Source organism: Candidatus Gorgyraea atricola, from assembly GCA_030765235.1.
Lineage (GTDB): Bacteria > Omnitrophota > Gorgyraeia > Gorgyraeales > Gorgyraeaceae > Gorgyraea > Gorgyraea atricola.
The window spans coordinates 1-92,511 of record JAVCCW010000006.1; the positions used below are offsets into that span (position 1 = coordinate 1).

The 92,511-nt window shown below is 41.2% G+C and carries 98 protein-coding genes and 1 riboswitch; of the genes, 12 read left to right on the plus strand and 86 right to left on the minus strand.

Features of this window, described 5'->3' with window-relative positions:
• Positions 1-621: 621 nt before the first annotated feature.
• The 66 genes from P9L93_01130 to pyk form a co-directional block, all read right to left on the minus strand.
• Positions 622-1,329, minus strand: coding sequence for a sulfite exporter TauE/SafE family protein (locus tag P9L93_01130; GenBank protein ID MDP8229687.1), 708 nt, complete (start codon positions 1,327-1,329; stop codon positions 622-624).
• Positions 1,322-4,567 (minus strand): cellobiose phosphorylase, encoded by a 3,246-nt coding sequence (locus P9L93_01135; protein ID MDP8229688.1) that lies wholly within the window; start codon positions 4,565-4,567, stop codon positions 1,322-1,324. Before P9L93_01135 ends, P9L93_01130 begins: the two co-directional genes overlap by 8 nt.
• 183 nt (positions 4,568-4,750) lie before the next feature.
• Complete coding sequence (locus tag P9L93_01140) at positions 4,751-5,362, minus strand: N-glycosylase/DNA lyase (GenBank protein ID MDP8229689.1); 612 nt, start codon at positions 5,360-5,362, stop codon at positions 4,751-4,753.
• A complete protein-coding gene (locus P9L93_01145; protein MDP8229690.1) occupies positions 5,359-5,595 on the minus strand; it encodes a glutaredoxin domain-containing protein in 237 nt (78 codons plus the stop codon). Before P9L93_01145 ends, P9L93_01140 begins: the two co-directional genes overlap by 4 nt.
• Positions 5,588-6,067, minus strand: a complete 480-nt coding sequence (locus tag P9L93_01150) for a ferritin family protein (protein MDP8229691.1) — start codon at positions 6,065-6,067, stop codon at positions 5,588-5,590. The genes P9L93_01145 and P9L93_01150 overlap by 8 nt, the downstream gene beginning before the upstream one ends.
• Positions 6,068-6,085: 18 nt before the next feature.
• The gene (locus P9L93_01155) at positions 6,086-6,649 is read right to left on the minus strand and encodes a flavodoxin family protein (GenBank protein ID MDP8229692.1); all 564 of its coding nucleotides are present in this window, start codon (positions 6,647-6,649) and stop codon (positions 6,086-6,088) included.
• Complete coding sequence (locus P9L93_01160; GenBank protein ID MDP8229693.1) at positions 6,649-7,221, minus strand: rubrerythrin family protein; 573 nt, start codon at positions 7,219-7,221, stop codon at positions 6,649-6,651. Before P9L93_01160 ends, P9L93_01155 begins: the two co-directional genes overlap by 1 nt.
• The gene (locus P9L93_01165; protein MDP8229694.1) at positions 7,218-8,378 is read right to left on the minus strand and encodes an FprA family A-type flavoprotein; all 1,161 of its coding nucleotides are present in this window, start codon (positions 8,376-8,378) and stop codon (positions 7,218-7,220) included. The genes P9L93_01160 and P9L93_01165 overlap by 4 nt, the downstream gene beginning before the upstream one ends.
• Positions 8,375-9,067 carry a rubredoxin gene (locus P9L93_01170; GenBank protein ID MDP8229695.1) on the minus strand — a complete coding sequence of 231 codons (693 nt, stop codon included), beginning with the start codon at positions 9,065-9,067 and terminating at the stop codon, positions 8,375-8,377. Before P9L93_01170 ends, P9L93_01165 begins: the two co-directional genes overlap by 4 nt.
• Positions 9,045-10,358, minus strand: a complete 1,314-nt coding sequence (gene hcp / locus P9L93_01175) for a hydroxylamine reductase (protein ID MDP8229696.1) — start codon at positions 10,356-10,358, stop codon at positions 9,045-9,047. The genes P9L93_01170 and hcp overlap by 23 nt, the downstream gene beginning before the upstream one ends.
• 1 nt (position 10,359) lies before the next feature.
• Positions 10,360-10,608 carry a phosphohydrolase gene (locus P9L93_01180; protein ID MDP8229697.1) on the minus strand — a complete coding sequence of 83 codons (249 nt, stop codon included), beginning with the start codon at positions 10,606-10,608 and terminating at the stop codon, positions 10,360-10,362.
• A 1-nt stretch (position 10,609) separates the two neighbouring features.
• On the minus strand, positions 10,610-11,368 hold the full coding sequence (locus P9L93_01185; protein ID MDP8229698.1) for a 4Fe-4S binding protein: 759 nt from the start codon (positions 11,366-11,368) through the stop codon (positions 10,610-10,612).
• Positions 11,369-11,372: 4 nt separating this feature from the next.
• Positions 11,373-11,777 (minus strand): Rrf2 family transcriptional regulator, encoded by a 405-nt coding sequence (locus tag P9L93_01190; GenBank protein MDP8229699.1) that lies wholly within the window; start codon positions 11,775-11,777, stop codon positions 11,373-11,375.
• Positions 11,778-11,811: 34 nt separating this feature from the next.
• Positions 11,812-12,513, minus strand: coding sequence for a twin-arginine translocase subunit TatC (gene tatC, locus P9L93_01195; GenBank protein MDP8229700.1), 702 nt, complete (start codon positions 12,511-12,513; stop codon positions 11,812-11,814).
• 26 nt (positions 12,514-12,539) lie between these two features.
• Positions 12,540-13,217 carry an aromatic aminobenezylarsenical efflux permease ArsG family transporter gene (locus tag P9L93_01200; GenBank protein ID MDP8229701.1) on the minus strand — a complete coding sequence of 226 codons (678 nt, stop codon included), beginning with the start codon at positions 13,215-13,217 and terminating at the stop codon, positions 12,540-12,542.
• Positions 13,218-13,228: 11 nt separating this feature from the next.
• Entirely contained in the window at positions 13,229-13,669 is a 441-nt protein-coding gene (locus P9L93_01205; GenBank protein MDP8229702.1) for a nitrophenyl compound nitroreductase subunit ArsF family protein, read from the minus strand.
• Positions 13,657-13,887: a thioredoxin family protein gene (locus P9L93_01210; GenBank protein MDP8229703.1), complete on the minus strand. Its 231-nt coding sequence runs from the start codon at positions 13,885-13,887 to the stop codon at positions 13,657-13,659. The genes P9L93_01205 and P9L93_01210 overlap by 13 nt, the downstream gene beginning before the upstream one ends.
• A 164-nt stretch (positions 13,888-14,051) precedes the next feature.
• A complete protein-coding gene (locus P9L93_01215) occupies positions 14,052-14,516 on the minus strand; it encodes a Spy/CpxP family protein refolding chaperone (protein MDP8229704.1) in 465 nt (154 codons plus the stop codon).
• Between the two features lie 138 nt (positions 14,517-14,654).
• Entirely contained in the window at positions 14,655-15,464 is an 810-nt protein-coding gene (locus P9L93_01220; GenBank protein ID MDP8229705.1) for a sulfide-dependent adenosine diphosphate thiazole synthase, read from the minus strand.
• Between the two features lie 13 nt (positions 15,465-15,477).
• Positions 15,478-16,086 (minus strand): thiamine phosphate synthase, encoded by a 609-nt coding sequence (thiE, locus tag P9L93_01225; protein MDP8229706.1) that lies wholly within the window; start codon positions 16,084-16,086, stop codon positions 15,478-15,480.
• Positions 16,083-16,862 (minus strand): hydroxyethylthiazole kinase, encoded by a 780-nt coding sequence (gene thiM / locus P9L93_01230; GenBank protein MDP8229707.1) that lies wholly within the window; start codon positions 16,860-16,862, stop codon positions 16,083-16,085. The genes thiE and thiM overlap by 4 nt, the downstream gene beginning before the upstream one ends.
• A 49-nt stretch (positions 16,863-16,911) precedes the next feature.
• Positions 16,912-17,123, minus strand: a riboswitch (TPP riboswitch).
• Between the two features lie 32 nt (positions 17,124-17,155).
• Positions 17,156-17,521, minus strand: a complete 366-nt coding sequence (locus P9L93_01235) for a YHS domain-containing protein (GenBank protein MDP8229708.1) — start codon at positions 17,519-17,521, stop codon at positions 17,156-17,158.
• The gene (locus tag P9L93_01240; protein MDP8229709.1) at positions 17,518-20,670 is read right to left on the minus strand and encodes a CusA/CzcA family heavy metal efflux RND transporter; all 3,153 of its coding nucleotides are present in this window, start codon (positions 20,668-20,670) and stop codon (positions 17,518-17,520) included. Before P9L93_01240 ends, P9L93_01235 begins: the two co-directional genes overlap by 4 nt.
• Before the next feature lie 69 nt (positions 20,671-20,739).
• Positions 20,740-22,071: an efflux RND transporter periplasmic adaptor subunit gene (locus P9L93_01245; protein ID MDP8229710.1), complete on the minus strand. Its 1,332-nt coding sequence runs from the start codon at positions 22,069-22,071 to the stop codon at positions 20,740-20,742.
• Positions 22,071-23,318: a TolC family protein gene (locus P9L93_01250; GenBank protein ID MDP8229711.1), complete on the minus strand. Its 1,248-nt coding sequence runs from the start codon at positions 23,316-23,318 to the stop codon at positions 22,071-22,073. The genes P9L93_01245 and P9L93_01250 overlap by 1 nt, the downstream gene beginning before the upstream one ends.
• 186 nt (positions 23,319-23,504) lie before the next feature.
• Complete coding sequence (locus tag P9L93_01255) at positions 23,505-23,789, minus strand: metal-sensitive transcriptional regulator (GenBank protein ID MDP8229712.1); 285 nt, start codon at positions 23,787-23,789, stop codon at positions 23,505-23,507.
• 110 nt (positions 23,790-23,899) lie between these two features.
• Positions 23,900-24,268 carry a response regulator gene (locus P9L93_01260; GenBank protein MDP8229713.1) on the minus strand — a complete coding sequence of 123 codons (369 nt, stop codon included), beginning with the start codon at positions 24,266-24,268 and terminating at the stop codon, positions 23,900-23,902.
• Positions 24,269-24,277: 9 nt separating this feature from the next.
• On the minus strand, positions 24,278-26,254 hold the full coding sequence (locus P9L93_01265) for an ATP-binding protein (protein MDP8229714.1): 1,977 nt from the start codon (positions 26,252-26,254) through the stop codon (positions 24,278-24,280).
• Between the two features lie 87 nt (positions 26,255-26,341).
• The gene (locus P9L93_01270; protein ID MDP8229715.1) at positions 26,342-26,959 is read right to left on the minus strand and encodes a DUF4126 domain-containing protein; all 618 of its coding nucleotides are present in this window, start codon (positions 26,957-26,959) and stop codon (positions 26,342-26,344) included.
• Positions 26,960-27,019: 60 nt separating this feature from the next.
• Positions 27,020-27,715, minus strand: a complete 696-nt coding sequence (locus tag P9L93_01275) for a hypothetical protein (GenBank protein MDP8229716.1) — start codon at positions 27,713-27,715, stop codon at positions 27,020-27,022.
• Positions 27,712-28,845, minus strand: coding sequence for an aminotransferase class III-fold pyridoxal phosphate-dependent enzyme (locus P9L93_01280; protein MDP8229717.1), 1,134 nt, complete (start codon positions 28,843-28,845; stop codon positions 27,712-27,714). The genes P9L93_01275 and P9L93_01280 overlap by 4 nt, the downstream gene beginning before the upstream one ends.
• A 2-nt stretch (positions 28,846-28,847) precedes the next feature.
• The gene (gene hemB / locus P9L93_01285) at positions 28,848-29,762 is read right to left on the minus strand and encodes a porphobilinogen synthase (GenBank protein ID MDP8229718.1); all 915 of its coding nucleotides are present in this window, start codon (positions 29,760-29,762) and stop codon (positions 28,848-28,850) included.
• Positions 29,743-30,468 carry a uroporphyrinogen-III C-methyltransferase gene (gene cobA, locus P9L93_01290; GenBank protein ID MDP8229719.1) on the minus strand — a complete coding sequence of 242 codons (726 nt, stop codon included), beginning with the start codon at positions 30,466-30,468 and terminating at the stop codon, positions 29,743-29,745. Before cobA ends, hemB begins: the two co-directional genes overlap by 20 nt.
• Complete coding sequence (gene hemC, locus P9L93_01295; protein ID MDP8229720.1) at positions 30,419-31,111, minus strand: hydroxymethylbilane synthase; 693 nt, start codon at positions 31,109-31,111, stop codon at positions 30,419-30,421. The genes cobA and hemC overlap by 50 nt, the downstream gene beginning before the upstream one ends.
• Positions 31,053-32,048: a hypothetical protein gene (locus tag P9L93_01300; protein ID MDP8229721.1), complete on the minus strand. Its 996-nt coding sequence runs from the start codon at positions 32,046-32,048 to the stop codon at positions 31,053-31,055. Before P9L93_01300 ends, hemC begins: the two co-directional genes overlap by 59 nt.
• Positions 32,017-32,490: a bifunctional precorrin-2 dehydrogenase/sirohydrochlorin ferrochelatase gene (locus P9L93_01305; protein MDP8229722.1), complete on the minus strand. Its 474-nt coding sequence runs from the start codon at positions 32,488-32,490 to the stop codon at positions 32,017-32,019. Before P9L93_01305 ends, P9L93_01300 begins: the two co-directional genes overlap by 32 nt.
• Entirely contained in the window at positions 32,487-33,197 is a 711-nt protein-coding gene (locus tag P9L93_01310; GenBank protein ID MDP8229723.1) for a phosphoadenylyl-sulfate reductase, read from the minus strand. Before P9L93_01310 ends, P9L93_01305 begins: the two co-directional genes overlap by 4 nt.
• Before the next feature lie 17 nt (positions 33,198-33,214).
• Entirely contained in the window at positions 33,215-33,436 is a 222-nt protein-coding gene (locus P9L93_01315; GenBank protein ID MDP8229724.1) for a DUF2061 domain-containing protein, read from the minus strand.
• Between the two features lie 623 nt (positions 33,437-34,059).
• Positions 34,060-34,239, minus strand: a complete 180-nt coding sequence (locus P9L93_01320) for a hypothetical protein (protein MDP8229725.1) — start codon at positions 34,237-34,239, stop codon at positions 34,060-34,062.
• A gap of 467 nt (positions 34,240-34,706) precedes the next feature.
• A complete protein-coding gene (locus P9L93_01325) occupies positions 34,707-36,416 on the minus strand; it encodes a ferrous iron transporter B (protein ID MDP8229726.1) in 1,710 nt (569 codons plus the stop codon).
• Positions 36,413-36,649 (minus strand): FeoA family protein, encoded by a 237-nt coding sequence (locus P9L93_01330; GenBank protein MDP8229727.1) that lies wholly within the window; start codon positions 36,647-36,649, stop codon positions 36,413-36,415. The genes P9L93_01325 and P9L93_01330 overlap by 4 nt, the downstream gene beginning before the upstream one ends.
• 2 nt (positions 36,650-36,651) lie before the next feature.
• Positions 36,652-37,545: a TIGR01212 family radical SAM protein gene (locus P9L93_01335; protein ID MDP8229728.1), complete on the minus strand. Its 894-nt coding sequence runs from the start codon at positions 37,543-37,545 to the stop codon at positions 36,652-36,654.
• Positions 37,535-38,398 carry an AmmeMemoRadiSam system radical SAM enzyme gene (amrS, locus tag P9L93_01340; GenBank protein ID MDP8229729.1) on the minus strand — a complete coding sequence of 288 codons (864 nt, stop codon included), beginning with the start codon at positions 38,396-38,398 and terminating at the stop codon, positions 37,535-37,537. Before amrS ends, P9L93_01335 begins: the two co-directional genes overlap by 11 nt.
• The gene (gene nth, locus P9L93_01345) at positions 38,395-39,033 is read right to left on the minus strand and encodes an endonuclease III (GenBank protein ID MDP8229730.1); all 639 of its coding nucleotides are present in this window, start codon (positions 39,031-39,033) and stop codon (positions 38,395-38,397) included. The genes amrS and nth overlap by 4 nt, the downstream gene beginning before the upstream one ends.
• Positions 39,034-39,040: 7 nt before the next feature.
• Positions 39,041-39,772 (minus strand): RnfABCDGE type electron transport complex subunit D, encoded by a 732-nt coding sequence (locus tag P9L93_01350; protein MDP8229731.1) that lies wholly within the window; start codon positions 39,770-39,772, stop codon positions 39,041-39,043.
• A gap of 18 nt (positions 39,773-39,790) precedes the next feature.
• Positions 39,791-40,681, minus strand: a complete 891-nt coding sequence (locus P9L93_01355; GenBank protein ID MDP8229732.1) for an FAD-dependent oxidoreductase — start codon at positions 40,679-40,681, stop codon at positions 39,791-39,793.
• On the minus strand, positions 40,682-41,155 hold the full coding sequence (locus P9L93_01360; GenBank protein ID MDP8229733.1) for a pyridoxamine 5'-phosphate oxidase family protein: 474 nt from the start codon (positions 41,153-41,155) through the stop codon (positions 40,682-40,684).
• A complete protein-coding gene (locus P9L93_01365; protein MDP8229734.1) occupies positions 41,152-41,529 on the minus strand; it encodes a class II SORL domain-containing protein in 378 nt (125 codons plus the stop codon). Before P9L93_01365 ends, P9L93_01360 begins: the two co-directional genes overlap by 4 nt.
• An 8-nt stretch (positions 41,530-41,537) precedes the next feature.
• The gene (locus tag P9L93_01370) at positions 41,538-41,963 is read right to left on the minus strand and encodes a hypothetical protein (protein MDP8229735.1); all 426 of its coding nucleotides are present in this window, start codon (positions 41,961-41,963) and stop codon (positions 41,538-41,540) included.
• Between the two features lie 128 nt (positions 41,964-42,091).
• Positions 42,092-42,388 (minus strand): hypothetical protein, encoded by a 297-nt coding sequence (locus P9L93_01375; protein ID MDP8229736.1) that lies wholly within the window; start codon positions 42,386-42,388, stop codon positions 42,092-42,094.
• Positions 42,389-42,643, minus strand: coding sequence for an AbrB/MazE/SpoVT family DNA-binding domain-containing protein (locus P9L93_01380; GenBank protein ID MDP8229737.1), 255 nt, complete (start codon positions 42,641-42,643; stop codon positions 42,389-42,391).
• A 257-nt stretch (positions 42,644-42,900) separates the two neighbouring features.
• A complete protein-coding gene (locus tag P9L93_01385) occupies positions 42,901-45,981 on the minus strand; it encodes a methyltransferase domain-containing protein (GenBank protein MDP8229738.1) in 3,081 nt (1,026 codons plus the stop codon).
• 126 nt (positions 45,982-46,107) lie between these two features.
• Entirely contained in the window at positions 46,108-47,100 is a 993-nt protein-coding gene (locus tag P9L93_01390; protein ID MDP8229739.1) for a permease, read from the minus strand.
• 78 nt (positions 47,101-47,178) lie between these two features.
• Positions 47,179-48,096, minus strand: a complete 918-nt coding sequence (gene trxB / locus P9L93_01395) for a thioredoxin-disulfide reductase (GenBank protein ID MDP8229740.1) — start codon at positions 48,094-48,096, stop codon at positions 47,179-47,181.
• Positions 48,097-48,100: 4 nt separating this feature from the next.
• On the minus strand, positions 48,101-48,730 hold the full coding sequence (locus P9L93_01400; GenBank protein MDP8229741.1) for a YggS family pyridoxal phosphate-dependent enzyme: 630 nt from the start codon (positions 48,728-48,730) through the stop codon (positions 48,101-48,103).
• Positions 48,723-49,436 (minus strand): radical SAM protein, encoded by a 714-nt coding sequence (locus P9L93_01405; protein MDP8229742.1) that lies wholly within the window; start codon positions 49,434-49,436, stop codon positions 48,723-48,725. Before P9L93_01405 ends, P9L93_01400 begins: the two co-directional genes overlap by 8 nt.
• Positions 49,437-49,466: 30 nt before the next feature.
• Complete coding sequence (locus P9L93_01410) at positions 49,467-50,060, minus strand: hypothetical protein (protein ID MDP8229743.1); 594 nt, start codon at positions 50,058-50,060, stop codon at positions 49,467-49,469.
• Positions 50,061-50,075: 15 nt separating this feature from the next.
• Positions 50,076-50,570, minus strand: coding sequence for a DUF456 family protein (locus P9L93_01415; GenBank protein ID MDP8229744.1), 495 nt, complete (start codon positions 50,568-50,570; stop codon positions 50,076-50,078).
• Between the two features lie 73 nt (positions 50,571-50,643).
• The gene (locus P9L93_01420) at positions 50,644-51,621 is read right to left on the minus strand and encodes a CNNM domain-containing protein (GenBank protein ID MDP8229745.1); all 978 of its coding nucleotides are present in this window, start codon (positions 51,619-51,621) and stop codon (positions 50,644-50,646) included.
• The gene (locus tag P9L93_01425; GenBank protein ID MDP8229746.1) at positions 51,615-52,187 is read right to left on the minus strand and encodes a nucleoside triphosphate pyrophosphatase; all 573 of its coding nucleotides are present in this window, start codon (positions 52,185-52,187) and stop codon (positions 51,615-51,617) included. The genes P9L93_01420 and P9L93_01425 overlap by 7 nt, the downstream gene beginning before the upstream one ends.
• Positions 52,188-52,191: 4 nt before the next feature.
• Entirely contained in the window at positions 52,192-52,947 is a 756-nt protein-coding gene (locus P9L93_01430; GenBank protein ID MDP8229747.1) for an agmatinase family protein, read from the minus strand.
• 2 nt (positions 52,948-52,949) lie between these two features.
• Complete coding sequence (locus tag P9L93_01435) at positions 52,950-53,918, minus strand: deoxyhypusine synthase family protein (protein MDP8229748.1); 969 nt, start codon at positions 53,916-53,918, stop codon at positions 52,950-52,952.
• A gap of 7 nt (positions 53,919-53,925) precedes the next feature.
• The gene (locus tag P9L93_01440) at positions 53,926-55,572 is read right to left on the minus strand and encodes a radical SAM protein (protein ID MDP8229749.1); all 1,647 of its coding nucleotides are present in this window, start codon (positions 55,570-55,572) and stop codon (positions 53,926-53,928) included.
• 5 nt (positions 55,573-55,577) lie between these two features.
• Positions 55,578-55,835: a hypothetical protein gene (locus tag P9L93_01445; GenBank protein ID MDP8229750.1), complete on the minus strand. Its 258-nt coding sequence runs from the start codon at positions 55,833-55,835 to the stop codon at positions 55,578-55,580.
• Entirely contained in the window at positions 55,835-56,809 is a 975-nt protein-coding gene (locus tag P9L93_01450; GenBank protein ID MDP8229751.1) for a class II fructose-bisphosphate aldolase, read from the minus strand. Before P9L93_01450 ends, P9L93_01445 begins: the two co-directional genes overlap by 1 nt.
• Positions 56,810-56,854: 45 nt before the next feature.
• Positions 56,855-57,871, minus strand: coding sequence for a pyruvate kinase (pyk, locus tag P9L93_01455; protein MDP8229752.1), 1,017 nt, complete (start codon positions 57,869-57,871; stop codon positions 56,855-56,857).
• Positions 57,872-57,917: 46 nt separating this feature from the next.
• Between pyk and P9L93_01460 the strand changes: the two genes are divergently transcribed.
• The 4 genes from P9L93_01460 to P9L93_01475 are packed head-to-tail and all read left to right on the plus strand — an operon-like array spanning position 57,918 to position 62,002.
• Positions 57,918-58,961: an HD domain-containing phosphohydrolase gene (locus tag P9L93_01460; protein ID MDP8229753.1), complete on the plus strand. Its 1,044-nt coding sequence runs from the start codon at positions 57,918-57,920 to the stop codon at positions 58,959-58,961.
• Positions 58,962-58,974: 13 nt separating this feature from the next.
• Positions 58,975-60,015: a DUF362 domain-containing protein gene (locus tag P9L93_01465; GenBank protein ID MDP8229754.1), complete on the plus strand. Its 1,041-nt coding sequence runs from the start codon at positions 58,975-58,977 to the stop codon at positions 60,013-60,015.
• A complete protein-coding gene (locus P9L93_01470) occupies positions 60,012-60,713 on the plus strand; it encodes a hypothetical protein (protein ID MDP8229755.1) in 702 nt (233 codons plus the stop codon). The genes P9L93_01465 and P9L93_01470 overlap by 4 nt, the downstream gene beginning before the upstream one ends.
• The gene (locus P9L93_01475; protein MDP8229756.1) at positions 60,680-62,002 is read left to right on the plus strand and encodes a radical SAM protein; all 1,323 of its coding nucleotides are present in this window, start codon (positions 60,680-60,682) and stop codon (positions 62,000-62,002) included. Before P9L93_01470 ends, P9L93_01475 begins: the two co-directional genes overlap by 34 nt.
• Here P9L93_01475 and P9L93_01480 read toward each other — a convergent pair.
• From P9L93_01480 to P9L93_01490, 3 genes are read right to left on the minus strand one after another with little or no spacing between them, the layout of a single operon-like run.
• Positions 61,968-63,383 carry a 4Fe-4S binding protein gene (locus P9L93_01480; protein ID MDP8229757.1) on the minus strand — a complete coding sequence of 472 codons (1,416 nt, stop codon included), beginning with the start codon at positions 63,381-63,383 and terminating at the stop codon, positions 61,968-61,970. The genes P9L93_01475 and P9L93_01480 overlap by 35 nt on opposite strands.
• Positions 63,380-64,339, minus strand: a complete 960-nt coding sequence (locus P9L93_01485) for a DUF362 domain-containing protein (protein MDP8229758.1) — start codon at positions 64,337-64,339, stop codon at positions 63,380-63,382. Before P9L93_01485 ends, P9L93_01480 begins: the two co-directional genes overlap by 4 nt.
• A gap of 1 nt (position 64,340) precedes the next feature.
• Positions 64,341-65,054 carry a retropepsin-like aspartic protease gene (locus P9L93_01490; protein MDP8229759.1) on the minus strand — a complete coding sequence of 238 codons (714 nt, stop codon included), beginning with the start codon at positions 65,052-65,054 and terminating at the stop codon, positions 64,341-64,343.
• Between the two features lie 97 nt (positions 65,055-65,151).
• On the opposite strand from P9L93_01490, the gene P9L93_01495 reads away from it, so the two are divergent.
• Positions 65,152-65,646 carry a nitroreductase family protein gene (locus tag P9L93_01495; protein MDP8229760.1) on the plus strand — a complete coding sequence of 165 codons (495 nt, stop codon included), beginning with the start codon at positions 65,152-65,154 and terminating at the stop codon, positions 65,644-65,646.
• A gap of 1 nt (position 65,647) precedes the next feature.
• Positions 65,648-68,065, plus strand: coding sequence for a cellobiose phosphorylase (locus P9L93_01500; protein ID MDP8229761.1), 2,418 nt, complete (start codon positions 65,648-65,650; stop codon positions 68,063-68,065).
• On the opposite strand, the gene P9L93_01505 is transcribed toward P9L93_01500, so the two are convergent.
• From P9L93_01505 to P9L93_01540, 8 genes are read right to left on the minus strand one after another with little or no spacing between them, the layout of a single operon-like run.
• Positions 68,046-68,597, minus strand: a complete 552-nt coding sequence (locus P9L93_01505; protein ID MDP8229762.1) for a nitroreductase family protein — start codon at positions 68,595-68,597, stop codon at positions 68,046-68,048. The genes P9L93_01500 and P9L93_01505 overlap by 20 nt on opposite strands.
• Positions 68,598-68,614: 17 nt before the next feature.
• Positions 68,615-69,799 carry a glycosyltransferase family 4 protein gene (locus P9L93_01510; GenBank protein ID MDP8229763.1) on the minus strand — a complete coding sequence of 395 codons (1,185 nt, stop codon included), beginning with the start codon at positions 69,797-69,799 and terminating at the stop codon, positions 68,615-68,617.
• A complete protein-coding gene (locus tag P9L93_01515) occupies positions 69,789-72,086 on the minus strand; it encodes a glycosyl hydrolase family 65 protein (protein ID MDP8229764.1) in 2,298 nt (765 codons plus the stop codon). The genes P9L93_01510 and P9L93_01515 overlap by 11 nt, the downstream gene beginning before the upstream one ends.
• Complete coding sequence (locus P9L93_01520; GenBank protein ID MDP8229765.1) at positions 72,083-72,724, minus strand: beta-phosphoglucomutase family hydrolase; 642 nt, start codon at positions 72,722-72,724, stop codon at positions 72,083-72,085. Before P9L93_01520 ends, P9L93_01515 begins: the two co-directional genes overlap by 4 nt.
• A 2-nt stretch (positions 72,725-72,726) precedes the next feature.
• Positions 72,727-73,173 (minus strand): large-conductance mechanosensitive channel protein MscL, encoded by a 447-nt coding sequence (gene mscL, locus P9L93_01525; protein MDP8229766.1) that lies wholly within the window; start codon positions 73,171-73,173, stop codon positions 72,727-72,729.
• 7 nt (positions 73,174-73,180) lie between these two features.
• Positions 73,181-74,131 (minus strand): hypothetical protein, encoded by a 951-nt coding sequence (locus P9L93_01530; GenBank protein ID MDP8229767.1) that lies wholly within the window; start codon positions 74,129-74,131, stop codon positions 73,181-73,183.
• Positions 74,132-74,134: 3 nt separating this feature from the next.
• Entirely contained in the window at positions 74,135-75,178 is a 1,044-nt protein-coding gene (locus P9L93_01535; protein ID MDP8229768.1) for a KamA family radical SAM protein, read from the minus strand.
• Positions 75,179-75,201: 23 nt separating this feature from the next.
• A complete protein-coding gene (locus P9L93_01540) occupies positions 75,202-76,032 on the minus strand; it encodes a hypothetical protein (GenBank protein MDP8229769.1) in 831 nt (276 codons plus the stop codon).
• Positions 76,033-76,132: 100 nt separating this feature from the next.
• Here P9L93_01540 and P9L93_01545 point away from each other — a divergent pair, with 100 nt between their 5' ends.
• Positions 76,133-78,058, plus strand: a complete 1,926-nt coding sequence (locus P9L93_01545) for a DEAD/DEAH box helicase (GenBank protein ID MDP8229770.1) — start codon at positions 76,133-76,135, stop codon at positions 78,056-78,058.
• A 42-nt stretch (positions 78,059-78,100) separates the two neighbouring features.
• Here P9L93_01545 and P9L93_01550 read toward each other — a convergent pair whose 3' ends face one another.
• On the minus strand, positions 78,101-79,948 hold the full coding sequence (locus P9L93_01550) for an amino acid permease (GenBank protein MDP8229771.1): 1,848 nt from the start codon (positions 79,946-79,948) through the stop codon (positions 78,101-78,103).
• A 13-nt stretch (positions 79,949-79,961) separates the two neighbouring features.
• Between P9L93_01550 and P9L93_01555 the strand changes: the two genes are divergently transcribed.
• From P9L93_01555 to P9L93_01565, 3 genes are read left to right on the plus strand one after another with little or no spacing between them, the layout of a single operon-like run.
• A complete protein-coding gene (locus P9L93_01555; GenBank protein MDP8229772.1) occupies positions 79,962-81,137 on the plus strand; it encodes a Na/Pi symporter in 1,176 nt (391 codons plus the stop codon).
• Positions 81,138-81,148: 11 nt separating this feature from the next.
• Complete coding sequence (locus P9L93_01560) at positions 81,149-81,826, plus strand: PhoU domain-containing protein (GenBank protein ID MDP8229773.1); 678 nt, start codon at positions 81,149-81,151, stop codon at positions 81,824-81,826.
• Positions 81,823-82,629, plus strand: coding sequence for a formate/nitrite transporter family protein (locus P9L93_01565; GenBank protein ID MDP8229774.1), 807 nt, complete (start codon positions 81,823-81,825; stop codon positions 82,627-82,629). The genes P9L93_01560 and P9L93_01565 overlap by 4 nt, the downstream gene beginning before the upstream one ends.
• 2 nt (positions 82,630-82,631) lie before the next feature.
• Here the strand turns inward: P9L93_01565 and P9L93_01570 are convergent, their stop codons facing one another.
• From P9L93_01570 to hflK, 5 genes are read right to left on the minus strand one after another with little or no spacing between them, the layout of a single operon-like run.
• Positions 82,632-82,865 carry a hypothetical protein gene (locus P9L93_01570; protein MDP8229775.1) on the minus strand — a complete coding sequence of 78 codons (234 nt, stop codon included), beginning with the start codon at positions 82,863-82,865 and terminating at the stop codon, positions 82,632-82,634.
• 11 nt (positions 82,866-82,876) lie between these two features.
• The gene (locus tag P9L93_01575; protein ID MDP8229776.1) at positions 82,877-83,290 is read right to left on the minus strand and encodes a hypothetical protein; all 414 of its coding nucleotides are present in this window, start codon (positions 83,288-83,290) and stop codon (positions 82,877-82,879) included.
• Positions 83,283-83,969: a DUF3047 domain-containing protein gene (locus tag P9L93_01580; GenBank protein MDP8229777.1), complete on the minus strand. Its 687-nt coding sequence runs from the start codon at positions 83,967-83,969 to the stop codon at positions 83,283-83,285. Before P9L93_01580 ends, P9L93_01575 begins: the two co-directional genes overlap by 8 nt.
• Before the next feature lie 6 nt (positions 83,970-83,975).
• The gene (gene hflC / locus P9L93_01585) at positions 83,976-84,923 is read right to left on the minus strand and encodes a protease modulator HflC (protein MDP8229778.1); all 948 of its coding nucleotides are present in this window, start codon (positions 84,921-84,923) and stop codon (positions 83,976-83,978) included.
• Positions 84,920-85,924 (minus strand): FtsH protease activity modulator HflK, encoded by a 1,005-nt coding sequence (gene hflK, locus P9L93_01590; protein ID MDP8229779.1) that lies wholly within the window; start codon positions 85,922-85,924, stop codon positions 84,920-84,922. Before hflK ends, hflC begins: the two co-directional genes overlap by 4 nt.
• A 190-nt stretch (positions 85,925-86,114) precedes the next feature.
• On the opposite strand from hflK, the gene P9L93_01595 reads away from it, so the two are divergent.
• Together P9L93_01595 and P9L93_01600 are read left to right on the plus strand one after the other, a co-directional pair.
• Positions 86,115-87,620, plus strand: coding sequence for a saccharopine dehydrogenase C-terminal domain-containing protein (locus tag P9L93_01595; GenBank protein MDP8229780.1), 1,506 nt, complete (start codon positions 86,115-86,117; stop codon positions 87,618-87,620).
• A complete protein-coding gene (locus tag P9L93_01600; GenBank protein MDP8229781.1) occupies positions 87,580-88,743 on the plus strand; it encodes a type III PLP-dependent enzyme in 1,164 nt (387 codons plus the stop codon). Before P9L93_01595 ends, P9L93_01600 begins: the two co-directional genes overlap by 41 nt.
• Before the next feature lie 2 nt (positions 88,744-88,745).
• Here the strand turns inward: P9L93_01600 and P9L93_01605 are convergent, their stop codons facing one another.
• The 3 genes from P9L93_01605 to P9L93_01615 form a co-directional block, all read right to left on the minus strand.
• A complete protein-coding gene (locus tag P9L93_01605; protein ID MDP8229782.1) occupies positions 88,746-89,024 on the minus strand; it encodes a DUF5661 family protein in 279 nt (92 codons plus the stop codon).
• Position 89,025: 1 nt separating this feature from the next.
• Positions 89,026-90,900, minus strand: coding sequence for a phosphoenolpyruvate carboxykinase (GTP) (locus P9L93_01610; GenBank protein ID MDP8229783.1), 1,875 nt, complete (start codon positions 90,898-90,900; stop codon positions 89,026-89,028).
• Between the two features lie 46 nt (positions 90,901-90,946).
• Positions 90,947-92,511: GTP-binding protein (locus tag P9L93_01615; protein ID MDP8229784.1), on the minus strand; the 1,565-nt coding region annotated here is incomplete at its 5' end.

Genomic DNA, 92,511 nt, shown 5'->3' on the forward strand with positions numbered 1-92,511 from the left:
CTTGCTGGCCCATTGTGATAATATCCCTTTCTGCCATAATGCCTCCTTTTTAAAGAGTACATTATAGCACTTTCATTTAGGACATTTTAACTTTGCCTAAATAGGACATTATCACTTTGGTATTACAGGGTTTTTTGGGGTAGTTTTAAGCAACTTAGACTTTTGCACCACCCAGACTAGTGCTTTTGGAGGCATCGTTGGACCGTGCTTGCCCCGTTCCAAATTCTAGTCGATAATCAATTTATTGTTTGTAACTGATTGCGGGCAACTCTGATTGATCATTTGATGATATTTAAGAATTTGGAACGGGGCAAGCACGGTGTCTTTTTGAGCTCACAGGCTGGGGCCATTCGGCACATTAGGAAGATTTTGGCAAAAGTCCGCAAGGATTTACAGCGAGCCCCGTTCCAAATCAAAGATTTGGAACGGGGCAAGCAAATGACGGAACTGACCGAGCCCCGCAGGGGCGAGGGAATTCCGTCAAATTTGCGAGCTGTAAACCGTAGCGGACGGCAAAATCTCTCCAGTGCCGAATGGCCCTAGCCTGTGAGCTCAAAAAGACATTTTTCTCGCAAGTCCTACTAGTCTAGATGGTGTTAAAATAAATGGTAGGGGGTAACCCTACAACCCCAGTTGGATGGCGATGCCGCAGAGTAGGATGGTGGCGCCGGCTATGGCGTGGGTGTAGCGCTCGACCCGCCTCAATGGAATCAGATTTATCCCAAAGGACAAGATCAAGACCATACCAAGCATCGTAGCGATAGTTACGCTGCTGAATATCGCGGCTACAGTAATGATACCTGCGATACTGCTTTTTGCTGCAGGATACATGAGGATGGGTATTAGTGGCTCGCATGGGCCAAGTACAAATATTGTAAAAAGGACCCATGGTGTAATATTTGCCTTTTTCTCTCCGTGAACATGGGCATGTTCCTTCATGTGAGAGTGATCATGCGAATGGTTTATAGAATCTGAATGAAGGTGTAAATGTTTGTGAGGCCTATTTTTTATTGCCCTGTGTATCCCCCAGACCAGATACGTAAACCCAAACGCCATCAAGGCCCAGCCTGCGAGGTTTCCACGAAAACCCTCAAATACCTCTAATCTCATGACCGCGATGCCAAAAATAATTCCTATAGCCCCAAGAACAACAGAGCTCATCACATGGCCAAGCCCGCATAAAAACGTTATTACGCTTGTCTTTAACAAAGACCACTTTCGGGCCTTACTCATTACAATAAACGGGAGATAATGGTCAGGGCCAAAAAGCGTATGAATAAAACCGATCGAAGCTGCTGTAATGTATAAAGGAATCAATGCATTATCCAAGGTAAATATCTATCCTCTTTACTTTTCTGTCTCTTATGTCTTTTGAGTAAGGCGCCTCTATGATGTCTTTTTTTACCTCTACCTTTTTGCCGCTATCATATTTAATGACAAGAAAACGCGTCTTTACTGAATTTGCACCAGCTGTATTTTTCCTTCGAGGATTATGATAAGTGACTGTGGTCTTACCTAAAAACTTAAATGTAAAACTATTCTTCGGAAATCCATTCTTGGCCTTTTGAGTAAAAAGCCATCCTGGTAATACTGGGCTGAACTTCAGGCAAAGTTCTCCTTTGTTATTAAGAAAAAATGGCTTCTCCCCTACATTCATCAACAGCCATATAGTCATCATCTCTGCGGTTGAACCACTGAGCCTTGCCACAAAGCCCTTGCCGTGCAGCTTCTTGTCTGGAAATGCGCTAGATACTATAAAAGATGAATTCTCAAACACACTCCTTCCATAGACCTCTGGGTCCTGAAATGGTATAAGAAGGTTATTGAATTCCTCAAAGAATTCTTTATAAAGGCCTGCTCGCAGGATCTCTAAAAGATATTTGTACTCCATGTGCAGCCATATAGATTCATTCTCAAGCCACCCAGGCGTAAATACACTGGAGCGGCCCACCTCCTTTGAAATACCCTCAAGGGATTCATTGATCTTATACATCTTGAGCTTCTTGTCGTATAGGCCTGTTTTTTTCAATGCACTATACAGCGCCTTTTTCTTCTTTATATCCTTTTCAATCCTCATGGCCCGCACGTTTCCCTCTAAAAATAAAGGTATCTTGCTAGTCTTAAACGCTGTAGGCTCTACAAGAGGAAGTTCTGTTTTTGGATCTCGTTTATTCAGATTTTTGAATTTAGACACCTCGTTTGCAAAGTAAGTTGCATAAACCTTTTTGGACGGGATATATGTCTTTTTAATAACAGAGTCTATTTTTGAAAGAAATATTTTCAATATCCTTTCCAGCTCTGCAATGCTAAGTGTATTTTCAGTACCACTAAGACCAAGCTTGACCTTTTCCCTGTACTTTTCCTTTAATAAATTAGCCTTATTCCAATAATAAAAATCTTTTTTAGCCTTGGATGTCTTGATGAGCGATTCCAGCTTTGTTATAAAATCTTGTATTTCCCCTGCAAGCCTAATCTTCACTGCAGGGTTTAGATTTAGCTCTTTAAGCGCTTCTAATATAAAAACAATCTGTCTCTTTAACTCAAAGACCTCAGGCGTAGATGTCCCGAATAATCCTGGCAGGCCATTCATTGAATCGCACCAGCCTGGCTTATCTGCCTCCATCTCAATACCCCTGCCGCAAGGCCCTATAGACGCTATCTTATTTGCTATAATGCATAACATCTTGATAAGGAGCGTGGTCTTATATATCTTTCCTGTTCCTCTGGATGAACGCATTACATACGCGTCATCATGTCGTTTTTTTATCAGATGTTTCTTCTTAGAATCATGCCTCAAGGAATGATACTGCCTGACCTTACCCAATCCAACTAAAAGACATTTTTCAGAGACAGGCTTTACACAATGGCTATTATCGTAGAAGGTAAACTCTTTTTTATCCAGCAGGATCTCTTTTAGCTTCTCTGGATATATTGATAAAAAGCTCTCTACTAAATCAAGATTGTACGTCCAATGGTCTATCCAGAAACCCTCGCTGTGCGTGGCTTCGTATTTTGCATCGCAATTCCTTAAAAGTTCGCCCAGGAATTCATGCCATGGCCTCTTTAATTTAATGCCGGCCTTTTCAATGGTCATGAAAAGCTCTCCAGGGGAAAAATCATTCTGCAGGATATACTCTATCTTTCTTATAGCGTTTAGATCTACTTTTCCTTTAAAGGCATCTCTTAATAATACGTTATTCTTGACCCTGAATTTTACTCCGTGCAGGACTAAGGGGTTAAAGCCATCCAGTTGCTGCAGATTGTAAAAATTCAATATATTTGAATCACCTACATCAGGATTAAAGAACACGTCATTTCTGCGATTCTGATTTATGTCTCTGAAATTACCATTGCCCTGCGAGAAATATGTGGGATCTACATAAAATCTATTGTAATCCCTTTCCAGGTCGCCATGCTTTCTGGAATATACATAAAAGGTGGGCGATTGATCTCCGAAATTTACTGGATAGCCGCCGCGCATGACATTATCAAGAAATGTCTGTTTACAGTAAAGATCATACTTTTTCTCAGCTGAAGATGTGAAGACATCGTCCTGAAGTTTTTGTACAATTGTCTTATTTTCTTCTCTCTTATCTATAAAAAATTTCCTGTCGGTTAATCGCGATATCATTGAATTCAGTTTTTCTTTTGAGCCCATGTGGCCCATCAAGGAATAAAGCGTTACACTCCCTCCTTTTTTAAGCTTGGATGATGCAAGAGACATAGCGCATGGAAGTTTATTCTGACTTCTCTGCGAATCAGGCACTTTGAACCCTGGCTCATTTACAAAATGTATGGGATGCGAAAAATCATTGATCTCTCCGAAAATCAATTTCGGATCAACAAAGACAGGCAGGCATTCTGCCTTTTTCCCGTATTTAGATAAGGAGCTCAGGTAAAAATTTCCCTCGCTTATAAAAGATGTCTCAGATATGTCACTAGGATCTACCTTTAACCTATAAAACGGCGCGCCCTTTGCTATATTTTCCACAAGCATCCATGCCTCAACAGTACGCCTCATCTTTTGAAGAAAGAAATTATTCACGCCATAAGGTATAAAAAGAGGCGCGCCGTCCAATATCTCCATTTTCAAATCTTTTTTTGATATATTCTTTAATGTAACTACCCTTGCAAGGCCGGCAAAAGACTCGCCTGGTATAGTAAAATAATCTACTTCTACTTCAATGCCGAGCTCGTGATTGACTTCCTTAAGCCTGAGCTCGTGAGAGCTAATGAACATCTTTTGAATCGCATTAGAGTTCACGCAAAATGGTTCATACAGGATAGTCCCTTTTTTAGCCTTTATTTTTATAAATGTGCGGAAGCCTTGCGAAGATACAAGCTGGTAGGCCCTATTCGCGGGCAGAAATTCCATGATAGGGCTGTCTTTACTCTTAATGCCAAAACTGCACATACACTGGGCCCTATTGACATAGAACGCCCACATAGGCTTTCCAAATAGTCCTGCTATGCCTGGTAAGAAACTAGAGAAATTCCCTGCCTGGTTATAGTTTTCTATGATAAATTCGTTATTGGCGTCTATATAGTACTTTACAGACTTTTTCATATGGAGTAATTTTAACAGATAGGTCAAAACTTAGCAAGTAAATTAACCCGTTCCACCTCGTAGGTGGAACGGGTTAAGCAGTTTTAGCTCATGCCCGGGAGCTAATACAGCAGCCCTCTTTGCAGTGAGCTACAGGTCTTAGCATATATCTAACTATAATATCCATACTATCCCTCCCTTGGTTTATTTGAATATAATCCCTGTCTCCGTAGACCAGAACAAAAGGTCTATTTCATCCAGTGGAATATTCAATTGTTGAAAAAACTCTCTCATCTTGTTTTCTATTTTTATGTATTCTTTTTTAGTCAATGACTCTGGTATTTTCTTTATAATCCCGTATCTTTTCAGATTCTTAAGTATATGCCTGTCGAGTATAGCCAGGTCCTGGCCAAATCCTATGTTTCTTAAAAAATGACTTGCCTCTTTATAGCCAAGGCCTTTGATGTTTTTAACGAGCCAATCCCTGGCCCTGATAAGGTCTTTTGTGTCAATCATGGCCTTTAAATCTGAACATTTTCTTGCCTCGACTAAATACCGCGCCTTATTATTAGGAAAGCGCACACCTTTTAAACAGCGCCTCACGTCTCCCTGGGAGCCTTTAAAAAGTAAATCGTGTCTCTGTAGTCTCTTTATAGCCTGATCGCAAATAACTGCCTTTGCCTGTGGTGTCAATATACAGAAACAGAGCTCAGCGAATATATCCTTATCGCCTCTTTTATAGACATGCTGAAACTCCTGCAACCTGTTTCGTATATCTATTTTTTTCTTTTTATAACTGTCCAAAAGACTTTTCATATATCGAGCGCCTTAGATATCGCTTCTTTATCAAAACCTACTATTATCTGGCCGTCAATATCAAGGACAGGCACGCCCACCTGTCCTGATTTATCCATCATCTTCTTACCTGCATCAGGATCAGCACCTACATCTATATCCTCGAATGCTATATTCTTCTCTTTAAGAAAATCCTTTGCCCTGTGACAATAAGGGCAGGTGGATGTCGAATATACCTTTACGCTTTTACTCATAAAGCCCCCTTAATTCTATCAATTTCCTGAGATGCGACTGTTCTTCTTCGAGGAGCTTTTCGATGATCTTTTGTTCGCCCTCTAAGGCAAACTTTTTCATCTCATGATAAAAAAGGATCGAGTCTTTTTCAAATCCAATGCCTGCATCCACTGCGTCCTTCTCGCTCTTAATGCCCTTGGCTATTTCAGCGCCTTTATTTGCCTTTGTAAATACATATCCTTCTGAGAGCGCCCTGAGATAAGCAAAATATTCACCTGGATATGCCTCAGATGGTTCGTATTTCTTGACCTGAGCAAGTAGATTTTCGAATCTCTTTATGTGCTTATCCTCTTCGCCTCCAAGAAATTCAAAGATCTCTTTTGCCTTTTGACTTTTTGATATTTTTACTACACCATCGTAAAAGGCCTTGCCATTCTTTTCTATCTGTATTCCAATTTCTACAACTTCAGGACCTGAAAAAAGATTTGCCATCTCCTGCCCTCCTCATATTTAAGAAACCATTTTTATGCCTAACTTGAATGCCTTTTCCAAACAGTCAGTGTGTTTCTGCATGTCACCTTTGTCGTCTATCTTTGAACAGAAAAGTTCTGCCTTGTAATCTATATTAATAATAGCGAATAAATTCCTGACTATTGACTTCGCATTGTCAAAAAAGTCTTTCCTGTCTGAGCCCTCAACAGAAATAAAGGCGCCCTTTATTCTTTTATATCCAATATCTTTTTTTAATACAAATTTTGCCTTCCATGCGCACTGGAAACGGTCTATCATCATCTTTGTCTGCGCGGTCAGGCTGCCAAAAAATATCGGCGAGGCAATGATCAGGACATCCGTGGTTCTGATATTATCATAAAGCCTCTGCATATCATCTTCAAGAACACAGCCGCCATCATCCTTGATCGTTTCGCATTCCTGGCACGGAGAAAATTTTAGTTCATTAAGAATGATCTTCTCTGTCAGGGCGCCCTTGCTCCTGGCACCTTCAAGAACCTTGTCTAAAAGGATATCTGTATTACCGCCTGTTCTGGGACTTCCGTTAACACCTAAAACTTTCATCAGTAATTCTCGCAGAGCAGTTCGTAATGCGCTTGTGGATGAGCGCATGCAGGACATTCCTTAGGCGCCTCTTTGCCCTCATGCACATAGCCGCAATTTCGGCATTTCCATTTTACTATTCTTTCTTTCTTAAATACAGTCCCATCTTTTATATTTTTCAGTAGTTTTCTATATCTTTTCTCATGCTCTTCCTCGACCTCTGCTATCTCTTTGAACTGATCCGCTATCTCGTTAAAACCTTCTTCGCGCGCTGTCTTTTCCGCGTCCTTGTAGAGCTTTGTCCACTCCATATTTTCACCAGCCGCTGAGGCTTCGAGGTTCTGGCTAGTATCACCTATTACTCCTGCTGGATATGATGCCTGGATCTCCACTTCTCCGCCCTGAAGCAGCTTAAAAAACCTCTTTGCATGTTCTTTCTCGTTTTCAGCTGTTTCTAAAAATATTGATGCTATCTGTTCGTATCCTGCCTTTTTTGCAACACTCGCAAAATAGGTGTACCGATTTCTTGCCTGCGACTCCCCTGCGAACGATGCCAGGAGATTTTTTTCTGTCTTTGATCCTTTTAACTTCATAGTGCCTCCCTTATCTTTTGTTTTAATTCCTCTAATTCTTTATCATCTGGAATGTACTGTATCTTCAAACCCTTTAAAGGCTGCTCGAATTTACACGCCTCAAAAATCTTTTCTATCTCGCCAATGCTCTGACCTCCCCAGCCATATGAGCCAAAGGCAAAGCCAACCCTATTTTTTGGCGCAAGGCCTTTCATATAAGTCAAAAAAGCTGAAACAGTAGGCATTATACCATTATTCAGAGTAGGTGAACCAACGCATATATACTTCGCCTCTAAGACCTCGGCCATTATATCAGAGATATGATCTGTAAGAAGGCTTTTCATTGTACAATTTATGCCTTTTTCTTTAAATGCATTTTCGATTGTATGCGCCATTTTTTCAGTACTATGCCACATTGTATCATAGACAATGACTGCTTTTTTATCGCATGTATTAGTAGACCATTTTTTATAAAAATCTATGATATTCTTTAGTTTTTTGCGCCAGATCAATCCATGGCTCGGCGCTATCATATCTATATCGAGTGAACCAACAACCTCTAATGCCTTTTGTACCTGCTGGCCATATGGAAGTACGATATTTGCATAATACTTTGCTGCTTCTTCTTTAATAATATCCCACTTAAGCTCGTCGACAAAACGCTCATCTGATGCAATATGCTGGCCAAATGCATCATTAGACAAAAGCAGCTTCTCTTCAGAAACATAGGTCACCATTGAGTCAGGCCAATGCACCATTGGCACACATACGAATTTCAGATTTCTCTTACCTATATTAATAGAATCGCCTGAATTAACTACCTTAAAATCCCAATCCTTCTTAAAGTGCCTTTTTAGCCCCTTTGCGCCATTAGGAGAGCACACAAGCGTTGCATTTTTTGCTATTTCCATCATCCTTGGTAATCCACCAGAGTGATCCATCTCAGTGTGATTTGAAATAATATAATCTATTTTTGCTGGATCAACTATCTTCTTAATTCTCTCAAGCATCTCGTCAAAAAGATAGTGTTTAACAGTGTCCACGAGCACTATCTTTTCATCTATTATGAGATAGGCATTATAGGTAGATCCACGCTGCGTGAGATAACCATGAAAATTCCTTAGATCCCAATCAATCGCCCCGACCCAATATATGCCTTTTTTAATCTCCAATCTCATCCTTCCTTTACGAATTGGTCTTTGGTGGCGCCGCAGATTGGGCAGACCCAGTTATCTGGTAACTTTTCAAATGGCGTGCCTGGCTGGACTCCGTTATCTGGATCACCTGCTGCTGGATCATAGATATAATTACAGACTTCACATCGATATTTCTGCATCTTGATACCTCCTGTAGCCATGCCTTCTCCTTTAATAAAGGTAGGCGCTGTCTTTGGTGTTGTGCCGCGTTTTACCTGGTGATAATAAGCATATGTCATAGGAGTACCTGTTTTCAAAATCTCAGATTCTAACATCTCTCCTAAAAAAAGCGTATGCGTGCCACAATCAAGCTTATTTACTACTTTTGCATCAAAATAGCCAAGTGAATAATCCACAACTACTGGACATCCAGAAGAAAGCCTTTTAGACTTGATCCCCTTAAACTTATCTTCTTTCCTACCTGAGGCAAAACCAAACTTGCCTATGAAATTAAGCGGTGTATCTTCTGACAATATAGAGACGCTGAATCTGCTGCTTTTTTCTATAAATTCATGCGTCAGATTCTGCTTATTAATGCTTACTGCAACAGTTACAGGGTCACTTGTTATCTGAATGACAGCATTCGCGATCTGACCATTTAAAGAATCGCCTTTATTTGAAGCAACGATGTACATGCCATAGCCAATATTATGCAGAACATTTGGATCCATATCTCTCTAATGCCTCCTTTAAATCTTTCTGGGGTTCGCCAATCAATTTTAGATCAAAATTTTTCTGAAGCACCTCAAATACATTCTTGGAAATAAAGGCAGGGGGTGTTGGCCCAATATACATACCTTTTATACCAAGATACAATAAAGATAAAAGTATTGCAACTGCTTTTTGCTCAAACCAGGAAAGCACCAGCGTCAATGGCAAGCCATTTACATCAGTATTAAATGCCTTTGCTAATGCAGCTACTATCTGTACTGCAGAATAGGCATTATTACACTGACCTACGTCCAGGAGTCGTGGGATACCGTCTATGTCTCCAAAATCTAGTTTATTAAAACGATATTTTCCGCACGCCAGAGTAAGGATTACAGAATCCTTAGGTACTGATTCAGCAAATTCTGTGTAATAGTTGCGTCCTGGTTTTGCTCCATCGCATCCGCCGATTAAAAAGAAATGTTTTATCTTCCCAGATTTGACAGCTCCTACTATCTTTTCTGCCAGACCAAGCACTGCTGTGTGGTGAAAACCAGTCATGATCTTTTTACCAGGCGCCTCAGGTAGTGCGGGTAAAGACTTTGCTTTTTCTATTAACTTACTGAAGTCTTTTCTGTCTTTTATATGATTAGCGCCAGTGACTCCAGTAATACCTATAGTAAAGAGCCTGTCCTGATAAGTATCTTTGGGCGGGATCAACACACAATTCGTAGTAGCCAGAATCGCTCCTGGAAATTCCTTGAATTCTTTTTTCTGGTCCTGCCATGCGCTGCCAAAATTACCGACCAGGTGCGTGAATTTCTTTAATTCAGGGTAGCCATGTGCAGGAAGCATTTCGCTGTGAGTATAGACATTGATCCCGGTTCCTTGTGTTTGTTTTAAAAGCTCATAAAGATCCAAAAGGTCATGACCTGTAATAAGTATACCGGGGCCCTTTTTTGTCCCTGTCTCAACCTCTGTAGGCACGGGATTTCCAAATCTATCTGTGTGCGCCTTATCGAGAAGTTCCATCACCTTAAGATTTATTTCTCCGCACTTCAGAACCATCTCAAGATACTGGTTCAAATCAAAGCTCACGTTCGTCACTGTCTTAAACAATGCCTCGTGCATGAATGCATCAACAGTCCCGTCTTTTGCGCCTAATTCCCTTGCGTGATACGCGTAAGCTGCTATGCCCTTGAGGCCAAAAAGCAATATATCCTGAAGACTCTGTATATCCTCATTCTTTCCACACACGCCCATCTTTGTACATCCGCTTCCGCCTGCTGTTTGTTCACATTGATAGCAAAACATATTAGCCCTCCTTTTGTTTTCGTTTTTTATATTTTTTATACTTCTCTGGGCCTATACAATCTTTTGCCATGCTGCACCAGTCAAGGCATGATTGCGGCATATCTCTTGAGACCTTTTTTTTGCAATGCGGACAAGTAGTATCCGCTTCATCTGACCAGATCTCTACCTCTTTTCCGCACTTGCATTTTATATTCTCAGGAAAAGGCTCTTTGATTCTTTTAGAACCCGGGCATCCGTCAAAAAAACTCACGCTATGCCTCCTTTATATCGCCTTTGATCCCCACAATCACTTTCTCTAAAGGAATCTTTTTGCCAGATAGTCGCAAGGCCTCTTTGACGATCTGAATCAAGCCAAAACAACACGGTACCTCCATGTGAAGAACCGTGATGCTTTTGATATTATTCAATTTAAAAAGTTCTGCCAGTTTTTCTTCATATATAGTAGCCGCATCAAGCTTCGGACAACCAATAAGAAGCACCTTGTCCCTCAGGAAATCCTGGTGAAAATCAGGATATGAAAACGCCACACAATCCGCAGCTATAACCAGATCCGCTTCCTTTAAATAAGGCGCTTCCACAGGCACAAGCATGAGCTGTATAGGCCAATTTCCTAATTCAGGCTCGCTCTTGACCCTCCCTTGTCTCTTGTCCCTTGCCTGCCCCGTACGAAATCTTTGATTTTCGTATGGGGTCCCTTGTCCCTTACTAAGCGTTTTCACTGCTGTTCCAGGACAACCACAGGGTAATTCTTTCTTCTCGCGCTTCTCAAGCTCCTCCAAATGCTTCTTTGTAGCCTTCTCATCAAAACCAGCTGACTCTCTTTCCTCTATAGTTATAGCATCTTCAGGACAATGCCCAAGACACGCGCCCAGACCATCGCAGTAGATCTCTTTCACGAGCTTTGCCTTTCCATCTATTATCTGAAGCGCGCCTTCTGCGCAATTAGGGATACAAAGTCCGCAGCCCGTGCATTTTTCTTCGTCTATTTTTACGATTTTCCTTTTTGCCATGATCTTACTCCTTTAATAGAGATGCTATTGTAATCTTTTCTAATTCTTGCTTTACTAAGAGACAAATGCCTTTTAATTTTTTTCTAAGGACGCACTTCTTTACATTCGGACAGATCTTGCCTTTTAAAAGGCAGTTCGTAAAATCCAGTTTTCCTTGAAAGATTTCAATCAAATCTATCAGTCGTATTTTACTTGGGGATTTTTGAAAAGAAAATCCGCCTCTTTTCCCCTTGTGAGAGCGAAGCACCTTTTTCCTTGCCAGCTCCTGAAGTATTCTCCTTAAAAATCTCTCAGGCAGACGCTCCTCTTTGACAATCTCATCCACTGTTATAATGTCACTCTTAGATGAGCGTGCCATGAACACTAGGGCCCGTATCGCATAATCTGTATCTCTTGCAATGAAATTCATAATGATACTAATATAGTATTATTATCTAATTTTGTCAAGCCTTTTTTGAAGAAATCTTTGAAAGGAAGATGCTCAGCTCATAAAGCACTATTAAAGGTATAGCCATAAGGCATTGCGTGATTACATCAGGTGGGGTAAGAATTGCGCCTATTATAAAGATTATCAAGATAGCATACTTCCTGTTCTTTGCCAGGGTCTGTGGTTTTACAATACCTGTCTTTGTAAGTAACAGTATTATTAAAGGAAGCTGAAAGACCAGGCCAAATACCAGCGTAAGCATGCATACAAAAGACACATACTTGCCTACGCTTATCATAGGGATAACATTTACTGTGCCAAAACTCATAAGAAACTTTATCCCTATGGGCACAATCAAAAAATACCCGAAGTAGCTGCCTATTACAAAAAATATAAATGAAAAAAATACATATAAAGAGGCGTATCTTCTTTCCCTCTTTTTTAAGCCTGCTGATATAAAATCCCAGACCTGATAGAGTATAAATGGCGAGGAAAAATACAGCCCTCCAAAAAGCGCGATCTTTATATTGGTAATAAACGCCTCCTGTGGCGCAATAAATACAAGCGTACCGTCCAGGGGCCTGACTAAATGCGAGAAAATCTTATCTGTAAAGGTATAGACAAATATAGACGCGACAATCATAAAAATAACTGATTTCATGATCGTACGTCTCAATTCTTCCAGGTGGCCGATAAAATTAAGTCTCTTGCCTGGCATATAAAAACCTTAAACCCTTCTTGTTTCTAAAATTTTAAAAGATAACTCCATATATAATAACAACCTACAGCTATAAATATCGACCCTGTCGCCTTCCTCGCATATAACTCGAGCTTTGAAAAACGCTCGAACCATCGCAAGAACGATTTGACCCCTAATGCGATGATCACGGCGAAAAAAACAACCGGTAAGCCTGTGCCAATGCCGTATAGAAAAGGAAGGATAATCCCATATTTATGACTCAGTGATAGCGGGATCAAACTGCCAAAAAATAACGCCGCGGAGAGCGGACAAAATGACAGCGCGAAAATAACACCAAGTAAAAACGCGCCTCTCATACCCGACTGCGCCAGATATTTCTGTTTTTCCTGAGAAATAGAAATATTAGGCACGCTAAACCTGATGACATCCAGCAAAAACAGCCCTACGAGGATCAAGAGAGGGCCCAATATTTTATTCATATATCTCTGCAGGAAATTGGCAAGAGAAGGGATATTAACCAGGGATGTGATGATAATGCTTCCTAAAACAAAATAAGCGAACATGCGGCCAAATGTATACGCGAGTCCTGCCCGCAATACAAACTTTGGATCTGATGCCTGTTTGGATAAAAACGACACAGCGGCAATATTGGTCGCTAATGGACAGGGGCTTATTGAGGTAAGGATGCCGAACCAGAATGCTGAAAACAATACTATGATCATTTTTATCTAAACTACAGCTCGCTTAAAAAACCATTTACTTCTTTTTTGATATATTTATAAAATTTATCTTTATTGTCCAGATATTCCCAGACCTTTGGAAGGTTTTTATACTCCAGTTCCTTGCCGTCTCTTATGAAAGAAAGTACCACTGATTTTGTGTAAAGCCCGTAATCCTCGATAAAATGGGAGTTTTCTTTTTCATCAACATTTATAATTTTATACACCAGTTCTCCTGAGTCAAACTCTTTCACAAAATACTTATCAAGGGATTCTTTGGTGTATTTTTCTATCTTGTGGCAGTTAGAGCAGCGAAAACTACTATGGAAATAATAGGCTATTATGTGATCTCCGGGAGAAGAATCAGGCTCTTCTGCAGCCATAACGCTGAATGATGCTATAAAAAGAAAAAGCGCTATTGTAAAAACAGGTATAACGCGTTTTAAGAAATCCATTTAATTATCTCCTCAGGGGAGGATATCTTCCCTGATGCCTTTACCTTGCCGTCGATGACTATCGCGGGAGTCATCATAACGCCATAGTCGGTTATTTTATCCATGTCCTCTACTTTGATTATCTCGATTTCAACGCCTTTTCTTTTAGCGGCCTCTTGCGCATTGTTATAAAGCATATTACATCTCTGGCAACCCATTCCTAATATCTCTATTTTCATAATAATACAGGCGCAAGGCACAACAAGACATGTTCCCTGGCGTACCATTTTACAAGGGCCAAAGACTCAAAAAGCGGGCCCCTGAAAGGAAGACTCTCTACTGGAAAGTAGTAACTTATCAGGAAGCCCGCTATTATCAAAAAGAGCGTGTTTCTTCTATTCACTTATTTCTTGCCCATCATGCCAGTCTTGCCCATCTTGCCTTTGCTGCAAAGAGACTTCATTTTCTTCTTCTGATCTGCAGTAAGGGTGCTTTTAAGCACTGCGCATGCTGCTACCAGGGCTTTTGCTTTTTCTTTCTTAATCTCGTATTTCTTGTCGATAAGAACGTTTACTGCGTTCAGATCGATCGTATCCTCCCACATGCTTGCCTTTATATCAAGCGCAAGTATGTCGATCTCAGCCTTTTTCCTGATCAAATCCTTCTTGGTGCTGATCTTCAGGTCTTTTATCTTTTCTACCTGCTCATCTGTAAGACCTAACTCCTCCTGGTTCTTGATAATCATCATGGCCTTTTTATAGAATTTCCCACTAAGGTCACCATGACAGCCTTTCATCTTCCCATGCTCTGCATACACACTCGGCACCAAAAGACTGAGACACACTAAAACTAACAATACCTTCCTCATAATTCCCCCTTTCTTTTCTTTATTATACACCTAAAAACAAAGAATCCCAAGCAAAATCCTACTTGGGATGTAATATTCCCGCGGAAGAGGAAGTAGGCCAGGTTTAAACCTGGCCTACTTCCTCTTGTATTGTTGTCTTCAGTTAATCGACACTGGTTGAAGCGAATCTTTGCTTATGCCGACTATTCTTTCTTTGGCTAACTGGGCTACCTTCTTCCCTGAAACCAACATGCCGCCGAAGGTTGGGCCCATGCGCGGGATCCCGTATACAGCTGAGACAGCCATTCCAGTTACAAGCAGCCCTGGATAGATCTCGCCTGTTTTTTCAACGACCAAATCCTCAGAAGTATTCGCATCCATTGGCCCGCATTCCTTTATCTTAAGAATACCCCGCTTCTCCAGGCTTCTGCACACCCATGCATCATGACCAGTAGCATCGATCACAATCTTAGATTCCAGAGAAATAGGGTCAACACAGGTAATTTGTTTTGGAAGAGATGATATTGCTGTCCAGTTTATGACAACACCTTCCATCTTGTTATTTCGTATCACTGCATCATCAAATTTTGTCATGTTCAGGATCTTTGCACCTGCATCACATGCAGCTGAGATAAGCTTTGCGCATGCATTCGGGCCATCAGCTACAACCAATCCCTTTTCAACCTCTTTATAAGGTATCTTCAGCTCATCCAGAATCTCATCTGATGGGCTACGAAAAGTCACTGTATTCATAAGATATCCGCCGAGCCAAAAACCGCCACCTAGATAATTGTTTGCCTCGATAACTAAAGTCTTAATACCATCTTTTGCCAAATCCATTGCTGCTGTAAGTCCACTTGGCCCGCCACCTACGATAATTACATCTGAAATAATATAATCCTCGAGCCATTTGCTAAATTCCCTTACGATAGCTTTACTAATCTTCGCTTCAGTCACAGGATGAAACATGCTTTCCCCCTTCCTAGTTAAATAGAGCCTGGAATTTCTCTATTTCCTTCTTTACATCATCCTTTGTCAGGACTGCTGAAATCGCGCATACTGCGTCTGCTCCAGCATCCACGACCTCTTTTACATTGTCGAGGGTAATGCCACCTATTGCTGTAACAGGTACAGTGCAGTTCTTTTTTATCTCCTTTATGAGCTCAATACCGCAAGGCGCGCCTGCATCATGTTTTGTCGTGGTTGAAAATATCGGACTTACGCCTAAATAGTCAGCGCCTTTTTTCTCTGCCAGCACTGCCTCTTTTAGATCATGCACTGTTACGCCTATTGTCTTTGTCTTGCCCAAGAGCTTACGAGCAGTCTCGTATGGCATATCGCCCTGGCCTACATGCACACCATCTGCATCCACTGATAGAGCAGCACCCACTATGTCATTTATAATAAATAATGCCTTTCCCTCGCATATGTTCTTAAGCGTCTTTATTTCCTCAAGCAAAAACTCCATCTTGCTCGTTTTGCTTCTATATTGAACAACACTCACTCCAGCCTCAATAGCGCTTTTCACATCACTCCGGTTACCATTCTTACTAAGACCAGCATCTGTTACAAAATAATAACCTTTTATCATTCTACCCTCTTTAGTTTTTCTATTTTTTCTTTGTCCAGATTATAAATATGATCGAATAGCTTTACCTTAAATGTGCCTGGGCCGGCGCTATCCTTGTATGCAAGCTCTGCTGCGATCTCATAACACGCAAGGCCTGCTGCGCTCGCTTTAGCCAGATCTTTTTCAACAGCACTAAACGCGCCTATGACTGACGCTGCCATGCATCCTGTACCTACCACATGCGCCATCATATCGCAGCCATTTTTTACAATAATGTGCTTATCTTTAGTAGCTACTATATCTTCTTTTCCTGTTATAACCACTGTGGCATTTCTTTTTGCTGCAAGATGTTTTGCCAGCTCTATTAGATCTTTCTCAACTTCACTCGAATCTACACCCTTTGTCTGGACCTCTTCGCCTGCGATCCTGGCAACCTCTGAGGCATTGCCTTTTATAATATCAATCCTTGCACAATCCAGAAGCTCAAAACACTTTTCATCCCTTAATTTCGTAGCGCCTGCGCCGCATACATCCAGTGTAACGGGTATACCTTTTTTATTCGCTGATTTCGCGGCCTTTTTCATTGATTCAATAAATTCAGGTGTCAATGTACCTATATTAAGCACAAGCGCTGACGCCAGAGACGCCATATCCTCGACCTCTTCCGCAGCATGAGCCATTACAGGCGCAGCGCCAAACACCTTCACGATGTTAGCACAATCATAAATCGTGACCCAATTCGTAAGATGATGCACCAAAGGCTTCTCCGTCCTAACTTTCTGCAAAATACTATAGATGTCCATCAATTCCTCCTAATAAATAAAAAACCCTATGCTAATACATAGGGTTTTTACAAATCTTTTTCCCTACGCTGGCATTATCCAGTTCAGGTTCATCGGGTAATCCGCCTTGCCCCGTTCCAAATTCTTCAATATCATCAAATAATCTACAAGAATTGCCCGCAATTAGTTACAAACAATCAATAGATTATCGATTAGAATTTGGAATGGGGTCTAGCAGAACTCTCAGGCCGCTCACGACCTCCCCGTTGTTAACTAAATTAAAACATAGATACTACTTACTGTCAATATTAAAAACAGCAAGCGCTCATGCCGGCTTTTTTGCATACTTCTAAAACATTGATGTCAACGCCGCATTCAGGGCATTTGATCATGCATTCTTTCTTGATGTTTGCCATGTATTTTTCTGGGTCGCTGTTGAAAGTCTCTATGCAGCCAGGGCAGCAGAATCCTATTGTCTTTCCATTGTATTCTGTTTTATACTGCGTGTCTTTGCTGACTTCACCTTCCATAACAGGGCAAAGAGTATTGATCGCTTCTCCTGTTTCGCCGGATTTTGCAGATCCTGCGCCACACGCGCCACAACCTGCAAACGCAAGGCTAGATGATACAAAGAACACAAACACTACCACTAATAACGTTATGAGTTTTTTCATATGTTATCTCCTTTCTTAGTTTTCCTAAGCTGGGCTTCCTTAATCCAGCAGTATAAGACTGGCACAAGAATCAGATTAGAAAGTGTTGCTGTAACCAGGCCCCCGACTGTCGGGGATGCCATTGGTTTCATGATCTCAGAACCTGTACCTGTTGAAAGCATTACAGGGATCAGAGCGATGATCGTAGTCGTAGCAGTCATCATTGCCGGCCTTACCCTTAAGAGCCCGCCTTCAATAACAGTTTTTCGGATATCTTCTATGGTCTTTGGAACCTTTTTTTTAAACAAATCATCCAGGGTTGAAAGCAGTACCACAGCATTATCAGTTGCTACACCAAATAGCGCAATGAATCCAACCCACACAGCAGTAGAAAATTTAAATCCCAGGATGAATAATAAAATAATACCGCCCATGAGAGAAACAGGTATGCCTGTGGAGAGTATCAGTAAACTGCTAAAATTCTTAAACGCCACGTAAAGCAACATCAGTATAACGGCCAGAGCGATGATAAGCGATGGTATGAGCTTCTTTCTCGACTCCATCTCTGACTCGAACTGGCCTGACCAGGAAATAAAATATCCCTGAGGCAGTTTCAAATCTCCGTTATCTATTCTTTCTTTTACTGCCGCTTGAGCCTCATTTACAAAATCTATCAACCCGATTTTGTCCTGATTGACATTTACAAAGACCCTTGCGTAAGTCTGAGTGTCCTCTGAATTGATAACTGCCGGGCCAGGCACCCTTTTTAAAGTCGCAACCTGTGTCAAAGGTATGTGCTCGCCAGCCGGCGTGGGGATAAAAATCCTTTCCAGCGCTTCCGGCGAATCTCTTAATTCCCTCAGGTATCTTATCCTTACCGGATACCTCTCTCTTCCTTCGACCGTGGTAGTCAGATTCATGCCGCCTATTGCTGTCATTATTATATGCTGTATATCTCCTATTTTTACGCCAAAACGAGCGGCCTTTTCTCTGTCTATGTCTATCTCAAAATACGGCCTATTTGATGTGCGTTCGGCATACGGACTCACTGCGCCTTCTACCCCACTTACTATATCTTCTATCTTAACTGCGATCTCAACTATCTTTCCCAGATCAGTTCCAAAGACTTTGATACCCACTGGTGTCTGTATACCTGTGGCCAGCATATCTATTCTATTGCGTATTGGCTGTGTCATTATAGGGCTTACCCCAGGCATCCTGGTCTTTTCCTGGATCTCCTGAATGAGTTTCTCTCTGGTCATGCCTTTACGCCAGAATTTCTTGTCCTTAAGATGGATGATACTTTCGATCATGCTTACAGGCGCGGGATCTGTTGCAGTTTCTGCGCGGCCTAACTTACCTACTACCCACTTGACCTCTGGAAATTCATTTTTTATAATAATATCCTGTTTTTTCATAACCTCCATTACCTGCGTCAGAGACGCGCCAGGTAAAAATACAGGCATGAATAGAAGATCCCCCTCGTTCAAAGGAGGCATAAATTCCTGACCCATCATAGAGCCGCATAATAAACCTATCAGTATAACTGCAATAGAAATGAGAATTACTATTCCTTTATGCTTAAGGGACCAACGGATGATCGGGTTATATCCTTTATACAAGGCCCGGGCTGTCCTGTTTTCTTCAACAGGCCGCAATCTGCCCCTTAAAAAATAATAGCAAAGTGTTGGTAAAAGCATCAGGGCGATCACAGCAGCAGCTCCCATGGCAAATGTCTTTGTAAATGCGAGCGGCGTAAAGAGCTTGCCTGCCTGTCCTGTCAAAACAAAAACAGGGATAAACCCTACGATAGTCGTGAGAAGGGCAAACAGCACTGGCTTTCCAACTTCTTGCGCTCCGGATATGCAGACGTTCAGCCTTTCATCAGGCGCAAGCCGCTCCACGCCCAATTCTTTGAGCCTCGTAGCCAATCTTCTATAAATATTTTCTACCAGCACACAGCCAGAATCCACCATCACGCCTATGGCTATTGCAATACCGCCCAAAGACATGATATTCGCATCCACGCCATACTGGCGCATTAATATAAAGGAAAGAAGCACGCCTATCGGCAATACCATGGATATAACAGCGCTTCCCCCAAAATGCAGCAAGAATACAAGAATTACAAAAACTGTGATTATCATCTCCTGCATCAGGGCACTTTTTAATGTATTGATAGCCCGCATGATAAGGCCTGTTCTATCATAAAAGGGGACTATCTTTACTCCTTTAGGAAGGCCTACTGAGAGTTCATCTATTTTTTTCTTAATATTCTCTATCACTTTAAGGGGGTTTTCCCCATACCTCATTAAAATAACGCCGCCTGTAACTTCTTTTCCTTCTTTATCCAAAGCACCTCTACGGAATTCAGGACCTATTGTCACATTCGCGATATTCTTTATATATATCGGGGTACCTTCTTTAACATCTACGACAATGTTCTCTATATCAGAGACATTTTTTATAAAACCAACACCGCGGACAATGAACTCTATGCCCCCTTCTTCAAATACCTTTGCCCCTACATCTATATTGGACTTCTGGACAGAGGTTATGACTTCGTGGATTTTTATATCATGCGCTAAAAGTTTATTCGGGTCTATATCGATCTGATACTGCTTTACATATCCGCCAACTGATGCGACTTCTGATACGCCTTCAACCGCGGTCAACTGATAACGCACGTACCAATCCTGAATCGAACGAAGCTCTGCCAGATCATAGCCATCGCCCTCGACTGTATACCAAAAGATCTGCCCTAATGCAGTTGCGTCCGGGCCCAAGGTAATTTTTGCGTCACCAGGAATATCTCTTTTTGCAAAATCCAGCCTTTCCAGGACCCTGGTCCTTGCCCAATAATAATCTGTCCCCTCTTTGAAGATCATATTCACAAGGCCAAATCCGAACGCAGATGTCGAACGCACCACCTTTACTTTCGGCGTGCCCATCAGTCCTGTTGTCAACGGATATATGACCTGGTCTTCTACATCTCTGGGGCTTCTCCCCGGCCAATCAGCATAGACAATAACCTGAAGTTCGCCTATATCAGGTATTGCATCTATAGGGATCTCCTTCATTGAAGAAAATCCCCAGAAAATCAAAAGCGCAAACGTCGCTATGACCAGGAATCTATTTTTAAGACAAATTTCGATAATTTTATTTATCATGATATACCTTTTGGCACACTAAAGTGTGCCCTACAGCTGCTATAAGCTGCTATTGTGTGACCTACTTAATTAATGCTGGTGCCCTGCTGGATTCTTTTTCTCCTCGACACCCACTGCCCCGCCATACGCTACTGCTGCCACGCCTGAAAGCTGGCTCTGGGAATCAATAAGAAAATTTGCCTTTGTTACAACCATCTCGCCTTCTTTCAGGCCGCTCAAGACAGGATAGAATTTAGATTCTACTCCATCAATAGCAGAAGTGGATTCTGGCCCTATCTTGATAATCCTTCCTTCATATGCATCATTACCCTGATTAATCCAGACAATTTTACGCACGCCTGTATCCAGCACCGCATCCTTTGGTATTGCCAGGACTTCGTACTCTCCATCAGGCCCCATATACATGCTCATGATCACGACATCCACGTACATCTCTGGCTTAAGATGCAGGCCTGGATTCTCCACTTCAGCCCTAAATCTTAAAGAGCGCGTCTTTGGATCAAGCACAGGATTTATAGAGGCTATAACTCCATGAAATTCCTCGCCGGGTAGACTGGACGTAGTGACCTTTACTTCTCCATCTACCTTTGCCCAACCCAGCTCATATTCGTAGACATCGCCATAAATCCACATCTTCTCTTCTGGTAAAATTAGACTGGTCTCGACCTCTCTTTTTTCTTCTAATTCATTAATCTGGTCTTCGCTCAAGCCCAATAGTCTCAATTTTCTCTTTGAAGACTCAACCAGATTCAATGCCCTCTCATTTATCTCCTCAATATTCCCTTGCTGTATCTTATCAGAGACCTTTAGGGCCGCGATAAATTCCTCCTGGGCAATCGCGAGTCCCGGGTCATAGGCAACTCTGCCTACTGTGCGGATCTCTTTATAGAGATGGAGTTTCTTTGCCGGTTCAGTTCTAACACCGGCCAGCTGTATTTGCTCGCCTTTTATTTTAACCTTACTAACAACGCCTTTTAACTCTTCTGCCTCTTCTTTTGATAATTCAATCAGATCCATCCCGCATATGGGACAAGTAGACATACCCTCTATGTCCTTCATAAGAAACACGTGCTCTGCCCCTTCCATGCCACAACCATAATACGCATCCGCCTCGTCTTGTCCCTTGCCTGCCCCGTATGAAATCTTTGATTTTCGTATGGGGTCCCTTGTCCCTTGTCCCTGATCTTTATACACAGGCGTCAAATACATATTACATATAGGACATGATTTGTTACCTTTGTTATATTCCTCCACAGAAACTTTAACGCTAGGGTGCATGCCGCAGGTGTAATGTAATATCCCGTCGCTCGCATCTTGCTTATCGCTTGTTTTGCCCTGGCTGCAGCCTGTAATCGCAAAAATCGCAATAAATAATATTATAAAAATACTTTTACCTTTCATTATAAACTCCTCCCAACAACTCGTTCAAGATATGCAATTGACTTCTGATAATCGACTATTGTCTTGTAATGCGCCAATTTTGTCTGTAAAAGTACCCTCTCGGCATCGAGCCAGTTCAAAAAATCTACTTTACCTGTTTCATAGCTGGTCCTTGCCGCATCATAAGCCTGCTCTGCCTGCGGCACCAGGGCAGTTTTATAAAGAGAGACTATATCTTTATAGGTGGTGATCTTAAAATATAAATCCTCGACCTCATAATCCACGACATTTTCCACATCTTCGTGATTTTTCTTGCTTGATTCTAAAAGTGCTTTCTTCTCTTTAACCTGGGCGTTTAATTTGCCAAACCAGATCGGGACACTTATTGCCACTTTGCCCATCCACGCATCGTCTCCGTCGTTTGGCTGTGTGGTGCTGCCGCTTCCTACTTCGATATAGTCAACACCAAATGTAAAATCAGGGAGGTAATCCAATCTTGCCAGAGACCTTTCGTATTTGGCCCTTTCTATATCTAACTTCGCAGCGAGTAGCTGCTGACTGGACTCCTCTGATATCCGGTGTAGTTCGTCAAGTTCATAGGTAAATTCCATTGATTCAACATCACCTGTCTTGCCTAATTCTTCGCCCCTTGGCCTATTAAGGAGTCTGTTCGCCTTTGCCTCCAGGCTCTTTCTATTCTGCCTCAAAAGGAATAACTTATCGATCAATTTTGAAAGCTCCACCTGCGCCTTGATAACATCCTGCTGGGGCGTAAGATTTGATTCATACTTGCGCTGCGCCACCTTTTCCAGGCCCTCTATTATTGCCTTTTCCTCTTCTGTTATTTTAATCGCCTTATCCACCCAGAAAATATCATAATACAAAAATTTTACATCCTTTATGATCTCACGCTTCGCAGCTTCGTATTTTTCTTCCAATATGCTGGCAAGCTTGGCCTGGGCCTTTCCCTTAAGGCCTAATTTTCCAGGAAACGGGATCTTCTGGGAAACACCGTACTTATGCTCCTGCGGGCCGACCCTTGTCTCAACGCTCTCGCCAAAATATCCATAGCTAGCTGTAGGATCAGGAAGCCCCCTTACATATCTTGACTTATACTCAGCTGCCTTCCACTCGCTATGCACTGCCTGGATCTTTGGATTATTATTCAGCGCTTCATCAATGAGTGAATCAAGCGTTACTATCTCTTCTGAATAGGCATGCCCTGCGGTAATCATCAATACAAAAATTATAAAAATAAAGTATCGCATATTCATCCTTCGACTCCTTTCAGTCGTCCTTCGACGCGCTTCGCTTGCTCAGGACGACCCTGAGTCCCTCGACTTTGCTCGGGATGATTCACGAGAGATGGTGAGCCCCTCGACTCCGCTCGGGACGGTTCAAGGAGTGGTGAGCCTGTCGAACCGCTTGTCGAACCACTTGTCGAATGGGTCATATCAAGCACTCCTTCTGAACCTCTGTATTAAATTAACAATCTCATCTACCTTTTTTTCCTTTTCAGATTTAGATTTCCCTTTTAATGCATGCACAACGCATCCATCTATGTGCTTCCTGAAGATATTATTCTCTACTCTATAGAGCGCTCCTATAATAGAGTGTATTTGAGTGATGATATCCACGCAATATCTTTTTTCGTCAATCATCCTCTGGATTCCCTTGACCTGACCCTCGATCCTCTTTAAAGGTACTAGCTGTTCCGGGTGTACGGTTTTCTGTTTCATGGCAATCTCTCCTCCCACTACAAGTATACCCTACCCCCCTACCCTATGTCAAGGGGAAAATAAAAATACCCTCCTTGAGAAAAAGAGGGTATTTTAGTAAATAAAAACTATTAGCCCGCTATCGCCTCTTCTACGATCTTCATTACCTCTTCCCTGTTAATGGGTTTCATGCAGAATACAGTATTGGCCACTGCCTGGTCATGCTGCTCCAATAGATTTCCGAGTTTTGACAAGAAACCCGATATGACACATATCTTAGTATCTTTATCTATGACCCTAAAATCCTTTAATAGCTCCTGGCCATCCTTGTCAGGCAATGCCAGGTCTAAAAATACGAGATTATATTTTTTCGGCTTGAATAAATCCATGCCTTCTTTGGCTGTTTTTGCAAAATCGAGATTATGGTCAAATTTTTCCAGAACAGATTTAAAGGCATCTCTTATTAATTTATCATCATCAATAATAAGTATACGAGCCATATTCCCCTCCTAACAAGGTAAGGACAATACTGCCTCTGTGCCCTTTTTCTCCTCAGAATAGATCTCTATCTTTCCTCTATGCTGGTCCATAATATTCTTTACTATGGACATGCCCATGCCCAGGCCTCTTCCAATAGGCTTGGTTGTGAAAAACGGATCAAAAATCTTTTTAAGGTGCTCTTTTTTAATGCCCTGGCCTTTGTCCTTGATCTTTACCTTTACCATGTCATTTTCTAAGTAACTTTCTATGCTGATCTTTTTAGACTTCAAATCTAAAACAGCATCCTTAGCATTTAACAATAGATTCAATATCACCTGCTGCAGCGCATTAACTGAAACATCAACGCCTGGCAGGTCCTTTCCATAATTCTTTACTAATTCGATCTTGTTTATTTTAAACTCGTGAAAGACAAATGGTATTGCTGATTCAATTACATCGTTTATATCTTCTTTTTTCAAGACCAATTCTTCTTTACGCGAAAACACAAGGAGCTTGGAAACCACCCCTGAAATCCTTTTAAGTCCGCCTTCTATCTGCGATAAGGCCTTGTACTCCTTACTCTTTTTCTTTTTCTCTGAGGCAAGATCCCCTGCGAGCAGCATAACACCCATTAAAGGATTGTTTATCTCGTGCGCCATGCCTGCTGAAAGAGTACCCATGGCAGCCATTTTTTCTGCCTGGATAAGCTGATCCTGTGTTTCCTTAAGTCTCTCGTACGCCTTGTTTAAATCTGACTCTGCCTTTTTTCGCTCAGCTATTTCTCTATTGAGATCATATATTGAAGTAGTCGTCCTTTTTAGGTTTTCTGTCATGCTGTTAAATGCAATTGCTAAAGCCGCTATCTCATCCTTTGATTTAATCTCTACCTTAGTATCTAAATTACCCTTGCCTATATTAATCGTCGCGTGCATCAGTTTTCTCAAGGGCTTTAGAATAGATCTGGAAATCAAAGCGCCTATCAAGACAGCAAGTATGGTCAGGATAAACGATGTAGCTAACATAGCATTTCTCAATCTAATAACAGAAGCGAATATCTCTCCTGTCTCATGTTCTACTATTAAAATCCAACCTAGACCCTTAAAATCTCTGTACCCTCTTGAATGGGCATAGGCAAATAACCGTTTTCCTTCGCTATGTTCACTTTCTATGAAAAACCCTTTATCTCCTTTCATTCCTTTGAAGAACTCCTGATTAGATATATCCTTAAAAAAGCTAATATTCTTTTTCTCTCCTGTAAAGTGAACCAGTCTGCCATTTTTATTTACTAACTTAAAATATCTGCTTCTATATTGTTCACTTGGTGCAACAGACTTTATTATATTAATTGCCTCTTCTATATTCAAAACAACCTTTATAACGCCAATAAAATCTCCATTACTATCTTCAACCCTTACTGCAATATCAGTAGAATAAAGATCTGCGCTTTCATCATATTTGACATCTCTTATAAACAGACCTTTATCCTTTGCCTGGAGCCACCACGCCTCATCATCCTGTCTATAGTCAGAGGTCTTTCCTGTTAGCGCGACATTAACACCGTATTGATTTGTTACAAATACCTCGCCAAAAACCCTGTATCCATATTTCTCTTCATAGAAGTTTATTTTTTCTCTTAACTCACCTGATAATCTATTGTCAATCAGTTCCTGCATGAAAGGAGTTATTGTCTCTTTTGGCGCAGAAACCCATTCCTCGTCTTTAGTGGTAATATAGGTCTGTATATCATCCAGGTCTTTGAACGCTTGATTTGATTCTAAAAGCATCTGCTGCAGCAGTAAATGCTTTGAATATTCTTCGAATGTCTCTATCTTACTATAGATATCCCTGTCTATCTTATCAATGATCTCGCTGGCCAATGACACAGAGTTCTCTCCAATATGCTTTTGTAATGCATCCTGACTTACATCAATAGAGAGGTATCCTATCAGCGCGACCAATGCTGCGACTGCTAAGAATCCTAAGATCAGTTTTTGGCTTATTTTCATTATTTAGATTTGACTTTTTTAGACTTTTTTTTACCAAAAAACCATTTTTTTAACCGAAATTGTATCTTATACCTTCCCCTGCAAAGTCTATTGCTTATTAACTTCATTCGTAGCCCCCTCGCTGCGCTTTTTGCCAAAGTTGAATATTTTTCTTACAAATCTGAACATCATCTTCAGGAACCATATAGAAAACGCGATAAAAAGTATAACAAGCACGCCGGTTATTATAGGGTGATTCACGATCATCCATAAGACACCCACTACAAGCGCATCCTCTGAGACACTCGCAATAGAGTTTGTGACTGGTTCAGGTGAGGTGTTTATTGCAGCTCGCGTGGTTGCCTTTGTAAGGTGTGAGTCCATAGCAACTGTGCCGCTTAAGAGCGCCGCGGGTATCTGCGCAACCGGCCCTATATCAGCCATTGCCATATATGAAAGCGCTGCGCCACCCAGAGGTCTTATAAAAGTATGCACTGAATCCCATGCTGAATCCACAAGTGGAATTTTATCAGCAAAAAACTCCACTGCATACATCAGTATTGCTATTGCAATGACAAAAGGATTAGAGATCGCATCAAGATTCCCAGGAAGGCTTAAAATCCCAAGTTTATCCATAATCCCGAGCCCGGCAATAGTAAGATAAAGATTTACACCCGAAGCCCACGAACCACCTAACATAACTCCTAAATTAGCTAATACATCCATAACACCCTCCTCTTAAGAACAGTATAGTATACAAAACTCCCCTGTCAAGAGACTAGGAGACTATTCTATTGCCTTTAGGAAGGTTTGTTTGCTGATTTGTTCGATTAACAAAGCTAGGCGTTGGCGAGGTTTGGCGTTTTGTTTGTAGAAGGTTACTACTTTTTTGATCAATGGCAAAATCTCATCTTCTGTTAAAATCTTATCCAGCTTAAACCCGACTCGCGGAGTCTTTCCTCCACAGCCACCCAGATATACTGCATAGCCTGCTCCTTTTTCAGGATCGACTGCGCCGTGTAGACCTATTTCAGAACTCTGGGCCCGAGTACAGGTATTTGGGCAGCCAGATATGACTATCTTAAACTTGTGCGGGAGATCTATGCCGCATAGAATGCCAGCTTTTTCTATTTTCTCAAAAAGAGCAAATGTATTAACAAGGCCACGTTTACACCAATTATTTCCAGGGCACGCAGTGGTTGCCCTTAAGCGCGAACCAGAAGTACCTGTTTGTATACCTGCGTCCTTTATTTCTTTTTCAACGCGTTCTATATCCTCAAATCTTATGAACGGCACTTCTATACCCTGGCGAACTGTAAGATGCGTAAATCCCTTGCCATATTTTTTAGAGATCTCTGAAATCTTTTCTAGATGAGCCCCTTTATAATTTCCAGAAGACATCCTGGTCCGCAGGGTAAAATATCCATCTTGTTTGGCGCGCAAAAATCCGCGTTTTTTTAAAACATCATAATCTATGCTCATAATCTCTCAAAAGCCTCCCTTATTGTATCAATAGTCTCGTCGATGTCCTTCTTTGTATGACTGAATGAAAGAAAATTCGCCTCATTCTCTGAAGGCGCGAAATAAATACCTTTTCCAAGAAGCCTTTTATAAAAAGTCTGGAACTGTTTCCTTTTCTTGAATCTTATACTGAATATGGTTTTGTAAGCTACTACCTGTAGATCAATTCTATGTTTTGCTGCTTCTTTCCTGATGTGGCTCGTCAATTTCTCTGTCAGATCTTCTAGGAATTCATATCTCTTTAAAAACAGTGCCTTAAGGGCTGCTATGCCTGAACTCATCACTATTGGGTTTCCTGCAAATGTTGAACCTTGATGCACTGTACCCAAAGGCGCGAGTTTGTTCATAATCTCATTTCGGCCTCCATATGCACCTATAGGCAACCCACCTCCAATGATCTTTCCCAAGCAAATTAAATCAGGCTTAATGCCCAGTATGCTAGCGATAGAACCAAATCTGAATCTAAATCCCGCGATAACCTCGTCGAAAATTAGAAGCGACCCATATTTTTTAGTTAGCGCTCTCAGGCGCTTTAGAAAATCCCTATCAGGAAGCACCACGCCATGATTCCCACCTACAGGTTCTACGATAACGCCTGCTATATTTCGGCCGTGTTTTTTGAAAATCCCTTCTACTGACTCTTTGCTTACTTCGTCTAAAAGATACTCAGCATGGCCATGGTATGCATTTTTTAATTTCAAGATCCTATTTCTTCCTGTATAACCTCTTGCCAGGTGAGTCGCGCCTAAAACTGCTTCACTGCCTGAATTTACAAAACGCAATTTATCAATAAAAGGGATTGCCTTTTTAATAAGTCGCGCAAGTTCTATCTCTTTTAAATTAGTAGCGCCAAAGCTGAAACCATTCCCAAGAGCTGATTTTACGTCTTTTACTACGGAAGGGTGCGCGTGACCTAAAATCAAAGCGCCATACGAAAGCACATAATCAATATAGGAATTGCCATCATAGTCATAGACCCTGGCGGCTTTTCCTTTTTTTATTAAAATAGGCTCTCTCTCTACATATTTGAACGAACGGATAGGACTATTTACTCCGCCGACCAAGTGTTTTTTTGCTTCTTTAAGGATCATGACTAATTCACCCACCTTGCAATATCTTTCGCATGATACGTAATGATAAAATCCGCTCCTGCGCGTTTTATCGAAGAAATAATTTCCAAAACCAGATCTTTTTCTTGCCTGGTGCTATTTTTCACCATAGCATACTCTCCGCTGACATTATAAACAGCTAGAGGATGATCAAATCTATCCCTTGCCTCTTTAACAACATCCAGATACCCCAGTGCTGGCTTTACCATTACAATGTCTGCGCCTTCTTTTATGTCAGCCTCGATTTCTTTTAAGGCATCTTCCCTCTTGGTAAAATCCAGCTGATATGTCCTTTTGCCGAACCTGGGAGCTGAATCTACTATATCCCTGAAAGGCCCATAAAAATTTGAAGCGAACTTTGCTGAATAGCCAAGTATCTTTGTTTTCTTAAAACCTTTTTTATCCAGAGTCTTTCTTATTGCCTTTACCTGATCCTTTGCCATTGCTGAAGGCGCTACATAGTCAGCGCCTGCCTGCGCATGAGACAGAGCAATCTTTGCCAAAATCTTTAAAGTCTTGTTATTATCTATAATACACCCTTGTCCCTTGTCTCTTGTCTCTTGTTTCTTTATAACACCACAGTGGCCGTGTGAGGTATAGGCACATAAACACACATCAGTGATAACAGTTATTTCAGGGAAAGATCTCTTTAGTAACTTCAGAGATTCAGAAACTATATTCTTTTTTCCATAAGCGCTTTTACCATACCAGTCTTTTCTGTCAGGAATACCAAAAAGTAATATCTTTTTAATGCCCAATCTCTGCAAGGAAAGCGCCTCATCCAGCAACATATCAGGAGAAAATCTATACACCCCTGGCATAGAAGGGATCTTCTCGCGCAAATACTTTCCCTTTTTTACAAATAGAGGGTAGATCAGATTATCGAGCTTTATGTCCATTTTTCACCGCCTCTCCTACTATAAGAACTGCCGGGGGTTTAACTTTAAATCTCTTCACCTGATTTTCTATTGTGCCAATAGTACCACGGATAATCCGCGAATCTTTTCTGGTTGCCTTTTCTATAAAGGCGCATGGTGTGGCCTTTCTCTTCCCACTTTTAAGAACAGCCTTTACGATATTTCTGATATTGGCCACTCCCATTAAGTATATAAGCGTGGCGCAGTCTGGCGCGTCGATCTCAGCGTCTTTGTCTTTTTTACGGCCTGTAAGTATCGCGACTGATGAGACCCTGTTCTTTATAGTCAAAGGGGTGTTAAAGCTTTCAGGCCCGGCAATGGCTGAGGTTATGCCTGGGATCACCTCAAATCTTATGCCTCTCTGAGAAAGATATTTCGCCTCTTCATATCCGCGGCTAAATATAAAAGGGTCTCCACCTTTCAGGCGCACAACGTTTTTGTGTACCAACGACTTCCTATATAAAAGATTATTTATCTCGCTTTGTTCCTTTAAATGCAATCCATCTTTTTTGCCCACGCATATTTTCTCAGCAGAGCGCTTGGCATATCTCAAAAGTTCTGGACTGGACAGAAAATCATACAGAACACAGTCTGACTTTTTAAGCGCGTTAAAGCCCTTTACGCTAATAAGCTCGGGATCACCTGGCCCAGCTCCCACAATATATACCTTGCCTGGTTTCCGCTTCATCTATACTCCTAAAGATCTCGATAAGATCTTTTCTGTCTTTTCGAACCTGTACCGCGAGCCTTCCCTGTAAGGGGTGAGGCTGGATAATATTAAAAGGTATGATCTGACTAATTTTTTCCTCACAACCTAATCTAATTAATGCTGCATGGGCGATAATGATCGCGTCAAAATAACCTTTATCTAGCTGAGTCAACCTTTCATCTATATTGCCGCGTATGTCTAGTGTAGCTAAGTCCTTGCGGTAGTTTGATACTCCGAGTTTACGATTCTTGCTGCTTGCGCCTACTATTGAACCAGCTGGAAGTGTATCAAGAGTAAAATTTTGCGTTGTTACAAGAGAGTCATATCCACTGATCGACTTTGTCATTGCAGCGATAACGAGATCTGAAGCAGGGTTCTCTTCCAGATCCTTTGCGCTGTGAATAGCTGCATCTATCTCTCTATTTAATAGACTCTCTTCTATTTCATAAGTGAAAAAATCTGTGTTTTCACGTAAACTAAGAGAGGTGACTTTATCCTTGTCCCCCTTTGTCTTAATGAGTGTGGAGTCAAATTTAATGCCAGGCAAAAGACGCTGGATTTCTTCAACCTGTTTTAACGCCAACAGGCTCGGCCGCGCCCCTATTTTGATACGAATAGACATCGTCATTCTCCTTATAATGATCCTGCACTAATAACTCTGCCTTTTTAATGTAACTATTCAAACTCCTCTTATGTTGCTCAAAGACAATATTTAAATCGTCCAGATTCTGCAAGAAAATACCCGGGATATTCCCTACATCAGGCTCAATGTCCCTTGGCGCAGCCAGATCATATAGATAAATGGGTTTATTGCGTTTCTTTACAATATTCAAAAAATGTTCTTTTTTCAATACATAATGCGGGCTTGAAGTAGCGCTTATTAGCACATCCGCGCTCAAGAGTAACTGCTCCAAATCATCTAATAAAATAGCCCGCCCTCCAGATTGATTTGCAAGTTGTCTTGCTTGTTTATGTTTTTTGCGCGCGACAAAATTTAAATTGATTCCATCTGGTTTATTCTTTGAGAAGACCCGAGCGATTTTTCCTGTGCCTACTATAACTATCTCTTTCGGTTTGTCTAAATCCTTAAAAATAATTGTGGCAATATTAGCTTTGACTTCTTTCAGTCCTGATTTGATCCTTATAGTCTCTACTTTCCCTAAAATATCATTCCAGATTCTTCTCAATGCCAATGGGAATGAAGCCTGCCTGATCCATGAGTTTAACTGCTCCAGTATCTCTTCTTCACCTATAACCTGCGACTCCAGGCCACATGCCAGACGCAATGCATGCTCAACCACCTCTCTATCTCCAAACTTCACATAAGATCTTTCAGAGATCCATGGAAATCTTATCTGAAATGACTCTATTGTCTTTGCTGCAGAAAATATATCTAGAGATGCGCCATATAGCTCTACCCTGTTACAGGTAAAAAGCGCAGCGCTGCTTCTTCCTGGCTTCTGCCAGAACTCTATTATCTCTTTGCGGGCCCTGTAGATAGATTCCCGTAATGATAAAGGCGCCTCTTTATAACTTATTCCTATAAGATACAAAATCATCCCAATGCTCCTTTAAGAAATTCTTTAAATCCCTGGATAAGACTGGATCCTTACCATCTGTGTAGACTGCTATGATGGCTTTTTTAAATCTTAGGAGCGCAGGCGATATAAAATCGCTAATGTTTGAATCATCAACAACATTAACCAATATCTGAAACTCCCGGCCCCACCGGCTTACCCTTTTATTCAAATCCCTATTATTTGTCGCGCTGACAACAAGTGCTGCATTTCTAATATCGCAGCGCTGCACAGGACGAGGAATCCATTTTATGTCTCTATTTTTTGCTAAACGCCTGATCGCTGGAGTTGCCTTTGGAGATATGACACGGACATCTCCACCTGCTTCCAGAAGCACCAATATCTTACGCTCTGCAACCTTGCCGCCTCCTATTACAACCACGCGGCGATCTTTAAGTTTTACTGCTATAGGTAAATAGTTCATGTATTTGCCTTTAGGGGTCTGGTGTGTATGCCGCATTCTCCGCCGCATTTACTTGTGCCTATCCAGCGGCCTGCGCGTTCATTGTCATCATTTGTGATCCTTGTACATGGTGCGCATCCAAGAGATCTGTAGCCCTCACCATATAAAAGATTCACGCCTACGCCATAAAGGGCCAAATATTGCCAGACCTCACGTTCTTTCCATATAAGAATGGGGTTCAATTTTATTAATCCCTTATCGCGCTCTTCAACTTCTTTGAATTCAGTTCGCGTACGACCCTCTGTACAACGAAGTCCAGTTACCCAGCAGGTAACACCCATATCTTCAACTGCCCGCTTAACCGGTTCTACCTTTAATATATCGCAACATTTGTCTGGTTCTGTCTCATATAGCTTATTAGGAATCTCTGAATCATTCTTATACACCTTGAGTTCAGGGTATTTCTTCACTTCTTCCTTCATAAAATCAACTGTCTCTTTTGGCTTAAATCTAGTAGTTACTATAAATCCTCTGATCTTCGGACTTACGCGTTTTGCAAGATGCCACACTGCAACAGAATCTTTGCCAAGACTATTCGCTAACACTAGACCATCGCCGTATTTTTTATAAGCTTCATCTATAAGCTCTAGCGACCGGTCTACCTTTTGTTTAAAATTCAATGTCTCTACTAACACCTTCAAATCTTCGCGAGTTTCCAATAAACTCATAACTCCCCCCCCTTTGGTTAAATCTGATACTCGGGTGATTCCAACCTCCCGAATTTTACCCTGTTCCAGATTCGCTCATGTGCGTAATACAAAAAGATCTTTATAAGGTTTGCGCTTATCCCAACAACAAGAGACTCCTTTATATCCTTACTGTAGATATAAATAGCGATTACAGTTACTAAAAAAGCTATTACGCGCCAGGTTATTGCCTTTGCAATAGATCTTTTTGGATGTTCCATTCTGTCTCCTCATATACTACTATTATAATCAAGTTAGTCGGGATTAGATTAAAAAAATAAGGGTGGAAACTACCTTGTCAAACCCTAATCCCTACTAACCTAATCATATTTGTAATAATTACAAGTATACCATATAATCCAATGGTGTCAAGGGAAAAATTAAGAAAAGTTATAGCACTAGGGGCACCACGCCCCACTTATCTATCGAAGATTAAATTTTAACGACTAGGCAATGTAGGGGACACTTAAGTGTCCCCTACTGCTACTGCTCTCAAAGTAGAAAACAATAGCGTGAAACAATATTGGCGTGGTAAATAAACGACCGTTTATTTATTTTAGGATTTTGGGTAGGGTTGCTTAAATGGTTTCTTTACTGATTCTTTATTAATATAAGAATAAAAACTATTAACAAAACAACCACGAGGTAAAAAAGTTCTATTTGCAGGGGAGGTCTTTTAACCCATTTATGATAGGTAGGTCCCATACCTCGGTTAAGATATAATTTGCTACCACAAGATGGACAATTGATAGTTTTAGAATTACCTCCAAAATTTGTCAAATCAGCCCCACAATGGCATAAGTTTTTCATTATCATCTTTTAAATCCCTCCGCAAATAAAGGTTTCATTTCTTAAACCATTTTTTCCAAACAACATAACAAAACAAAACAAGAAGCACTCTTCCAAATAGTTCTTTGTAAAAATAATAAAAATTCTCATCTGGAGCTACTTTCGCTGACAATGCCCAGCCAATTATTATTAATACTCCTGCCGTTAAAACAATTATCAATTCTTTTTTACTCAACCGTCACCCCAATTGACCTCTTCTTCTCCATAACATCTCCTTGCTTCTACAAAGTATACACTATGCACTTCAAAGGTCAAATAGGATAAAATAATCCACTAAATAAACGAACGATTGTTTATTGTAGGGTTTTTATACTGGCTATATACAAGAAGAATAAGGGGAGGATTGTTTACTGTAGCTAAGGATTCTTAGTTCACTCTATTGCTGTGTAAATCATACGGGTAATCTGGTCAAATCTAACCAGGTTAGAAACGGCTAAGAAACGGCTACCAAATCAAAGATTTGGAACGGGGCTCGCTGTAAACCGTAGCGGACCGCTAAAATCTCTCCAGTGCCGAAGGCCCCAGCCTGCCAGAAGAATTGAGATTGCTTCCCATTCCAAATCTCCGATTTGGAACGGGACACGGTCGCTTCGCTCGCAATGACAAGTAGGTTCTCGACTCGCTTTGCTCGCTCGAACAGTATTAGAGAATGATGTTGAGTAGGGTGCCTACGAGGAGGGCTACGGATAGCATGATTGTGGCGGATTTTAGCATGTCTTTTATGCCTAGTTCTTTGACAAGCATAACAAAGGTGGCGATGCAGGGAAAGTAGATTGCTAGCACTGTGGATCCGATTACAAGTTGCTTGGTCGTGAGGTTAAGTGGGCCGAGCATGCCTACTGCAACGTCTTTTCTTAAAAAGCCTACAATCAATGCAGAGATCGCTTCTTTTGGAAGGCCCCACAGGCCTGTAAGAATTGGCGCAAATAATCTGGAAACAAAATCTATTACATGAAGCGCGTACAGGATATTGACAAACAAGATCCCTAAGAGCACGTATGGTATTGCCTCTTTTAAAAAACCAGATACCCTCATCCAGAGTTTCTTAACTACAGCTATAGCCTGAGGTATTCTATATGGTGGGATTTCAACTAATATCTCAGGACTCGCGCCCTTTAACACCTTATTCATGATAAGGCCCTTTACAATCAAAAGTATAAAAAGTGTGCCAAAGACAATGCCCAGATACTGGCCGCCTCTTTCTCCTACTAGTCCTATGATCATGGCGATCTGCGCCATGCATGGGATAGACACAGCCATGAGCGTTGCTGCAATGAATTTTTCACGCCTTCCTTCTAAGAGCCTGAGCGCCAATGCACCTGGCACATTGCAGCCCATACCCAGCATCATCGGTACTATTGCAAATCCGTGAAGCCCGATATGATGCATGAGATTGTCGACCATAACTGCCAGACGAGGCAGATATCCAAAATCCTCAAGTATCCCCAAGATCAGATAGAAGCTGATTATATATGGCAACACCATTGCGATTGGCACAAATAGACCTGTAGTCAATACGCCAAACGACATCTTAAAATCAATTGCGCCATCAATAAGATTCCCGACTAATACATTGTGTAAAAACGTATCCTGGCCCAGCAAACTGCCAAACTTAAGCATCAATGGTGCCCATAGTTTTTCAAATAAAGGCTCGCACACAAAGGTTATAAGGCTCTCGCCAATAAAACGTATGGCCCAGAACGCGCCATAGATAATAGCCATAGCTATTGGAATACCTGATAGCGGTTTTATGCTAAGCTCTTCTAATCTCTGAAGGACTGTGTGATGATGATGTGTTATTTTCTGAACATCCTCGACAATCTCTCCTATCCTTTCCCATTTCTCAGAATCAGACAATGGCTTGAGCTTTAAAGGATATGCGTCTTTTAAACGTATAACCAGCTCCTTTATGCCCTCGCCAGTCAAACCGCATGTTGGAACAACAGGAACGCCCAGATGCTCCTCTAATCTTTTAACATCAATATCAATGCCCTGGTGTTTTGTTTCATCCCACATATTCAGCGCAATGACAGTGGGGATATTTTTTTCTAATATTTGGAGGGTTAGATACAGATTCCTCTCAAGATTTGTCGCATTTACTACATTTATTACTACATCACCCTGTTTCAGCATCTGACAGGCTACATCCTCTGCCTTACAGGTAGGCTCTAATGTATAGGTACCAGGCACATCTATAACAGAAGGGCGCTCGCTTCCTATCTTCATCTGGCCCTGTGTAAATTCTACAGTAGTGCCCGGATAATTAGACACAGCGATCCTGGCTCCAGTAAGCCTGGAGAATATAGCACTCTTACCAACATTGGGATTGCCCATCAACAATACTTTTTTCACGATCTCTCAACCTCTACAAAAATCTTTTTTGCCATACCCCATCCAATGGCAACACGAACCTTATCTACTTCGACAGTCTGCGGTCCGCGCCAGAAATGGGAACTGATCTTTTTTATTTTTTTGCCCTGCCTTATACCTATATTCTGGACCCTTTGAGAAAAATCAGAGCCCCCACGTAGTTCTTTTATGATGCCGCTCTCTCCGTTCTTCACCTGTGTCAAATCTATGATCATTCTTATGTTGCCTCCTTATATAACCTGCCCTGAAATGTATCCTTTTGCTCTATGCCTCTAAGGACTTTTGATTTATCCAATATCCATAGAGGCGCGACCAATAGATCTCTTGGACAATCTGCGCTTATCCTCTGGATAACTGTGCCTGGCCAAAGATGCTCCAGGAATTTTACTGCCAGATCAATGTATTCCTCTAACTCTAATACCTGGAATCTGCCGGCTTTATAAAGCTCTTCTAACTTAGTGCTTTTAATTATATGTAACGGGTGGATCTTTATTCCATCTAATTTAAAGCTTGCGACTGAGCGCGCAGTCTCTATTATCATTCCTTCATCTTCAAATGGCAGTCCTATTATAACATGAGCGCATATCTTTATGTCTTTTTTCTTTCTTGTTAGATCTACTGCTTTAAGAAAATCTTCATATAAGTGTCCGCGATTGATCAATCCCAGGGTTTTTTTATGGATAGTCTGAAGGCCATACTCTATCCATACCTCATAATCTTTTGTGTATGAATCTATCAAGTCTATTACATCTCTATTAACACAGTCAGGCCTTGTGGCAATGGATATTCCGACGACATCTTCGAATTTTCTCGCGCTGTCATAAATTTGCTTCAGCTTATCCAGTGGCGCATAAGTATTTGTGTATGCCTGAAAATATACGATGAATTTTTTTGCATTAGCTCGCTTTATACCTTTAGCGATCTGCTCTTCGATCGATCCAAAGGATTTTCTTGTATTGGGACTAAAGCCTTCGTTATTACAATAGATACAGCCATTATCTGAAATTTTTCCGTCTCTATTCGGGCAGGAAAATCCAGCATCCACAGTGATCTTCTGTACTCTTTCTTTAAAGCCTTTATTTTTAAAATAGGTTGAAAATTTATAGTACATTGCCTAAATGTATATTACGAAGGCCGGTAGCCTTGCCGATCTCTTCTGCCTTCTTCAGTGTTGCAATAGGTGTTGGTTCTGACTCGAGATAATTAAAATCCGGATGAAATCTCGATATATGCCAAGGGATGTTTGGATCTACGCCTGCGATAAACTCTGCTATATCTTTAAATTCGTCATCAGAATCGTTCTCGCCAGGGACAACAAGTGTTGTAATCTCGACCCAAATACCTGATCTTTTCATTGTCTTTATAGAATTTAACACTGGCTCGAGATGTGCCCTGCATTTATCGCGATAAAAATCCTCCCTGAATGACTTAAGGTCTACATTGGCCGCGTCCAAATAAGGCTTGATTGTCTCCAGGGCCTCTTCTGTCATGTAGCCGTTTGTTACAAAGATATTGGAAAGCCCTGCTTCTTTAGCAAGTCTTGCAGTATCATACGCATATTCAAAGAATATAGTTGGCTCTGTGTATGTATAAGAGATGCTTTTGCATCCAGTCCTCTTTGTCTCCTTTACAACTTGTCCTGGTTCCAGCTCATACCCAGACATATCTCTTGCTTGCGATATCTGCCAGTTCTGGCAAAAAGGACATTTAAAATTACATCCTACTGTCGCTATTGAATAAGAAAACGTGCCTGGCAAAAAATGATAGATAGGCTTTTTCTCAATTGGATCAACATGCGAAGCAATAACATCTGCATAAACAAGTGTATATAACTTACCATCCTGGTTCTGTCTCACGCCACAGATACCAAAATTACCATCTGTAATCGTACATCTGTGGCTACACAAACTGCAGCGCACCTTTCCCTCTCCCAACCTTTCATACAACATCGCTTCTCTTATCATATTTTCTTTGCAGAAGGACAAAGTTTAGCCAATGGACACTCTGCACACAAAGGCCTCCTGGCATTACATATGGCCCTGCCATGGTCAACCATCATATAATTAAAATCAAGCCAGTCTTTTTTTTGCACGATTTTTAAAAGATCTTGTTCTGTCTTGTTTGGATCAGTTGCCTTGCTCAATCCCAATCTCCCAGAAAGTCTCTTTACATGCGTATCAACAGCTATGCCCTCTGCCTTTTTAAAGCCGCTCGATAATACTATATTTGCTGTTTTACGCGCTACACCTGCTAAAGAAATAAGCCCGTCCATGCTATCCGGGACCATTCCATTGAAATCTTTAACTATTCTTTTCGAGGCAGCAATAATATTCTTTGCCTTATTCCTGTAAAAACCTGTTGAGCGGATCTCTTTCTCTAAGGTAGACCTTTTTGCCTTTGCAAAACCCTGTACTGTCTTATATTTTTTGAAAAGCCCTGGCGTTATCTTATTGACTCTTTCGTCAGTACACTGGGCAGAAAGGATTGTGGCTATTAAGATCTGAAAGGGTGTCTTGTGGTGTAGTGCAGTGTGGCTTCGAGGATAACTCTTATGCAATATCTTTATGATGTCTACTACTCTATCCTCGCTGGACTTCATCCTACCTTTATGTCTTCTTTCTCAGTAACGCACCTAAAAAATTAACTCCCAGTAAGGCATAGAGCTCTGCCTCTAATAAAACTCCAAACTGATAGAACGCAAAGATAAATGTAGCAACACCTATACCGAATAGTATCTGTGAACTGCTCCTTACAGGTGTTGTCCTTGGCTCGATCATCATGACAAATATAAAGAAATAATTAAGATATGCTACTATATCTAGAAGAGACACGTTGTGAAGAAATGCCTGTGGGGCATGCAAGAAAAGCGAGGTAATAAAGAAACTCATGATTATGCTAAGCCTTTTTATCCTTGAGGCAAAATAGATACCTATCGGAACAAGGATATACCATGAGTACGCTGTCTTCCACTCTGTATACGCCCCAAAAAACAGCACCACTGTAAAGATCCCTAAGGCAGCAGGATTAAATATATGTACCTTGCGAAATCTAATAACATGTTTAGAGACTATTGCAAATATGCTGGCCAGTGCTATAATCAGCCAGCTCCCTTGACTCGATAGAACATACCCGATGATCAAACCGGTCACGATCGAGCTTTCAGTTACTGTAATTTTTTTATTCTTCAGGTAGTTGATCAATGTATCCGTAGCCGCTGAAAATAAAACTGCTATAAAAATGGCAAAGAGAAATAGAAAATCTTTTTCTATAAAGGCAATGTATGCGGCAAATAATCCTAAAAAAAGGCTGAGCTGAACTTTTATCGATGTTAGTTTCATAATAAATGATTCTCCTTTCTACTTAAGCCTGGCCAAATATCTAAACACGCCAAGCAAGGCCTTTGCCCCTTCCCCTGCGGCAATTATAATCTGCTTCTCAGGAACATCAGTAACATCTCCTGCGGCAAATACGCCTGGGACATTAGTACGATTATAGCTATCGACTTTTATCTCTCCCTGCTTATTTTTTTCTATTGCCTCTACAAATGAAGAATTCGGTACAAGGCCTATCTCTACAAATATCCCCTGTACAGGAATTGTCTCTTTCCCTATCTTAACACCTGTCACCATTTTGTCACCTAAAACAGCGCTGACCTGGCTATTATTTAAAATAGTGACTTTATCGCTATTCTTTAATTTTTCCTGCATTATAGGATCGCCTGTCAGGCTATCCGTGATATTTATCATGTGCACGTGTTTTGCTATATTCACTAATTGCAATGCTGCATCAAGCGCTGAGTTCCCACCGCCTATAACCGCAACGTCTTTGCCTGAAAACAAAGGGCCATCGCATGTTGCGCAATACGTAAGGCCTTTATTCTTAAACTCTTTTTCACCTGGCACACCTAATTCTCTTGAGCGTTTGCCTGAGGCAATTATAGCTGTTTTTGTCTCATATTTAGCCTTGTTCGTCTTGACATGGATTAAATTGTCTCTTTTTGTAAGCTCAACAACCTCTTCATTTTCCTTTAAAGGGATATTGTATCGCTTCATATGTTCTTCAAACTTAGACGCAAGGTCAGGACCTGTTACGAATTGATAGCCAGTATAATTTTCTATATCTCCACTCCAGGCAGTCTGCCCTCCAATATCTTTTGAGATGACAATAAAATTCATTTTTTTTCGCGCAGCATAGACAACTGCAGTTATTCCTGCTGGTCCTGCGCCGACAATGATCAGATCAAGCATCTATTTATCTCCATGTCTTATATGATGTGGCGTCAGATCGACTATTTCTCCTACTTCCACAGCTATCAAATATTCTGGCTTGGGCAAAAGTGCCTCTGGATGGCGAGGGTGGCCTTTCTGCCCCTGGATATTTTTGAGAAGCCTAAGGGATATTCTCTTTGTAATCTTTTCTTCCCATTTTTTTACAGTATCAGAGTGTATGTCTTTTTCCTTGACCATCTTTGCCACACCCTTTAAGCAATACCCTATAAACTTATGCTCATCAACAGCTGTTATGCTAATATGCGGGTTTTGCTTTAGGTTTTCGTAGGTCCTTTCTTTATAGACATCGAGTAGATACACCTTTCCTTCTTCTTCTATATCCACTATGCCTTTACAGGAATTGTGCGGACAGCCTTTCTCATCTATGGTTGTAACAATAGTGTAAGGCTGTTTATGAAAAAAACTTATTATGCCCTGATTTAATTTTTTCATGCAATTTCCTTAGAGCCCTGCCATAAGCCATGTATATTACAGTAAGAAGAGGCCAGAATAGTCCCTGGTTTTCCTGTTTTAAGCTTTAAGATTACTTCAGGATCAGTGTAGACTGTGCTTGTATCTGGTCCCTGGCCTGATTCTCCGTGGGATGAGAATTCAAACCTCCCGACTTCATAAGGAGATTTCTCACCCTTAGGAAGAAAATACACCTCTATCCAACGTATATGATGGGCGGTAGTATTGGGATGCGCGATCTCTTTACCCACAGTCACTGTAATAGAAAGTGGCTTATCCTTGGTTATCTCGATTACTGGTACATGCTTTTCCTTTTTCCAATCAGCAGCCTGGAATAGATCCTTAAGTTCAGACATAAAACCTCCTATTTTTTTATAAAATCTACGTATATTGCCAATGCCAGAGCCAGCGCAGATGAAACAAATATAAAAAAGTAATTTATCTTGTCCTTCTTTGAGCTTAATTTACAAATTATAGTACCCAATACATCAAGGTCGTGTTCTGAAAGTTCTTTCTTATTGAGCAATTTATCTTTTAACCCTGTATTATCCAATTCCCTGTGTAAAACTTGATCGTACCTGAACTTGTAGACAAAAAATATAAAAAACCCAACTACACCTATATACCACAGTGCCTTGGCAAAGACTGGATTAACATCTAAAACCAGATTCACTGCCCTCAAAGATATTACAGCAATAAGCGCAATAAAGAAAAGCACCCACGATACTGCAGACTCCTTACACGTCTTCAGCTTAAAACAATCATAACATACAAATTTGTTGTCTTTCATGGTGTATATATGATACTACTGTGGGCTTATTGAGTCAAGGTAAGGAAGGGATTTTAACTCGTAGTAGTAGGCCAGGTTTAAACCTGGCCTACAAAAAAAGTGAGGGCAAGATAAAGCGTAAGGCACGTTTAAACTAAAAACCGCCTTATCTGGTCGTGGCTACCTGCTAATGTCGCTATGCACCTATTGCCTTCCTTATTAATTATAACACGAATATTCTTTTCAACACCAGCTTCGTAATAAGAGTCTCTTAATTTCTTATAGAAAAAATTAGAAGCTTTTCTTTGAGCTTCCAATAAATTGCACCCTGTAGAATAATAAACATCCAAGGCCTCTAAGATTAATCCGACTACCTTTTTTTGCTCTGAACCTAAGCGTTTGGTGCTTCTATTAAAAGATGGTCTATAATAAAGCTCGTATGGCACTTATTTTCCTCTTTTAAGGCTGTCTATCTGCTTCTTTGTAATTCTTTTTTCTTTGCCTTTTTCTTTCTTTGAAAGAGCTTCCAGCTTTTCATAAACATCATCAGAGAATTCAACCCTTCTTACCTCGAGTGGAACGAGCTCAATCTTATCATCAGCGACCTCCACCTCAAACATAGCCCCTTTTTTAAGCTTGAGCACGTCTGTTATCTTCTTAGGTATTGTTATTTGATTTTTCGCTGTCATAGTAACTGTCATTTTCCTCACCTCCCAATATAAGTATACCATAAAGTAAGGAATTCGTCAATATAGAAAGTAAGGAATTAAGGAAAACTAAATCTGTGCCCTCTCTTATATAAGACACATCAGAAGGCGATTTTCTTTCAATTATTTTAGGAAATTTAAAAATCGGGAGGGATTTTAAGTGATAGGGTGTACCCAAATAGGACGTCTACTATTTCGTCCAAATAGGACGTCGCCGCTTGTCACGCTTGTGTGCTTGTCACTTGTATTTGCTATATTTCCTCTTTCAAGTTTTTCCTTCCACGCATAGTCTTTTCTATCTTCTTTATACCGATTGTCAAAAAATTGACACTATCTAGTTTCTTTTTGGCTATCTCTCCAATCTCACCATATTCTGCTCCAGTAAGACGCTTTAGTGCCTCTAGCGCTGAAGATGTCCCCATAGAGACAAGCGCATCTGGAATATTGCTTCTGATTCCTACGCCAATCTCTCCATCCGAGACTATTTTTTCAATAAAATCAACAGCGCCGTCAGTCCCTAAGGTTTTTAGAACGTCAATAAAACCAATCAATAAAAAGTACCTACGTCCAAAGCCTCCATCTTCTTCTTTTTTCAATCCTTTAATCCAGTCGTATAATTTATATAATTCAGGCAATGCTACATCTTCTCCTAAGTAACCTATTAAAGAAATGGCTTTTTGCCCAGAACCAGCATCCTGTTTCTTGATAATCTTTACCAAAATCTTTAAAACATTTTGTTTTTGTGGAATCTCTTTTGTCAAATAATAGGCTCTATTTTTAAGCGCCTCAATCCTTATACCTTTAGGAGCTTTTTCGTCGAGAAAGATATTTAAGTATACATCCTCTGCAATCTCTTTGCTGATATTTCCTATGGAATCGAGTGCGGTCTGAGCTATAGATTTATGTTGGGTTTTACCACATGCAACATTAACCAATGCATCTATTGCCCCTGGATCTTTTAGTTTCTCAAGGGCTTTTATCGCGCGCAATTTAACTGTCCATTTAGCATCAGGATCGGTCAGGGCCTCGACTAATGTACTAAAATATTTTTCGGGAGATTTCTCTATCTGCCAAAATGGTACTCTTTTGTATATAAGAGGATGCCTAACCTTTTTTATAAATAAATCTGAAGAATCCAAAAGCTCCTCAGGCCCTGAAATGATTTCAAAGCCGCCTCCATCACCCTTAAAAAGCCTGCCGGCATCCTCAAAAAGCTTAATCAACTCTATTCTAACAGTGTAGCCAATATGATATAACTGAACACAGTCTAACTTCGCAACTCTATACAATTCACTCGCAACCCTGTCCGCGTTAATATAGTGCCATATTTCAAAATTTCTGAAATCACGACCTGCTTCCTCTCCTAGTTCTATTACAAAATCTAACACGCTAATGCCTATGATATAATCGAACGTCTCATCACTAAAAGGCAGCTGTGTAATACTTCCCCTGCGAATAGGCACTCCATAATCTTGTTTTGCCACTCTTAGCGCGCGCCAATTTATATCACATGCTGTTAGATCAGCATCATATTTTGTTCGCAGGTGGTGACAGAAAAACGACTCCCACCCAGGTGCCAATTCAAGCCCTTTTCTTTTTCTATTGAAAAAATTTCTCAAAAATTCGTCAACCGCTTTATCTCCATTTGAATCTATGCCGTTTATACGACAAAATTCTTGTATGGTACTAAAAGAGAGAGGACTTATCCTCTTCCCTATTAGTTGACCATCTGCATTATATGTACGATACCACTTATCATATTCATCCACAGGCATTAATTTAAATTCTTCCTGAAGCCATAACTCTATTTCCTGCTGCGACCCGCTTAGCAAAACATCAGGACATGATTCATACTCCAATAACCTGAACGATATCCATTCATAAAAATTCATCCTGTCTGTATAGTTGTCGACTTCTATCTTGCCAATTTTTTTCTTAACGTTATTAGGTAGAGAATCTCCGACCGACTTTATCGCAGTTAATATTACTGGTACTCTTTGATCTAACTCAGGATGAATATCAAAAAACTCGATAAAATCAGGATATAACCTCTTTATGAAAAAACCTCGCCAGTTCTTTTTAATGGTCGGTATTATTTTCTCCGAGAAGATTCTCTTGTCTTCAACGAGAGCGGAAACGCCTTGCTCAAACAGATAAAACCGGGGATGTTTTTCTAGCGGGTGTTGCGTGGGAGTAAAGTGCAGATTTCCGGAAGACTCAATCCAGCCTCGACGCTCTAAAAACCTTAAAAAACTTTTAGGATCATCAGGATCGCGTTTACGTCCTTTATCTATATAGACCTCTGCGCCAATTACATTTCTGATAATCTTGTCTAAGCTAAAAGACTCGCCGATTTCAAAGTCCCTCCTAATATACTTGAATAGCTCATAAAAATCTATGAACCGTTCAACAAGATAAGGGGTTTGAACAAATAGCTTTATCATCTCCTGTAGTAAATCAGGGTCCCGGGCAGGCAAATTGAGTTTTATAGTGGTAAGGCCTCTTGCTTTTATTAAATCAACTGTCTCTTTTTCGCGAGATATTTTCCCGAATTCTGACATGCGGTACTCAAGAAACTTGCGTGCCGTACCGTAGTTATTTCTTCCATCTAACTCGTAAGTAACTAAATCTCTCAAGAAAAGGGAGGCCTCGGGCTTTATTCTGTAAATCCTAGCCTTTACAGGCTTATTTTTTGCAAAGCATAAAAATGCTCGGTGCGTACCTTGAAAAATAAAATACTTCCCATTACCTAAATCTAAAACATCTATGCAATGGTCTTCTGTATCAGTAAAGACTTCTATAGTTTGACCAGTTTCATCTAGCATCCTTAACATATCTATTAACTGCAATATGGCAGGAGGATGCATAAATATAGCTTTATTACGCGATATGTGTTTATATTCGTCTGTAATCTCCCATAATTTTTCTTCATCAGGCATCTCTTTTGCTTTAGCAGTGTAGCCAGCCATACCTTCTTTTAATGGCTCTTTTCCCTGAAATTTATATTGACGGCTCAATAGATGCCCCTCTGTGGTACTGGAGAAACTCCCGCATTCTCCAAAAACATGCATCGGCAAATACAGCTTCCAGTCAAGCAGTAGCCTTTTATTGCCTAACCTGAATCCGACACCGTCATCCGTAGCCTCGTATTTAACTGCAGAGATATTGGATGATATTTTATCTTTTAGGGCTTCTAGTCTACTCTTCTCTTCTCCTATACCTGCGGACAGAGGCTTCCTGAGACTAGTACCTGTTGCTGTATTAGCCAACAACAACAGGCCTATCGCAATCACCAAGACCCTTAAATTACACCCTTTTCTAATCATTCTCATAATCTACCCAAAAAAATAGCCTCTGCCTGTCTCATAAGGCTATATTGCTCCTATGTTTATTGTAATGTAATTATACCATATAAATAGGCCTTTGGGAAGAGCTTTTTTAGGCAATTTTTAGGTAATTTAAAATATTGCATTTGCCAACATTCCGAGGGCTATTACTTGGGGTACTGTGATTATTGGGAGCCATATTGCTACGCGCTTGCCTACATTGACCCATAAAAGGCCTATTTCTGTATAATCTGTTACTACGCCTGCCATCAGGAATACGAATGCGTTTCCAAACGCGCCTGTTTGTCTGTATATCTCGAATGCTAATGGAGCTGTGCCTTCTGAGCATACCTCCATAATCGTCGCCACTATAAGAGTCACGATCAAGCCCATAAACGTAGGCCCCATATAATTCTGAAAGATATTATGCGGCATATACGCGCCTACTAAGCTCGCGAGACCGATACCTGCTAATATCCACCACAGAATCATATTGGCAAGTGATAGCGCGCCTTTATATATGCCTTTTATATCATTCATTGAGAACTTATATGATGAAGATCTATTTTTTATATCATGCGCAACAGAAAATCCCACTTTTGTCTCTACGCTATTTTTATTTGTCTCTATGAGGCCTTTTGCTTGCAGCACCTGAAAGATGAGTCCCGTAGTTATTGCAATAATAATCGCGCACAAAACTATATAAAGCGCCTTTATACCAAAAAATGCCATGAGCATTATTGTAAGTGGCAGATTTGCCCAAGGGCTTGCTAAAAGAAACGCCACGACCGCGGGATTCGACGCGCCTTTTTTGTGTAACTGAATGGATAGCGCAAGTATGCCGTGACTGCAGGCGCTCATAAAGAATCCAAGTATTACTGAATAGAGTATCGTCCTTTTCTTGGGGCTAGCCAGTATATGCGAGATATATTTTCTAGGGATAAAATGATCTATCACGCCGCCTAAAAACAGGCCTAAAAGAATCGCCCACCAGATCCTGTGTACATACATAAAAAAGGCGTCTCTAAAAGGTTCTAGGATGCATAAAATTCCTAAAATAGCTGCGATAATGACTATTTTATTCTTATACCATTTAGTTTTTTGGCAATGCTCACAACTATCCATCTCTACTCCGTGCTAACTTTGCTCTGTCCCTCTGTAGTAGTAGGCCAGGTTTAAACCTGGCCTACAGAGGGGCGTAAGTTAGTTATATGCTATGCCTTTTAGTTCTTCCACGTAGTGCTGGGCTGAGAATGCTGCTGTGGCGCCGTCTCCGCATGCAGTGATTACCTGGCGCAGGAGTTTTTTGCGGCAATCGCCACAGGCAAAGATCCCATTCTTAGAAGTCTTCATGTCATCATCTGCCAAGATGTAGCCAGGTTTATCTAATTTAACCAGGCCTTTAACAAAATCTGTATTTGGTATATAACCGACAAAGATAAAAACACCTTCGCATGAAATTTCAGAGCCTTTATCAGTCCTAACGCCCCGGACCCTATCGTCCCCTAAAATCTCAACAACATTTGATTCCCAGATAAATTCGATTTTTTTATTAGACAGCGCCCGCTCCTGGAGGATCTTTGTTGCCCTTAAACGATCGCGGCGATGCACCACTTTAACCTTTTTAACGAATTTAGTAAGAAATATCGCCTCCTCTATAGAAGTATCCCCTCCGCCCACAAGCACTACTTCTTTATCCTTATAAAGCGCGCCGTCGCATGTAGCGCAATAAGAAACACCTTTTCCCTGAAATTTCTCCTCGCCAGCTACGCCTAACTTCTTTGGCCTTGCGCCAGACGCGACAATAACTGAAAAAGATGAAATTGGTTTACCTTCGACCTCAACCCTCCAACCCTTAGAATCCTTTTCTATTCTTTTCACGTTGCCAGTCCTAAGTTCTGTCCCAAATTTCTGAGCCTGTTTTTTAAATTTCTCTACCAGCTCAAACCCATTGACCCCATCTATAAAACCAGGATAATTTTCTATAGAGTCTGTAATTATTGCCTGGCCAGGCACTGAGAAGCTTTCTATTAATAATGTCTTCAGCCTCGCCCTGGAAGTATATAAAGCTGCGGTAAGACCAGCTGGCCCGCCGCCTATAATCACTATATCATAATCCATAATATCACCTTTCTCCAAAAATTTTTGTCCCCACTCTGACAATATTCGCGCCTTCTTCAATAGCTATTTTATAAGAATTGCTCATACCCATTGAAAGATACTTCAAAGTCTTTATTTTCTCGAATATCTTTTTTGTCTCAATAAAATACGGCCTTGCGTCTTCAGGGTCTCCAGATAAAGGCCCCATTGTCATAAGGCCTACTACTTTTATATTCTTTAATTGCGAGACATTTTTTATTAACTCCTCTACATTTTCTGGAAAAACGCCGAATTTCTGTTTTTCCCTGCCGCTATTTACTTCTATCAAAACAGGCATTATCTTTTTTTCCCTGGAACACGCCTTATCTAACTCCTCTGCAAGCTCCAGAGAATCAACTGTCTCTATCATATCAAAGATCCTTACAGCCTTTTTAATCTTATTTTTCTGTAGATGCCCGATAAAATGCCACTTTGCTTTATTGCCTATGACCTGGAATGCTGCTTCAGCCTCCTGCACATAATTCTCGCCTATGATCTTTACATCAGCATTAATTGCCTCAAGGATCTCTTCAGGCGTCCTTGTCTTGCACGCAGCCTCTAATTCCACGCCCTCTGGCAACTCCTGCAATATCTTTTCTACGTTTTCCTTAATCATAAACTGAAACGACACTCATCCCATTGAAATGTAATTTTATGGCGTCTATCTCTTTTTTGGATAACGGCTTTATATCGCACGGCCTTAGGGGGGTATTTATCTGCACCTCGTCAGGATCTATATCCTTTGCTAATCTTGCAATCTCTTCAGCAAGGCCTTTATTTGCTTCTATAAACATGATCTGTAGGGCCAATTTACCTTTATATTTAGACTTGAATTCTTTTATGCCTTTTAATACTTTATTTAATTCTACCCCTTTTAGCGGCTGATTTATCTTAAGAAATAACTCCTTAGAAGGACTGTCCAGCTTTAACATTACAAAATCCGCAAGAGCCAAATCGTCCTGCACATCTTTTTTATCAATTAATGAGGCGTTTGTTATAACTGCTGTCTTTTCATCTCTGATCTTTCTTATTTCTCTGATAACTTCTCCTAAATTCTTGGCAAGTGTGGGTTCGCCTCTTCCTGAAAAAGTAATATAATCTATTTCCAGAGGCGGAAAAGACTTTATCTCCCCTACAATCTCTTCTGTGGGAACAAAAATCTCCCTTTTATCGCTAAAAGTAGCTATCTTCCCGACCTGGCAATACACGCAATCAAATGTGCAGATTTTATCATCCCCGGAAATAAGATCCACCCCCAGTGATCTACCCAATCTCCATGAATCTACAGGCCCATAGATATATTTATATTTTTTATCTGTCATATTAGTTTAGATATTGCGCAATGGAGGGAGCTATCTCTCTATCCTTACCTCGTCATTCTTCTTAAATTCTACACCATGCCAATCAGACAGAATAGATGCCGTCGCGCTCGTCTCTTTTATCCTTGAGGCCTCTGCCTTGCCTATGAACTTACCATCCCGATAGACCGATAAGATATCTCCTTTTTTAATATCATCGGCCGTCCCCAGATCTATCCTAAAACTATTCTTCCTAAGCGTTCTTGAGATCTTTCCATTTTTCTTAACAATGATTTTATCCAGGTCTACACTATTTTTTTCTTTTATAGCCGCTGCGAGGCGCGTTTCTGCGTCATTTCTCAAGTTTTTTTCCTGCTGTAATTCTCCTGAGATGATCTCTATCTGCTGCTTTTTATTATCTAAGTCTATCTCTAATTTCCTTCTGACATCATTCGCATCAAATAATCTGCTTTGTAAAATATATGTCTCTTCAAGCGTAGTAATCAGTTTATCCTGCGTAAATATCCTTAACTTTCTCTCCTGCTCTTTAAATATATAAGAAGAGGCGCTCGTAAAGAGTAAAAAGATAAAAATGCCTGTCCATACTAATCTTGCCTTGACTGCGAATTTTAGATTTTCTCTTTTCATATCAGCATCTCCTTTTTAAAATCTAGAGACTATGACAAAAAACATGATTATGGCTATTATCACCTTGACCACTATTGAACCAACCCTGCCTACTACGCCTCCAAACCCGGCCTTAAGAGACTTCACGAGGTCCTTTTGTATGATCAGCTCTACCAGAAATGCGCCGAGAAAGATCCCGAGGAATGTGCCCAGCAAAAGCCCTATGCCTAACAATGGAGCGCCTACAACTGCGCCCACTATACCTCCGACAATAGCGCCAATAACAGCAGCATTTGAAGCGCCAAATTTCTTGCTGCCAATTATTATAAAGAGATATTCCGATACCTCGCCGCATAGATAGAGCGTCAGAAGTATTATAAGTGCTCTTATATCCAGGATTAAAAAATCAGTAAGGAAGGAATAAAGAATGGCGCCCATAAGTATTATGAGCGTTCCGAATGTGGTGAAAAAAATGGCTGCAAAACCGATCAAGCCAGATATGACTAAAATTGCAATAGCCAGGATCTCCATAATCGCCCTTCTTTCTATTAGGGATATGATACTACTCCAGGGCCATGAAGACAACCTTAAAGATTCTTCTCTTTTAACTTACCTTATCCTTCTCATCGTAGATCTCGCCAAAGAGTTCTTCCAATACATCTTCCATGGAGACAATGCCGATGTTGAGCTTCTCCTTATCCTGCACAATAAAAAGATGTTGGTGATAAGCCTGGAACTTTGTCAAGAGATCATCTGCCTTCTCATTTTCATTTACAAAAATGGGGCGCGACATAAAATCTTTTATCCGCGCTTCGTAATTATCTTTTGCGATCTCTCTTAAGAGCACCCTCTGCTGGCATATGCCTATTATATTCGATACATCTTTGTTATATACAGCGATCCTGCTATATTGAGAATTAAGTATGGAATCCTTTGCCTCTATAAGTTTTTCCTCGCCAGGCAATGCATAGATCTGGTCTATTGGCTTCATTATGTGTGCTGCCCTCATATCATTGAGCTTAAACACCTTATTGCAAAGCTTTTCCTCATCCACCTCTACTGTGCCAGCGTCCCTGCCAAGCCGAAGCATTGCCTTTATCTCTTCCTCAGTTACCTTAGGCACTGTTGATTTTTTTCTGGCCATACCTGTTGCCACTATCAATGTCTGTATGAGTGGGCTCAAGACCCAGATAGTACCTCTTAGAATCTTTGCGGTTGAAAGAGAGACCCTGACTTTATAATATTCGCCTATGGTCTTGGGTATGACTTCTGATATGACAATAATCAAAAATGTAAGAACTGCCGAGATTACAGCAAGCCACTCATTGCCAAAGATCTTTAATGCCCCACGGCCCACGAATATCGCGCCCACGATGTTCACTGAATTATTCAATACAACAATGGTCGCGATCGCAATATGGATATTCTCTTTTATAAAAAGAAGGTCTTTCGAGCCCTTGCGTTTTTTATCAAATAAGATCCTGGCCTTTACAAGCGGCAGGCTCAAGATCGCTGCCTCTACCATAGAGCAAAGACCTGATGCAAAAAGTATGCCTATAATTAAAATGATGAGTTTCAACATATTGCCTTTAGAATATCAGCGCCTATTTTTTCAAACAACTCTTTCAACTTTGCCATTGGCAGGCCCAGGACATTAAAATATGATCCTTTAATGTCGTCAAATATAAATGAGCCTACGCCCTCTATTGAAAAACCTCCTGCCTTGTCATATGGTCCGAGTAATTTGAAAAATCTTGAGATCTCAGCTGGCCGAATCTTTTTCACTGTTACCTTTGATCTTTCATAACCAGAGATCATCTTTTTTCTTTTAGAATCAATAACGCAAAGCCCAGTGTATACGGAAATAGTCTTGCCTGACATTGCCTTTAGCATGCTTTTTGCATGAGCGGCATTGTGCGGCTTACCTATGATCTTCTTGCCCAGTAGTACAACTGTATCCGCGCCTATTATATAACCTGATTTTTTTATGCTTTGCGCTTTTAGGCAGGCATTTTTTATTGCAATAGCACTCGGGAGCTTCCCTTTCATACTTTCCCTGGCTGAGCTCACAATAACCCTGTGCCTTATCCTACATGAGGAAAGTATTGCTGACCGCCTTTTAGATTTCGACGCTAAGATAATATCCATATAATTAGAAAATATAGCCGATAAGTTTATATATAAGCTTGGCTGCTGTGAAGTCTGGGGCTATCATGTCTTTTATTGGAGAAAGTTCGACTACATCAATGCCTACTATATTTTTATCTTTTACAATACTGCGGATGTCCTTTAGGAATTCATGCCAGAGCATGCCGCCTGGTTCTGGATTGCCTACAGATGGCATGATCGATGGATCCAGCACATCAAGGTCTATGCTTATATAGACATTATTGGAAAGGCTGCCTTTTAATTTAAAATCATGCTCCTCTTTACTTAAGCTTCTCACGCCTTTCTCGACAACTGGCGCTATCTCTGTAAGCCGCCTTGCAACACAGGCATGGCTATACTTATTGCCCTCGTAAGAATCTCTTAAATCAGCATGCGCATCAAAATATAAGACTGATAGATCGCTATATTTTTTCTTTGCTGCTCTTACTGCGCCTATAGTAACTGTATGCTCCCCGCCTATTACAACAGGGAATTTATTCTGTGTAAAGAGCTCTGAAACCTTTTTCTCTACTTCATTGATCATTGCCTCTGGCTTCAGGCCTTCTACTTTAAGCGGATCCATGGCACTAATGCCAATGGTATGCGTTTCTTTATCTAATTCATCATCAAAAAGTTCCAGATTATCTAATGCGCTAAGTATGGCAGCTGGCCCCTTTTCTGTTCCTTTTCTGTAACTTACAGTCTTGCCATACGGAACAGGTAAAAGCGCGACCTTTGATTTTTCAAATGATGACAGCATCTCTATTTACTCTCCAACACATACTGAAATATAAGCGGCGCAACAATACTCGCGTCTGACTCTATCACAAACTTGGGTGTATCAATGCCTAATTTTTCCCAGGTAATCTTTTCATTCGGCACTGCGCCGCTGTATGAGCCGTACGACGTAGTACTGTCGCTGATCTGGCAAAAATATCCCCAGATCTTGCACTCTGTCCCAAGGTCCTGCCTTATTAGGGGCACTACACATATTGAAAAATCTCCTGCAATGCCTCCGCCTATCTGGAAAAATCCAATTGAATGGTTTCTTGTATTTTCCAAATACCAATCAATCAAAAAATTCATCTGCTCCAGGCCGCTTTTTATAAAATCTAGATTCTTAAACCTGCCAGCCTTGTATTCCGCGACTACGCCATTTGCCAGAGTAGAATCCTCCCACCCAGGAGTAAAAATAGGTATATCTTTTTCGCACGCGGCAACCACCCAGCTATCTTTTGGATCGATCTCATAAAATTCTTCCAACTCTCCGCTGCGTATAAGCTCATAAAAATACTCGAATGGAAATAGCCGCGCGCCCTGCTTATGCGCCTCCTCCCATATAGGATAGAGCTTACTGGCTAATCTGCGTATTGCCTCTTCTTCTGGAATACAAGTATCAGTGACTCTATTAAGGTGTTTGTTCCTGAGTTCCAGTTCCTCTTGCGGTGTGAGTTCTCTATAATTAGGTATTCTTTTGTAATGGGAATGTGCGACCAGGTTAAAAAGATCCTCTTCAAGATTCGCTGCAGTGCAGGATATACCATGGATCTTATCCTGCCTTATCATCTCAGCCAGAGTTATGCCTATCTCGCCTGTACTCAAGGCTCCTGCCATGGCAAGAAACATCTTATTGCCGTTTTTGACATAGTCTACCCAGCCCTGAGCAGCATCCACTATAACAGCTGCATTAAAATGCCTAAAATTCTTCTCAATAAATTCTTTAATACTCATATCGATCTTAGTATAACACCCTGTTTTTGGATAAACAAGGTAAAAAAAGTATAGTGCCTACATCATATAATGGGCCATTGTATAGCTCTATGATGCCTTTTCCTGATTTTCTTATAAAATCACGGATCGACTTATTCTCGAGCTTGCCTACAAAAAATACTACCTTATCAGTCACGCCAGATGAACCGCCTATAAAACCTGTTTTATAACCTGGTAATTTTACATGGCCAGATTTTACGAATAAGGAGTTTTTCCAAAGCTCTTTAATGCCTTTGTCTGAGGTAATAATGCGATCTTTATCAACTGGTACAATCGAACACTTTGCGTAACCCTGGTTTACTAAGACATGCTTGGCTTTTAAGCTTTTAATATTCTTCTCGATCTTTCCTTTATAATGGATTATATGGTAATTTATGCTACAGGCATTGTAGATTATGTCTTTTGGATATTTTGAAAACGTAATCGGCTCGCCTTTTATGCAGTTATAGCCATTTTGCCTTAAGAGTCCTGCAATCTTTTCCAAACTCGGCTCGTAAATGATCTTATTGCCATGTTTAAAAAGCATCATATCCACATGGCCAGCTACTGGCTTTGCAAGTTTTTTATGCAAAGGGACTTCAGCGACATGGAAATTTAATCTTTTTAACTTATCTTTAGCTTTTCTAGGCATTTTCGGATCTATAATGGCTATATTTCTCCTTGCATCCCTTATCTTCCCCCATCCTCCCTTATCTTCCCTTATCACAATCTTCACACTAAAATACTTCTCTAAAAATTTCTTCTCCGTTCCTTTATGCCCTGAGACAAGACTAAACATATTTTCTGGAACATGGATCTCTATACAAGACCGATTCGCAACGAATCTATCCTTAACTGCTCGAATTATCCTATTCCGCATCTGTCTTGCCCTTACCATCTCGCCAAATGCTGGATGATATGGTCCTGCGAGCATGGTCTTTTTTGAGCCAAGATCTTTTGAAGGATGTAGACCTATGCGTATGACCTTTACGCCTCCAGATTCAAATATATCAGCGACTTTAGCTGCCTGGTCAATTGCCTTCTCCAATGTAAGAGGCTTGTACTTCATTTTAGCGAGCTCTGTGCCCTTTATAACAAGTGTGGGATAGATGCGCGCGGTTTCAGGTTTTAACTTAGTAAGTTTCTTAGCAGTTTCTATGGATTTTTCAAGCGTATCCCCTGGCAAACCCAGCATTACCTGCACGCCTAACTTAAGTCCTGCCTTCTTAATGCATTTGACTGCGTTTCGAACATCGCCCTCTCGTTTTATCTTTTTTAAAACGCCTTTATCCAGCGACTGTATTCCTAATTCAACTATTCTCCCGCCTTTTTTCTTAAACATCTTCATTGCCTTTAAACTAATTGATGCAGGATGCGTGGACATACGAAGAGTATGAGGCTTAGCAGCGTCGAGGTAGCGTTCTTGAACCCTCTCAGGCAAAAACGTAAACGTGCCACCAAAAAATGCCACCTCTACATCTTCTTCTTTAGGAATAGTCTTGAGATTCCGCTTGATTATAGATTTGACTTCTTCAGCGGTAGGCATCCTAACAACCCCAGAAATCCTATGCTGGTCACAATATACGCACTTATACGGACACCCTGCGTGAGGAATAAAGATAGGAATGATTTTCATCGAGGCTATTTTTTATTATGGAATAAAATGGTAACTAGAAGTACTATGCTGAACATGGAAAGATTAGCTATGGCAAATACTTTCCAGACTAAAAAATCACTCTTTAGTCCGGATGGAAACATTGCTAAAAGGCATGCCCATATTCCTATGGCCCAGGCGATGCTAATGTCTTTTGAGGAGCGCCGTTTTATTATGCGCATAATAAGCGGGATGTTCCAGAGAGGCATAACTATTGAGGCGATTAAGGCAATTTTATCTATCATTATGCCTTTCCAGCACTGCCTAGTACGTGTTCGTTTTTGTGCTTGTACATCTTTACTAATTCTGTGCGCGCGGGACCGAGGTATTTGCGCGGGTCGAATTCCTTTGGAGAATTAACAAAGACTTCCCGTATCTTTGCTGTTACTACAAGACGGCCGTCAGTGTCTATGTTAATCTTGCACACTGCTGACTGTGTAGCCTTTCTAAGCTGATCTTCAGGCACGCCTGCAGTTTGTTCGAGTTTTCCACCATATTTATTTATAAGGTCTACGTACTCCTTAGGTACAGAGCTTGAACCATGCAGGACTATAGAAAATCCCGGTATTATTTTTTCGATTTCTTCTAATATGTCAAATCTTAAAGGCGGGACACTTTCGCCAGGCTTAAGCTTGAATTTATACGCACCGTGCGAAGTGCCTATGGAAATAGCAAGAGAGTCCACGCCTGTTTTTTTAACAAATTCCTGCACCTCTTCCGGGTGCGTGTAGTGCGATTTTTCATGGCTCACTTCATCTTCTATGCCAGCCAAGACCCCAAGCTCGCCCTCGACTGTAACATCATGCTTGTGAGCATAATCTACCACTTTCTTGGTAAGGGCTGCGTTTTCCTCAAAGGGCTTACTTGAACCATCTATCATGACTGATGAAAAACCTGACTCTATACACGAAACGCATAGCTCATACGTATCGCCATGATCCAAATGAAGCGCAACAGGTATATTAGAGCCAGCGTCCTTTATTATCTCCATGGCCCCCATTGCCATATGCCGCAATAGGATCTGATTCGCGTATTTTCTCGCGCCTGAGGAAACCTGCAAAATCACAGGAGACTTTGATTCGATGCACGCAGTAATTATGGCCTGAAGCTGCTCCATATTGTTGAAATTATACGCTGGAATAGCATACTTCCCAGCCATTGCCTTCTTAAACATCTCTCTTGTATTAACTAGTCCTAATTCCTTATACGAAGTCGCCATTTCGTTCCCCCTTTTATTCGAAAACGTATTATAACATCTAATCTATTATTGTAAACTCTTTTCAGTAAATTTGATGATGTCATTCATCATCCTTACTGATTCCACAGGATGCCTGCCCACGGCTGTCTCAGCCGAGAGCATGACAAAATCCGTGCCGTCCATTATCGCATTTGCCACATCAGCCACCTCTGCCCTTGTAGGCCGCAGATGCTCGGTCATGCTCTCCAGCATCTGAGTAGCAGTTATGACGAATTTTTTCTTTTTATTGCATTTTTTAATAATCTTCTTCTGAATTACAGGAACTTCATATATCGGCACTGAAACCCCCATATCGCCCCGCGCTATCATTATGCCGTCTGAGACATCAATGATCTCGTCGACGTTCCTGATCCCTTCGCGGTTCTCGATCTTTGCAATAATCTTACATGAAGGCAATGCGTGCCTGACTCTCTTTTTAACCTCCAGAATATCTTTTTTAGTCCTTACAAAAGACTGCGCAATATAATCAACGCCCGATTCTATTCCAAAATCAATATCTTTTTTGTCCTTTTCGCTTATCTTTGGAAAAGCCAGTCTGGCTCCTGGCATGTTTATACCTTTATGCTCCTTTAATATGCCTCCGATAACAACCTCTGTCTTGATCCTTCTGCCCTCAACAGCCTTTATCTTAAGGATAATTGTACCATCATCAATATATATAGACTCGGCTCCTTTAATGCCATTTAACGGGCCGCTATAATCAAGCGGGATCACATTATCATGTTCATGAACGTCTTTTTGGGAAAACCATATGATCTGTCTCTTTTTAATGATCACCGGCCTATGGGCCTTTAATCTCCCAATCCTTATTCTTGGCCCTTCAAGATCTTGCAATATCTTAACGTGACGCCTGTATTTTTTATTTACCCTTCTAACGAGATTAACGCAGATCAAATGACTCTGCGAATTACCATGTGAAAAATTAAGACGCACCACATCCATACCACCAAGCATCATTTTCCTCATCACAGTCTCGCTCGAACTGGAAGGCCCGAGAGTACAGATTATTTTTGTCTTTACCATTATTTCCTTTATTTTCTTCTTTGTCTATGTTATTATATATTATACTATGAAAACAGAAAAGTCCAAAACAAAAGGAAAGTCATATTATAGGAAACTCAAGGAAAGGTTCATTCTGGAAAAACAGCTCTTCCAGAATCTTCTAGATAACCTCCCTGATGCTATCTATTTTAAGGACACTGAAAATAAGCTGGTAAGGGTAAACCGTTTTTATGCAAACGGCTTTAAGATGGCTCCTGAGGAGATAATAGGCAAGACCGACTTTGACTTCTTCCCAAAGGACCAGGCCCAAAAGATGTTTGACGATGATATGCACGTCTTAAAAACCGGCAATCCCATAATAGGTAAGATCGAAAGAACACTTCTCCCAAATGGAACATATAACTGCGTAACAACCACCAAAATACCTATCCGAAATAAAAAAAATGAGATCATCGGGACAATGGGCATAACCCGCGACATAACTGAATATGATCAGACAGAAAAAAGCAGGCTTGATATGGTGATGAGCTCCTTAAAAGTCCTGGATAGGGTTTTAGAGGCAAAAGACCCTTATACCTTTGGACACACTCGCCGCGTATCAATGATAGCAGAAAAGATTGCCCAGACACTGGGATGGGATGAAAATAGGGTATTGGAACTAAGATTATCTGCTGAGCTGCATGATATAGGAAAGATCCTGATCCCTCTAGAGATATTAAATAAACCCGGCAAACTTTCTAGCCTGGAACTCAAGATGATCCAAGAGCATGTTGAAAAGTGCTATTTTATGCTTAAGGCCCACACATTCCCTTTCCCCTTACCAGAGGCCATATATCAGCATCATGAAAGGCTTGATGGAGGAGGGTATCCGCGCGGATTATCAGGAGAAAAGATCATCCCCGAGGCAAGGATCCTGGCCATCGCTGACGTGCTTGAGGCCATGACATTCCACAGGCCATATAGGGCTGCGTTGGGAATAAAAAAGGCGATGAAAGAATTAAAAGATAACTCCGGCTCTAAATATGATGCCGATATAGTAAATACCGCGATGAAGATCTTGGAAGAAAATAACTACGAGCCCTTCTGGCTAAGCCAAGAAACTGCATATTAATCCTACCTTAAAAATGAAAAGCGATGTCTATTTTGTAAGAACAGATAATACAAAAAATAGAGCCTCTTCCCTATTAAAGCTCCTCCAAGCAATAGACCCTTTCTCGTCATACAAAAAGGATGAATTTATCCCGGTCAAACTTACAATAGGCGATACTAAATGCGTCTATCATGCGAGCCCCGTATTGGTAAAAACCTTAATAAACCAGATAAAGAACAAAAAGGCAAAACCATTTTTATTTGATACAAATGTGATCTATCAGGGTTCCAGACTCAATGCAGTTGATCATCTTACTTTGGCGCAAAACAAAGGATTCTCCCATTCCAGGGTAGGCGCGCCATTTGTAATAGCAGATGGTGTGTTTGGCCAGGATGGGAATGAGTATGACATTGACTCAAAGCATATAAAAAAGATAAAGGTCCCTTCTTTTATCGGCATGCTGGATAATCTCGTGGTGCTATCGCATGTTACATGTCATATATTAGCAGGATATGCAGGCGCTTTAAAAAATGTCGCCATGGGTATGGCATGTAAGCCCACAAAACAGGTGCAGCACTCTTCTCTTAAGCCACATATAGTAGAAAAAAAATGTACCTCATGTGGATGCTGCATAGAGATATGCCCTGCAAAGGCTATCTCTAATAAAAAAAGCCGAGGTCCAGCCTCGGCTTTTTTTATAGATCAGGCGAAGTGCATTGGATGCGGGGAGTGCCTTTGCGTATGTAAATTTGATGCCATATTTATAAACTGGGATGAAGATGAAGGTATATTTGCAAAAAGAATGGCTGAGGTAGCTGTATTTATATTATCCAAGTTCAAAAATAGTTTCTTCATAAACCTTGCCTTTGATATAACAAAGGAATGCGATTGCATATCCACGAAGAACGAAAAGATCATATGTAAAGACATAGGTATTCTTGCCTCAAAAGACATAATAGCGCTTGAGAAGGCAACTATAGACCTCGTTAATAATAAGAATTCACACAATATAACCCTTGAATACGCGCATAAAAAAGGCCTGGGTAACTTAGAATATAATCTCATAAGCTTATGAGCGTCTTTCAAATATTATTCGGAATAAAAGATTCAGATGTAAGGAATACATGTATATTTCTGCCACTTGTGCAAAAAAATGTCCTGGAGTGGCTAGATGTAAAGGATATATCAAAAGGTAAGCTCTATAACTCTGGAAACAGCAAAGACTTTACAGTAATACATACTGGCATGGGCCCTGCACTCTCAGGAGACGCGGTTTTGTATCTTGAGAAAACCAAATGCCAGAACATAATAGTATTTGGCTCCTGCGGCCTGATAAAAGAAGAAAAAGATCTGAATATAGGAAGCCTTGTCACACCTGATAAATGTTACTCTATGGAAAGTTTTACTGACATGCTCGCAGGTGAGAAAAAAGAATATGACCTCTCCTATCCAGACAAAATACTCCTTGAAAAACTCCCAGAGGTAAAAAAAGTAACCTGTGCCACGCTCGGCTCTTTAAAACTCGAAGAAGGATATAGAGACTCGTTTGAAGCAAAAGAGATTCAGGTAGTTGATATGGAGGCCAGCGCTGTATTCTCTGCAGCAAGCCACATTGGGAAAAAAGCTGTAGCGCTATTTTATATAACCGACATCATAAACAAAAAACCTTTTTATAAAGGCCTAAGCGCTACGGATAGATTAGAGCTTTTCTCCTCGATAAAATCCGCGTCTAACATCCTATGCAATCTTATAAAAAAGAATCTGCGAGACTAAAAAAATCTCAAAACCTCGCTACTGACCTTAAAACAAACAAAAAACAGGAAATAACAAGGCTTCTCTATGAGATATCAAAAAGAGAAGATATAGAACCTGATAAGATAGTAAAGAAAATAGCCCCTAAAGACTTTGATCGCGCAAAAAAGGCTCTATTAAAAAGAAGATTTCCTCGCGCGTATCCGTCCCCATTTAAGGCGCATCTTCCGAAGATAAAACTAGATAATAGCTCGATACAAAATACTGAAAAATTTAAATTCTATCCAAAAAACATATTCATAGAAAAATCTGCTAAGGCCTCTACCCTTGCGCATAGATTTAAGAAATCCTTTCCCAAGGCCAAGTCTATAGAGATCAGATCCTTAAAAGATCATCTTAAAGAAAATAGGGGTCTTACGATCTCTGATTATAATAAGAGAAAAGATAATGTTTTTGTCACTCATGAAAACTATGACTTCTTTAAAAAATGTCCGTGCACAAAAAAGGCGATCGAATGCGGTTATCATATATTTAACCTGAGCTTCGGGTGCATGTTTGACTGCACTTACTGCTATCTTCAGGAATATACAAATAGCCCAGGCCTAATATTCCCCGCAAACATTGATAAGTTTTTCAAAAACTTCTCTTCCTATAAAAAATCTGGCATGCGCATAGGTACAGGCGAGTTCTCAGACTCCCTGATGCTCGACCACATAACAGAATATTCTCTTCCTATAATTGAATTTTTTAAAAACCATAAAGACGTAAGATTTGAGTTTAAGACAAAAAGTGTAAATATAGATAATCTTTTAAAGGCAAAACACGCTGGTAATATAGTAGTTGCCTGGTCACTAAACCCGCAGAAAATAATTGACGAGAATGAATTTTTTACGCCTTCTCTTACAGAACGCCTAAAGGCAGTTAAAAAATGCGTTAAAGCAGGCTACAAGGCGTCTTGTCATTTTGATCCAGTGGTCTATTTTAAAGGCTGGGAAAAAGAATATAAAAAAGTAATAGATATGCTATTTGATACTATAAAACCAAAGGACATAGCCTGGATAAGCATCGGTACATTAAGATTTAATCCGAATGTAAAACCAATAATCGAAGCGCGCTTCCCTGAAAACAAGATTCTCGACGAAGAATTAGTGCTGGGGTTTGATAATAAACTAAGATATCCTTATAGCTTAAGACAAGAAATCTACGAATCTATGCTGCGCATGCTGCACAAGCATTCCAAAAAACTCCCCATCTATCTCTGCATGGAAAACAGTTCTATGGTGAGACCTTTATTGCACGCTCAGGTCTAGCAGGGCATTTGTTCTGGCAAATACCGCAGCCTATACATAAATCTGGATCAACATAGGGTTTTAATACTACGCCTGCTATTATCTTAATGGCTTTATTAGGTACGGGGCAGTGTTCTTCGCATACAATGCACTGTGTATCCTTAGACCAGGCAAGGCATTTTGAGCGGTCTACCTTTGCTATGCCAAGTCTTGTTCTTTTTTTCTCTTCAACGCTTAACTTTGGTATAGCGCCTGTTGGACAGACTCCTCCACAGAGAGTACAGGTGTATTCACAATAGCCGATCTCTGGCACAAGATGTGGGGTCCACATACCCTGCAGGCCTGATTCAAAAATAGCTGGCTGGAGACCATTAGTCACACAGACCTTCATGCAATTGCCACAGCGTATACAGCGATCCAGGAACTCTCCTTCTTTTAATGCAGCAGGCGGCCTGATTACTTTTTGTGCTACTGAGCGCATTTTATTTCTGAATCCCAGAGACAAAAAAGAGCCAAGCATCAGGAAAATAAATTCTTTCCTGGAGATGCCTTCTTTATTTTTATTAAACTCTGGCGAGTACCATGTAAACCTGGTTCCATGCGTAGGACAGTCGTATATACAGTCCATGCAGAGTATGCATTCGCCCTTTACATAGCTTAAATCCTTGTTTATAGCTCCCATCCTGCAGTCTTCTTTGCACCTAAGGCAATTCGTGCATTTTTCAACCACACGACTCAATGGAGAAAATCTGGCCACTAAAGAATATATTGCGCCCAGAGGACAGATCGCGCGACACCAAAACCTTTTTGCTATTAACACCGACAAGCATATTAAAACGAAAAATATCAAGATCATGCCTGAATGAGAAAAATAATAGGCGTTGATTCCAAGGATTGAAGATTTTAGTAAACGATAAAAATCATAGAGAGGTGTATAATAATCTGTCTTTATTATAAAAAATCTAAATATCCTATCAAGGCCGAAACTGACGCCTGGAATGAGATTCAGGGAGACAAACCTCGCTGTAATCACTATTGGATCAAAGATCCAGGCGATCTGGATCCCAAGAAAGGAAGATACAGTAATTGCCCCTAATATGTAGAATTTTATAGACCGCGCAGCCTTTTTTTGCAATGCCTTTATTCCGCACAAGTCAATAATCGTACCTAAGGGACAGATCCATCCACAGAAAAACCTGCCAAATACCAGAGTCAGCGCCAGCATAATAACCGCAAATATAACGCCTGGCAGAATTATCCGCTCGCTTATAGAAGTAAATATCATTATCAATGGATTTATCTTAAAGAATGCATCCAGATGTGTCGCGGACCAAAGGATGTATATGAATAATGCGAGAAATAAAAATTGAGAAGATCTTCTAAGAATGACTAATTTTTTCATGTTTCTAATTTTAATATGTCTGCCTTGCTGGTATCGAATTTTCCGAAACCGCGATTTTTTGCTTCTTTGATATAATTAACTGATAGCGGGTCACGGCCCACCAGCTCTGCCGCGTAAGTATCAGCCAGGGTCGGATCTGTACCAACTATTAATGTCTTATAATCTTCCACGTCTTTAAGATTTCCGCCCCTTGGCCCATTCCTGATGAGCACCCTATAGGCATCTATTACTGTTAAATCTGGCTTTATAAAATCAGTAAGATCCACGAGCTTAACCCCTATGTTATTATGCATCACAGCCCTATCTCCACCGCATACGCCCATGAGATTTTTCATTGAAAGAGTCAGGCCTGTAAGGGCATGGTCTTTTAGAATAGGCACATTTATAAAAGTATCGCACTCCAGCGCATCTCTATAAATCGGCCACGCTTCCATAGGGCTTTTATAAGAAAAATGCGCCTTTATGTAATTCCACTCGTCAATAAAATAGACATTTGCGCCTTTATCTCTTGCTGCAGCAGCTATGCCGCTATTCTCATAGCAGAGCTTTGACTCATTGCATGATCTCTCAAATACATTGACCCTTTTCGCGCCTGCTTTAAAAGAGAGTTCCGTGAGCGCAGCAACCACCATTGGATTCGTGTTGCCTGCATACTCAGGGCTCCTATCCCATGCCATATTTGGCTTGATAACAACCTTATCTCCCCTTTTAACAAACCTCTCCATTCCGCCAATGGCCTCAACAGCCTTAACAGTCATTAAATAAGGGTCTTCTCCCTTTGCAACAACAAGATCATGATCAGTCACGATCTTTTTTCCTATCCTGGCATTTTCACCCCTGGCCATTTTTGGAAAAATACCGCTGAACAGGACAGTGCCCATTCCAGCCAAGCACAGTTTCATAAATTGCTTGCGGGATATCTTCTTTTTAATTAAAGACATAAATAGCTTTTCCATGTTATTTCCTCTTTTGTAATATCAATTTATTGTTCAGTGTGTCTATCTGAAAATTAAATTTATTCAAAAAAGACATGCCAAGTAATCCATCCTCTATGTCTCCCTCGGCATCCAGCAAAACCACTGCTCCTACATCCTTGACCTCGGAATCCTCGACGCGCACGCTGTCCAGAACTACATGCCGCGCTTCTATCTTGCGGCCATCAGCAAGCTGTACATCAACCTTATCTTTCTCAGCCACATTATCCCTAATTCCTAGCTCTCTTGCTATTCGATCTGACAATACAACAGTAGTCGCGCCGGTATCCAATAAAAGCGATGCCCTGGTCTCATTATTTATAAGCGTATCTACAATTATACGCTGGCTATCTTTAGAAAAACTTACCTCTTTTGGCTCAAGCTCTTCTCTGCGCCGCGTTTCTTCTAATTCTCGTTCTCTCTCTAATCTCTTCGTTTCCTCTACCTCTTTTTGCTTCTTCCATCCATTATGTATAGAATTGACTTCTTCAGGAGTTGAGCGGTCTATTCTATCTATCTCTGTCTTTCTAAATTTTACAGTCCCAAATCCAACATCCAGTTCAACTGAACTTTCAGTCTCTTTTTTTACCAACCCTTCTATGCTGCGGCCATTTTTAAGGTATATGGTGTCAGCAAGAGACTCTGAAACAAGGCCAAAAAGTAAAAAGGAAATAGATATTAAGATCTTAGGATTCATATGTCTATAAATAGAATATCACGAAGCATTGAATTAGCAAGTTGATTTTCATTTCCCAGCATGATAACATAGTAGATATGAAAAATGGAGGTCTATAATGGAATTCTTTGAAGTAATAAAACAAAGAAAAAGCATAAGGGAGTTTTCTGAAAAAGTTGTTGAGAAAGAGCTACTCGAGAAGATAATCGATGCAGGTCGAGTCGCAGCCACAGCAAGGAATGAACAGCCATGGGAATTCGTGATCAGTTCTGATAAAAATATACTCGATAAAATCTGCAGCATGTGTCCGAATGGCCCTTTTATTAAGGACGCACCGCATCTAATAGCAATATTCTCGAAAGAGACAAAATACTATCTTGAAGACTGTTCCGCTGCCACGCAAAATATGCTCCTGGCAATAGAAGCGCTTGGCCTTGGTGGATGCTGGGTCGCAGGAGATAAAAAAGATTATATAGAAGAAATAAGAAAAATCTTTAATATGCCTGAGGGCTATAAGCTGGTAAGTATGATATCCGTCGGATATCCAAAAACCCCTAAGGGCCCAAAAGCAAAAAGAAGCACAAAAGAAGTTTTGCATTGGGAGAAATGGTAAGATGACGGATAATCCATTGTGGAAATTCTTGGATGATACAGGTACGTTTGTTGCGAAAAATCCGCACAAGGTAAGCAGGCTTTATTTTCCGCTTGCCAATGAAAAAGGCCTGCTCTCTTCTATTACGCCTACGCTTCATGGCGATATAAAGATAGATCAAGATACATTCCTCACGCCGCCTGTTTCTACTGAAGATTTGAGCAATTCAAGATACAACCGTAACTTCTGGGTCTACATCAAAGGCTATGGCGCATGGTCAGCTGCTTCAGGTGAGGTAGATAAATCCCTGGTAGAAGCAGGTATGCTGTGGCATAAGATTATCCGCTCTAATAAAAAGATAGGCATAAAGGCAGAATTCACTAATTTTATCCCTGTAGACAAAAACGCTGTAGAGATAATGTCTATAGAGCTCACGAATACATCCTCTAAGAAACTCACTATCACCTCAACAGCTGCCATACCTATATATGCCCGCTCAGCAGATAGGCTACGCGATCACAGACACGCAAGCGTGCTCTTTAACCGCGTCAGGCTGCATAAAAATGGTGTTATTATAAAGCCTACTATGACATTTGATGAAAAGGGACATAAAATAAACTATACATCCTACTTTGTATTGGGTTGTGATAGAAATAGTAATGCGCCTGATAACTCTATTCCTACTATTTCTCAATTTACAGGAGAAGGCGGAAATCTTGATAGACCTGAGCTTGGCAACCGCGTAGGTTGTCAGGGAAAAGAAGCTATAGGCGCAATAAGATTTAAAACCACTACACTCAAACCAGGCAGCTCTAAAAAATATATCATTGTAATGGGCATAGCGCAAAAAGAAAAACCAGAAGCCATATTTAGAAAATTCAATTCAGCCAAAAAAATTGATGCTGCGCTTGCAGCAAATAAAGAGTTCTGGCTCAAAAAGACAAGCTCAATAAGCGCTTCTACTGGAAATAAAGATTTTGATAGGTGGTTAAGATGGGTAATGCTCCAGCCTACCTTGCGTAAGATCTTTGGTTGTTCCTTCCTCCCTGATTTTGACTATGGTAAGGGCGGCAGGGGTTGGCGAGACCTGTGGCAGGACTGTCTTACGCTACTTCTAATAAATCCTTCTGAAGCACGCGATATGCTCGTTAACAACTTCGGAGGTGTGCGACCAGATGGTTCAAATGCTACTATAATAGGAAAAACACAGGGCGAGTTCCTTCCTGACAGGAACGATCTAAAACGTGTATGGATGGACCATGGGATGTGGCCATTCATGACTCTTAATCTATATATAAATCAGACCGGCGATACAAATATCCTCTTTAAAAAAGCGCCATATTTTGAAAGTAAAAAAATAGATAGCGTCATAAATCATGTGCTGCTTCAGCATAAGAGGCCCTTTACAAAGATCGGTAAACATGGAAATTTCCTGCTTGAGGGCGCGGACTGGAATGACGGACTTGATATGGCAGGTGAGCGTGGCGAAAGTGTAGCCTTTACAGCTGCGTACGCAGGCAATCTTACGGAACTTGCTGATTTATTAGAAAAATCGCATCTACTCTCAAAAAGCCGAGGTCCAGCCTCGGCTTTTTTACGTAGAAAAGCCAACTACTTATCTGAACACATACGTAAAAATGAATGGGTGATCACAAAATCTGGCTACAGCTTCTTTAACGGGTATTACGATAACAAGGGAAAACGTGTTGAAGGTGACCACAAAAATGGCGTGCGTATGACCCTGACAGGCCAGGTCTTCCCTATTATGAGCGGCGTTGCAACAGATAAGCAGGTCAAAGAAATCTATAGAAGCGCTAAGAAATATCTCTGGGACAAAAAATTAGGCGGGCTTAGGCTAAACACTGACTTTGGCGGAATATATCCAGACCTTGGCAGGGCATTTGGCTTTGCATACGGCGAAAAGGAAAACGGCTCTTTCTTTAGCCACATGAATGTGATGTTTGCATATGCGCTTTATAAAAGAGGTTTTGTAAAACAGGGTTTTGAGATCTTAAATTCTATTTACAGGATGTGCATGAATACAAGCGCAAGTAAGATCTATCCAGGCCTTCCTGAATATTTCAATTCTGAGGGCCGAGGCATGTATCACTACCTCACTGGCTCTGCAAGCTGGTTCGTGCTTACACTTCTTACCCAGGTCTTTGGAATCCGCGGGGACATGGGAGACCTTTTAATTGACCCAAAACTTACAAAAGAACAATTCGCCAAATCCACAAAGATCTCAATCGAAACCCGCTTCGCTGGCAGGAGAACAAAGGTAAACTACATTAATTCTAAAAAGCTAGATTATGGAAAGTATACAATCAGAAGGATTGTTGTTAATGGCAAGGTTATAACTAAGCCCTTAATAAAAAGAAAAGAATTTCTGAAACTCACTTCTAAAAATTCCTCTAACGCAATTAATGTCTACCTAAGTTAAACTTCCTTATTTCATCCAAGTTTCTTCTTCCTCTTTCCTGCTGTGTAGCTTCCTCAGGATAGCCCATGCTTATGATTATATCGACCTTTTTTCTCTTTGGGATATTTAGAATTTCTTTTACTCTTTTTTCATTGAACCAGCCAAGCCAACAGGTACCTAAACCCTCTTCAGCCGCCTGTAAAATAAAATGTTCGCATGCTATGGCTACATCAACAAGACTAAACTGTATACCTCTAAAATAACCACCAACGCGAGCAATGTACCTGGACCTTTCTGTAACTACTGCAATGAGCGCAGGTGCTTTACTAGCAAAGCTATTTATTGAATAAACCCCAGAAAAAGCGGCCTTACTAATTTTCTCTCTTAGGGCTTCATCGTCCACTATAATGAATGACCAAGGTTGAGAATTACACGCAGAGGGTGCAAGACGCGCTGCCTCAAGACAGCGATCTATAGCCTCTCTGGCTACAGGCCGTGGGGAATATTTCCTGATACTTTTCCTTTTTTTTACAAGCTCTAAAAAACTTGTCATAGCAAGGCAGCTTTTCCTTAGATTAACTTTCTGTAAAGATCCAGGGTGTTTCTCGTCACTATCCTTTTAGTGTAATTCTGCTCTACCATTTGCCTGCCTGTATAGCCGAACCTGTCATGCAGTTCTTTGTTATTAAGGAGTTGGATTATTCTTGAGGCAAGCGCTTCAAAGTCTCTTATGGGCACCACAAAGCCATTGATGCCGTCTTTTATGATCTCTGGCATGCCGCCTGTTTCAGTAACAACCATGGGTTTTGCCGAGGAAAGCGCCTCGAGCATGGTAAGTCCAAAAGGCTCAGATGCTGATGAGGGATAAACGCAGACATCTGAAGCAGCGTATAATTTCGGCATGTCTTTAAGGTCAAAGGAATCTATCAGGACATTTTTTCTCATCTTAAAAAAATCAACTAAGCTTACCATGTAAGCAATATCCTTTTGCTGCGACTGCGCCCAGTCTATAATGTTCTTTGTGCCAGCCAGTATTAAGACGACATTAGGTATCCTCTCCTTTATACGCCTCAGGGCTTTTATGCTGACATCGCACCCTTTGGCAAGCCCCATCCTGGCAGGGTGGAAAATCACTTTTTTACCCTTAAGCTTCGGATATTTCTTGAATATGCTTTCATGTTTTATCTCTGGATTATATAAAGTCTCGTCTATGCCATGATGAATAGTTGTAATTTTTTTGTGCGACACGCCTATGCCAATCAACTCCCTTTTTATGAAATGACTCACTGCTATGATGTGATCCCACTTAATATTCCTCGTTAGGTCTAAAAATAGATTATCATCCCAGACATTGTGCGCGGTCAGGACAATCGGCACGCCAAATTCCTTTGCAAGCCTGGCAATGGTCCTTGTGTGCGGCTTTGAAAAATAATGCATGTTATGGCAGTGGATAATATCCGGTTTACAGCGCTTTAAAAAACCAGTGAACACCTCGCTAATCTCACTCAATAGCCCATTGAGCCCTCTTTTGACAAGCCAATTCAGGTCCATTATAGGCACTCTGTAAATTCCTGCACCTTTATATCTATCAATCGCCCTCGCACCTTCTGCAGAGCCAGTCAAAAGATCTACCTTATGTCCCATCCTGACCATCTCGGGCAAAAGTATAGTAAGATGCGTCTCAACTCCTCCTATTGTCGGAGGAAATCCCCAGTGAAGCTGCGCTATCTTTAAACTCCTTTTCTTACCTACCATAAAAAATTACCTCTTTATTTGGTTCTAATTTATGCGGCTTATTGAATACCATTATCTTCAACCTGTCATTTTTTCTTTTGGAATTAAACCGCAGCGTTACTTTATCATTTCCAACTATTAATCTTAAATTATACCCTTGCCACTTTAAACAAAAAGAAAGCTCTTCCATTTCTTTCGGCAAAGAAGGATTGATAGATAGCGTGTTATTCACTATCCTGGTCCCTGCAAATCCATGAATGGCAGCCTGCCATGTAACGCCTAAAGAAGCCGCGTGCATGCCATCACTGGTATTGCCGTATGCAAGGTTTAGATCCATATTGGCTGCCACATTAAAATACCTGTAAGCAGCTTTGAGATTTCCTATTTCAGCTGCCAGCGCCGCATGCACAGCCGCGCTCAAAGAAGACTTGTGAACAGTACGCTTGAGGTAATAATAAAAATTTTTCTTTTTAATACCCTTACTAAAATTATCTGAAAAAAGATACAAAAGCATCACTACATCTGCCTGCTTTACAAGCTGCGTCTTACCGATGTCTTTTAATTTGATGGTTTTTGGTATATCTGGAATGGGATTTTTATTAATATTCTTAAGAACAACTTTCTTTTTTCTGAAAAACCCGTCAAACTGCTCTATAAGGCCGTCTTTCTTTATATTGAAATATATCTTGGGAAGGATAGCTTTCCATGCCTTGACTTCGCTAATTTTTAAATTTATTTTTTTCGAAAGCTGCTGAAACTCTCGAGGATAAAATCGCCTCATCCTCTGACACATCCCATGGCCCAGCAAGATATTAAATCTAGCTATATAATTAGTGTATGCATTATTATCCACATCTTCATGAAATTCATCCGGCCCTATTACATGCTTGATTTCGAATCTTTTAAGTTTGGCATTATATTCAGCCCTTGATGCCCAGAATCTCGCAGCCTCAAAAATCATCTCAAAACCGCAGCGCAGCATAAAATTTTCATCGCGCGTGGCAGTGTAATATTGGTAAATCGCAAATACTATATCAGCAGTAATATGGTGTTCCATCTCGTGAGTGCGTATCTGAATAAGTGAACCGTCAAAGTTCTTTGCCCATGCAGGCGTTGTTTCATCTCCTGTGCCGGCTGACTCCCACGGGAACATCGCGCCTTTATAGCCGCGGCTTTCAGCTATCTGGCGCGCCTTACACAGCCTGTTGTACCTGTAAAGCAACATGTTCTTAGCGGCCTTTGGCCTGTTATAAATAAAAAACGGCAGTATGAATATCTCTGCGTCCCAGAAAATATGACCGCGGTAGCCCTCGCCGCTAAGTGTCTTTGCGCCTATGCTGGATTCGCCGTTACCCTCTCTTCCGCAGATCAATAAATGATAGATGTTAAAACGAAGCGCCTTTTCTGCTTCCTTGTCGCCTTTTATCTTTATCTCTGACGCAGCCCATAATTTATCCCATCTTGCAACATGTTCTTCGAGTATGCGTTCAAAACCCAGATTTACGCTTTTCTTTAGAAAACTTTTAACAACACCTTTTAAGCTAGCCTTCTTTTTATCCTCAGCAGTAAAGATAGAAAAGATGCTTGTGAGGCAAAGAGTCTCATTCTTCTTTAACTTTACCTGAGTAGTAACATCCTTGGCAAAACGCTTGTCTCCATTTTTTTCCACGATAAGGGATTTTCCGTATGCTACGAGAATATTTTTCTCCAGGGTCCTGACTGATAGATACTCGCCTGTGTCAAACCGCGAAACATTCTCTATCCTGAAATGTTTCTTGTTCCCTTCTGTCAAAAAACCCACATTTGTAACAGATAGATCTAAGAGATTTTCTACTGTAAGAGTAGTGCCCTCGTCCATAGGCGTAATGCAGACCTGCATGGCAATGATGTGTCTGTTGCGCATGCTAATAAATCTAAGGGACTGGTAGTCGAATCTTTTCTTGTGGCTGTTTCGAAATACTGTATGACGCATTATCAAGCCATGACGCATGTCCAAAGCCCTTTCATGCTCTAAAATATCCATAGTGCCTGCGCCAATAAGTTCACCACCAGAAATGATCCTGAGATTAACAGGATTGGGTAGATTTACCAGTTCTGGCACCTGCGCGCCTGTCTTATCATACAAACCAGCTATGTATGTGCCTGGCCTTGCATCAAACGGCATTTCTTCTAATATGCCGCGGCTTCCTATAAAGCCGTTTCCCAGCGCGAATTGGCTTTCCCTGGAAGATTGGAGCTTTCTATCCCACTTATCTTCCTTAAGCAACCACTCGTCACTGGACCTGTATTTAGCAAAATGGTCTTTCAAAATAGTTCCTTTATTTTTTCAATAGTTACCTCACCCAAATCACCCACAACTAAATCCGCCTTTTTCAACCGCTCAGGTTTTCCATACCTGTCAATCCCCACGCATTTCATTCCAGCCCTTTTAGCTGCCTCTACGCCCAAGACAGCGTCCTCAAAAACAACGCATCCAGATGGCTCCACAGCCATCCTCTCTGCAGACATAAGAAACATCTGCGGATCAGGCTTTCCTTTTGTAACATCGTTGCCAGTAAGGATCTCATCAAAAAGATCTATTAGCTTCACCTTCTTAAGTATAGGGAGGCAATTTTTGCTCGAAGATATTACGCCCCTTTTCATATTTTCTTTTTTAAGCGCCTTTACCAGATTCACTGTGGTCTCATAGACAGGGATCTCTTCGCTCTCAAGATATTCTAAAAAATAAACCTGCTTCTTATCAGCTGCCTTTTTTAATTCATCGTCACTTAAATCAGTCAAAATAGCCCTTGCCCCGTCATTGCGGAGAATGCCGTCCACCTTTTCCTTATAATCCTTGAAACTAAAATCCTTTCCGTATTCAGCAAACATCTTCTTCCATGCCCTAAAATGAAGCGGCACAGTGTTTACAATCACGCCATCAAGGTCAAAGATCGCAGCCTTCATAATTATTTCTCCTTGCTTAATTGAGATGTGCAAAGAGGACATCTCGTTGCCTTAATTGATATGCTTGAAAAACAATAGGGGCAGGATTTTTGCGTTGGCACTATTGATCCAGTATCTTCCTTTCGCCGCAGATTATTTATCTGTTTAACCAATATAAATACACATATTGCCGCTACTAGAAAAGAGATGACATTGTTTATAAAAACGCCATAATTTATTGTTGCTGCGCCTTGGGCCTTTGCCTCTGCCAGTGAATTATAAACCCCTCCTGAGAGATTTATATATAAATTTGAAAAATCTAACTTGCCCGTAATAAGTCCTATGGGGGGCATTATTATGTCTGCCACGAATGAGCTTACTATCTTTCCAAAGGCCGCGCCAATAAGGATACCTACAGCCATATCTATTACATTGCCGCGCACTGCAAATTCTTTAAACTCCTGTATTATCTTCATCTTAATCTCCCCTTGTAATGCATCCTATCATAAACGTGGCTTTTTTGACATAGTCTGGCAGGTTGTCGAGTCCTTTATCTGCTATTTCCCTAAGAATAGGCGCGACCTGCATGCTGTATCTGCTGGAAATGCCTACAGGGTCAAGGCCTGGCCAGCCCCAGCAAGAGGCATGGATTACGCCATCGACCTCGTAAGAGATATTGTCTAGATAGGTAGGGTGCATGGTCTCTATGGGAGATTGGCCTGGCGGATTTGAAACTAGATCTAATATTAAAGCGCCTTTTTGAAAAAGCTTCAGCATGTCGCGAGTAACCAGAAGCTCCTTGCCTCGCCTCTCCATTGGCCAGTTTATCGCATTGACTAAAATGTCTGTACCAGGAATATGTTTTTGCATTTCTTTAAAATCTTTTTTATTCAAGATCTCGACCTTTGCAAATTTTCTTGCGGCGCACTGGATCGCGCCAAATGCAAGACTTCCATAACCCATGACCTTAACAACGCATCCTGAAGGTTCTTTACCTCGAAGTCGGAATCCCTCTTCCATAGCAATATAACCTGACTCGTGCAGTGCTTCTATCTTACGATTTCCGAACGAGTCTTTTATCCCCTCCATTGCAATACCTGTTATCTTATATTTCTTCAGCAAATCCCTTAAGCTAGGATTGCCCGGCAGATGTAGCATGCTCATTATGGCTGAGCCAGGCTTCATCATCTTAAGTTCTTCTTCATTTGGCTCTTTAAGCCGCACGACTAATGAGCAGGAATAGACCTTTTTAGCATCAACTATCTTTGCGCCGATCTTTTCATAAGCGCTATCTTCCACACCTATGCCCTTACCTGCGCCTTTTTCAACAAACGCATCATGATTGGACGCAATCTCTTTTAATTCATCCGGCCTTAAGATCACCCTTTTTTCATTGGGCCTATTTTCTGCTGCTATTCCTATATTCATTTACTACTCCACATCTGCGTAAAAGAATTTTTTGCCTTCGAAATTTTTAAATACATATCTTTTGCCTGTATGTTTGATGACATATTTCGGGAGCAAGGGCGTTTTACCTCCTCCATGTTTTAAATCAACTATAAGATGGGGAATTGCCAGGCCAGAGGTATGGCCTATTAATTTCCGCATGATCTTTTTAGCCTTACTTATACTTACACGAAAATGATACGTACCCTTAACCGCATCAGGAAGATAAAGGTAATATGGTCTTACCCTTATTGTCAAAAGTTCTTCGAATAGCCTCTTTAGCGTCTTTGCATCATCATTTACCCCACGCATAAGAACTGTCTGATTCCCCATCACAACACCTGCGTCAGCCAGCATATTGCACGCCTTTCTGCTTTCCCTGGTTATCTCATAATGATGATTGAAATGCGTATTTAGATAAATGGGCTGGTATTTTTTAAGGATATCACACAGCTTAGGCGTTATCCTCTGGGGCAATACACAAGGCGTACGGCTGTCTATCCTGACAATCTGCACATGTTTTATCCTTTTAAGCTCCTTAAGGTAATACTCTATCATATCATCTGAGATAAGAAGCGGGTCGCCTCCTGATATAATAACATCTCTTATGTATTTACGCCTTTTTATATAAGACCATGTCTTTTTAAAATCCTCTTTTCTTGCAACCTTATCCTTTAGGCCCATATTTCTCTTTCTAGTGCAGAAACGACAATATCCCGCGCACATATTTGACACTACCACAAGCACGCGGTCTCTGTATCTATGGACCAGGCCTTCGAAGGGTGTGAACCTGTCTTCCATGAGAGGATCTTTTCTGCCCAGTTTCTGAATAATCTCTATTGTATCAGGAATACACTGTTTCCAGATCGGCCCGCCATGTTTTCTAATAAGGCTAAGATAATATGGATTTATTCCAAGGGTATATTTTTTAGCGACTTTCTTTACCCTTTTTTTGTCTATATTTACGTATTTACTGAGTGTCTCAACATCGGTTATGGTATTAGAAAGAATCTTTTGCCATTTTTCCATGGATATTCCTTTCCTCGGTGGATTTAAGATAAGATCTTTTCTAGCTGATCAAGATTTATAAACGTACCGTATTTTTTAAGGAGGGTCAATTTTTCTTCTGTCTCTTTTATCTTTTCCTTGGACTCGTATTCATAGGTATGACCAAGTACAGAAACTACTATATTGTCTCTATTGTCCACAGATCTACCCTTTAAATCAAGGGCTATCTTTTCGAGCTCTGTTATGTCAGATTTTTCAAAATAGAGATACTTACCATTTGAAACGCCAACAGGGATCTCCCAAACCCTAGAATCTCCCGGTTTACAATGATTATCATAGCTCATCCTATACTGTTGCCTGGGCGTGCCCCTCCAATCAGCTATTAAAACGTCACCGTGTTTTAAAAACCTCTCGGGTTCGCATGAAAAATCAAAATAAATCTCGTTCTGCTCCAGGATTCTTACTATCTTGTTTGAAAATCCTAAAAATCCGCTCCTGTAACACCTGGTATCCAGGCCAGCCTTCCTAAATGCCTGGGCGCGTTCGCTGATCACCTTCTCCATCCTGGAGCCATCATGGTAATAATAATCTTTATAAGAATCGTCTTCGTGACAGTGAAGCCCTGTATCTCCGCCAAATCTTACAAGTTCTTTCCAAAGCTTACGAAATGATTTCTCAAGAAAAAAATCCCGGCAAAGGGGCGAGGTATGGACAAAGTGGATAAATCGGCCTTGGAGCACGCGATTTGCAAGATCTACCTCACGCTGGACGAGATCCAGCAAAACCCCTTCCTTAGGCAATCTCTCACGATCACTCAATTTAACCTCAAAATACTCTCCCCAATCCCCATCTATAGTATATATAAAGTACAGCATGCCTATATTCTAACTGAATATCTCTCTTTATTCAAGACTAATACCCGTAAAGGCTCAGCATTGACTATACTTTATTGTCCTGATAAGGTACAATACTTGTATGATTTACGATGCGTTTCAGAAAAAGGCTATTGATTATATCAAGGATGGGCATTCGGTTATAGTGTCTGCGCCCACAGGGGCGGGAAAGACTGTAATTGCTGAATATATCATACTTGATTGTCTCAAAAAAGGTACCAAGGTAATCTATACCGCTCCTATAAAGGCCCTTTCCAATCAGAAATTCCGCGACTTTCAGGAGATATTCCCTGACAAAACAGGCATACTAACAGGCGACGTGTCTATCAATCCCAACGCGAGCGTCCTTATCATGACCACAGAGATATTCCGCAACAAAGTGCTTGAAGAAGGGTCTAATGTAGGTGATTACTCCTGGATCATATTTGACGAAGTGCACTACCTTGATGATTACCAGCGTGGAAGCGTGTGGGAGGAATCCCTGATCTTCCTGCCGCAGCACATGAAGATGCTCGCGCTCTCAGCCACGATACCGAATATAGATGAATTGGCGTTATGGCTCAAATCCATACACAAGCTGCCTATAAAAGTAGTAAAGGAAAGTGCGAGGCCAGTGCCGCTTCACTTTTTCTACCAGATACAGGGCCAGATAGTTGATAATATCCATAAAGTGAGAAACATAGGATACAAAAGAGGGGGCAATAGCTATGACCATAGAAGATCTCACTTCAGACATAAACATTTCAAGCCAAACAGGCCCACCTCGCTCATAAAGCATCTTCACGAAAATAATAAACTCCCGTGCATATATTTTGCCTTTGGCAGGCGTAGATGTGAAGCTCTCGCGAATGAGATGACAAACTTTGATTTTTTAAACCACGAAGAAAAAACTAGTATAATAAGTCTTTATAATAAACTATGTGAAAGATTTGAGATCGCGAATGATAAAAGCGCTCAGCTTCTCCTTCCTCTTATTGAAAAAGGCACTGTATATCATCACGCGGGAATGCTGCCCACACTAAAAGAGGTGGTGGAGCGACTTTTTACGTCGAAACTCATAAAGGCCATATTTACCACGGAAACCTTTGCGCTCGGGATCAATATGCCTGCCAGGACAGTGATCTTTGACGAGCTAAGAAAATTTTATGGTAAATCCTTTGGCACACTTAAAACGCGAGATTTTTTTCAGATGGCTGGCAGGGCTGGCAGGCGTGGCATAGATACGGAAGGGTTTGTGTATAGCCGCGTAAATCCGAATTACACATCATTCCCAGAACTCCATAAGGTAATTTATGGCGCACCTGAAAAGGTCTTTTCTAGATTTAACGCGTCATACGGCACCATCCTTAACCTGTATGACAAATACGGGGAAAAGTTGTATGACGTATATCCTCTTTCCTTCCACTGCTTCCAGGCAAAGCAAAAGTTCAAGCAAAGGGCCATAGATCTATTGCGCGCAAAGGTAAAGATCCTGAAAGAACTCGGCTATATCAGGAAAAATCAGATCTCTGAAAAAGGCATGTTTGCGTCCAATATCTATGGATATGAGCTATCGCTTGGTGAGCTCTATGAAAAAGGGATTTTACAGAATCTAAACGAGATAGAGCTGGGTATCCTAACCACTGCGCTTGTATTTGAACCAAGAAAATCCAGCACCTTGCCCAGCATCAGTAAACCCGCAAGGTCTTTACAAAATACCACGGATAATCTTACCAGTAATATCCAAAAAATAGAAAAAAAGCTAAAGATAAAGCCTTTCAGTAAGACCTATTATTACCACTTCTCCCCTTGCATCGAGGCCTGGATGAAACAGGAACCTTTCGACAGGCTCTTGCGCTATACAGACGCTGACGAAGGCGAGATCATCAGAAATTTCCGCATGTCTGTCCAGATCCTACGTGAAATCCTCGACACCCCCACTTCCCAAGACTTCAAGGACAGGGTAAAAAAGACCATCTACCTGATTAATCGGGATATAATCGACGCAGAAAGGCAACTAAGAAGCTAAAGTAGACAAATCTGTCACTGACTGTTTTGTCTACTTTAGAGATTAGTGGAAGCGACGGCGTTCGGCTAGGAGGATTATGTTCTTTAGCTCGTCGGTGTTGCGGGCTTCGAACCACTTTTTGTCAAAGTCTGCGCCTTCTGTGATCTGGGCGATCGCGGCAAGGACCTTTAGGTGGAGGTTTCGCTCGTCTTGGGAGCCGATGAGGATAAATATTATGTGGGCAAGTTTATCGCCAGGGAATATAATGCCTGCCTTTGCCCTGACTAACATAATCTTAAAAATATTCTTTCCTTGAACAACTATGTGCGGGATCGCCAGGCCTTTTCTAAGAACAGTACTTGACTCCTTTTCTCTCTCTATAAACTTCTCCACCAGTTCCTGCGGATGTATATTTAAGTCCTTTGCCAAGTCCTCTGAGACCTTTTTGAAAAAATATTCCATGTCATGAGGCTCTTCTATGTCCAAGACCTTGCTATCTTCTATCATCTTGTGGAACCTGTCTTCTGTGACCTTGTCACGCTGGATAACTATATCCTTTAACTCAGTTAAAAGATTATCTGAGGCAAAATCCTTGTCTTTGGCCACCAGATTTTCCAGCATATATATAAGCGCTGAATCCCTGCCAGCTTCTTTCTGGCCATAGATTTTGTACCAGGCAAATCCCAGCAGGAGAAAAAGCATTGTCAGAAAAAGAATATTCGCTCCCATCTCGATCAAAAGAAAAAGGCCTCCTATTATTCCTAAGACCTGGATGTATGGATAAAAAGGAGAACGAAATTTCGGCTTGTAGCTTACGATCTTACTTTCTCTGAATAAGATCACAGTAAGATTAGCAAATATATAAAGGAGAATCAGGATGCTGGACGCGATCTTGACCAAAAGTTCTAACCTTAAAAATAAAAGCGCCAGGATCATAAAAAAGCCTGTGAATAAAATCGCTACGTATGGCACTTTTCTTTTTTGATTTATCTTTTGAAAATAATGAGGGAGTAGCTTATCCCTGCTCATGCCAAGAGGATATCTCGACGCTGTCATAAGGCCTGAATTCGCGGTGGAGACAAATGCAAAAAAAGCGGCAACGCTTATTAATATCTTTAAAACATTACCACCAAAAACACCCGCGCCCTCAGATATGGGAATCAGTGTCCCCTTTAAAACATCCGGATTCAGGACTCCTATGGTCACAAAGATCACCAGTGTGTAAACAATAGAAGTGACTATGATAGAAAGTATCATGCCTAGAGGTAAATTCTTGCCTGGATTCTCTACCTCTTCAGCCAGCGCGGCCACCTTAGTCAGGCCGCCGTAAGATATAAAGACAAAGCTCGCTGTTGCAAAAATAGATCCCACACCTTTGGCAAAAAATGGAGAAAAATTCATTGGATTTACTGTCTTTGCGCCCCAGATAACATAAAGAGTAAGGATGCCCAAAAGCCCTGCAACCAGAAATACCTGGAACCTGCCTGCCTCTTTTACGCCCAAAAGATTCAGCACGATAAAAAATAAACAGCACATGACAGCGATTATATTTAAAGGTATATTTGTTACTAAACTTAGATACGCGCCCATGCCTACCAGAGCGAACGTGCCTTTAAGACTCAAGGAAAACCATGAGCTAAAACCAGCCACTGTTCCTAAAAGCGGGCCAAACCCGCGCATTATATAAAAATAATCGCCGCCTGCCTTGGGCATGGCTGTTATGAGCTCTGCCTTGCTCAAGAGAGTCGGGATACATAAAACTCCAGCTATTATATAGGAGATGATCACTGCTGGCCCTGCCTTGGCAAAGGCCAGGCCAGGAAGGATAAATAGACCCGAGGAAATCATAGCCCCTGTAGCCACGCAGAATATATCGATTAACTTGAGCTCTTTCTTCAAACCCTGCTTCATACCAAATATTATAATGGTGAAAATAACAATTGCAATTCTTTATTTGATAGTTTACAATCCCCTTATGCAGAAAAAGGCACTCATTACCTCCTGCCGGTTACTCTTTGTAATAGGATGTGTCTATCTATTCCTGGTTTCTATTGGCCTTATGGGCATAGCCTTTAAAGGTTTTGGCAAGGAATTTGCTGAAAATCTCATACGCGCCACCTCAAATCCATTCGTAGGCCTATTTATAGGTATCCTGGCAACAAGTATAATGCAGTCTTCATCCACGACCACTTCTATCCTGGTAGGCATGGTAGCTTCTGGAACGCTCACTGTCACTAACGCCATCCCTATTGTCATGGGAGCCAACATAGGAACCACGATAACTAATACACTTGTGGCCCTGGCTCATGTGACACGACGCGAAGAATTCAGGCGCGCGATAACAGGGGCAACACTGCATGACTTTTTTAAACTTCTATGCGTATCCATCCTGTTCCCTCTTGAAATAGCAACAGGCTTTATAGAAAAAATAGCGACCAAGCTGGCTGTTTCATTCTCTAATGTCGGTGGTGTAAAATTTACAAGCCCTGTAAAAGCAGCTACAAAACCAGTCATAGATCTTATAAAAGACAGCCTTACAAAATTACACATCCCGGAAAATATAGTATATATATTACTATTAACGATCTCTGTGGCGCTCCTTTTTTTCTGCCTCTATTTTATTGTACGGATGATGAAATCCCTTGTTATAGGGCGAGTGGAGATTGTTTTTAATAATGTCTTTGGTAAAAGCGCGATTTTGGGGATCCTGGCTGGGCTTATTTTTACTGCCATAATACAGAGTAGCTCTATTACTACTTCTCTAATGGTCCCTCTAGTCGCGTCTGGCATTCTGACAGTAGAAACTATTTACCCTATTATTATGGGCGCGAATATCGGTACTACAGTCACCGCGATACTTGCTTCACTTGCCACAGGTAACATTCTCGCTATATCTGTCGCATTTTCTCATCTTGTCTTTAACCTGATATGTGTCCTCTTTGTATATCCTGTGCCTGTATTAAGAAACATACCTATAAAGTTATCAAAGTGGATGGGTAATCTCGCTTTCAAGAAACGAAGATACGCGATAATATATACATTATCTGTTTACTTCCTGATTCCAGGGCTATTGATATTTATCTCAAGGTTTTTTAAATAAGGAGGCTCAAAATGTTTAAAAATCTATTACAATTCTGGAAAGGCAAAGACTTTTTAACCGAGGTGCTGGAAGAATTTAAAGGCATGCTGGACGATACACATAAGATGTTCGAGTCTGTCTGCAGCAAGCTCATCTACAACAAAGAAGAGCCTGGCCTTAAAAACAGGATATATGACATTGACAGGAGAGTAAATGAACTGCAAAAGAATATCAGAAAAAGGATAGTTGAGCACCTTTCCCTTCAGCCTTCTGTTGATATGTCGACAAGCCTTATATTGATGAGCGTAGTAAAAGACGCTGAAAGATTAGGGGATTACGCCAAAAATCTTTTCGAAGTAATAGGCCTTCTTGAAAAACCAATAAATAAGGATGCCTACGTAAGATTATTTAATCACACTGAGAAGGAAATACTTGAATTATTTAATAAGGCAAAGGCGGCCTTTATGGAATCGGATGAGGAAGAAGCCAGGAAATCATGGGAATTTGAAACCAGGATAAAAAAATGCTGCAATGAAGTAGTGGAAAAGGCAGCTAGGAGTAAATTAAGCGTAAACGAGGCCGTGTGTTTTGCTTTGATGGCAAGGCATTTTAAGCGTATAGCAGCTCACCTGACTAATATAGCGACCTCTGTAATAGTCCCTCTTTCTGAACTGGACTATTTTGACGAAAAAAGAAGGGATGAAAAATGAATAACCTGTTCCTGACGCCGCTTGAGATATCAAAGACCATACGTAATATTGGAGAGAAAAAAGCGAGCGAAACAATATTTGAGTTATTCATCTTTGGTATTCTCGCAGGGATCTATATCTCGTTTGGCGCGAGTGTCGCAACGAGTGTATTAAGCGGGGGTACGCTGGACCCGGGCGTGGCAAAATTTCTGGCAGGGAGCGTGTTTAGCGTCGGGCTCATGCTGGTGTTGATCCTTGGCTCAGAACTCTTTACTGGTAATATACTCATGACTATAGGGCTTATCTACAGGAAATATTCCTTTATGAAGGTCCTGCGCAGCTGGCTGGTCGTATACTTGGGAAATCTGTTGGGTGCTGTGCTTATTGGCTGGCTGGTATATAAAGCTGGGTTACTTGGTAGCGCTGGAGACCTTACATCAACAGGGGAAGTTGCTGTAAAAATAGCTGAGGGAAAAATGCAACTGACTTTCACAGAGGCGCTATGCCGGGGAATATTGTGTAATATGCTTGTGTGTCTAGCAGTAATTATGTCTATTGCTTCAAGGACAGTTACAGGTAAGATCTTCGGGATCTACTTCCCTATCATGGTATTTGTGGCATCAGGCTATGAGCATTCTGTTGCCAATATGTATTTTCTGCCAGCAGCCCTTATGGTAAAGGGTGAATTCGCATCAGAGTTCCTTACTATCTTCAACAACCTGATCCCAGTAACAATCGGAAATATCATAGGAGGGCTTTTGATCGTCCTCCTGCATCCAAAGGTCGAGGAAAAAATCGCCCGCCTGATCCTGAGGAAGAAATAACCTTACATGGATTTGATGGCTTCTTGGATCAAAGGAAGAATGGCCTCTGTTTCTTCTTTTGTCATTCTGCCTAATTTAGTAAACCTGAATTCGCCTTCCATGTTTCTATTTTCTCTGTTGATCTGAAGTTTTTTGGCGCCTTTGTTATAGGAATGCACGCTTACTGTCAAGCGCAGCGCTTCTGTTTCCCATGATTTTGAAAATAACGTCTCGTCCAACGAGCTGTCGTAAGGCATTTTTACCCCTCCTATTTTTTTAACAACCTGTTTATTCTCTCTACTAACGGCTGGAACTTATCTCCCTTTCTTACAACTATATGACCTTTTCCCTTGCCCTTTATATGGCCATCCAACTCATCCACTATCCTGTCAAAAGGCCCTATTATTCTGTGAGATATCTTGTAGGCCAGCAATAAAATAATCGCTATAGAAAGCGGCGCTGCATATAATAAAATGGAACTGACCTTTTCTGATGCAGGGATGATGTTATAGGCAATAGCCTCTGGAATCGCTATCTGCTCTGCTGTAACACCGAAGATCAGATAATAAAGAGAGATGGTGGCTATGCCAGTCGGTATTATGGCCGCAGCAACCACAAGCAGAAAAATTTCCCTGTGCAGCTTATTGGCGAAATTCTTTCTTCTTTTATTATTTTTATTCATCTTTATACCCCACTTTTATGTCTTTATACAATGCCTCAGCAGTGGACAATGTATTATCCGTATCAGTCATGAGGGCAATTGCCCCAACATTCCCAAAAGGGGCCTTGCCAAACGCCTTTTTATAGTCTTCGTAGATATTGCGGCGCTCAAACACCCATTGATCCATGTTTCCTGCGCCTGATTCAACTACAATAAGCTTGATATTCTTAAAATATGGGCTTGTCATTACTGTACCCTCTGGTAAATGCTCATCCCATATATATTCAATGCTCTTCGTTCTCCTGAAATTCAGGCTCGGAAATATGACATAGACCCTCGCGGCATAATCATCCTTTTCTATCCATCCGCTTTTCTCAGTAGCCATGCCAGATCCTTTTTTCTCAGGAAACTTCACTACCTTCCACTGCCAGCTTATCATGGGAAGTGTTTTAGGACTAAAACCTATCCTATAAAATAGGCCCGAGCAGGCCTGGTCGCTCCTGGCTGAAAGATATCCATCTTTTAGCCCTTCTTCCACTGAATACAGGACCTTGTTCTTAAATACCTTTTCCTGCCATTCTTTAAGCGCGCTCTTTTCATCAAAAATAAACCACTTGGGCAAATTGCCAGCATTGGCATAATATATCAATACTAACGATAGGACAAATATAAAAATATAGATTCCCTTACCTTTTTTCATATCTCCCTATTCCGCAGTGTTGAAATAGTCCAGGTAGTCGCTGTCTGGGCTAAAGATGATCATTGTGTCGCTGTCTATAGTGTTTTTGTAAGTCTCGAGTGTCTTTAAAAAGGAGTAGAACTCTGAGTCTTTATTATAGGCGTCCGCGTAGATCGCTATTGCGCTTGCATCGCCCTTTCCCTTTATCTCTTCTGCTGTCTTGTATGCCTCTGAGCGGATCTGCTTCAGCTCTTTCTGCATCTGGCCTTCTATCTCTCTTTTTTTGCCCTGGCCCTCTGAGCGAAATCTCTCAGCTGCCCTTTTTCTTTCAGATATCATCCTCTCATAAACCTTGTCGCGCACATCACTTACATAGTTTATCCTCTTTATCCTTACGTCCACAAGCTCTATGCCATACTGCGGCATTATCTCACTAGCCTGCTCCAGTATTCCGCGTGTAATACCATCCCTGCCAACCTTTATTGTCTCAAGCGCCTCGTCAGATGCCTTTATCTCATCCTGCTCGCCGGTCTGCAGCCTTTCTATCAAGCTATTTGAATTGCGCACGATCTCAACAAGGTCGTGGCTTGTGATATAATCCCTTGTCGCGGAATCCACTATATCGTCCAATCTTGCGTGCGCACCGACTTCACTTGTCACTGACTGCATAAATTTAAGGGAATCCACTATCTTCCATCGCGCTGTTGTATCCACCCATATGTATCTCTTATCCTTAGTAGGGATCTGGTTCGGGTTACCATCCCACTGAAGAATGCGTTTTTCAAAATAATTTGCCTGCTGGATAAAAGGTACTTTAAAATGAAGCCCTGCCACTATAATAGGTTCTCCTATTGGCTCTCCGAACTGTGTAATGACCACCTGCTGTGTTTCATCAATCGTATAAATTGCTCCGCTCAAGAAAAAAAGCACCACCATTACTAAGATACCTATTGCAATATTTATCGCTGGTTTCATTGTACACCTCCGGCCCTATTTAATTTAAGAAGAGGTAAGATGCTGTTAGATGATGTATCCATGATGTATTTCTGTCCTGCCTTTGGCAATACCTCATTCATTGTCTCTAGATATAATCTTTTACGCGTGACTTCTTTTGCCTCCTTATACGCATTCCACGTATCTATGAATCTCGCTGCATCTCCTTTTGCCGCGTTTATTCTCTTGAGCGCATAGCCTTCAGACTCTTTAATGGTCTTTTCTGCCTGGCCCTTTGCAGCAGGGATAGCCTTGTTGTACGCCTCCCAGGCCTGGTTTATCATCTTTTCCTTTTCCTGCTTTGCCTCGTTCACTGCATTAAAGGATGGCTTTACCTCGTCAGGAGGATTTACGTCTTGTAGCTTCACTGTTACAACCTTAATACCGCTATCGTAAGAATCAAGTATCTCCTGCAGCTTATCCTGTACTTTCTGATTTATCTCTACCCTGCGCGTGGTGAGGACCTCGCTTACTGAATCATCGCCCACTGTCTGCCTCATCACTGCCTCAGAGATATTCTGCAGTGTTTCCCGCGGATCTCTTATATTAAATAAAAGTTTTACAGGGTCCTTTATCTTAAACTGCACTATCCACTCGACCACCAGGACATTCAGATCTCCTGTAAGCATAAGCGACTCGTCAAAATATTCCCTTGAGGAAAACTGCGTCTTTATGCCTGACTTCAAGGTCCTGAAACCAAATTCTTCCTTAAATATATATTTCACCTTGACCTTGTTGGCCTTTTCTACGCCCATTGGGATCTTAAAATGAAGGCCAGGATTTGTGGTGCGCGCATATTTTCCAAATCTCCTTATGACGCCCACCTCATCAGGCCCGACTGAATAAAGTCCTGAAAATATAAACATCAGGACCAAAAACCCTCCCACTGCAGGAAACACATACTTCCTTATATCAGGCATCCCTGCCACAGGCCTAACCTTCTTCCCGCCTCCCAACAATTCGTCGGGTGTGTTGAAATCCATAACTACCTCCTTTTTTAAATCGCGGAACTTATGCGATTTCTTATTCTAACGCTAAAGCGAGGAAAATGCAATGATAATAAAATTTCCCGAAAAATTTTTATTTTTTTCATTTTCTCTTTGCAAAACAAAAAAGTATGTTATACTAAAAAATAGAAACAGAAAAAATTTTTAATAATGAAAGGGGACTTCTATGAAATTTAATGGCAAGCTTTTGATTATTGGGTGCGGGTCTGTGTCACAATGCGCCATTCCTATAGTATTAAAACTTATCGACATGCCGGCAAAAAATGTTACCATAATGGATTTTGTCGATAATCGCGGTCGTGTAAAAGATTCTCTGGATAAAGGCGTGAATTATATCATGGACAGAGTAACGTCTGAAAACTACCGAGAGCTCCTCGCAAAATACGCCGGCCCGGGCGACATGATCATAGACCTCGCATGGAACATCGATTGCGTAAGCATTGTCCAATGGTGCCGCGAGAATCAAGTCTTATACGTAAACACCTCTGTCGAGGAATGGGATCCCTATAAAGATATGGAAAGAAATGATCCGGCAAAGTATACGCTTTACTCCAGACACATGGAACTTCGCAATAAAATCACCGGGTGGAATGACAGAGGCACGATCACTGCTATTGTAGATCATGGCGCAAATCCAGGGCTTGTATCGCATTTTACAAAAAACGCGCTTCTGGGTATCACTGAAAAGATCCTGAAAGAAACACCAAAAGATCCAAGAAAAAAAGAATTAGAAAAAGCTCTCGAGGATAAAAATTTTGCAAAGCTGGCGCAGACTACAGGCGTTAAGACGATCCACATAAGCGAACGCGACACGCAGATCACTAATAAACCAAAAGAAGTAAATGAGTTTGTCAACACATGGAGCATTGAAGGATTTTTCGAAGAAGGTGTTGCGCCTGCAGAGCTTGGCTGGGGAACGCATGAGCATTATGTCCCTAAAAAGGCCTTCTTCCACAAGGTAGGTCCACAAAATCAGATTTGCCTTGGCACTATCGGCATGAAGACATGGGTGAGGTCATGGGTGCCATGCGGCGAGATAACAGGAATGGTAATCCGTCACGGAGAAGCATTCAGCATCTCGGACCGACTCACTGTGTGGGACAATGGAAAAGCAGTCTACAGGCCTACTGTGCACTATGCATATTGCCCGTCCAATGCTGCTATAAACTCACTCCATGAGCTCGAGATGAGACAGTTTCACCTTCAGGAAAAGCAAAGAATCATGAGCGACGAGATTATAGACGGCAGAGACGAGTTAGGTGTCTTACTTATGGGCCATGATTTTAAATCGTGGTGGTGTGGAAGTCTCTTAGATATACATAGCTCGCGCAAACTTATCCCTCATCAGCAGGCTACCACAATGCAGGTCGCGATATCTGTTGTGACAGCTGCAATGTGGATGATCCAGAATCCAAAAAGAGGATTTTTGCTGCCAGATGACATAGATCACGAGTTTATCCTTAAAAACTCCATGCCTTATATAGAGCCTTTTGTCTCAGAGGCAGTGGACTGGACGCCATTAAAAAATCTAAACACTAAATTTACTAAGTTCGATATCCCTAAGCCAAAAGATGAGGATGTCTGGCAGTTCACGACATTCCTGGTCAATCCTAGAGAAAGACTAAACTCATATGACACAAGGACGATGCAGCCACAAGTCGCAAAAGTCTAAGCATGAGATAAGCGGCACAGAAAATCTCATAAAGGCGATGCTTAAAAAACATGGCTCGCCCTTAATGATAATCAGAAAGTCTGTACTTGAAAAACAGTACACCCGTTTCCGCAAATGCCTGCCAGATGTCACTCCATACTACGCGATAAAGGCAAACCCCAATCCAGCTATAATAAAAACATTCGTTAAATTAGGCGCGTCTTTTGATGTGGCAAGCGCTGCCGAGATGAAACTGGTCTTACGACTAGGCGCGTCACCTTCAAAGATCATATTTGCAAATACTATTAAATCCGCGGAAGATATACAGGCTGCCAGGCGTCGCAGGGTGAGACTTATGACATTCGACAATGAGCCAGAGCTTTATAAGATCGCGAAACACTATCCTAAGGCGCGAGTACTTGTACGTATTAAAGTAGCTAATGAGGGCAGTCAGGTAGAGCTCTCTCTTAAATTTGGCGCAGACCCTGACCAGGCATTCTTTCTTTTGCGAAAGGCAAAGACGCTGGGACTTGTGCCTGCAGGTGTAAGTTTTCATGTGGGGAGCCAGGCTAAGAATGTTGAAAACTATCTCCAGGCGCTTGAAATCTCTGCAAAGATCTTTGAAGAGGCAAAAAAGAATGGCCTTCCTTTAAAGATACTGGATATAGGCGGAGGATTCCCGATACAGCATTTTGACAATGAGTTAGGGATAAACTTTGAAAGAATGGCCTCTCAGATAAGAAGACAGAAAAAAGAACTGTTTTCTCGCAATGTAAAATTCATTGCTGAGCCAGGACGTTTTCTTGTAGGGCCTGCAGGTCTCCTTGTCACGCAGGTTATAGGAAGGACATTCCGCAACAATAAAAACTACTACTATCTAAATGACGGCATATACGCGGATTTCTCAGGCATGGTCTTTGACCACTGCAAATACCAGTTCAGGACACTCAGGAGGGGCCCAACATACCTGAGCACGCTAGCTGGCCCTACCTGTGATTCATTCGACACGCTATCCATGAATGAAGAAATACCTGAATTATACGTGGGAGATGTTGTATATGTGAAAAATATCGGGGCTTATTCATCCGCGAGCGCTGTACCAAACTTCAACGGCTTCCCGCCCGCAAAGATCATCCTGGTGTAAAACTAATCCTTCTTTTCTTCCCAGAATCGCTCTGCTTCTTCTTCCATCTTCTCAAGACGATCATAATAATCTGGAAATTCATTCAGGTGGGCTAATGCTATTTTTCCTGTGGTGAGAGGATCATTATTGCTGACATTTGTAGCAGGGTCTTCAATGCCATGTTCTAATTCTACGTCCATTCCTCGTCTAAACTGATCAACATCGAACTTGTCCCACTTAATACCTAATTTATCGCCAATTAATTTTGCCTCTTCTGCGGTAAAATGCTTCTTAGTCGACATATTAACCTCCGAAAGAATCCGGCACAGGATAGTCGCCGTGTTTTTTCCTACAATCCTCGAGCCTCTTCTTCTGGTCATCCAGTGTCTTTATCAGGATATGCGGTGTATCAAAGACCTTTGTATGGTAAATATTCTTTATCCTCTCTATCTTGGCCAGGCATTCTGGGATACGGATCTTAAATTGCTCATCATATTCCTCTTTTGTATAATCCTTACCGCGCACTTTTTTGAACAAGGCCTTGAGATCTTCATATCTGGGGATGTATCCTATGGGCGTCTTTATTGCGCCTACATTATCATTCACGCGCAGCTCCATCCATTTAAGCCATACATGCTTGTCCTTAATCCCGTTCAAGAATTTTCCGTCTTTCCCGCGCAAAAAATAATTTACATGGAATACAAAAGGTGGCTTTTTTACACCCTGCACTATATCCAGATTATTCTGTATGTATCTACCTATTGGTATTGAAAGAAAATCCAGGTTTGCCATGAGGTTAAATTTTCGCACGCCTTCCTGGCCAAGCGTAGCCGCAGTGGTCTCCGACTCAATCGCAGCGCCCTGCGCAAGTATGCCATGCGCCCAGTCAAATGATTGAGCAACAGGAACGCTTGTATCTGAATCGCGGCCTCCATAGATTATCCCTCCGATCTCCACGCCGTCAGGGTTTTCCAGATTACCGTCGCAATTCTTCAGGTCTTTTAACTGTATAGTATAGCGCGCATTTTTATGCGCATACGGAATCTCTTTTCCTTCAGGCCCTTTTTTCCCAGGCGTCCATTTTCCTGAGAAATTAACACCCTTTGTCGGAGTCTCTCTTCCGTCACCCAGCCAATGCGGATTATTCTCTTCATCTACCAGTACATTGGAAAAGATGACTTCTCCCGAAGTAGTCAATGCCTCAAATATAGCAGGATCGTTTTCCTCGCTCACATCCTGTATGATGCCAAAGATGCCTCTTTCCACATTAACTGTGCGAATCTTTCCGTTAATATTGCGTAAATAAGCAATATCATCGCCTACGATCTTCTCTCCCTCAAGCATAGCAGTGGCAGTCTTGCCGCATGCAGACGGAAAAGAACCGGTGAAATAAGTGACGCGTTTTTTATCAGGGCCATATACTCCCATAATAAACATATGCTCTGTAAGCCAGCCCTCTTCTGAAGCACGCTTAATAGCAAGCCGCATTGATAGCTTTTTAAGTCCAACAGTGTTCCCGGCATATTGCGTATTCGTACTCAAAACCATTTCTTCTTCAAGGTCTATGTAAACACGGCGCTTGTCAACATTTTTACTGACAGCTCCATCCAATTCACCAGCAGTATGCACCGCCCTAAAAAAATATCCCTTACCCTTAAGCTTTTTAACCTGTTCATAGTCGCTGCGGTAAAGCATGCCTTCTGAATGCGCAACATAGCTTGAATCTGTTATCTGCATTGCCGGAATTGAAAACTCAGAATCAGTAGGGCCAAGACAATAAAAACACACGTACATCTCCTTACCCTTCATTGCATCCTTAAAAAAGCCGTGTATCTCTTTCAGCCCTTCTTCCCTGTCAACTGACTTTATGTCTGAACCAAGCACTTCGTCAGGCCTCAGAAGATACTTTGTGTTTGCTTTATCCCTTGCCTGGTCATGATATCCATCAAAATGTATGGTATGGCCTTTTATGGCAAGAGACTGTTCTTCTTTATTCTCCATGGCCTTTTTTCTTATATAATCTGCATCCTCTTTGGAATCAGTACGTACAAAAACTGAATCCGGATTACAGAGCCCCGCGTATTTGGCAACAAAATCCATAACCTTAGGATTAGTCAGCGCTTCCAGCTTTTTATAATTCTTATCTCCGCATTTTTTCTGAAGCAGTTTCATATCCATAGTGTTTTACATATTATCACATCAAAGAAATAAACGCAATCTGTTTTCATTTTGACTGTGCCCTTCGACTACGCTCAGGACAAGCGCTGCGGCTCACCCGCTTGCGGCCTTCTTCTGTTAAATGCAACTTCCGGAGCCTTATATGCTTGGGAGTTATCTCAACTGATTCATCGTCCTCGATAAACTCAAGAGCGAACTCAAGGGTCATTTGCCGCGAAGGTATAAGTACGATCGCGTCATCGCTTCCTGCAGCGCGCATATTAGTTAATTTTTTTCCGCGCAGGGCGTTTACAACAAGATCGACCCCTTTATTATTTACACCAACGATCATCCCTTCATATAGCTTTTCTCCTGATTTAACAAAAATCTCACCGCGTGCCTGTAAATTATAAAGCGCGTACGCCACGGCATCGCCAGATCCATGTGAAATGAGAACGCCATTTTGACGACTAGGCATATCTCCTTTATGAGTCTGGTATTCAAGGAAATTTTGGTACATGATACCATTGCCCCGGGTCATCATAAGAAACTCACTTCTAAATCCGATCAATGCCCTTGAGGCAATAAGAAATTCCATGCGGATAGTGCCCGAAGATGTAGTCTTCAGGTCGCGCATTTTAGCCTTGCGAGCTCCAAGCGTCTGCATAACAACACCTTGATACTCGTCTTCCACCTCGACTATCACCTCTTCAACAGGTTCGAGCGTTTGATTACCCATTTTCTTCAAAATAACCTGTGGCTTCGAAACCTCCATCTCATATCCTTCACGACGCATTGTTTCAATAAGAATAGCAAGGTGCAGCTCACCGCGGCCTGAAACCTTTAACCGCTCAGTCCCTATAACCTCCTCGACCTTGATACCAACATTTATCATAGCCTCATGCTCAAGGCGTTCTCGTATATGTCGTGATGTTAAAAATCTGCCTCCATCCTTGCCTGAAAGAGGGCTCGAGTTATGAGAAAAGTTCATAGAGATCGTAGGCTCATCTATCTTAATAGCAGGTAGTCCTTTTGGCTTATCACCACACGCAAGCGTCTCTCCGACCTCTACGCCCTCTATCCCGGAGATAGATATGATATCTCCCGCTATAGCCTCATTGACCTCAACACGAATCAGTCCACGATACTTCATGATCTTAATTGCCTTGCCTCTAGTAACAGTTCCATCACGTTTCACAAGCGCCACAGGATCCCCAACGCGAACACGCCCATGAAAAACCCGCCCTATAGCGATCCGCCCGACATAAGAGTTATAATCAAGCATTGTAACCAGCATCTGAAAAGGCAGCTCTGGATCAGCTATCGGAGGTAATACCCTATGCAGAATAGTCTCTAAAAGAGGTTTCATGGAGTCTCTCGGCTCATCAAGATCAAGAGTCGCGTAACCATCTTTTCCCGAAGCGTAAACTATCGGAAAATCAAGCTGCTCATTAGAAGCGTTCAGCTCACAAAAAAGATCAAATGTCAGATCCGCCACTTCATCCGGGCGGGCATGGGGACGATCAAGTTTATTGATTACAAGTATTGGTTTTAGATGTAACTCGAGTGATTTTTTCAAAACAAATTTAGTCTGCGGCATAGGCCCTTCAAAAGCATCAACAAGAAGAAGTA

Coding starts and splice junctions, on each gene's coding strand:
- P9L93_01135 (MDP8229688.1), bottom strand. CDS start 4,567: ATGAAAAAGTCTGTAAAGTACTATATAGACGCCAATAACGAATTTATC.
- P9L93_01140 (MDP8229689.1), bottom strand. CDS start 5,362: ATGAAAAGTCTTTTGGACAGTTATAAAAAGAAAAAAATAGATATACGA.
- P9L93_01145 (MDP8229690.1), bottom strand. CDS start 5,595: ATGAGTAAAAGCGTAAAGGTATATTCGACATCCACCTGCCCTTATTGT.
- P9L93_01150 (MDP8229691.1), bottom strand. CDS start 6,067: ATGGCAAATCTTTTTTCAGGTCCTGAAGTTGTAGAAATTGGAATACAG.
- P9L93_01155 (MDP8229692.1), bottom strand. CDS start 6,649: ATGAAAGTTTTAGGTGTTAACGGAAGTCCCAGAACAGGCGGTAATACA.
- P9L93_01160 (MDP8229693.1), bottom strand. CDS start 7,221: ATGAAGTTAAAAGGATCAAAGACAGAAAAAAATCTCCTGGCATCGTTC.
- P9L93_01165 (MDP8229694.1), bottom strand. CDS start 8,378: ATGAGATTGGAGATTAAAAAAGGCATATATTGGGTCGGGGCGATTGAT.
- P9L93_01170 (MDP8229695.1), bottom strand. CDS start 9,067: ATGGATCCAAATGTTCTGCATAATATTGGCTATGGCATGTACATCGTT.
- hcp (MDP8229696.1), bottom strand. CDS start 10,358: ATGTTTTGCTATCAATGTGAACAAACAGCAGGCGGAAGCGGATGTACA.
- P9L93_01185 (MDP8229698.1), bottom strand. CDS start 11,368: ATGGCAAAAAGGAAAATCGTAAAAATAGACGAAGAAAAATGCACGGGC.
- P9L93_01190 (MDP8229699.1), bottom strand. CDS start 11,777: ATGAATTTCATTGCAAGAGATACAGATTATGCGATACGGGCCCTAGTG.
- tatC (MDP8229700.1), bottom strand. CDS start 12,513: ATGCCAGGCAAGAGACTTAATTTTATCGGCCACCTGGAAGAATTGAGA.
- P9L93_01200 (MDP8229701.1), bottom strand. CDS start 13,217: ATGATCATAGTATTGTTTTCAGCATTCTGGTTCGGCATCCTTACCTCA.
- P9L93_01205 (MDP8229702.1), bottom strand. CDS start 13,669: ATGGATTTCTTAAAACGCGTTATACCTGTTTTTACAATAGCGCTTTTT.
- P9L93_01210 (MDP8229703.1), bottom strand. CDS start 13,887: ATGAAAATAGAGATATTAGGAATGGGTTGCCAGAGATGTAATATGCTT.
- P9L93_01215 (MDP8229704.1), bottom strand. CDS start 14,516: ATGAGGAAGGTATTGTTAGTTTTAGTGTGTCTCAGTCTTTTGGTGCCG.
- P9L93_01220 (MDP8229705.1), bottom strand. CDS start 15,464: ATGTTTCATCCTGTGACTGAAGCGAAGATTAGTAAAGCTATCGTAAGG.
- thiE (MDP8229706.1), bottom strand. CDS start 16,086: ATGATAAAAGGTTATTATTTTGTAACAGATGCTGGTCTTAGTAAGAAT.
- P9L93_01235 (MDP8229708.1), bottom strand. CDS start 17,521: ATGAAAAAACTCATAACGTTATTAGTGGTAGTGTTTGTGTTCTTTGTA.
- P9L93_01240 (MDP8229709.1), bottom strand. CDS start 20,670: ATGATAAATAAAATTATCGAAATTTGTCTTAAAAATAGATTCCTGGTC.
- P9L93_01245 (MDP8229710.1), bottom strand. CDS start 22,071: ATGAAAGGTAAAAGTATTTTTATAATATTATTTATTGCGATTTTTGCG.
- P9L93_01250 (MDP8229711.1), bottom strand. CDS start 23,318: ATGCGATACTTTATTTTTATAATTTTTGTATTGATGATTACCGCAGGG.
- P9L93_01255 (MDP8229712.1), bottom strand. CDS start 23,789: ATGAAACAGAAAACCGTACACCCGGAACAGCTAGTACCTTTAAAGAGG.
- P9L93_01260 (MDP8229713.1), bottom strand. CDS start 24,268: ATGGCTCGTATACTTATTATTGATGATGATAAATTAATAAGAGATGCC.
- P9L93_01265 (MDP8229714.1), bottom strand. CDS start 26,254: ATGAAAATAAGCCAAAAACTGATCTTAGGATTCTTAGCAGTCGCAGCA.
- P9L93_01270 (MDP8229715.1), bottom strand. CDS start 26,959: ATGGATGTATTAGCTAATTTAGGAGTTATGTTAGGTGGTTCGTGGGCT.
- P9L93_01275 (MDP8229716.1), bottom strand. CDS start 27,715: ATGAGCATAGATTATGATGTTTTAAAAAAACGCGGATTTTTGCGCGCC.
- P9L93_01280 (MDP8229717.1), bottom strand. CDS start 28,845: ATGATCCTTAAAGAAGCAAAAAAACACTTGGTCGGCGGAGTAAATAGT.
- hemB (MDP8229718.1), bottom strand. CDS start 29,762: ATGGACATAAAGCTCGATAATCTGATCTACCCTCTATTTGTAAAAAAG.
- cobA (MDP8229719.1), bottom strand. CDS start 30,468: ATGAAGCGGAAACCAGGCAAGGTATATATTGTGGGAGCTGGGCCAGGT.
- hemC (MDP8229720.1), bottom strand. CDS start 31,111: ATGTCTATTCGTATCAAAATAGGGGCGCGGCCGAGCCTGTTGGCGTTA.
- P9L93_01300 (MDP8229721.1), bottom strand. CDS start 32,048: ATGATTTTGTATCTTATAGGAATAAGTTATAAAGAGGCGCCTTTATCA.
- P9L93_01305 (MDP8229722.1), bottom strand. CDS start 32,490: ATGAACTATTTACCTATAGCAGTAAAACTTAAAGATCGCCGCGTGGTT.
- P9L93_01310 (MDP8229723.1), bottom strand. CDS start 33,197: ATGAGTTTATTGGAAACTCGCGAAGATTTGAAGGTGTTAGTAGAGACA.
- P9L93_01315 (MDP8229724.1), bottom strand. CDS start 33,436: ATGGAACATCCAAAAAGATCTATTGCAAAGGCAATAACCTGGCGCGTA.
- P9L93_01330 (MDP8229727.1), bottom strand. CDS start 36,649: ATGATCATAGATTTGACACAGGTGAAGAACGGAGAGAGCGGCATCATA.
- P9L93_01335 (MDP8229728.1), bottom strand. CDS start 37,545: ATGTACTATAAATTTTCAACCTATTTTAAAAATAAAGGCTTTAAAGAA.
- amrS (MDP8229729.1), bottom strand. CDS start 38,398: ATGATAAGAGAAGCGATGTTGTATGAAAGGTTGGGAGAGGGAAAGGTG.
- nth (MDP8229730.1), bottom strand. CDS start 39,033: ATGAAGTCCAGCGAGGATAGAGTAGTAGACATCATAAAGATATTGCAT.
- P9L93_01350 (MDP8229731.1), bottom strand. CDS start 39,772: ATGAAACTAACATCGATAAAAGTTCAGCTCAGCCTTTTTTTAGGATTA.
- P9L93_01355 (MDP8229732.1), bottom strand. CDS start 40,681: ATGCTTGATCTGATCATTGTCGGCGCAGGACCAGCAGGAATAACTGCA.
- P9L93_01360 (MDP8229733.1), bottom strand. CDS start 41,155: ATGAAAAAATTAAATCAGGGCATAATAAGTTTTTTTCATAAACAGCCT.
- P9L93_01365 (MDP8229734.1), bottom strand. CDS start 41,529: ATGTCTGAACTTAAGGATCTATTCCAGGCTGCTGATTGGAAAAAGGAA.
- P9L93_01370 (MDP8229735.1), bottom strand. CDS start 41,963: ATGAAAGACAACAAATTTGTATGTTATGATTGTTTTAAGCTGAAGACG.
- P9L93_01380 (MDP8229737.1), bottom strand. CDS start 42,643: ATGACAGTTACTATGACAGCGAAAAATCAAATAACAATACCTAAGAAG.
- P9L93_01385 (MDP8229738.1), bottom strand. CDS start 45,981: ATGAGAATGATTAGAAAAGGGTGTAATTTAAGGGTCTTGGTGATTGCG.
- P9L93_01390 (MDP8229739.1), bottom strand. CDS start 47,100: ATGGATAGTTGTGAGCATTGCCAAAAAACTAAATGGTATAAGAATAAA.
- trxB (MDP8229740.1), bottom strand. CDS start 48,096: ATGGATTATGATATAGTGATTATAGGCGGCGGGCCAGCTGGTCTTACC.
- P9L93_01400 (MDP8229741.1), bottom strand. CDS start 48,730: ATGATTAAGGAAAACGTAGAAAAGATATTGCAGGAGTTGCCAGAGGGC.
- P9L93_01405 (MDP8229742.1), bottom strand. CDS start 49,436: ATGACAGATAAAAAATATAAATATATCTATGGGCCTGTAGATTCATGG.
- P9L93_01410 (MDP8229743.1), bottom strand. CDS start 50,060: ATGAAAAGAGAAAATCTAAAATTCGCAGTCAAGGCAAGATTAGTATGG.
- P9L93_01415 (MDP8229744.1), bottom strand. CDS start 50,570: ATGGAGATCCTGGCTATTGCAATTTTAGTCATATCTGGCTTGATCGGT.
- P9L93_01420 (MDP8229745.1), bottom strand. CDS start 51,621: ATGTTGAAACTCATCATTTTAATTATAGGCATACTTTTTGCATCAGGT.
- P9L93_01425 (MDP8229746.1), bottom strand. CDS start 52,187: ATGGATATTATCTTAGCGTCGAAATCTAAAAGGCGGTCAGCAATACTT.
- P9L93_01430 (MDP8229747.1), bottom strand. CDS start 52,947: ATGCTGTCATCATTTGAAAAATCAAAGGTCGCGCTTTTACCTGTTCCG.
- P9L93_01435 (MDP8229748.1), bottom strand. CDS start 53,918: ATGAGTATTAAAGAATTTATTGAGAAGAATTTTAGGCATTTTAATGCA.
- P9L93_01440 (MDP8229749.1), bottom strand. CDS start 55,572: ATGAAAATCATTCCTATCTTTATTCCTCACGCAGGGTGTCCGTATAAG.
- P9L93_01445 (MDP8229750.1), bottom strand. CDS start 55,835: ATGATAGATAAAATTGCCTTAATCGCCTCAATAGTTATGCCTCTCTGG.
- P9L93_01450 (MDP8229751.1), bottom strand. CDS start 56,809: ATGGCGACTTCGTATAAGGAATTAGGACTAGTTAATACAAGAGAGATG.
- pyk (MDP8229752.1), bottom strand. CDS start 57,871: ATGGTAAAGACAAAAATAATCTGTACTCTCGGGCCTTCCAGTTCGAGC.
- P9L93_01460 (MDP8229753.1), top strand. CDS start 57,918: ATGAAAACAGAAAAGTCCAAAACAAAAGGAAAGTCATATTATAGGAAA.
- P9L93_01465 (MDP8229754.1), top strand. CDS start 58,975: ATGAAAAGCGATGTCTATTTTGTAAGAACAGATAATACAAAAAATAGA.
- P9L93_01470 (MDP8229755.1), top strand. CDS start 60,012: ATGAGCGTCTTTCAAATATTATTCGGAATAAAAGATTCAGATGTAAGG.
- P9L93_01475 (MDP8229756.1), top strand. CDS start 60,680: ATGCAATCTTATAAAAAAGAATCTGCGAGACTAAAAAAATCTCAAAAC.
- P9L93_01480 (MDP8229757.1), bottom strand. CDS start 63,383: ATGAAAAAATTAGTCATTCTTAGAAGATCTTCTCAATTTTTATTTCTC.
- P9L93_01485 (MDP8229758.1), bottom strand. CDS start 64,339: ATGGAAAAGCTATTTATGTCTTTAATTAAAAAGAAGATATCCCGCAAG.
- P9L93_01490 (MDP8229759.1), bottom strand. CDS start 65,054: ATGAATCCTAAGATCTTAATATCTATTTCCTTTTTACTTTTTGGCCTT.
- P9L93_01495 (MDP8229760.1), top strand. CDS start 65,152: ATGGAATTCTTTGAAGTAATAAAACAAAGAAAAAGCATAAGGGAGTTT.
- P9L93_01500 (MDP8229761.1), top strand. CDS start 65,648: ATGACGGATAATCCATTGTGGAAATTCTTGGATGATACAGGTACGTTT.
- P9L93_01505 (MDP8229762.1), bottom strand. CDS start 68,597: ATGACAAGTTTTTTAGAGCTTGTAAAAAAAAGGAAAAGTATCAGGAAA.
- P9L93_01510 (MDP8229763.1), bottom strand. CDS start 69,799: ATGGTAGGTAAGAAAAGGAGTTTAAAGATAGCGCAGCTTCACTGGGGA.
- P9L93_01520 (MDP8229765.1), bottom strand. CDS start 72,724: ATGAAGGCTGCGATCTTTGACCTTGATGGCGTGATTGTAAACACTGTG.
- P9L93_01530 (MDP8229767.1), bottom strand. CDS start 74,131: ATGAATATAGGAATAGCAGCAGAAAATAGGCCCAATGAAAAAAGGGTG.
- P9L93_01535 (MDP8229768.1), bottom strand. CDS start 75,178: ATGGAAAAATGGCAAAAGATTCTTTCTAATACCATAACCGATGTTGAG.
- P9L93_01540 (MDP8229769.1), bottom strand. CDS start 76,032: ATGCTGTACTTTATATATACTATAGATGGGGATTGGGGAGAGTATTTT.
- P9L93_01545 (MDP8229770.1), top strand. CDS start 76,133: ATGATTTACGATGCGTTTCAGAAAAAGGCTATTGATTATATCAAGGAT.
- P9L93_01550 (MDP8229771.1), bottom strand. CDS start 79,948: ATGAAGCAGGGTTTGAAGAAAGAGCTCAAGTTAATCGATATATTCTGC.
- P9L93_01555 (MDP8229772.1), top strand. CDS start 79,962: ATGGTGAAAATAACAATTGCAATTCTTTATTTGATAGTTTACAATCCC.
- P9L93_01560 (MDP8229773.1), top strand. CDS start 81,149: ATGTTTAAAAATCTATTACAATTCTGGAAAGGCAAAGACTTTTTAACC.
- P9L93_01565 (MDP8229774.1), top strand. CDS start 81,823: ATGAATAACCTGTTCCTGACGCCGCTTGAGATATCAAAGACCATACGT.
- P9L93_01570 (MDP8229775.1), bottom strand. CDS start 82,865: ATGCCTTACGACAGCTCGTTGGACGAGACGTTATTTTCAAAATCATGG.
- P9L93_01575 (MDP8229776.1), bottom strand. CDS start 83,290: ATGAATAAAAATAATAAAAGAAGAAAGAATTTCGCCAATAAGCTGCAC.
- P9L93_01580 (MDP8229777.1), bottom strand. CDS start 83,969: ATGAAAAAAGGTAAGGGAATCTATATTTTTATATTTGTCCTATCGTTA.
- hflC (MDP8229778.1), bottom strand. CDS start 84,923: ATGAAACCAGCGATAAATATTGCAATAGGTATCTTAGTAATGGTGGTG.
- hflK (MDP8229779.1), bottom strand. CDS start 85,924: ATGGATTTCAACACACCCGACGAATTGTTGGGAGGCGGGAAGAAGGTT.
- P9L93_01595 (MDP8229780.1), top strand. CDS start 86,115: ATGAAATTTAATGGCAAGCTTTTGATTATTGGGTGCGGGTCTGTGTCA.
- P9L93_01600 (MDP8229781.1), top strand. CDS start 87,580: ATGACACAAGGACGATGCAGCCACAAGTCGCAAAAGTCTAAGCATGAG.
- P9L93_01605 (MDP8229782.1), bottom strand. CDS start 89,024: ATGTCGACTAAGAAGCATTTTACCGCAGAAGAGGCAAAATTAATTGGC.
- P9L93_01610 (MDP8229783.1), bottom strand. CDS start 90,900: ATGGATATGAAACTGCTTCAGAAAAAATGCGGAGATAAGAATTATAAA.